Source organism: Bifidobacterium sp. UTBIF-68 (assembly GCF_006408855.1).
In the GTDB taxonomy this organism is placed as follows: domain Bacteria; phylum Actinomycetota; class Actinomycetes; order Actinomycetales; family Bifidobacteriaceae; genus Bifidobacterium; species Bifidobacterium reuteri.
This window is the reverse complement of the sequence record NZ_JFAN01000003.1, coordinates 1-115,343: the sequence shown is the minus strand read 5'-3', so window position 1 is coordinate 115,343 and position 115,343 is coordinate 1. Positions and strand designations below refer to the sequence as shown.

Here is a 115,343-nt window from a genome sequence, read left to right as displayed (position 1 = left end):
GAAACTGCACCTGCTCAGCATGCGCATGGCGCAGCCGAACACGCTGAACCTCGACGGCATCTTCGCCCAGCTCAACAATGTCGTCTGGACCAACTACGGCCCGTTCGCCGTGGAGGACTTCACCCTGCGCAAGGCCGACGTGGAGCGCGCCGCCACCGATGCGGCCCTCGCATTCGCCGCACAGGCCGGATTGCCGGCCGCCGCCCCGGCCGCCACGGTCAACGTGTTCGGCGTGGACAAGTTCCCGCGCATGATCGACTATGTGGTGCCCACCGGCGTGCGCATCGGCGACGCCGACCGCGTGCGTCTGGGCGCCTACCTGTCCGAAGGCACCACGGTGATGCACGCCGGCTTCGTGAACTTCAACGCCGGCACGCTCGGCGTCTCCATGGTCGAAGGCCGCGTCTCGCAGGGTGTCGTGGTCGGCAACGGCTCCGACATCGGCGGCGGTGCCTCCATCATGGGCACCCTCTCCGGCGGCGGCAAGCTGCGCAATTCCATCGGCGAGCATTCCCTGCTCGGCGCCAACGCCGGCATCGGCATCTCACTGGGCGACAACTGCGTCGTCGAAGCCGGACTCTACGTGACCGCCGGCACCAAGATCACCGTCTGGGACAAGGCCAAGGCAGCCGCCGGGGAGCCGCTCGACGTGGTCAAGGGCGCCGACCTGTCCGGCAAGGACAACATCCTGTTCATCCGCAACTCTGTGAGCGGCCGCATCGAGGCCCGCTACCGGAAGGTGGGGATTGAGCTCAACGCCAAGCTTCATAAGAACTGAGTGTGCGCCGATGGAGCGTCATCTTCGTTGCTCCTCGGTCGACGTACCTTCGTACGCCTTCCCTCGGTGCGCCTCGATGCCGCACGCATCAGCACACACTCAGAACTGACGTAGTCAGTTCTTATGAAGCCGTCGCGGCACAGCCGCGTCCATCTGATGCGCGACAGAACGCCTCACTTGGTATTCCAGTGAGGCGTTCTTGCGTCTGGACCGAGGAACTGCCCCGCTTGGAAGCATCCTAACGGGGCAGTTCCTCGGCCCGGACGAAAGAATATCCCGCTGAACCCAATCCAGAGAGGCAAAACCTCGATCCAGTCAACAGAACACCCCACTACGATTCACCAATGAAGCAAAACCACGGCCCACCCAAGATCCTGCCCCACTGAATCATTCCCAACGAAGCATATTTACGACTCGGCCGCGGTTGTGCCCCGCTGAAACACTCTCATCAACTCAACCGCAATAGCCGTCATTGACTCACGTAAACAGCAGTTCACTCAGACTCTAGGTATGGGAGCAAAGGCGCATACGTAACAATAGAGCTACATTTACGGTAGTCATCTGCCGGAATTCCTGTACAAGAATTCGACCCTTGATATATTCCGCTAATAATTCCTTCTGCGTAAACCCTACCAGAAGCATCAACCATAGCCACCGGCCCACCACTGTCTCCATTGCCAGCTGCAGGTATCTCATTCTGCTGCTTTGTTTTCACTAAACCACCATATACCTTGCCGTTGCCATAATTGATAGTGAGATTAACAGCAGTAACTATATTGTTCGCGACTGTTCCAGAAAAACTACCATTGTATACAACATAATCACCAACTATCGGCTCTCTTGCAATACCATGTAAAGCCACCACATTATTCTCCAAATAATTCCCCCAATACATAGTGGGACTCCTTTGAAGAGAACTTGTCATTTTAATTCCGTCAACATCAGACTCGGTATAATTACTTGCTTTGCCGGCACCTAATAAAGCAGAACTGTCATATGCGCCCATCTTCCACGATCGCGTGGTATCACAGTGATTAGCAGTAATAACCTGTTCACCATGGGCATTTGTACCCCAGAATGCGGTAGTACAAGCAGTTCCCAAATCACTGCTCATCAATGTGCCAGTAGAATAAGGAATCGTGTCACCGAAACGAATAGCAGACTCCATCTTTTCGGCATAATTAAACTCTACTGGTATGCTTGCAATACTTTGCGCTTGCATATCAATAGACGCTACGGATTGAGAATCCGGTACATCGACAGTAACAACGATTCCAGAGCCATCAGTCTTCGGAGCAATTGATGTTAAATGATCATTAAAATTCGATGTTCTATAGAGGATATCCTGAATTGCATCATGTAGTTCACTGGGATAATATGCTGATTTAATGAGTACTATCGGTATACTGGAATCGCTGCCTCTTATCAATGATTCATAATATGACACATCACCAGCAGCGTAAATCCTGACGCTTTTTTCATCAGGAAAATATTCAACGCCATTTATCTGTCTATTATCGTCAATAGAGCGTATACGATCAACAACAACTCTTGTATCTTGCGGAATTCGTGAGTATGAATCTATAGATGGACTAACGAGCTTCTTTCTTATTTCATTCGGGATTGGAGCAGAAACTGTATACTGTTTTGAATCATATGTTATTTCGGAGGTGGCATTACCAGATATAGGCAATACCAAGAATACAGCAATAATTGCGGAAGCAATTACTCTTTTTTTAATCATAACACACCCCCTTTTCCTATTTGATATTTATCTTCTTTGATTCAAATATCACTATATACAAATACCGTTACAGACGTGCAAACTGAAGTTTAACAGACATGTTTAGCATAGTATATTAATTATGTTGCTATATAAACAGCATTCGAGAAATCAAATACAGAATGTACAACAGTTTGAAAACGAAAAGCTCCCCATTACGGGGAGCTTCAACAAGCATTCACTACCGCTCATCCATCGGCACGTAGTCTCGTTCCACGGCACCGGTGTAGACCTGACGCGGGCGACCGATCTTGGTGTTCGGGTCGGCGAGCATCTCACGGTATTGGGCAATCCATCCCGGAATGCGCCCAAGCGCGAACAGCGTGGTGAACATGGCCGGATCGAAGCCGATGGCACGATAAATCAAACCCGTGTAGAAGTCCACGTTTGGATACAGGTTGCGCGAGACGAAATACTCGTCGCTCAACGCGATGCGCTCCAGCTCCACAGCCACGTCGAACAATGCACGTTCGTCGGCCGGCAGCTTGGAGGTGTCCTCGCGCTCCATGATCTTCTCCAGATACTGCTTGGCGATCGCTGCACGCGGATCATAGGACTTATAGACACGATGCCCCAGCCCGGAGATCTTCTGCCCGTTCGCCTTGGCTTCGGAGACGAATTCGGCCACGGACTTGCCCGAGTCGCGGATGGCCTTCAATTGGCGGAGCACGGCCTCGTTCGCGCCACCATGAAGCGGTCCGGACAGCGCGTTGACGCCTGCGGCCACAGCGGAATACAGATTGGCATGCGCCGAACCGGCGATGCGCACCACGGACGTCGAGCAGTTCTGCTCATGGTCGGCGTGGATGATCAGCAGGCGGCCGAGCGCGTGCACATACAGCGGATCGGATTCGAACGGCTCGTACGGCACGGCGAAGCACATGCGCAGGAAGTCGTCCACATAACCGCGCGCGTAATCCGGGTAGAGCATCGGCTCATCGCGGCGGCGGCGGAAGATGTAGGACACAATCGTGCGTACCTTGGCCATGATGATGACCGCGGCCTCATCCAGCTGGTCGGAGTCGGTGATGTCGGTGGTGTCCGGGTAGAACGTGGCCAGCGCGTTGATGGCGGAGGCGAGCACGCTCATCGGGTGCGCGGTGCGCGGGAAGGAGCCCATGAACGTGCGGAAGTCTTCGCCCACCATCGTGCGATGGTTGATGGCGGAGACGAATTTCTCGTACTGCTCCTTGGTGGGCAGCTCGCCATGTCTCAGCAGCCATGCGACCTCGAGGAAGTCGGACTGATTGCACAATTGCTCGATGGGATATCCGCGATAGCGCAGAATCGAATGCTTCCCGTCGATATAGGTGATCTTCGACTCGCATTGCGCAGTGGTGAGGAATCCGGGATCCAACGTCACCCAGCCATCGTTGCGCAGATTGGACACCACGATGCCGTCCGCACCTGCGGTCGCTTTGACCACTGGCAGCGTGTACTTGCTGTCATCCACATTCAGCTGGGCTGTTGCCATACCTGTCTCCCCTTACGCACGGGCCGATGCCGATGGAACTCGCCATTCGGCTCAAAAGTATGGCTCACTATATGGCATGCATGTTTCAGCGCAAGTTGCTGTCTCACAACGCGGCGGCACCTGGCAAAAGCCAAGTGCCGCCGAATGGTCACAGGTTGGTGCGGTCGGTCAGGATGATCGGGCCGTTTTCGGTGATGGCGATGGTGTGTTCGGAATGGGCACCACGGGAGCCATCCTCGGAGCGCAGGGTCCAGCCGTCCTTCGGGTCCTGGAAGATCTCGTCCGTGGTCTTAAGGAACCACGGTTCGATGGCGATGACCAGGCCATCGCGCAGCTTGTAGCCGTGGTGGGCCTTGCCGTCGTTGGGCACATGCGGGTCGCCGTGCATGATGTGGCCCACACCGTGGCCGCCGAACTCGAGGTTGATCGGGTACCCGTACTCACGGGCGATGTCGCCGATGGTGTTGGAGATGTCACCCAGACGGTTGCCGGGCCTGGCCACGTCGATGGCGGCGGCGAGCGCCTCCTGCGTGCACTTGATGAGTCGCAGATCCTCGGGGTCGGGGTCGTTGCCGACCACGAAGCTCACGGCGGAGTCAGCCACCCAGCCGTCCACGGAGATGGCGAGGTCGAGCGAGACGAGGTCGCCGTCCTTCAGGCTGTAGTCGTACGGAATGCCGTGCAGTACGGCGTCATTGACGGACGTGCAGATGTAGTGGGCGAACGGGCCGGTGCCGAAGTCCGGCGCATAATCCACGTAGCAGGATTCGGCGTCCTTGCGGTCCACGATCTTCTTGTGGACGAACTCGTCGATCTCAAGCAGGTTGGTGCCCACCTTGGTGGTCTCCTGCAGCTCCTTCAAAATGCCGCCGACGAAACGGCCTGCGGGCTTCATCTCCTCGATTTCACGAGGGGTCTTCAATTCGATCATGAGGTTCTTTCTACCTATAGGCTTCTTACTGAAAGTCGTTCTCAATACTAACCCGTCCCGGCGTCAATCGCCAGAAGCCGTTGCGATTACAACAGTTACCGATGTCCGCCCACACGCCATCTACGTTTTTCCGGTAATCACATTCGCAATTCCCAATCATCAGGAATCAGGAGTCGGGAATCGGGAATCCCGGATTGCCGAACAACCCTGTAGACATGTCCGATACGGACGCACATCGCAAAGCGTCCCCGGGGAATGGACTCCCCAGGAACGCTTCGCGGACCCGTCGGCGCGTCAGGAAAACACCGCTACTGCCGCGGCTTGCCGAAGGTGAATGCGCGAATCAGGGCGGTGACGCCCATGACCACCATGGCGCAACCGCCGAAGATCACCATGAATACGGTGGAGCTCAGCGGGCTCATAAGCACCACGAAACCGGCGATGATGGAGATGATGGCGTAGGCGACCGCCCAACCGGAGCGTGGGATGCGCCAGGATTCCACAAGCGCCATCACGCCTTCCATGATCCAGCCGAAACCGACCATCAGCGTGATCAGCAGCGCCAGGGTCTGACCGGTCAGGCCGTAGTTGCGCACCACGACCACGCCGCCGAACGTGAGCAGTATGCCGATGAGCACATCAAGCACCCTCCAGCCACCCGGCAGCATCGGGGTGACCAGGGCGCTGACGATGCGCACCACGCCGGAGATCACAAAATAGACGCCGAGCAGCAGCGCAGCCAATGCCAGCGTCTTGTTCGGCACCAACAGCAACGCCACACCCAGCGCGATGGCCGCTACACCCACCACGCCGTAGATCACGCGGACAGTGGTCTTGGCCTTCTGCGGCAGCCATTCCTCGAACAGCCGGAAGGGATTGAAGTCGCCGGCGTACCAGCCGGGCTGCGCGCCGAAGGGATTGCCGTTGGCACCGGCACCGGGCTGACCGGCCTGACCCGGCTGGCCTGCCTGACTGTATTGGTTGTATTGGCCTTGCCCATTCTGACCGTACTGTCCGTACGACTGGGAGGAGGCGTAGGGATTGCCATTCGGATTGGTGGCGTACGGGCCGTAATACGACTGCTGGTACGGGCCGCCCTGCGGATACTGCTGGTTGTCCTGCTGCCCCTGCGGCGCACCTTGCTGCGGCGGATACTGGCCGCCGTGATTGCTGTCATATGCGCCATACTGCGGTTGCTGAGGATTCTGGTTATCGCCGTTCGGAGTGTTCGGATCGCTCATGATGGCTCCTTTCGCATCCCATAGTTCAGATTCCGATACCTATGTTAGGCATACTGTCTAATTCATGCCATGGGCATAACGTTGCGCATTGCATGGTTATGTGTCTGGTGGTCTGTCTCGTAGATAATTGAGGGGGTTAGCGCTTTTACTCTCCCCAGTCAGCTTCGCTGACACCCCGTCCTGCAACCGGGGACGCGCTTCTCGCACAGCGCCTGCTGGCTCACCTGTCGGCTCGCACGTTACCTACAGACAGCTCCGCTGTCTGCCTTACAACCGTGCGGACGCATACGGCACAGTCACATCCGAAGAAACCTCGTCCCGCCATCCACGCCCACAGCACGCAACCACACGAATCAGCTCTCGGCCAGGTCCATCGCCGGCGCTTCTCCCCCACGATGATTAGGCTGGGAGCATGACACAAGATCAAGCATCATTGAAGTCGGGCATCGACCCGGCATCGTTCTCATCCGTCATCAAGCCGACCGACGACCTGTTCCGCTACGTGAACGGCCCATGGATCGACACCTATCGTCTGCCCGACGACCGCTCCCGCTACGGCTCCTTCGACAAGCTCGCCGAGGACGCCGAGAATCAGGTGCGCGAGATCCTCGAGGATGACGGCGACAACGCCGATCCCGACAAGTCGTCCGCGTCGGAACGCCCCGCCACCAAGTCGCGCGCGCTGTACCACTCGTTCCTCAACACCGAAGCAATCGAGGCGGCCGGCATCACGCCGCTCAAGGCTGACCTTGAGGCGATTGACAACGTCGTGGATAAGGCCGAGCTGACTCGCGTGCTCGGCCGCCTCAGCGCGGTCGACGGCCCGGACCTGTTCGGCCTCGCCGTGTACGGCGACCCCGGCGCACCGGAATACAACATCGCGCACATCGAACAGGCCGGCATCCTGCTGCCCGATGAGGCGTATTATCGCGAGGACCATTACACGCCGGTGCGCGAGGCTTATGTGACGATGGTCGCCACCCAGCTGGTGAACGCCGGTTATGCGCCCGCCGCCGAAGACAACCCGAACCAGGGCGATGAGCTGCCGCGCGGCATCGACGACAACGATTCCGAAGACGGCAGCACGCAGACTTCCGCCGTCACACCAAGCAAGACGGCCCTCGACATGGCCCGGCGTCTGCTTGACGTGGAGACGCGCATCGCGGCGAATCATTGGGACAACGTGGCCACGCGCGATTCGGTGAAAACCTACAATCCCACCGATTACGCCGATCTCAAGGCAGCATTGAGCCACTTCGACCTGGACGCATGGATTGACGCCTGGCAGGCGGGTTACGACGCGACCCCCGCCGCCGCCGTGCAGCCCATCGATTTCCGTTCGGTGTTCGCGCGAGTCATCGTCCATGAGCCGAGCTTCCTCACCGGTCTCGACGCATTCTGGAACGACGCCGACCTGGATGACCTCAAGCTGTGGGCGCGCGTGCACCTGATCGTCGGCAACGCCGCATACCTGTCCCGCACATTCGACGCGACGAACTTCGACTTCTTCGGCAAGGTGCTCTCCGGCCAGAAGAAGCAGCGCGACCGTTGGAAGCGTGGCGTGAGCCTCGTCAACGGCATCTGCGGCGAGGACGTGGGCCGTGAATATGTACGCCGCCACTTCCCGGAAAGCGCGAAGCGCCGCATGGAGCAGCTGGTCGCGAACCTGATCGACGCCTACCGCGTCTCGATCGCCAACTCGGATTGGCTGGGCGATGACACCAAGGCGAAGGCATTGGAGAAGCTCACCAAGTTCACGCCGAAGATCGGATACACGAACCATTGGCGCGATTACACGGCGCTGGACGTGCACGCCGACGCCCTGCTCGCCGACAACATGAAGGCCGCGGCCCTCTACGAGACCGGATACCAGCTTGCCAAGGTCGGCAAACCGGTCGACAAGGACGAGTGGCTGATGAATCCGCAGACCGTGAACGCCTATTACGAGCCGACGATGAATGTGATCGTCTTCCCGGCAGCCATCCTCCAGCCCCCGTTCTTCGACCCGGACGCCGAGGACGCGGCGAACTACGGCGGCATCGGCGCGGTGATTGGTCATGAGATCGGACACGGCTTCGACGACCAGGGTTCGCAGTATGACGGCGACGGCAAGCTCAACAACTGGTGGACCGACGAGGACCGCAGGAACTTCGAGGCCCGGACCAAGGCGCTCATCAACCAATACAACGGATTCGTACCGCTGCAGCTGGCGGAGAAGTATGCCGACGAGCCCGACAAGGCCCCGCACGTCAACGGCGCGCTGACCATCGGCGAGAACATCGGCGACCTGGGCGGCGTGAACATCGCGCTCAAGGCCTATGCATTCGCGCTGGGCAAAGCCGAAGGCAAGGCCGAGGACGGCTCCCCGTCCGCAATCAAGGCACTGCTGGATACCGCGCCCGACATGGACGGCTTCACCGGCCTGCAGCGCTTCTTCCTGAGCTACGCCTCCATCTGGCGCACCAAGAACCGCGACGAGCTGGCAGAACAGTACCTGCAGATCGACCCGCACTCGCCGGCCGAGTTCCGCACCAACGGCATCGCCCGCAACGTGGATTTCTTCTACGACGCATTCAGCGTGACCAAGGACGACGCCATGTGGCTCGACCCCGCCGACCGCGTACGTATTTGGTGACGCAACCCACCAGATAATCCTCAGAACAATCCTCACCTCATAACACACCTGCTTCGGCCTACAGTCGTGATACGCATGCGGCTGTAGGCCTTTGCATATCACGACAGTCACATATCCGATCAGATGCGCGGCTATATGTCCGGCTCATCGGCAAAATCATCGCCATACGACTCCTGCACTGCCGTCTGAGGCTGTTCGACGGCCACACCGGAAGGCATCGTTCCCGGATCGGACGGCGCCTGCCGGGAAACGGCACTATCGAATTCGACCGGCGGCACCGGACGTTGCGGCAGCGCCACCCCGCTGCCGGCATCGCGGCCTTCGGCACCATCAGCGGGCGCATTGCCGCTGGCAGCATCCCCGGAACCTGCTGCTGCCCCGGCAGTGCCATTGCCATTGCCGTTCGCCCGTTGCGATTTCGCAAGATTCGTAGTGCCGAAAGTCAGATCATGCCCGATATTGCTGGCTTCAAGAACCGTCCGGCTGCGTACCTCACCCTGTTCGTTGGTCCATTGTTCGGTATTCAGCACACCGACCACAATGATCCGATCACCGCGGCGAATCGACTGCAACCCATTGAGGGCCAGGGAACGGAATGCCTTGACAGTGATCCACGCCGTGCCGAAATCCTCCCACTGCCGGGTATTGGGATTCAACCGGCTACGGGTGCTTCCCATGCGGAAAGACAGCACCACGAAATTGTCATTCCCTCCTTTGACCAGGTCGCTGGCCACAAATCCTGTCATCGTAACAGATGCCTGCTGGTTTGCCATGATTAGTCCTTTCACTTGACGCTGTTGTCATGGACCGCCTGACCGTCGTTCGCATCATTGCGAGCAGGCAGCAGGCGGTAGTTTCCACTGTGAAGGAGCATGATCCACCCGTGCAAGCCCGGCCGGCAAATGTGGATACTATGACCGGGTTGGAGGTGCTGTGGATAACTTTCGGCTATCCACCGTCATGCACATCCGAGGGGATATCCGCAACGATTCTGCCTCCGGGACGACACTCGACAACCCGACCAGCAATGATTCTGCCACCGAGACGGCACTCGACTACCCGACCAGCAACGATTCTGCCAAGTTCGCGCCCATTGTGGCGGAAATCCAACGGCCGGCCGAATCCAATGGCAGAATCGTTGCTGGTCGACGCCCTCAGAGCATGTAAAACGCCACCCTGCGTCGGCAGGATGGCGTTTTACACCGTTCAGTATGAGCCTATCAGCATGGGCTCTGCCCGGCCTCGCGGGCCAGCGGCCTTACAGACGCTCGAGCAGTGTCTTCACGGCCTCCTCAGCGGGCACGGCGACCTTGTTCCCGCCGTCGCGGTCACGGATCTCGATGGTACCGTCGTTGACGAAGTCACGACCTACCACGGCGATGGTCGGCACGCCAATCAGCTCGGCGTCCTTGAACTTCACGCCCGGGGAGACCTTCTTGCGGTCATCATAGATGACCTCGACGCCGTTGGCCTCAAGCTCCTCGATCAGGCGCTCGGCGCCTTCGAAGGCCTTGTCGTCCTTGCCTGTGGCCACCACATGCACCTGGGCGGGGGCGATCACGGACGGCCATGCCAAGCCAGCCTCATCGTGATGCGTTTCGGCGATGCAGGCGAGCACGCGGGAGACACCGATGCCGTAGCATCCCATCCACACCGGCACTGCCTTGCCGTTCTGGTCAAGGACCTTCAGATCAAGAGCCTTGGAGTACTTGAGTCCCAGCTGGAACACCTGGCCGATCTCCACGCCACGCTCGAAGCTCAACGGGCCGGAACCATCAGGGCTCATATCGCCGTGACGGACCTCCACGGCCTCGACCACGCCGTCGGCCTCGAAATCACGGCCGTAGACGAGGTTGTAGTAATCGACCTCATCCTCGTCGGCACCGGTGAACCATGCGGAGCCCTTGACCACGTGGGCATCCACGAAGTAGCGGGCCGGGTTCTTGACACCGGCGGCCTCGGCCTGCGGGCCGAGCACCATAGGTCCGATGTAGCCGATCACCAGTTCCGGATGGGCCTTCAGATCCTCCTCGGTGGCCTCCTCGATTTCAGAGGGAGCGAACTGAGCCTCCAGACGCTTCATGTCCACGGTGCGATCACCAGGCACGCCGACCACCACAACCTCACGCCACGGCTCGTCGTGGTCCTCGTCCTCAGCGTGCTTCACGGTGATCGCCACGTTCTTGAGGATGTCGGATGCCTGCCATTCGCGGCCATCGGCGCGCGGATGATCGGCGTTGGCGCGTTCGATCATCTTCTCGATGGTCTTGGCGTCCGGAGCGGGGCGCTTTTCGGCAGCCGGGGTGTCGGACGCATCGATCTCAGGCAATTCTGGCGTGTGCAGCGCCTCGACGTTCCACGCCTTGCCGGAAGGCGCCAGGGCGAAAGTATCCTCGCCAATGGCCATCGGGGCGAGGAACTCCTCGGAAGCGGAGCCTCCCATCGGGCCGGACATGGCGAACACCGGCACGTACTTGAGGTCAAGGCGCTGGAAGATGCGCTCGTAGGCACCACGTTCGTCGTAGTAGGCCTTGCGCATGCCTTCCTCGTCGATGGTGAAGGAGTAGGCGTCCTTCATGATGAACTCGCGGCCACGGATAAGGCCGGCGCGCGGACGGAACTCGTCGCGGTACTTGGTCTGGATCTGGTACAGCGTGACCGGCAGGTCCTTGTATGAGGAGTACATGTCCTTGACCAGGAGGGTGAACATCTCCTCATGGGTGGGGGCAAGCAGATAGTCGGCCTGATGACGGTCCTTCAGACGGAAGATGTTATCGCCGTATTCCTCCCAGCGATGGGTCGCCTCATAAGGTTCGCGCGGCAGCAAAGCCGGGAAATGCACCTCCTGGGCGCCGATGCCGTTGATCTCCTCACGGATGATGGCCTCGATCTTGTTGAGGACCCGCAGGCCCAGAGGCAGCCAGGTCCAGATGCCGGGGGCGGCCTTGCGGATGTAACCGGCGCGCTGAAGAAGCTTGGCGGAATCGACGTCCGCGTCGGCCGGGTCTTCGCGCAGGGTGCGCAGGAACAGAGTAGACATACGAAGGGTATTGGAAGTCATGAATTCAAAGCTACTCAATCAATGGGACGTACTGGGAATCTATAAAGAATGGTTGGCGGACGGCAACTATTTGCTGTCCGCCAACCATTCATCAGCCAGTATGCCGCGCCGTAAGTTCATTGATTAATTCACTGCCCCTCAGTCCTGCTTCACCGACTGAACCGCCTCTATCCGCAGCAACGGCTCCAGAAGCCTCAAAGAAAACGAGTGCATTGTTGTTTACGTAAGCAACCACCAATCTATTCTCAACTGAAAAAGTCAACACAACTATACCCATATCGGTATAGTTGTGTATATAATTGTCATATGACAATACGAACGGCGGACACCCTACTCACCACGAACGAAGCCGCTGAACAACTTGGTGTCAGCACCCGACGCATACGGGCAATGGCTTCTCAAGGCATGCTTGACTACGAGAAGGTCAGCCATCGTCTGCTTATAGTTTCATCCTCTGTACGTAAATTACGTCGTCAGAATCGGAGCGGTGGCAGAGTCTTATCACAACGAATCGCCTTGGCTTCCCTGTATCTCATTTCCGGCAAGACCCCAGATTGGATAAGCCCTTCTGAGAAATCACGACTCAGAAAAAGACTGGCCAACATGGATGCAGAAGAGTTGATATCCCTATGTCGCAACCGATCAACTGTCATTGACTTCTGGTGCCGCGACACTCGCTTGGAGCAATTATCGCAACGAATTCGCCCCTCCAGTGCCACAGGCGAACTTGCAACCCATTTCGGGCTAACTCGCACCGATGATGTAGAGGGATACACGACAGAGCAATCAGCAGAAAACCTGATACAAGACATGAAGCTTCGCACTGATTTCAGACCAACGAATGTTCGACTGCATATCTGCAAGTTCTTGCCGAAAAGCGAAAGTCCTATGCCGCTCGGCGTATGCGCCGCCGATCTTGCCGACTCATTGAACGCGCGAGAACACGGCGCGGGGATGGAAACGCTCAGCCGTCTCCTTAAAGAGTTCCGAGAAGATTTCCGAGCATTGGCAGAAAGCAGAAGAACTGATGAAAACAATTGACATTCCCGCACAAACCCATCCGTGGAGCACAGTCCTGGCGGTAGCACAGCACTTCTCCTGCGACGAGTGGATGCTGGCAGGAGGCCTGATGGTACAAGCACACGCCATGCTTCACGGACTCAATAGCCGTGCAACCACTGACGCTGATTTCCTTCTTAACTTTCTGACATATGAGCGCATAGCATCTCAAATGGCACGTTATCTAGGAGATATGGGATTCAAACTAAGCGAAGACTCCTTGACCGGCTACGCTACTAGACTCGAAAACCCTTCGCACAGCAGAGTAGATGTGCTGGTCACCGATTACGTATACGGCAAGAAGAAACGGGAAAACGCTTTTCTAGCCGGCAAGCCTCTCTGCAGAATGCCCGCAGGAGGCCAAGCACTTGCGCGTAAAACCAGAATCCGGATTCGCTATGGGGATATCATCGAAACCATTCAGATTCCCGATGTACTAGGAGCTGTGATGCTGAAAAGCGCAGCTTGGGATGTCGACAAAACCGCTCGGAGATACCGGCACCTTAGTGACGCAGCGTTACTGCTTTCTTTGATGGACTTTCCGGAAACACAAGTGGAACGGCTACACAGTCCCAATGATCGAAGACGCATATTGCGGTTGCACGAGCTACTCACTATAGACTCTGGCTACTGGGATGACTTGGATTTGTCACACAGGCAAAACGGCCTTGACGCTCTTGATACATTGACCGATTGGGCCCAAAACCAGTGAATCACACTTTCCCAATAGATTCGCACTGCAGTAACACAATCCGTTCTTGTAGTATTCGCCATCTTGGATTTGCGTTTGAAGCGTGGAAGAATGGTGTTTGAAGGGGCAGGAGGGCACGATGACGCAGCCAACCGAACAATGGAACAACCAACCACAACCGCAACCGCAACAGACGGCACCAATGCAGCCGACAACGCAGCCGCAACCGACACCGTGGCAACCCGTGCTGCAACCGCAGCAAGGCGTTCGGCAACAGGTGCCGCAACAACAGACGGTACTGCCGCAGCAGCCAGTCCAGCAGGCGGCACAACCTGTGCGGCAACAGATGGCCCAACAGCCGACACAACCATGGCAGCAAACATCGCAATGGCAGCACAGCCAACAGCCTCCGCAATGGCAGCCATCGCAATCGCAACTATCGCAATCGCAGCACAGTCAGCAAATACCGCAGCGGCAACCGATGCCGCAGCAAGGCGGATTGTATTCGCAGCCCATGCAACCCGCGCCACAGCATTCCCCATTCCAACCGCAGCACATGAATCAACAGCCGACCATGCCGCAGCCGACTGCCGCGCTCCCCGTTTATCCTGCCGCATACACACAGTCGAGCCAAGCTCCGCAGTACCCCCAGCCGCAGCCGATGGCTCCGCAGTACCCCCAGACCTATCCACCGCAGCCATCGCCGTTCACGCCTGCAAGCCTGCCGCCACAGGGCCCGTTCATACAAGCACCGTTGCCGCAAGCATCGTCCCCGCAGGCACAGTTTCCGCAGGGCCCATTCCCGCAGTCCACTGCACAACAGACCGCATGGCCAAGCGGCGCTGCGGCCACCCCACCCGTATCTTCCCCGCCTGCGCCGCCCCAATCCGAACCGCAGCACTCCAACGTACAGATGCTGCTGCTGGTGCTCGGCGTGGCATTGGTGACCATCGCGGTGCTGGCGTTCGCCTCGTTCGCCTATGGTCTGCTCGGCGATATCGGCCGCGCGGTCTCCATCGGTGTGGTCGGTGCCATTGCGTTGGCCGTCGGCATGGCGCTTACCAATCGGCTTCGCGTCACCGCCGAAGGTTTGACTTGGGCGGGATTGGCCGCGCTGTCCATTGACGCCCCACTGGTCAGCGGCATCCCTCCGGTAACGCGCACGATTCCCAATGGAGTGTGCACCGGCGTACTGATTCTTCTGGTGACTGCATTGGCGTTCGGCCTGCGTGCAATAGCGTCGCATCTGCCATCCAATCAGACAGCAACGGTCACGGACTCGCAACCGAATACGCAGACCATCCCGTCCAATGCCGCTTCATCGACCTTGCCAGATTCTGCTGGGTTCTCAGAAGCACACGCTGCGGAGTACTCAACAGAGCATCCCGTGACGCAGCCGGCCATGCGCCCGGTTCCACTGAGTCCGGTTCCACTGAGTCCGATTCCACTGCGGGCCACCACGCTGTACGCCATGTGCGCGATTCCGCTCGCATTCATGTCGATTGCCTCGTCGCTGCCCACCGACAACCACAATGTGGAATGGGTGCTGACCGTGGAGATCGGCTCAGCTGCGGCACTATTGTTCGCCATCTTCGTGCGGGTCCCTCACACCTCGCGCTACGCCGACTTCGAATGGATGACGTCATTGACTGCAGCGACGGTGGGTCTGACCGCTGTCACCTTCTTCGGATACGCGCTCATCATGGACGCGGATCCGTTGTGGCTTGTCATCATCATCTGCCTCATACCGCCAGCGCTATGGGCCGCGATGCTGGTGATGCTGCACCTCAAGCCGACGGCACGCACCGGCAGTACACTGCCTCCCGCCAATCGCGTCATGCCGACGATCGGCTTCATCTGGTCGCTGTCGGCAGGATCGGAATCGCTGCTGCGTCGCGTGCTGAACGGACCGTTGGGCAATGACCAGGCGGCTCAGACCGTTGCCGACCTGCTGATGATCGCCATCACCGGTTTCGCTATCACCGCCGCCACATTGATGTTCCGTCACACCAAGCGCTTCACCATCAGCAAGCAGGAACGCGTTTCGGCAAGTGTCATAGGCTCGCTCATGATGCTCATCGTCATCGACAGCGATTTCACGCATGGCAGTCCCCTGCCGATGGTGGTTTCGATCGTGGGTCTTGTGGTGATGCTCGCAGTGACCGCCATCTCATGGATCGTCGCCGCACAACCGACAACCACCCCAGTGGCCCAGCCGGCACCACAGTCAATCCAGCAGCCTCAACAGGCGATGCCACAGCCAGCACAGCCGCAATGGCCGCAATCGACGCTGCCGCACGGCACAGCACCGAAGCCTCTCCCCGCCGAGCACATCACCGTCACCGTGTTCACGGCGATCACCAGTCTGACGCTGATCTATCTGGCGGTAACCGACCCGCAACCGTATGCGCCGATGGATCTGTTCGCCATCATGTCCGGCGCGACGGCCCTTGTCATAGGCGTACGTTGGATGCAGGTCCGCCCCGCGCTGCGTAGTTGGCCGGCGCTATGGCCTGCACTGACTTTGCTCATGGTGCCATCGCTGCTCATCAGTTGGTTCGAGCCACTGTCACTGCCGCGCGTCCTCGCGCTGTTCGCCATTTCGATTTGCGCACTGCTGCTCGGTGCACTGCGGGGATTGCAGGCCCCGCTGGTGTATGGCACGGTGATACTCGTCATTCATGTGCTGACGGTGATCTGGCCTTGGCTGGCCGAATTCTCACGCCACTACTGGTGGGTGTGGCTGCTTATCGGCGGCGTGCTGCTCATCGCCGCGGCGGCGCGGTACGAGGCCAGTATGCGATCGATGAGGAGCATCGCCTCGCGCATCAGCGACCTACGATGACGGTCTGCCTGCCAGCAGCCCTCCCCTACCAACGGCCCGCAATGGCAGTGCCGCATTCCGGGCATCGACCGTCTCCGCCGCGATCACAGGACAGGCGATCGGCGATGATCCGATACCAGTCGCGCTCCACCAGAACGGCATGGCACTGCGGATTCGGGCAGTATGTGGTGTCTCCCTCACGGTCGTGCACATTGCCGGTATACACGTAATGCAATCCCTCGGCGAGCGCAATGCCACGCGCCCGGGTCAGCGTGCCATGCGGCGTGGGCGGCACATCCTGCATCTTCCACGCCGGGTGGAATGCCGAGAAGTGCAATGGCACGTCGGGGCCCAGATGCTCCCGGATCCACGTGCATTCGGCGTGCAGCTGAGTATCGTCGTCATTGAGCCCCGGTATGAGCAATGTGGTGAGTTCCACCCACACATGCCCGCCGTCCGGGGTGCGCGCATCATTAACCGCGTAGTCGATGGAGTCAAGCACATCGGCCAGATACGTTCCAGTTACTTTCCAATAGAAGTCCTCGGTGAAGCCTTTGAGGTCGATGTTCGCCGCGTCCATCGCCGCATAGAAATCCGGTCTGGCCACCGCGCTCATGTATCCTGCCGTCACGGCGATCGGATGGATGCCGAGCGCACGGCAGGCCTGTGCGGTGTCTATCGCGTATTCGGCGAACACGATTGGATCATTGTAGGTGAACGCCACCGAGTCGATGCCGCGCTCGTGCGCCACCTTCGCAATCTTCTCTGGGCTCGCCTCGACGCCGAGTCTGTCGAAGTCGCGCGCCTTGGAGATATCCCAATTCTGGCAGAACCGGCAACCGGAATTGCAGCCGGCCGTACCAAAGCTCAGCACGCTGGAGCCGGGGTGGAAATGGTTGAGCGGCTTCTTCTCCACCGGGTCTACGGCGAATCCGGAGCTGCGGCCGTACGTGTCGCAGACGATGGTGCCGTTGTGATTCGATCGCACGAAGCAGAATCCACGTTGCCTTGGACGCAGCACGCAGCGACGCGGACACAGCTCGCAGCGCGCGCGTCCGGTACCGTCGTGGAACTGTGTTTGCCAACGGCCGATGGCAGCTGCCGGAACTGAATCTGATTCAACGCTCGGCATATGCGGTCACCTCATACCGTTCGCATTCGATGTCGCCATTGTCCCAGTCGTAGGACGGGCGAATTCCCGCTTTGGCGAGCAGGTGCGAAACGAAATCATGCGGGTCGGGCAGCTGCTCCCACACCTGCGGCAGAAACGTGGCCCTGCGACCGCGCCGGTCGGTAAGAATCAACCCATCCTCACCGGGGCGCAGCGCCGACTCCAGCTCGTCACGAGAACGCACCGGGATGCCATCCGGCCCTATGATCGGCTCCGGTTTGCCCAGCACCGACACCTCCACATCGATGAGCGGGTATTCCGCAGCCGTAAGCGGATTGAAGCGCGGATCGCGGCTGGCGGCGTCGACCGCGTGACCGGCTACGTCACGACCAAGAGACCTGTATGCCTCAAGAGTGCCGATGCAGCCACGCAACCGCCCGTTTTCAGTCAGCGTCACGAAGCTTGCGCCAGACTCTTCCAGCCAAGGACTACGCGCGATGATGGATTCGGAGGACTCGTCGGAATCGCCGTCAATGCCCAGATGCTCACGAATCGATATGCGCGCCAGCTTCAGCAGGGTCGCACCTCGGTCGGTGCCATTCGACCTGTCAGATGTACAGGACCCGTCAGATTGCCCAGCCGCATCCCCGGCATTCCTTCTTTCTGCAGAGGATTCTGGAGAGGATTCTGCAGAGGATTCGGTCTGCCGGATACCGCCGGCATTGTCGCCGTGTGCATTCTCTGCATCATCTGAATCCTCTTGATCATTATCCTCTTGCCATACGGCAAACGAGGCATACCCCACCACCGGCTCATCCGGATCGCCCATAGCCGGGCGAGGCTCACCAGCGAGCGCCACTACACCGTCATCGCCCGAGGTACTGCGCCCCAGCAACCGCAGGTCAAAGTGGCGTTCGGCCGCATGCAGACCGGCTTGGTTTTCTTGGTGTTCGCTCTCCAGACCTGTCTCGACTGCCGGCCTTGTGCCACTCGCCTGATTCGCCTTCAACGTTTCACGAGATGTTTCACGAACCGTTTCATGCTGTGCCGGCGTCAAGCCACGCGCCAGCACATCCAGCAGTCCATTGATCGGATACGCCCCGCATGCCCTGCGCGGATGAATCGGCAGCTTGAGATGCGCGATGTCAACGATTGTCTCGTCATCGAGTTGCCGCGCATACGCCTCGGGATGATAATGCGACAAATCGGAGCTGATGATAATCACAGTTTCAGGACCTCCCCACAACGCGCGCAGCACGTCGCCCACCTCTTCAGGTCTCGCATCACCGGCGTTAAGCGGCACTATGTTCAGATCCGGACCGAATACGGTCTGCAGGAATGGAATCTGCACCTCAACGGCATGTTCCTGCGCATGTGTGGAATCGTTGACGATCATCGCCGGAGCCGGAGCCCCAGAGCGGGCGCGCATACCGGATCGCAACGGCTCGGCATGCGGGTTGTCATGCTGGCCAGCGCCATCAACACCCGCAGACATGCCATCATGATCGCCACCACACTGATCGCCGCCACGCATACGGGCGGCTCCTGAGATGTCACGACCCGACAGCCCCATCGCCTTTCGTTCGGACTCCACATCCACTGGAATCACGCCCAGCGGCGTAGACCAAACGTCAGCCGTCGAACACGCCACGCCCCGCACGGCCACCCGATGCGTCGGCCCGACGATCACCGCACGCTTCACCGTGCTGCATCCGCGTTCGAGCAGCGCATACGCCAACGCCGCAGTCGTGCCCGAATAACCATAACCGGCGTGCGGCACGATCACCGCTTTCGGCGTTCCTTGAGGCAGCCGCGGTGCCAGCTGTTTCACCAGCGCACGCCCGTAATCGAGCTGCTGGTTGATGAGTTGCTTGAGCGCAGTGCGGTCGGCAGGATAGAACGCGCCGGCTACGGCAGGTGGACGAATCCTTCCCGTATTACGAGCGGCGTTGCGGTCTACGTTGCTTCCGGCGTCACGGCCGGCAGACGCTGCGGCCACACGAACTTCGTTGTCTCCATGAGTCAGTTCAGATAGCGACATGATCACCACCCCTGCACTCCATGGTAGCCACTTCATGCCGCAAAGAAACCAGTTATGATACCTATCTCGGTTACGAGGGGCTGATTTCGGCTTCCCGGAAGCACTACTTGCGTTACGAGGGGCTCCCCCATCCTTTGAATATGCCTTACGACACCGTCATTCCGCCATTTGTGAGGGTCTCTTACCGCGCTGTCACCACGTCGCCAGCCCCTCGTAACGCAGATAGATGTTCCGAAACCCTGAAATCAGCCCCTCGTAACGCAGAAACGACTCCAGAAGGGCACAAACCCGATAATCAGAACAAGGCATCCTGCGCGAAGTCGTCATCTGTGGCATCGAGCGCGGTGGCGGATGGCTTGAACGCGGTGACGCCTTCATCGGCTAAACGGTCGGAGGCGGCTGCGGATGCGTCGCGCAAGGAACCATCCAACGTCACTGCATCGGGCGAAACCAGGAACATGCGTTCGTTGACGCCGGCCAGATAGAGTCCATCCAACGACTCCACGCGGGAGAGCGCCACATAGCCCATGCCGGGCGCGAACGTGCGGCGCAGATCCATGACCGCCCGATCGAGCGTCATGCCCTGCGACTTGTGGATGGTGATTGCCCAAGCACAGCGCAACGGCACCTGATGAACGGATGCAAGCACGGTCTCGCCGTCCATCATCTCCCATGCGGCGGGCCTCATGGTGACGATGTTGCCGTTCTCGAATTCGACAATCGGCCATCCGCCTTTGGCCTCCGGCGCGAAGCCGCGCACGGTGCCAAGCGAGCCGTTGACGTACTGTCGGTCGGCGTCGTTGCGCAGGGCCATGACCGCCGCGCCCTCCTTGAGCACCAACCGTTCGGGGGCGAGCATGTTCTTCTTGAGCCGATCGACCAGATTGGCTGGGCCTGCGGTCTCGGCATGGAATTCATGCGGTTCGAGCGAGATCTGGTTGAGCCGCAGGTCATTGAGCCCGTCGGCCTGACGATTGACCGGAAACAGATGCACGGCGACCTGTCCGGGCTCGGGCATGCGGCCGAGACGTGTGACCAGCGTATCCCGGTCGGATTGCGTCACGGCGCTGCGGCGGATATCGGTCAGGACCGTGAGCAGATCGCCGGCGTCCTGCCTGTGCTGCTCGGTCAGGTAGCATATGACCGGGTTCAGCTCATCCCATACCAGCGATTCGGTGACGAAACCCTCGGGATTGCGCCCGGCCTGCGCATACCGTTCCCGGGAGGCGACGAACTCCGGCGTGGGCGCAATCAAATCGTTGTTGCGCCCGGAGACGGAGACCGGAGGGAGCTGGAAGAAATCCCCGGAGAGCACCACTTGGATGCCGCCGAACGGCCGCGGATCATGGCGCACCGCCCGGCATACCTGATCGACCATGTCGAACAGCCAGGCGTGGAGCATGGAGACCTCGTCGATGACGAGGATGTCGGTGGCCTCGATCTTGCGCTTGCGGCGCGAGCGGATGAGCTTCAACAGATTCGCGGTCAGCGATGTGGCCACGCCCACGCCGCTCCATGAGTGGATAGTCTGGCCGTTGATATGCGTAGCGGCGATACCGGTGGACGCGGTGACCGCCACATCGGCGCCATCCGCACGAGCCCCGCGAATGAACTCGTTGAGCGTATAGGTCTTGCCGGCACCGGGCGCACCGGTCAGGAACACGTTCGCGCCGGCGTTCAGGATGGCCAGCGCTTCGGATTGACGCATACCGGTCAAGTCCCCGATGTCAGGCCTGCGGAGCTGCGGACGGGCTGAAAGCGGATGCCCCGCCTGCGCCGGGCAGGCTCAAACGCCGGTTCTCCATGACCAGAGAACCCCGCTGCGTCATGTCCATCACGATTCCACGCAACAGATCGCGGTCGAAACGACCTTTAAGCTCGCCGAAGTGAGGATTCGACGTCAGTCCTGCGGCGGCGATAAAGTCCGCAGCTTCACCCGCCAGCGTAAAGGTGACCGAAGAGACGGCGGGGTCCTCCCCCTTGGCCGCACGCAGCTCACCGACCAATCCGGTTATGGCACGCTCCGCCGCAGCACGCTCGACACCGTCAATCATGGCCACACGTGCCTGCAGCTCCTCATTTCGTTTGACGGTCTCGGCATGTCTCGCGGCCTGCGCCGCCTTCTCCTTATCGGTCAGGCGATCAGCTCGCTTCGGACGAGGTTTCTTGGAGGCCTTCGGCTCGGTATCAGAGCGGTTCATCGACTTGTCTGCGTCTACTCCTGCAGCGGCATACGCGTTCTTGGCGCGTTCTCCGATCAGACGAAGACGATTGTCGTCCCGCGCGATGTCGCCACGCTTGGTCAGATCATCGATGACGGCGATGACGGTATCCGCGCTGAAGCGATCTTTGAACATGCCGAATTGAGGCAGCTTGGTCACGCCGAAGAACGCGTTCGCATCTCCGTTCAATGTGCTCACTATGGTGGAGATGGCGGGGTCCCTGCCGTTGCTGGCGAAGCGCTGCGCAATCAGTTCCACAACGGTCTGCTCGATGGTTTGCCTGTCGGCTGGGTTGAGTGCGGCGATAAGACGGTCGTTTTCTTCCTGGGTGTGCGTATAGTTATATGGTTTGCGCTTCTGCTTCTTCTTGTCTGCATCCCCTGTTTTCTGCCCCGTCTTCGTCTCTGTCTTGTGGATTTCAGGCTTAGAGGCGGCTGCCGTCTTCTTCCGGTCGGCAGTGGCGCTGTTGGCTTGAAGCGCGGCCGACGTGGTCTCAGACGCACGCGATTGGGTACCGGGCTGGCCGGAACCTGCATTGATACGGTAAGGGTCTTTCAGACCAAGTTCGGTGATGATCGCATCGCATTGCCCCGGATCGGTGACATCGGCGAATGCGGCGAGCACGGGCCTCTTGGGCAGCATGTGCACGAAACCGGCGATATTGCGGTACTCGGTGCGGAAAACGGCATTCCCCTGGAGCACACACTGGGCCTCGTCCACGACGACCATGTCGATACGCACCTGCTTGGCGAAGTCGATGCAATCAGGCCTCAGGAGGCGTTCGGGCGCGGTGTACAACAAGCTGATCTGCCGGTTGGCGGCTGCGGCATAGATTTCGTCGCTCTGCTGCCTGCCGGTCTGGCCGTCAATCAGTGCAGCGGCGATACCGCGCCTGCGCAGATGCTCCACCTCGACACCCACCGTCGCAGGCGATGGCACAATCACCAAGGTAAGGGTATGCGGAACAGTGGCGGGCAACTGATAGCACAACGATCTGTCGGGACCGGCGGGCATGGCAGCCATGACATCGCGTCCGTTGAGGATGGAGTTGACCACCGGGAACTGACCGGGCACGAAGGAATCGTAGCCGAAGAACTGTTTGAGCGCGGCATGTGCGGGTCCGGAGAAATCGCGCTGCCCTGCGGGTACGCCATCGGCAGCGGATGGCACTGAAGCATGGGCGGCTGCCAGCACTGAATCATGGGCGGCTGCAGGTGAAGCTGTCGGACGGGAGGTTTGGCCGGTCGAGCCAGCCGGCACTGAGGCCGCAACAGTCTGCGGGGCGTTTGGTTGGATGGACCGGGCTGGCGTCTGCGTCGACTTGGCATGCGCAGGCTGGGAGGACCTCGGAACCTTACCGTCCGAACTGTCCCGTTTTGCCGTTCCCGGCTTCGGCGGCAAAGGCAGAAGGTGCGTCGGAAGCGTGCTCGGCGCTGCTTCCTGCTCGTGTTTCGACATAAACATCTCCAACTCCCCTCGTTGTGGTTGCTCAGTCCACGTTGTCCAACGTTACTTGTTCAGCAGACTGGTGGCCACGATGTCCGCGGAAATGGCCTTGGCTTTGGCATCGTCCGGGCCGGGGACCGGCGCCATGAACGCTTTACGGTAGTAGCGCAGCTCGTCAAGTGATTCGATGATGTCCGCGAGCGCGCGGTGGCCGCCGTTCTTCGGCGGACGGTTCTCATAGACCGCCGGGTACCAGCGGCGAGCCAGTTCCTTCAGGGTGCTCACGTCCACGCTGCGGTAGTGCAGGTGGCTCATGAGGCCGGGCATGTAATGGTCGAGGAACTTCTTGTCGCTTCCGATGGTGTTGCCCGCCAGCAGCGGCTTGACGCCCTCGGGCGTGAAGCGCAGCACGTATTCGGTGACCTTCTTCTCGGCTTCCTCGAGGCTCAGGCCATGCTCCCATTCGTTGATCAGCCCGGAGCGGGTGTGCATCTGGCGCACGAAGTCGTTCATATGGTCCACGGCCTTCTGGCTCGGCTTGATGACGAAATCGACGCCCTCGTCCAGCACGTTGAGGTCGAAATCCGTGGGCACCACGGACACCTCGACCAGCTCGTCGCCGCCGAAGATGTCGAGTCCGGTCATCTCGCAGTCGATCCAGATCAGGCGCGAATCCTTCGCGCTGTAGGTTTCCGCATCATGCGCATCCACCATCGTGGGCCCCTTTCCCGGGTATATCCGTCATATCAGAACAGTTCAGACTATACCGCAGGGAATACAAGCCCCCGCTGCGACATGACCGCTCCGGCCTGAGATTGTTCCGCGTCTGCGAATCCATGTGAGGAAGCACGCGCCCAGATACGCAGAAAGGGCCCGCATGGGGCCCTTTCGTCAATCAACATCGGTCATATAGGCCGAGGAGAACGATATTCCGGATCAGTTGTGGAAGCCGGAATAGTTCGGGGCTTCGGCGGTCATCACGATGTCGTGCGGATGGGATTCACGCAGACCGGCGTCGGTGATGCGGATGAACCTGCCACGCTCCGGCATTTCGGCGATGTTGTGGGCGCCGATGTAGAACATGGACTGGTGCAGGCCGCCGAGCATCTGGTAGAGCACGGCGTTCAGCGGGCCGCGGTACGGCACTTCGCCCTCGACGCCCTCCGGAACGACCTTGTCGTTGGAGGTGACGTCGGCCTGGAAGTAGCGGTCCTTGGAGTAGGACTTCTTGCCGCGCGGGGCCATGGCACCGAGGGAGCCCATGCCACGGTACAGCTTGTACTGCTTGCCGTGCAGAAGCACCTTCTCGCCCGGAGCCTCCTCGCAACCGGCGAGCGTGCCGCCGAGCATCACAGAGGATGCGCCTGCCACGAGGGCCTTGGCGATGTCACCGGAGTAGTGGATGCCACCGTCGGCGATGCACGGCACGCCGGCGGCACGGCAGGCCTGAGCGGCCTCGTACACGGCGGTGAGCTGCGGCACGCCGACGCCGGCGACGATGCGGGTGGTGCAGATGGAGCCGGGGCCGATGCCGACCTTGACGGCGTCAGCGCCAGCGTCGATCATGGCCTGGGCGCCGGAACGGGTGCCGACGTTGCCGCCGATGATCTGCACGTTGTCGAATGCGGAATCGTGCTTCAGACGGGAGATCATGTCGAGCGCCAGACGTGCCTCTCCGTTGGCGGTGTCGACCACCAGCACATCCACGCCGGCCTCCATCAGGGCGGAGGCGCGCTGCCAAGCGTCGCCGAGGAAGCCGACGCCGGCGGCCACGCGCAGACGACCCTGCTCATCCTTGGTAGCATCCGGGTACTGTTCGGTCTTGACGAAGTCCTTGACGGTGATCAGACCGGTCAGGTGGCCTTCGGAGTCGACCAGCGGCAGCTTCTCGACCTTGTGCTGGGCGAGCAGGCGGTGGGCGTCGTCCTTGGAGATGTTGGACGGGCCGGTGACCAGGTTCTCCTTGGTCATGACATCCTTGACCTTCAGGGTGTCGTAGTCTTCGGAGGCGATGAAGCGCATGTCACGGTTGGTGATGATGCCGACGAGCTTGTTGGCCTTGTCCACGACCGGCAGACCGGAGATGTGGAACTTGCCGCAGAGCTTGTCGAGGTCGGCGAGCGTCACGTCGGGGTTCACGGTCAGAGGATCGGTGATCATGCCGGATTCGGAACGCTTGACCACATCGACCTGGGCGGCCTGATCGTCGATGGAGAGGTTGCGGTGCAGCACGCCGATGCCGCCGTTGCGGGCCATGGCGATGGCCATTTCGGACTCGGTGACGGTGTCCATGGCAGCGGAGAGCACCGGGGCCTTCATCGTGATCTTACGGGTCAGATGGGTGCTGGTGTCCACCTCGGAAGGAATCACATCCGTCTCGTTCGGCAGCAGAAGCACATCATCATAGGCAAGGCCGAGCTTGGCGAAAATCGGGGGAAGGGGGGCGTACGCCGACTGGGCGTTCAATTCATCAAGGTTTGTAGCCATGTAAACACTATATGAACATGCGCTGACCTCGCGCGACACACTCCCGCGAGGTCACCGGCAACGATCACGGCTTCAGCTCTGAATCCTCAGCATCCTTCGTGTCCCCTGGTGACGCAGCATGCTGCGCACCCGCTCGAACAGCCTCCATCGCTCTGTTTTCGGCCTGCATTTCTGGAATGCGGTGCTTCAGATACGGATACATCGTCGCCACAGTCAGCACCACCACGGCCACGGCCATACCGATCATCACATATTGGGCCTTAAAGAACAGAATCATCAGCGAGCCGAAGGCGATCAGAGCGGCCCAACCCCACAGGATCAGCACGGCGCCGCGAACGGAATGGCCGATGCGCAGCATGCGGTGATGCAGGTGCATGCGATCGGGATGCATCGGCGACTGCCCTTTGGCCAGACGACGCACGATGGCGAGGCACATGTCGAGCACCGGCAGGAACAGCACCAGGATCGGCAGCAGAATAGGCATGAACACCGGCAGATAGATACTGGCGTGGATGGAGGCGGGATCGAGCCGGCCGGTCATCACGATCGAAGCGCAGGTGATGAGATAGCCGAGCAGCATCGAGCCGGAGTCGCCCATAAAGAGTTTCGCCGGATGCCAGTTGTGCAGGATGAACCCTACGCAGATGCCGACCATCATCACGTCGATCAACGTGGCCAGCGAAGCGTAACTGGGCGAATACCGGGCGATGATATACGAATAGATGGCGAACGCGATGCCTCCGATGGCCACGATTCCCGAAGCCAGGCCATCCAGACCGTCCACGAAGTTCACGGCATTGATGGACGCCACGATGAGGAACGCGGTGATGGCCATGGACAGGCTCGGCGAGGCCGTGATCAGGGAACCGCCGAACGGCAACGATATGATCTGCAGGCCGCCCCATGCCACGAACACGGATATCAGCAGCTGCCCGGCGAGTTTCAGCATCCAGTCGAGGTCCCACAGGTCGTCAGCCATGCCCAGCAGACTGATCATGATGCCGCCGGCGAGAATCACCCACATCTGGTAGTTGCCGGTGAACAGTCCGGAGAGGAACATGGTCTTGCTAGCGAAGATCGTGGCCACGGTGAAGCCGATCAGCATGGCGAGTCCGCCCATGCGCGGAGTCGGAATGGTGTGCACGTCGCGCGCACGTACCTCCCCCACCGCGCCGATCTCGATGGCGACATGGCGAATCAGCGGCGTCACCAGCCAGGTGACTCCGCCGGCGATGGCAGCAATCAGCAGATAGATTCTCACGCGCCCAGTCCTCCGCCGTTCAGGTGAAGCGCCTTGCGAATCAGGCTTTGCGCAATGACTCCTTCACGCAATATCTCGATGCCGTCCCGCCCATACGGGTCGGCCTTTACTACAGTGCTGGAAACGTGGCCCGGCGTGGAACCGCCATCCAGATACAGATCGACGTCACCGCCGAAGGCCGCGATGGCCTCTTCCACGCTTTGTGCGCTTTCCTCGCCGGACCGGTTCGCGCTGGATGCGGCGACAGGCCCTGTGGCCTTCAGAATCTCCAGACAGAGCCGGGAGTTGGGGATGCGTATGCCTTGGGTCCTCGGACGTCCTTCGGCGGTGTCCGCCAGAGTCGCCAGCGTGCAATCGGGGCGGGCCACGGCGATCGGAGAGAACGCTCCGGGAAGGAATGCCGCGGACAGCCGGTTCAGCGGCGAGGGCAGATCCAATCCAAGCTGGTCGAGCTGGTCGATGGACGACAGCAGCACCTGCAATGCCTTGTACCGTGGACGATGCTTGAGTTCGTAGATACGTGCGATGGCTTCCCGGTTGCGCGGATCGCAGGCCACACCATATACGGTGTCCGTCGGAATGACAATCACTCCGCCTTCGCGCACGATGCGCGCGGCCCGCTCCAGTGACTCATCCGTGATCTTCAACGCCTGTGCAGAACCCATAGCCGTCCGCCATCTCCGTTCACTTGTCGTAACCAACAATCCACTATTGCATCATCGCACCACGACGTGCATCATATGGCAAGACCGTAGACCTCATCCCCGCAACTCCATTCAGCCGACCGATCCCGACCGCGCGTCCACCTGTCGGATGCCGTGACACAGATGTCCGGCGCATATGGCGTATGCCGATTATGGTTGATGCAGAAAGCACGCTGCATGGCCATCGCATGCACAGGCTTGAAAACAGGTAACAAAGGAGCGTCCATGAGCATCGAAATCGCAGCTGAGCTGCCTCCTGTCAAACCGCGTTTCCCGCGCGCCAGCGAGCGCGAGGAGATGCTGGCCGGCAAACTCTACAATCCGGCCGATCCTGAACTCACCGCCCTGCGAGAGAAGGCAGGAGACCTGTGCACGCGATTCAACACCACGCCACGTGGCGATCATGCCACACGACGCGCGCTGCTCGATGAGCTATTGCCCGGACATGGCAAGGGTCTGGATGTCATGGGACCGATTTTCTTCGATTACGGGTGCAACACCACCATCGGCGATCGTGTGTTCGCAAACTTCAATTTCACGGTGCTGGACTGCTGCCCGGTGACGATCGGCGACGATGTGCTGTTCGGGCCGAATGTCTCACTGCTGCCGCCGATGCATCCGTTGCGCTGGCAGGATCGCAATGTGCGTCAGGCCGAGGACGGCTCGATGTACGACTATGAATACGGCAAACCGATCGTCATCGGCTCGAACTGCTGGTTCGGTGGCAATGTGACGGTAATCGGCGGGGTGACGATCGGCGAAGGCTGCGTGATCGGGGCCGGTGCTGTGGTTACACGCGATATTCCGCCGCACACTGTGGCCGTAGGCAATCCGGCGCGACCAATCAGGGAGATCACCGACAAGGACGCGGCCGAGCTCCAGTATTGCGCGCAGTAGCTCTTCCTTCCAGCGGCAGCAGTGGGACGCAAGTGCATACATGCCGAAATTGCGGTTGCGGCCCACTGTGCAGAATGATGCGCGCACAGCGAATGGCGGATTTCCAACGATTCCTTTCATCGAATCCGCAGGACGCAAGTATAATTTCCTAGCGGTCGTGGGACGCAACCGCACCCCCCCGAGCGATAATGCACTTGTGTCCCGCGCATATCCACATGCAGTCGTTAGACCGTTGCATCCTACTTTTCGGCGAAGAGGTAGCGGTCCCGACCGGTCCAGTCCCTGCCGGTGGAGGCCTCGGTGAACCCGGTGGCCTTGGCATAGGCGACGAGACGGTCGCCTTGACTCACGTCATGTTCCATGACGAGCGCGCCTCCCGGCTTCAGCAGACGGAACGAACGCTCGATGATGCGTTCGGGAATCAGCGTACCGTCCGTGGAGCCGCCATACAGCGCCAATTCGGGGTCCCAGTCGCGTACTTCCGGCTGTTCGGGCACGTCAAGCTCGGGAATGTACGGCGGATTGGTGATGACCATGTCCACCGTGCCGTCCAGATGGGCCAGAGTGGCCATCGACGTGGCGTCGGCGACCTCAAGCTGATAATTGGACGCGATGGAGGGGTATCGCTTCGCCGTCTCCGCAAGATTGCGGCGGGTCCATTCGGCGGTACGGGGCTCCAATTCCACGGCCCAGACACGGCTGCCCGGCACCTCCGTGACCACGGACAGACCGATGGCACCTGATCCGGCGCATAGGTCCACCACGAGCGGGGTCATCATGCTGTGGCGGGTGAGCCAGTCAAGGCCAGCCTGCACCACGGTTTCGGTCTCCGGACGCGGAATGAACACGCCGGGACCGACCTTGAGGTCGAGGTATCGGAAGGGCGCATGGCCCACGATGTACTGCAACGGCTCGCGTTTGGCCCTGCGTTCCAGCATTGCGCCGAAGCGCCCGGCATCGTAGTCGAGATCCGATCCCATCAGCATGGCTTTGTCGATATCGCGAAGCTCCACGCTCGCAGCCTCGGCCAACAGCAACTTGGCGTCATGCTCCGGCGTCTCGATGCCCGCCGAGCGCAACCGCGCCGCCGCATTCCGGATTACATCACCAACGGAACCTACGGTCGTCACCTATTCATCCCATCCGGCCGCAAACGCAGATTATCAGCGCAGAAAGGGGTTGGCCGGGACATGTGATGTGAGACCGTAGGCTTGGCCGAACGGCCTTGAGTGTGTCGAACATCATATGTCCCCGCCAACCCCGGCCAAGCCACTGCTCTGATGGAGCTTACTTCTGGTTCGCCAGACGCTCGGCTTCGTCGGCTTGGATGTCCGAATCGATGACGGCCTGCAGGTCGCCGTCCAACACGGCATCCAGATTGTACGCCTTATAGTTCGTACGGTGGTCGACGATGCGGTTTTCCGGGAAATTGTAGGTGCGAATGCGCTCGGAGCGGTCGAGCGAACGCACCTGGGAGTGACGCATGTCCGCGGCTTCGGCGGCCTCCTGCTCGTGCTTCATGGCGAGCAGACGGGATTTGAGGACGCGCAATGCGGCTGCGCGATTCTGGATCTGCGACTTCTCATCCTGCATGTTCACCGTGATACCGGTGGGGATGTGGGTCATGCGCACAGCGGAATACGTGGTGTTCACGGACTGGCCGCCGGGGCCGGAGCTCATGAAGATGTCGATCTTCAGGTCTTTCGGATCGATTTCAATCTCGTCGTCATCCTCATCGGCTTCGGGGAACACGATCACGCCGGCCGCGGAGGTCTGGATGCGTCCCTGCGATTCGGTGACGGGGATGCGCTGCACACGGTGCACGCCACCCTCGTACTTCATCGACGCCCACACGCCGTCTTCGGGAGCGGGGGTGCCCTTGGCGCGAATGGCGATCTGCACGTCCTTGACGCCGCCGAGCTCAGTGGTGTTCTCGGACTGGATGTTCACCGTCCAGCCACGCTTTTCGGCGTATCGGGTGTACATGCGCAGCAGATCGCCGGCGAATAGGGCGGCTTCCTCTCCACCGGTACCGGCTTTGATCTCCATGATGGTGTCGCGCGCGTCATCGGGGTCGCGCGGGATTAGCGCTGTGCGAAGTTTGTCTTCGGCGGCCGGCAGTTCGCCTTCCAGCCGCTTGGCCTCTTCGGCGAAGTCGGCGTCTTCATCGGCCATGTCACGGGCCGCTTCAAGATCGTTCTTGGTCTGCAGCCATGAGGTGTAGGCGCTGACGATTGTGCCCAATTCTGCGTGGCGACGTCCGAGTTTGCGCAGCTTGTCCGGATTGGACACGACCTCGGGATCCGCCATCTGCTTTTCGATGGACTGATACTCCTCAAGTGCGGTCGCCGCAGCCGGGAACTGTTCGTCTGCCATGTCGTTGCTCTTTCCTTATGGTCCTTAGATCGGCACCCAATATCAAAAAAAATCTTCACAACATACAAAAACGCCAGTCCGCGGAGGGCACGCTGAAGCATGCCGAACCGAATCGGACTGGCGTGAAGTATGCTACTTGCTCTTCTTGCCGTAGCGCTTCTCGAAGCGAGCAACACGGCCACCGGTGTCGAGAATCTTCTGCTTACCGGTGTAGAACGGGTGGCACTGAGAGCACACGTCAACGAACATGTGGTCTTCCTTGCCAGCGGTGCGGGTCACGAAGGTGTTGCCGCACGAGCACGTCACCTCAACGGGGTGATAATCAGGATGGATACCCTGCTTCATTTGCGTCTCCTATGGATTCGGGGGACCCGGGTCGCAATGCCCCAATGGCAAAGCGTGAACCGGAACCTAAGGGATGATACTCGCGCATGTGGACGTGAATGCGCCTTGCAGACACGCGAATCGTTCCTTCGCATCAACCGAAAAGCGCAGCGCGTCATATGAGGAAATGAGTGGGGCCGCAGGGGCTTGAACCCTGGACCGGGCGATTATGAGTCGCATGCTCTAACCGACTGAGCTACGGCCCCACATTGGTTTGCATCGGCAAAAGCCAACTCGCAAAAGTGTAGCACGTCCGCCGACATGCGCCGACATGAGCCTCACTCCGTGGTTTTTCGCTATTTTCCTTGCTCCACAAGGTATTGCAACGGATTGTCGATAAACCGGCGCAGCCCCATCTCCGCCGCGCCATACAGCGAGGGATGCTCGGCCACAGGCGGCACGAACACACGAATCCCTATTGCCGGGTAGCCCAAAATCTCCGAACGCAATCGCCCTTCAAGCACATTGCCCAACTCATCGCCGAAATGGGACCACAATCCACCAAGCAGCACCGTATCGACATCCGCCAGATTCACTGCGGACGCAATGGCCGAGACCAGTGCATCGACAGCCCTATCCATTACTGCGGCGACTACAGGCTCCCCGGATTTCCAGCGACTCAGGAACACTTCTATGGCCTTGGAGCTGGCCGCCTCATCACCTTGGGCGATTCCTGCGGCCTCCACCAATGCGCGGCGGCCGGCGAACGCTTCAAGGCATCCGCGCCTGCCGCACTGGCATAACGGCCCGTCCATCGCCACGGACACGTGGCCGATCTCCCCGGCGAAACCATGCGAACCGACCACCACAGCGCCATCGCGCACCACAGCGCCGCCGATACCGATATCGGTCGACAGGTAGATGAACGAATCGGTGCGGTTCACCACGTTCAGGAAATCGGCACGCACGGTGGCATAGCCCGGAATCTGCGCAATGGCCGCCATCATCGCTTCATTGCCCGCCACGGCGTCCAACCTGCGCACCACGTTGAACCGCCCCAGTTCCACGTTCTCCCAGCCAAGGTTGCGTGCCACGAGCAGCCGCATGTCGTCGGTCACAATGCCAGGCAAGGCGAGACCCGCCCCGACGATTCTGCATCCCTTCCGACGCAGCCGGCGCTCCAACGGAAAAGTCATCGCATCGAGTCTGGCGAAGATCTCGGTAGGGTCGGCACCGGTCATATCCTCATCGACCCATTGCCTGTCCAACGTGTCACCATTGAGGTCAAGCGCGAGGCAGCCGTAGCCGTCGGTGTTGATCTGCAGCCCGATGCCCGCTATGCTTCCGCCGCATATCGTCAGGGGCTTGCTTGGCCTGCCGAACGAGGCATTCGCCACGGGTTCGCCTTCGCGCACGATATCGTTGTCCAACAGCAATGCCGACAGCAGCGACAAGGTGGCCTTGGTCAGCCCCGTCTCCTTGGCCAGATCGGCTCGGCTCATCGGCCCATCCGCGCGAAGCATCGTGTCCAGGGTCACCGACAGATTGTGGTTGCGCAAATCCTCCTGATTGATGCTGCGTAGATTCCCCATCACGTCTCCCCTTCGCCGATCCCATATCCAATGCCGTCGCTGCATCTTGTGCGCGTTCGGCATCAGCAGTCCATTCATTATGCATTATGCGCCATCGCACCGAATCCGGACGGACGGCATCGCGTGTTCCCGGTTGCTTTCCATCCTTGCGATACAGTATAGTTTAATCGTCTAACTTATTGGTCGAGGCGCGCCGGAACCCGGAGCGCGAACCTCACTGAGGAGGAACATATGGCAACGACTCTGGTGGCGGGCGTCGATACGTCGACCCAGTCGACGAAGGTCCGCATCACAGATGCCGAAACAGGCGAGCTCGTCCGTTTCGGACAGGCCAAGCACCCAGACGGCACTTCGGTCAACCCCGAGTTTTGGTGGGAGGCATTCGTCCAGGCCGCCGAACAGGCCGGAGGACTGGATGATGTGGCCGCACTCGCCGTGGGCGGCCAGCAGCATGGCATGGTGATTCTGGACAGGCAAGGCAATGTGATCCGCGACGCCATGCTGTGGAATGACATCAGTTCCGCACCGCAGGCCGCCGCGTTGATCGAATGCCTCGGCGAGGAGCCGGCGAAGCCCGGCGAGCCGGAGGACGTGACCGCACGCGGCAAGCAGCGCTGGGTCAAGGCCGTAGGCTCCTCCCCCGTCGCCTCGTACACCCTGACCAAGGTGGCATGGGTGGCCGAGAACGAGCCCGAAAATGCCAAGAAGATCGCCGCCATCTGTTTGCCTCACGATTGGCTGAGCTGGCGCATCGCCGGCTATGGGCCGGTAGCCGAAGGCGAGGACGCCCATCTTGACGCCCTGTTCACTGACCGTTCGGATGCTTCCGGCACCATCTATTACGATGCCGCGCATAATGAGTACCGCCGCGATCTAATCGCCATGGTGCTGACCGCCGCCGAGGGCGAGGAAGCGGCGCGCGAGCACGCCGAACGCATCGTACTGCCCACCGTGCTCGGTCCCACCGAAGCCGCAGCGGTGAAGGCCGCGCCGTCCATCGCCGGCAAGGACGTTGAAGGCGGCTGCATTCTGGGGCCCGGCGGCGGCGACAACGCGATGGCCTCGCTGGGCCTTGGCATGGCCGTGGGTGATGTGTCCATCTCCCTGGGCACCTCCGGCGTGGCCGCCGCCATCGCCGAGAATCCGGTCTATGACCTGACTGGTGCAATCTCCGGTTTTGCCGATTGCACCGGTCATTACCTGCCGCTGGCCTGCACCATCAACGGTTCGCGCATCCTCGACGCCGGACGTGCTGCCCTTGGCGTGGACTACGACGAGCTGGCGCGATTGGCGTTCGCATCCGAGCCGGGTGCGGGCGGCATCACGCTGGTGCCGTACTTCGACGGCGAGCGCACGCCGAACCGTCCGGACGCCACCGCCTCGCTCACGGGCCTGACGCTGCACAACACCACCAAGGAGAATCTGGCCCGTGCATTCGTCGAGGGTCTGCTGTGCTCCCAGCGCGACTGCCTGGAGCTTATCCGCTCGCTAGGCGCGAAGATAAGCCGCATCCTGCTGATTGGCGGCGGCGCGAAATCCGTGGCGATTCGCACGTTGGCCCCCTCGATCCTCGGCATGGACGTGACCCGTCCGGCCACCGACGAGTATGTGGCCATCGGCGCGGCCCGTCAGGCCGCCTGGGTGCTCTCCGGCGAGGCCGAGCCGCCGGCATGGAAGCTCACCATCGAGGGTGTGGAGACCGGTGAGCCCACCGAGTCGGTCTACGCCGCCTACGCCAAGGCCCGCGGCTGAGGGTAGCGCGCGCATCATAACAACCGCGCGCATCATAACAACTGAATAACGATTGCCATCCATAAGCCGCCAAGTGAATCTCCGGCAAAGCCATCTTTCGCAATGCCGTCGGCACATGATCCACTTGGCGGCTTTCCTATACCCGTCAACGATATGCTCCATCATTGCGTCATGATGCCTATAATCAAGTCATTTGGATAACGTCTGGAGACACCGATGAATGATCGCTCGCGCATGATGACGTATGCCCTGATCGCCACGGCCTGCATCATCTGGATTTGGGAATCCGTCAAAGGGACACTATCGGGCGGCGCCGCGCCGGACACCACGACCATCGTGTTCCTGGTGTGCATCGGAATCGCCGCCATCTACTGCATCGTCAGCGCACTGATACTGTGGTGGCGTCAACCGGGCAGGAACAACGAGGCAGCCGATACGCCAGCCGACGCATTCGACGGACAGGCCTCCACTACCTCCGCCGCCTCTACTACCTCCACTACAGACGAACAGTCGTCACAGGGCAGCTCAGATAGCGCCGGCGACGCCCCGACGCCCGCCAAAACCCACGACACCAGGGACGGGCGATAACGGCGAAAACCGCAATGATCTATCATCATTGCGGTTTTCAACCATAGCGCATGGCCATTGCGCAGTAGACCCTTATTTTCAATCCACGTGCAGCAAAGGATCATCATGGATGCAGCAACATTGTCAATTGTTCTCAGCGTCGTACTTGCCGTGGTCTGCGTGCCATGCGGTCTGTATCTGGGACTCATACCGATGAGGGCGGATCAGGTGACCGACAAGCAGGCCAAGATATCGCAGCTTGTCAGCTTCGTCATCGCCGCGGTATTCATCGGCCTGCTGATCGCCGGACGCGATATGGAAACCTGGAGTATCGTCATAGGACTGGTCATTGGGTTCGCCATCGGCAAGATTCCGCCGTTGCACGCATGGGCATTGGCCAAGTGGCCGTTCCTCGAGCCCAAAAAGCCGGCCGCGGCGCCCAAGCGCGTGAAGAAGGCCAAGAGGAAATAGCGAAACCGGCTGTATGTTCGCGTCTCAACGAGAGCGACGCGAACATACAGCCGGTTTCATGCGTTTTTCCCTTTGTATGTTCGCGACATGTTCGTCAAGCCGCGAACATACAAAGGGTCGGAGAGGCTCAGCTCAGACCCCGCAGGTCATTCGGCCAGGTCATTCGGCCAGGTCATTCGGCCAGGTCATTCGGCCAGGTCACTCGGCCGGGCCACTCGACCAGGTATTCACCAGGTCACTCGACCTCGGCCAGGGCGTCAACGATGTAGTTGTTGATGGTGGCCTTGACGGACTCGAGGTGGTCGGACTTGGTGGCGGCGATGAGCTCGGACTGCGGCTTGTCAAGGCTGTAGGCTTCGAGGTCGGCCAGAGTGACGTTGCCCTCGTCGATGTCCTTGCCGATGCCGGAGTCGTAGGAGCTGTAGCGCTCCTCCATGAGATCCTGAATGAAGTGGTCCTGATTCATCTTGTCGGCGACCAGCAGGCCGGCGGCGTAGGAGTCCATGCCGGCGACGTGCGAGCGGAACAGGTCCTCGGCGTAGAAGGAGGTACGACGCGGCTTGGCGTCGAAGTTCAGACCGCCCTTCGGGCCGATGGAGCCGGCCTGCAGGACCTCCCACATCACGGCCACGGTCTCGTAGAGGTCGGTCGGGAACTCATCCATGTCCCAGCCGATGAGCTTGTCGCCCTGGTTGGCGTCGAGGGAGCCCAGGAAGCCGGATTCGCGGGCCACGCGAATCTCGTGCTGGTAGGTGTGGCCGGCCAGGTTGGCGTGGTTGCCCTCGAGGTTCAGCTTGAAGACGTCGGTCAGGTCGTGGCTGCGCAGGAACTCGATGGCGGTGGCGGCGTCGAAATCGTACTGGTGCAGCGTCGGCTCCTTCGGCTTCGGCTCGATCAGGAACTGGGCGTCGAAGCCGATTTCCTTGGCATAGTCGGCGCACATGTGGAAGAACTTGGCGATGTGGTCGGTCTCGCGCTTCATCTCGGTGTTCCACAGGTTCTCGTAGCCCTCACGGCCACCCCAGAACACGTAGTTCTCAGCACCCAAGCGCTTGCCGATCTCGAGGCTCTTCTTGAGCTGGCCGCCGGCGTAGGCGTAGATGTCAGCGAACGGGGAGGTGGCGGCGCCGGACACGAAGCGCGGGTTGGTGAACAGGGAGGAGGTGTTCCACAGCAGCTTGACGCCGGTGGCCTTCATGTTCTCCTCGATCTTGTCAACGACCTTGTCCAGATTGGCGTTGGTCTCGCGCAGCGTGTCGCCCTCGGGGGCGATGTCGCGGTCGTGGAAGCAGAAGTACTCGACGCCGAGCTTGGTAAACAGCTCGAAGGCGTAGTCGACCTTGGCCAGAGCCTGATCCATCGGATCGGTGTACTTGTAGTACGGACGGTGCGCGGTGCCGGTGCCGAACGGATCAACCAGCTCCTGGTTGAAGGTGTGCCACCAAGCGACGCCGAAACGCAGCCAGTCCTTCATCTTCTTGCCGGCAACGACCTTGTCGGCATCGTAGTAGTGGAAGGCGAGTCCTTCCTTCGGTCCCTTGGCGCGACCGACGTACTCAACCTTGTCAACATCCCACAGACCCATGTCGTGAGCTCCTTTGCATATTCAGTAGTGGTTTCTACGAACGACACGTTAATAATAAAACCATTGAACTATGTTTGTCAAATGGATGAATTAATAAATCGGAGCGCCGCCCCTTCCTCGGCCCGCCGAAATCGTATAAGCCCTTCAGGAGCCTTCCCCATACATTGCCGCCCTCATTGCGCAATGCCCCCAATGAGGGCGGCAATGCGCCATCTTCAATCACAGATACGATTCAGGAATCGGTCGAGCACTCCGGTGTTGCGCAACGACACCGCATCCTCCCAGCCGAGTCCGGTATCCTTGGCGCGCCCATAGAAGAATCTCAGCAATCCGGCCACATCAGGCGTATACCCCGTGTCTCGGAATTCTCTGGATATATCTGCTTTGGCATCCAACGCATCCGGTCTGCGCGCCTCGTACAACGGTATGGCGCACGAACGCCACATACCTCGGGCCCGCGCAATGCGGTTGACAATCAAACCACCATGCGCCCCGTCGTATCGTGCGGCAGCCCTGGGATCGAACACGGAATATAACTCGCCACGAATGAGATCCTCCACCATGAGTCGCCCCTGAACCGCATTGGCGTCCCTGATCCAGAACATGGACGCGAAATTGGTCTCATCCACTTCGCGCAAATCATCGAGATCGATGTCTCCCACTCCCCCGGCATGACGATGCAGGTATTCCGCAGCGGCACGGAACGGTGAGATGCCCCGCAACGCATCGTATTCCAATTCGACGAGCATGTCTTCGGACTCGTTGCCGGTGATGCCGGAACCGCTGATTCGGCAATCGAATGAGAACCAATCGAGGAACGACCACTCAACCAGCTGAAGCACGTACTGCGAGTGGGGTTTGAATGGGTCGAGATTCACTTTGCGATAGAACTCGCGGCGAGCCTCGGCATAGACAGCGAGATTGGAGCGTTTGAACATATCCACCACGTCTTTGGTATCAAGCATGGCGGGCGAATCGGGATCACCGATCGCGGCAACTGTAACCATGGACATCATCGTCCCCTTCCTGAAGTGTGCCTCACGGCGGGCTTCCTTGCCCGCCGTGAGGCACACTGTACGGCGCTCCGCAATCCGGTCGCAAGCCCGCCGGGCGAACCTGTGGATAAGTGCACAACCCACGACGCCAAGGGTCACGGAATGTGCACAACCAAGTCGAATCCCCGTGGATAACCCCGTTTGTATGCGGCCCATCCACCAATCAGGCGACCGTCATCCACAGTCCGCAGATTATCCACACCCGCTTCGGCGCGCCGTCCACACACCTCTCCACACATCTCGTTTATGCCATATCAAGCAACCCGGCGAATACCCCATCCCGGCGAATACGACGGGCCAAACCGGCCGGACAACGACAAACGGTCCTGGCAACTATGTGCACAGGACCGTAGGGGACAATGCCTTACATCGAGGAAGGCGTCAGCGCAGGGCCAGATTGGCGGCGCCGATGAGACCGGCGTCCTGACCGGCGGTGGCGGGTACGATCTCGGCGTGACCACGGTATGCGCTGCCTTCCAGGAAGCGCTGGTAGTTATAGCGGGCCGGCTCGAGCAGAATGTCGCCGACGGCAACCACGCCACCGCCGATGACGAACAGGTCAGGGTCAAGCACGGCGGAGACCGCGGCCATCGTGCGACCAAGCCATTCGCCGATCTTGCCGAATGCGTACAGTCCCAGCGCATCGCCTTCCTGAGCCGCCTGGGAGACCATCGGCCCCTCCAGTTTGTTCACATCGCCGCCGCACAGCTCGAGAAGGCGCTTGGCATCCTGAGGACGACGACGCACTGCGGACTTGGCGAAGTGCTCCAACGCGCTGCCGGAGGTATAACGCTCGGCGCAGCCACGCAAGCCGCAGCCGCAGGTGTCGCCATCCGGGACCATCGGCAGATGTCCCAGCTCGGCGGCCATACCGAAGGAACCGCGATACAACTGACCGTTGATGACAATGGCGCCGCCCAATCCGGTACCCACAGTCAGAGCCACCATATTCCGGCTGCCCTGCCCCGCACCGTGCACGTATTCGCCCCATCCGGCACAGTTGGCATCGTTTTCCACGATGACCGGCACCGCATGATCGATCAATTCGCCGACATGTTCGGACAGGTTGTAATCGATCCAGGCCGGGATATTGGCGGAAAACGTCAGGGTCTTGCGGTCTGCGCTCACATTGCCCGCAGCGGAGATGCCGATGGCCTGAATATCCGTATGCCCGGCGGCGACGGCTTCGTGATACGCCTCGGCGATGTGCTGGTTGATGGCGTTCGCGTCCATAGGCGTGGGCACGCGCCAGCGCTGAATAATGCTATCGTTTTCATCGCACACGGCAGCGGCGATCTTGGTCCCTCCGATATCTACGGCCAGTGTAGTCATGACTCGCTCCTTGAGTATGGGATTCCTATGGAACTACTGAAATAGTAACGAAGAGGGGTGACCCAATTACCATCAGGTACATAAACTGCACGATTGGCGGCATATACTGTCTCATACATCACCATCAGCGGCTTCCTTGCAAAACAACGATTGTTAGCGCAAACGTTAGCATTCGTTTTCCGACCGCTCGCAAGACGGCGGCGTGTCGCATATCCGGCATAGTCTACGGTTCCCGACGCCTTGTTCTTTCTTTGCCTCTGACCCATCACCCGGCCGGTCACACAAACCGACCGTTTTCGCGCCACTGGAAATAACCGGCCAGCCCAACTGCTGCGGTACGGCTGCTGCTCCGCGTACGTTTATTGAGACTCTCTAACCTTTTTCTCAGCAAATGTATGCTGAGCGTGAGCGCGGATAACAAAAAGCTTCCGACATGTCGGAAGCTTGGTGGCGACCCCGGCCGGACTTGAACCGGTGACCTCCGCCGTGACAGGGCGGCGCTCTAACCAACTGAGCTACGGGGCCGTTGTGCCTTGCAACAAAGCACAAGAGGACACAATACATGATTGTTCACCTGAACGTCATCTTCGGCGTGTCGCGCCACAAGACATGCGCGTCCATGCGTGGCGTATCCGATTGCCTCCGCAGCGGCAGTATGCTGGGCACAAGGAATACGCAAGGCAAAGGAGACGATCATGCGTACACTCAATTGGGCTACGCTAGGATGCGGTGTCATCGCCAACCAGCTTGAGCAGGCACTGGAGAGCGAGGGGCGCAAACTCTATGCAGTGGCGAACCGCACACATGCCAATGGCGTGGCTTTCGCGCAGAAATACGGCATCGGCACCATATATGACAGCATTGATGACGTGTTCGTCGATCCGAACGTGGACGTCATCTACATTTCCACCCCGCACAACACCCACATCAATTTCCTGCGCAAAGCGCTCAATGCCGGCAAGCATGTCCTGTGCGAGAAGTCCATCACATTGAACAGCGAGGAACTCAACGAGGCGGTGGCGTTGGCCGCAGCCAACAATCTGGTGCTCGCCGAGGCCATGACCATTTACCATATGCCGCTGTATAAGAAACTCAACGAGATCATCGGCTCCGGCAAGCTCGGCGCGCTCAAGCTCATTCAGATGAATTTCGGCTCCTACAAGGAATACGACATGGCGAACCGCTTCTTCAACCGCGATTTGGCGGGCGGAGCCATGCTGGATATCGGCGTGTATGCGCTGTCCTTCGTACGCTGGTTCATGAGCTCCACCCCCGATCAGATTCTTTCCCAGGTCAAGTTCGCACCCACCGGCGTGGACGAGCAAGCCGGAATCCTCCTGACCAATCGTGAAGGGCAGATGGCCACGGTCACGCTCTCGCTGCACGCCAAGCAGCCGAAGCGCGGACTGCTGTCGTTCGACAAGGGATACGTGGAGATCTACGACTATCCTCGCGGCGAACGCGCGACCATCACCTACGTGGAGGACGGCCATACCGAAGTGGTCGAGGCCGGCGAAACGGCCAAGGCGCTGGCCTATGAGGTTGCGGACATGGAAGCGGCCATCGCCGGCGACCGCAACGTCATGCATCTGGATTACACGCGCGACGTGATGGACATGATGACGCTCATCCGCCGCGCCCAGTGGGGCATGATCTATCCGGAAGAGGAGCGATAGATAGGCATCATCTCCATCTCACGGCACCAGTGGCCTTGGTCTGAAGGCGCCGGAACGGCGACTTCCAGCTCTGACGACTGCAATCATGCACCGGCCATCCCCATGGGCGTCACCAGCCCAACTGCAGTTTCGCCCATGAGGCGAGCGCAATGCATGCGATAAGCCCGACGGAGATCAACGTGTATCTCAGGAACATGCGGCGTTCCCGCTTGGCGCGGACCATGTCCAATCCCCAACCTTCGGATGCGACCTGGGATTCGGCCTGCGCCCGCCTGGCCACATCCCGTTCGATCTCCTCACGGTATCGCGGCATGGTCACCGGCCCCGGCAATGCGGTGGTGGCCAATGCCCGCAACGCCTGGATGAACGTGTGTGACGTGATGTATACCGCCGCGAGCAGCCCACCGGCGTAGAAATCCTGCGCCACCATACCGGTCACCAGCAAGCCGATGAGGCCGATGGCGAGCAGTCCCCATCTCACCCGTCCGAGCATGCGGATGAGCCGTTCCGTCGGATGTGCGGCGAACAGGAAGCACCATACGGCGAGGGCAAGGAACGGCACGCTCGCGAACGGGGCGGCCACCAGGATACTGCTTATCGTCTTTGACGAGCCCAGCAGCCACATCACTGCTTCCATCACCAGAAACGCGGCCGCTGCCACCGCGAACACGACGCCCATGGCCATCACCTTGCGGCGTTCGGCCTTGGGCCGGACCGGTGGGGTTGCCCACCACCACTCCACCGACCCCAGTTGGGGGCCACGTTTGAGATAGGCGATCGCGATGGGGTCGCCGGCATCCGAATCCCTCACAACTGCCGCGGCCCTGCGCCATCCGACCAGATACGTGAGGGCGACCACGGCGAGCGCGAACGCCGCACACGCCAGCCATGGATAGGCTTTGCCAAGAGGGGTGAGATTAGTGACGCCCCGCAACGACTCATATGCTTCGCCGTTGAATATGTACAGCTGCAATTGCTCGCCCGCATGGTAGGAATAGACCGATTTCGTGCGATGCCGGAACGGGTAGTCGGATCCGTGGGCCGAAACAGTGACACTGTTCTTCCTAGTATCCACATTAGTGACGATGGCGGTCACCTGCTCGCCTTGCGCCGGTCCGCCGCTGCGGTCGGTTCCGGCGGCGATGGCCGCGCCCAGCGCGATAAGGAACACCATGATCCAGAGCAGAGCCCTGAGACGGATGCTGCCGACCGCCGCACGCTCGGCATCGGTCACCACACCGGTCACACTGCTGCGCCCTGCCGAAAGGTGAGTCCCGTATTCTTCCTCGAATGAACGTTGATAATCATCTGCCATTACTCCATCATGCCCGTGCTCCCGCAACCACACCCGTGCCGCAGATGAACAACAGACGAACAAGCATCGGATTCCGCCCACAGCATGTATGTATCGCATCATCCGTCCCAGCTCCTCCCTAAGGTTCATTGCGAAGAATCCGTCTCTCGAAGGCAACCACCGAGGCAACCACCAGCACAGGGAACTCACTGGCTTCGTAACCGCACAGGACAAGGAACGACGAGCAACACATGGCTTCAGCTCAACACGACGTACAGCATCATTCCAATAACACCACAGCAATGATCGTCACGTTGATGATCGGCTCGTTCGCCGCCGTGCTCAACCAGACGCTGATGATCTCCGCACTGCCCACCCTGATGCGCGAGTTCGCCGTGCCCAACAGCACCGTGCAGTGGCTCACCACCGGGTTCATGCTCACCAACGGCATCATGATCCCGATCACCGCGTTCCTGATTGAGACGTTCACCACACGTCAATTGTTCGGCTATGCGATGGGCATGTTCTTCGTCGGCTCGCTGGCCTGCGCGCTGGCGCCAAGCTTCGCCTTGCTGATGGCCGGGCGCATCCTGCAGGCGTGCGGCGCCGGCGTGCTCATGACGCTGCTGCAGACCGTGCTGTTCCGAGTCTACCCGCCCGAACGACGCGGTCAGGCCATGGGCATGTTCGGCATGGTCATCGCCTTCGCTCCCGCTCTCGGCCCCACCGTCTCCGGCCTGCTCATCGAATGGCTCAGCTGGCGCTGGATGTTCGCCATTCTGGTCGCCATCGCCGGCGTCGTGCTCGTGGCTGCATGGTTCACCGTGTACAACGTGGGCGAGCCGACGCACCCGCATATCGACGTGCTCTCCGTGGTGCTGTCGACGCTCGGATTCGGCGGCGTACTGTTCGGCTTCTCCGACGCGGGCAAGGCCGGATGGGCGAGCGTTACAGTGCTGGTATCGTTGGTGGTCGGCGTGGTGGGACTTGTGCTGCTCATCGTACGCCAGCTCAGGCTTGACCAGCCGATGCTCGACTTCCGCATCTTCGCATTGCCGATGTTCTCGCTGTGTCTTACCGTGTCGGTGATCGGCTTCGCCTCGTTCATCGGCATCGAGAACGTGCTGCCGCTGTACCTGCAGAACGACCTCGGCGTCAACGCGCTCGAATCAGGTCTGATCATGATGCCCGGCGGCATTGTGATGGGTCTGCTCAATCCGGTCGCCGGCCGCCTCTACGACCGCATCGGGGGCCGCCCGATCGCCCTGATTGGCTTCACCCTGCTCACCGTGGCCGCAGTGCTTCTCGCCACAATGAACGAGCACACGCCGGTCTGGCAGCCGGCGCTGTACTTCACGGTGCTGCTGGCCGGCTCCGCGTTCAGCTCGATGCCGCTGGTCACCGCCGCGCTGAACCAATTGCCCGGCACGCGCATTCCCCATGGCACCGCGATGAACAACACGATGCGCCAAACCTCGGGAGCGATGGCCATCGCCCTGCTCATCACCATCATGAACACGCACGCCGCGAGCGCCGTCCGATCCGGCATGGATGAGGCCGCCGCCTCCACCCTCGGCATGCGCGCCTCGTTCCGCGACGTCGCGATTGTGTGCGCGGCCTGCCTCGTCGCCTCGCTATTCATTCGCGATCGCGGCCGCCAGGTCAAGTAGCGGTTCCCGACGCGCATCAGCGGGAATCGCGCCGATTACACCCCCAACCGACCCGAAAATGACCGCCGACCTCCGCTTCAACGTTTCCGTCTGTCCGATCGGCCCCATGCATCATCCCCGTTTCGCCAGTATCGTTTCCGCTCTCACTCCGGCTACTCGTCACTCCATCGCATCGCTGCCCTGAGCTTCGTAATACCGCACCAACGGCAGGAACAGCTCGTCCACAACGGCGATGCCCGCCTGCGCGAGCGCGCACTTCGTCAAACCGCGCCATAAGCCGTCCTATCGGCCGCTCCGCAGAGATGCAGCAAACACTAAAGCAGACTTTTGGCATCGACTACAGCAATGCTATGGCAATCACTACAGCAATATTATGGTATTATGTAGAGCAATGTTGTGGTAAAAAACACAGTTCTGGCTGCAGGTTGTAGATAAGGAGCCGCCCATGATCCCAAGACTGCTCACCGAACAGGCGCGGCGCTCCGCCACTTGGTTTCCGATCGTCTCCGTCACCGGCCCACGTCAAAGCGGGAAGTCAACGCTCGTCGAAAACGCTTTCGCGGATTATTCATATCTCAATCTGGAGGATCTCGAACTGCGCAACCAGGCAAACGTCGACCCGATCAGCTTCGTCAGGAATCGTTCCACACATCTGATCATCGACGAGGCGCAATACGCACCGGACCTATTCTCTGTGCTGCAGGTGGTTTCCGACGAGACGAAACGACCCGGCCAATTCATCCTGTCAGGCTCGCAAAACTTCCTGCTGCTCAAGCAAATCAAGCAATCGCTGGCCGGCAGGGTCGGCGTGCTGAAACTGCTGCCGCTTTCGTATGCGGAAGCGCTCACGGCGCACCCCGAGCTCACAATCGAGGAGTTCATCCTCGACGGCGGCTACCCTCATCTGCATGCCGCGCACATACCGCGCAGCATCTTCTTCGAAAGCTATATCAACAGCTATATCGAACGCGACGTCACCGACTATCTCGACGTACGCAATATCACCACGTTCCGCACGTTTCTCCGCCTCTGCGCCCAGCACGTCGGAGGGCTGATCAAAGCCACCTCCCTCGCCAATGAGCTCGGCGCCACCTACCGCACCGTCAAATCATGGATGTCGATCCTCGAATCAAGCTACATCACGTTCAGCTTGCCGCCATACTTCGGCAATCTGAACAAACGGCTGACCAAAACGCCGAAGCTGTACTTCCACGACACCGGCCTGCTCTGTTACCTGCTGCGCATCGAAACCGTACAGGACCTTCAGGAACATCCGCTCTTGGGGGAAATTATCGAGAACCTCGTAATATCAGAAACCGTCAAGAGATACTACAACGCGTTGAAAACCCCCGAATTATACTTCTACCGCGACGACAGCAAAATCGAGGTAGATCTCATCGACTGCACGCATTCCCAAACCAAGCCGGAACTCATCGAGATCAAATCCGGGCGCATGTACCATGACAGGTTCGCGAGGCATCTACGATCGGTCGGCACATTGCTGAACGTTCCGGAAACGAACCGCACGGTTGCCATGCGAATCGACAGCCCGTACATCGACCACGGCATCAATGTATGCCCCATCCGCAATCTGCTGCTGCAAGGGGAATCTCCCGTTGCATGAGCGGATGATCCCCTGAGGCGACCTCTCGCTGGAGCAATCCTTGTCGCTCAGAATGATGCCGCAGCCGTGGCAGTCATCTCCCCCGCAGGCACGCCGACGACACCGCCGCCTGAAGCCCTACGGCGTCTCGTTCGATGACCCTGACCACACACAAGATGTCACACGCAACCCACTGCCAGCCGCGCCATTCCAGCCCTTCCGTTACCATGGTGGGCGGTGGTTTGGCATGGATTCGACCGCTATGCGGACATGTTTCGCATCGGGCGGCGTACTCCGGCAACGCGACGGCAATGAGCACGACGAGCGGCAACTGGCACCATGCACGAACCAAAGAAACGGCGGAATTCCAAACTTTGTAAGGAGTAACTGCATCCATGGCAGAATTCGTGTTCCAAATGATCAAGGCGCGCAAGGCCTTCGGCGATCGTGTGATCCTCGACGACGTGACCCTGAGCTTCCTGCCCGGTGCCAAGATCGGCGTGGTGGGCCCCAACGGCATGGGTAAGTCCACGCTCCTGAAGATCATGGCCGGCATCGAGCATGTCTCCAACGGCGAGGCCACCCTCACCCCGGGCTTCACGGTTGGCATTCTGCAGCAGGAGCCGCCGCTGGATGACACCAAGACCGTGGGCGAGAACATCAAGATGGCGTTCGGCCCGATCGCGGAGAAGGTGGCCCGCTTCAACGAGATCGGCGAGGAGATGGCCAATCCGGACGCCGATTTCGACGCCCTGATGGACGAGATGGGCAAGCTCCAGACCGAGATCGACGCCGCCAATGGCTGGGATCTCGACTCCCAGCTCGAGCAGGCGATGGACGCCCTGCAGTGCCCCGACCCGGACACCCCGGTCAACGTGTGCTCCGGTGGCGAGCGCCGTCGCGTGGCCTTGTGCAAGCTGCTGCTCGAAGCCCCGGACCTGCTGCTGCTCGACGAGCCCACCAACCACCTGGACGCCGAGTCCATTCTGTGGCTGGAGCAGTTCCTGCACCAGTACAAGGGTGCCGTCATCGCCGTCACCCACGACCGTTACTTCATGGACAACGTTGCCGAATGGATCTGCGAGGTCGACCGCGGCCACCTGTACCCGTACAAGGGCAACTACTCCACGTATCTGGAGACCAAGGCCAAGCGTATGGAGATCCAGGGCGCCAAGGACGCCAAGCTCGCCAAGCGCCTCAAGGACGAGCTCGACTGGGTGCGCTCCTCCCCCAAGGCCCGTCAGGCCAAGAACAAGGCCCGTCTTGAGCGTTACGACCAGATGGAGCAGGAGGCACGCAACAACAAGAAGCTGGACTTCTCCGAGATCCAGATTCCGGCAGGCCCGCGTCTGGGCTCGCTGGTGCTCGAGGCCAAGCACATCCACAAGGCGTTCGGCGAGCGCGTGCTCATCGACGACCTCAGCTTTACGCTGCCGCGCAACGGCATCGTCGGCGTGATCGGCCCGAACGGCGTGGGCAAGTCCACGCTGTTCAAGACCATCGTCGGCCTCGAGCCGCTCACCAGCGGCGAGCTGAAGATCGGCGACACCGTCAAGATCAGCTACGTCGATCAGAACCGTGAAGGCCTCGACCCGAACAAGAACCTGTGGGAGGCGGTCTCCGGCGGTCTTGACTTCATCGAGGTGGCCGGCGTCGAAGTGCCGACCCGCGCCTATGTGGCGAGCTTCGGCTTCAAGGGCTCCGACCAGCAGAAGCTCACCGGCGTGCTCTCCGGTGGCGAGCGCAACCGTCTGAACCTCGCCCTGACCCTGAAGCAGGGCGGCAACCTGCTGCTCCTCGACGAGCCCACCAACGATCTGGACGTCGAGACGCTGGAAAGCCTCGAAAACGCTCTGCTCGGCTTCCCGGGCTGCGCCGTGGTGATTTCCCACGACCGTTGGTTCCTCGACCGTGTCGCCACGCACATCCTCGCGTGGGAGGGCGATGACGAGAACCCGGCCAAGTGGTACTGGTTCGAGGGCAACTTCCAGGCCTACCAGGAGAACCGCGTGGCTCGCCTCGGCGAGGACGCGGCCCGCCCGCACCGCCTGCACAAGAAGCTCGTGCGCGGCTGATTCATCGTTTGGTTGGCACATCCAAGCCGTCATCGCTTTGCGGTGGCGGCTTTTGTATTGTTTCCGCAAAACCAACTGAGGGATAGTCAACTTGGTTTTGTCTCTCCCCCCAGTCAGCTTCGCTGACAGCCCCCTCATCAGAGGGGGCCAGAGTGATTGGCACCGACGTGAGACATGTCCACTCTCAGAACCGCATCATGAAACATGACCATACCTCATCGAACGTTTACTTTCCTCATAGGCTTTTTACATTCCCCTGCACACTCTCTTAACTCTCAATCGGTAGACTGCCTACCAGTATCGAACAATCGTCGTATGAATCGAGGCGCCCATGGCTCAGACAAACACCGTTACCCCATTGAATCATTTGGTGAAGGTGCTGAGACTTGGAGAGCCTTCCGCCTACCGCAACCACACGTACATCAACGGCGAAAGCATGTACTTCCCCACCGGCCGAGTCTATGGCGGCCAAGTCATCGCCCAGTCGGTCATCGCCGCATCCAAAACCGTCTCGGCCTCCCGACTGCCGAACTCGATTCATGGTTATTTCATCACCGCAGGAGACATCCGGCAGGATCTGCTGTTCGATGTGGAGAACCTGCGCGACGGTCGCTCCTTCTCCGCCCGCCGCGTCAATGTCACGCAGGCGGAAGGGTCGATTCTCACCGCCATAGCATCCTTCCAGGAAACCGGTCAGCAGGGTGTGGAATTCTCCGATCCGATGCCGGATGATCTGCCTGATCCGGAATCGCTGACCTCAGCCAAGGAGCTGATGCAGCCATTTGCCGAAAAGTCCCCATTCGCCAGCTATTATGCGGAAAAATCACCATTCGACATCCGTCACATCACTCCCACGGTGATGCTTCAGGCCGACAAGAAATCCGCCGCGCATGATTCCGGCAAGCAGATGGTGTGGATGAAAGTCGATGGGCATGTCGATGTGCCGCAGGTGATGCATCGCGCGCTGCTGGCCATCGGCTGCGACCAGCTCATGATGGAACCGGTGCTGCGTCGCGCCGGTCTGTCGATCTCCACGCCGGGCATTTCCTATGCCTCTATCGATCATTCGATGTGGTGGTATCGCGATCTCGACATCAATGAGTGGCATTTGTATGTGCAGGATACGCCCATCGCGGCACACGGGCGCGGTCTCGGCAACGCCAAGGTGTATTCGCAAAGCGGAGATCTGGTCGCCGTAATCGCACAGGAGGCCATGGTCCGCGTACCGCGGCAATAAGCAGCAGTGCAACACAGCCGAAGCCGGGGGCGTATCGGGAACGGCTACTGCTCCCGATACGCCTTGGCCACCTCTTGACGACGTTTCGCCTCGGCGAGTTTGGGATTCTCAGGCCCCTCATTCGGCGGCAATTGGCATAGCCACTCGCCTATGATGCCGATGATCATGTCGGCGACGCAGACCACCGCCGTCACCGCGCACTGGATGATAGCGTCATGGTAGAACGGCGCTTCGATGTGACTGACGCTCATCAAGATCTGTCCCACATACCATCCGGCGAGAGCGGCGCCGGCGAGGCCGAGCGCCTTGGCCAGCACCAGGGTATTCACCGCGACGGTGGGGTTGATGAAACTGTGCGGGCGCTTCTTGGGATCGGTGTTCGCGTATTTGTGCACCTGAAGCGCCAGAACCAGCACGACCAATCCCAACACGGCCAGCAATCCGGCCACCACCCAAGGCGTGCCAATCAGGGAAAGACCCGATTGTTCGCCATATAAGGCCAGTCCCATCCCGGCGAGCAGCCCCAGAACGGCACCAATCACATACTGCCACCATGGCGTTCGGCGTACCTTCACGCGCCACCTCCTTAGCTCAAGTACCACAATCATTCATATATTGCCATCAACCGCAGTACCGCCACGCATCCAGCCGCAATCCCCGCACCTTGCAGCTCTGTTTCGCAGAGCCTACGGCCCCCCGGCGAGGTGCCGCAGCCGCAGGCTGACGAATAGGCGATACAGTGCCGAGGGTCGCCTAAGCAGCATAACGGCAGCCACTACTCGGCCGCCATGATCCAATGGTCGGACAGCATGCCCACCTGTCCGGCATCCGGTGCCATGGCCAGCAGGAACGATACCGGTTCGGTGCCCAATGTGGCTTCGGGATCCATGTCCATCCACGGTGCCAGCACCGAGGCATGGGTTCTGGCGGAGGGCCAGGGCACACAGCAGTCTGGATCATCCGAGGCGACACCCTCCATATCAATCAGATCCAGATCGACGCTCCCCTCGTGCAGGGCTTCGACGCTGCCCAGCGCCGTGATCAGGTCGGCGGCGGGCAGCTTGGTCTCCACTTGGATGACCGCGCTCAGCGCATCCGGCCCATCGAAATGCGACACGTGATACAGCGGGGAGATGCCCTGCACCTGGTTGCCGGGGATGCTGTCGATGGACACAATCGCCTCACGGAACAGGTGTTCGGCATCCTGTGACGTGGAATCCAACGAAATGACCGCCTTACGGGAGACAGGTGCGGGTTCCGCCGAAGCCAGCGAGGGCTTTGCCGCCGTCTTGGCCGGCGAAGAATCGTGCGGGCGCATCGCATCATCGCCAGCCTCAACGTCGGCGGCATGACCGCCCAGCATCCAATCCTCCGACGCGAGACGTACGGCATCCCGGTCAGGAGCCGCAGCCAGAAGATCACGGACCAGCCCTTCATGTGCGCCGGCAAGGCGCGCAGATGGGTTCAGCGACACCCAAGGCGCCAACACGAAGGCGCGCTGCCATGCGCGTGGATGGGGCAGCGACAGATCGGGATCGGCGTTGCACACGCCGTCGAAATCGATGATGTCGAGATCCAGAGGGCGTGAATCCCAATGCTGTTCGCGATTGCGTCCATGTGCACGCTCGATGTCCTGCAACTCATCCAGCAGGTCATGTGCGCCCATTGTGGTCTCCAATTCCACGACCGCGTTGAGAAAGTCCGGGGCGCCGTCCGCCATGCCCCATGCGGCGGTGCGATACAACGGCGAAATACCGGTCACCTGTGTGCCGGCAAGTCCGTCGATCTCGCGCACGGCGGCGCGCAGCGTGGATTCCACATTGCCGAGGTTGCCACCCAATGCCACTACGGCATGATGGATGGCTGCGCCGCGGCTGCTGACCGGGGATGATGTGCCCGCATCAGCACTCGGCTTGGACCCGGCGTCGGATCGCGGTCCACTCTGAGCGGACTCGGTCGCCGACACCGGCACGGCACGGCCATGCTCGTCCCGCACACGTGTGATGGATACCGATACATCCTGGAATGCCACGACAATGGGCGCGTGCGGCTTGTGCACGGTGATGTCGATGACCTTTACTGCCGGAGCGTCGGCGAGCACACGGTCGGCGATGCGCTGCGCCAGACGTTCGATAAGATCCACATGCTCGCCTTCGATGATTGCGACAATGTCTTTGGCGACACGTCCATAATCGATGGTGTCCTGCAGATCATCGGATGCGCCGGCCGCCGCGAGATCGAGGTGCAAGGTGGCGTCCACGATGAAGGTCTGTGGGCGTTCGTGCTCGAAGGGGAGCACGCCGTGGGTGCCATTGGCGTGTACGCCGGTAAGGGTGATGGTGTCCATTGGAGGTCTTTCGTTGTGATGTGATGACTCCCCTCAGTCAGCGTTGCTGACAGCTCCCCTCAGAGAGGGGAGCCAGAAGAGGAACGAACGTTGATGACTGCCTCTCGGAAAGAGGAACCAGAGGAGGAACGAACCTGGCTAACAGCCCCTCGGAGAGGGGTGCCAGAAGAAGGATGAACCTCGCACATGGCAACCCGCTCAGAGAGGGAGCCGAGAGCGTGTACGTCACTCTTCAGAGGAGTCGGAAGGGCTTACAGCTTATAGGTATTGGCGCCAGGTATTGCCCGCTATGACGGCGGCACGGCTTTTCGCCACGTCATGGACGCGCACGGCCCATGCACCATGTTCCGCGCTCAATGCCGAAAGGGCGGCGGTTACATCGTCACGCTGTTCCATGGAGGGCTCGCTGATGCCGGCATCGGCGAGCATGGCGGAAATGAAACGCTTGCGTGACTGGCCGATAAGCACCGGATATCCCGCAGCGCGGAACAGTTTCAATCCGGTCAGTAGCGGCAGGTTATGTTCGATGCCCGGCTTGGAGAATCCCAGACCCGGATCGATGATGATGCGTTCAGTCTTGACTCCGGCATCCAGCACGGCATCGACCTGACGCATCAGCTCGTCATGCACGTCGATGAGCACACCGTGCTCGTACACGGACGTGTCCTGATCGGGATTGGCGCCTTTGGAACCGGCGAGCCAACCACGCCAGTGCTGCACGATGTAGAGGCAGTCATGGTCGGCCACCACATGCGGCAGTTCGGCATCCAATGTGCCGCCTGAGACATCATTGATGATCTGCGCCCCGCCTTCCAGCGCCGCAGCCGCCACCGATGCGCGCGTGGTGTCGATGGACAGTACGGCACCGGCGGGAATCAATGCGCTGACTGCACCGGTGATACGACGATGCTCATCCTCTTCGCTGACTCGTTTGGCTCCTGGACGGGTGGATTCGGCCCCGATGTCGATGATGTCGGCACCGGCCGCCATCATGTCGCGGCCGTGCTGGGCGGCTTTGTCGGGGTCGAGCCAGAGGCCTCCGTCCGAGAAAGAATCCTCGGTGATATTGAGCACGCCCATCACCATGGTGGATGGCGCGTCATGCAATGCCTGCAGATCAGTCATATGTCCCCCTCTATGTGACGAACCAATCATATACAAGACTTATTTATCCAATTATGCCTCCGGTTATTTATCCAAGATGAGGCTCATGGCTTCCGCACGGGTGGCGGGATTGCGCAGCAATCCGCGCACCGCGGAAGTCACCGTGCGCGCGGAGGATTTCTTGATGCCGCGCATAGACATGCACAGATGCTCGCATTCGGTGACCACGATCACGCCACGCGCACCGGCATACTCCACCAAGGCGTCTGCGATCTGTTGCGTAAGACGCTCCTGCACCTGTGGACGACGGGCGTACACCTCGACCAGACGCGCCAGTTTGCTGAGTCCCATGACGCCGTCTTTGGCTGGAATGTAGCCCACGTGGGCAACACCGTGGAATGGCAGCAGATGATGCTCGCATACGGAATACAGTTCGATGTCTTTGACCAGCACCAGTTCGTCGGTGTCCACGTCGAAATGCTTTTCCAGCACATCGGCCGGCGAGGCGCCCAAGCCGGAGAACAGTTCGCGTCCGGCACGGGCTATACGATCCGGCGTTTCGCGAAGACCTTCACGGTCGGGATCCTCGCCAATGGATTTCAGGAACAGGCGGACAGCCTCGCGCACACCTTCCTCGTCATACTGGGCGACGCGATCGGCACCTGTCGATTCCTCGGTCATTTCCTCTCCATCCCATTCATCGTAATGGACAACGCCAATGAACAAGCCCACAGCCTATCGTGCAAGACAGATAAGACTGCGGGCTTTTCATGGAATACGTCAAGTCAGCAGGCCAAGGCTCACTGCTCTTCGGGCTTCATGCCGACCGAACGCTTCAGGCTTTCCGGAATCTCCACCGGAGGCTTGTCGGAATCCGGGCGGCGATCGTTGGACAGCCACACCTGACGTTCCGGAGCCTTCTTGATCGGGGCGAAGATCTGAGCCAACTCCTTCTCGTTGAGCGTCTCCTTGACCAGAAGCTGGCGAACCAGCTCATCGAGGATGTCACGGTTGTCGTTGATGATGTTCCACGCCTCGGTGTGCGCGGTCTCCACCAGCTTCAGCACCTCGTCGTCAATCACCTCGGCGGTGCGATCGGAGTACTTGCGCGGCGACAGACCATCCATCACCGTGGTCTGGTCGTCATCATCGGCCCACTTGATGGCGCCAAGCTTATCGGAGAAGCCGTATTCGACCACCATCGTGCGGGCGATCTTCGTGGCTTTCTCGATGTCGTTGGAGGCACCGGTGGTGGGATCATGGAAGACGATCTCCTCAGCGGTACGACCGCCCATCGCGTACGCCATCTGGTCAAGCAGCTGGTTGCGCGACTGCGAATAACGGTCGGATGTCGGCATCACGGCGGTGTATCCGAGTGCACGGCCGCGCGGGAGAATGGTCACCTTGGTCACCGGGTCGGTGTTGCGCAGCGCGGCGGCGACCAGCGCATGACCGCCCTCATGGTATGCGGTGTTGCGCAACTCCTCAAGGGCCATGCCCTTGGACTTGCGACGCGGACCGGCCTGCACGCGGTCGATGGCCTCATCGATGGCTCGGTTGTCAATGAGCTGGGCACCGGCCCGGGCGCACAGCAGCGCAGCCTCGTTGAGCACGTTGGCCAGATCGGCACCGGTGAAGCCGGGCGTGCGCACGGCCACCATATGCAGATCCACGTCCGGCACGAACGGCTTGCCCTTGGCATGAACCTTGAGGATCGCCTCACGGCCTTCCAGATCGGGAGCGGCCACGCCCACCTGACGGTCGAATCGGCCAGGACGCAGCAGAGCCGGGTCAAGCACATCGGGACGGTTGGTGGCGGCGATGATAATAAGGTTGGTGTCGTTGTCGAAACCATCCATCTCCACCAGCAGCTGGTTCAAGGTCTGTTCGCGCTCGTCATGCCCGCCGCCCATGCCGGAGCCACGCTTGCGGCCCACGGCGTCGATCTCATCGATGAAGATGATGGCGGGGGCGTTCTTCTTGGCCTCATCGAACAGGTCACGCACGCGGGATGCACCCAGACCGACGAACATCTCGACGAAGTCGGAACCCGCCATGGAGTAGAACGGCACACCGGCCTCGCCGGCGATGGCGCGCGCGAGCAGTGTCTTACCGGTTCCGGGAGGGCCGTACAGCAGCACACCGCGCGGGATGCGCGCACCCAATGCCTTGTACTTGGAGGGATCCTTCAGGAAGTCCTTGATCTCCTCGACTTCGGCGAGCGCCTCATCCTCACCGGCCACGTCGGAGAACTTCGTGGTGGGCGTCTGGCCTTCGAGCAGCTTGCCGTTGTTCTTCTTGCCACCCATGCCGAGCATGCCGCCGGCACCGCCCATGCGGCTCATCAGCCACCAGAACAACGCGAAGAAGATGATGAACGGCAGGATGGAGGTCACCAGATAGCTGAGCATGCTGGTCTGCTCGATGTTGGAGGTCCAGCCCTTCTCGAGGTCGCCGTCCTCCACGGCCTTGGCCACCTGCGCACCTTGGGCGAAGGTGTAGTAGAACTGCACGTCCTTGCCGTAGTTGGTGACCTTGCCGGTGTCCGGGTTCTTCTTGGAGAAGTCGTCCTTCAGCTCCAGGCGCACCACTTGCTTGTTATCGGTGATTTCGGCGTAGGTGGCTTTGCCCTGCTTGATCAGCGCGAAGCCATCCTTGGTGTCGATGGTCTTGGTGGCGCCGGTGGTGAACATCTGGAACATCAGCACGGCCATGACCACGAGCACGGCACCCCACAGCCACGGCGACTGCCAGACCGGCCGGTTCTCGTTGCCGTTGCCGTTCTTGCCGCGACTGTCATTGCCGTTGCCCCGGTTGAACGGGTTGGTGAACGGATTGCCGTTATTGCGGTTGTTATTGGGGTTGTTCCCGTTGCCCTGACCAGGCCCCTGGGGGAAAGTCATGCTTGTTCTCCTTGGTACACGGACGGCTTCAGCACCGCAATCGATTCGAGATTGCGGTAACGTTCGTCGTAATCGAGGCCGAAGCCCACAACAAACTCATCCGGGATTTCGTAACCCGGGTACTTCACTTCCACATCCACCTCGCGGCGGGATGGCTTGTTCAGCAGTGCGAACACCTCCACCGATGCGGCACCACGACGCTTGAGCTCATCGACCAACCACGCGAGTGTACGTCCGGAATCGATAATATCCTCCACGATAAGGATGTGCCGTCCGCGAACATCAGCGGACAGATCCTGCCGAACCGTCACCGTGCCGGTGGATTCCGTACCGGAACCATAACTGGACAGGCTCATGAAGTCGATCTGCACCGGGATGCTCAACGCTTCGGTGAACTCCACCAGCGTATTGACGGCCCCCTTCAACACCGCGACCACCAAAGGGTTCTTGTCGCGGTAGTCCTGGCTCACCTGTGCGGCCATCTCATGAATCTTGGCGTCGATCTGCGCTCTGCTGACCAGCTCGTGGTCAATCTCTTCCTTAACATCAGCGATTCGCATGCGCTCTATCTTGGCACACGCGAATGACGTGTTTCTTGCGGTTCGCTGAATATCCACTGGGAAGACATACAGCTTTCTGTCCATGCCAATCGACGATCAGGCGATCGATGGCCTCGATGTGCGCGGCGCTGGCAGCGATCCGCGCCTCGCTCAGCGCGTGTGCCATCACGCGCAGACGAATCGAAGGCGGTTCTTCCGCCAACAGCCTGGCATCGATGGTCACCGTGGCACCAGCCCCCTGCTGCGCCCGCGGGTCAAAGGCAACGGCATCGGGTGCAGTGGCATCACGGGAAGCGTAGGAATCGAGGGTGACGCGCACCGCCTGCGCCTCGACCGCAGCCGACTGCCGGTCGAGATACTCCTTGTCATACCGAATCAGGCGCGCGTTGGCGGACAGGTGGCGTGCCACGTCCACTCCGGCGAGCTGCCGCAGCACCGGCATCAGGTCATGGCGGATGCGCGAACGCAACGGATAGCCGCTCGGCAACAGGCCATCCATCTGCTCTCCATTGGTGGGATCGTCCCAATAGTCGAGCGACAGATCCTCGCAGATGCCGGTGGTATCAGCTCGTGTGACATCCAGCAGAGGCCGCAGGAACCGGACGTCCTGACGCATGGTGGCTGGCGGCATGCCGGCCACCATGTCGATGCCATGGCCACGCAGCAATCCGATTAGCACGGTTTCGGCCTGGTCATCCATCGTATGGGCCAGCAGCACGCAGGCCGCGCCCCATTCGTGCGCGGTATCGCACAGTGCCTGATAGCGTGCGGTGCGAGCGGCGGACTCCAGTCCCTCGCCCTGGTCATGGACCTCGACCGCGCGAACCAGAACCGGTTCCAGACCGAGGTTGTGGCACCGTCGCGCGGTCTGGTCGGCGACTGTATCCGAACCGTCTTGCAACTGATGATCGATGATGACCGCCCCGCAGCGCAATCCCAGCGAGGCACATACGATATGGCTTACCGCAGCCAGCGCCATCGAATCGCGTCCACCGGAGCATGCGACCAACACCAGCGGCGCATCAGCCGCAGGCTCATGCTCGCCATGGCGCAGGAATTCCGGCGATTGACGTTCAATCCCCGCCTGCGCGAGCGCCAGACGCACCCCGCCCACGGCGGTGCGCAGTCGTGCCGAATACACCATATGAATCCTTATCCGATTCTGCGTTACAGCCTTGCCAGTCCGGTGACGAACACGTCGATGGCATTGCGCGCGGCCTCATAATCATCCGGGTTGTTGACCACCACGGCGAATGCCAACACTCCCCCGTCGAGGCGCGAGACATTGCCCGCCATGGAGGTCACATGGGCGAGGCTTCCGGTTTTGACTCGGATCAGACCGGCCACCTTCTCGTCGGTATATCGGTAGGCGGCCGTGCCGGTCAGGCCGACGACCGACAGGCCTTCGGCGGCGGCAGCTCCCACACCTTCATGCAGATTGCGCTGCTGGACGGCTACCAACGTGTGCACAGTGAGTCGGGAACCATCCGAGAGTCCCGAGCAATCGGCCATGGCCAGTCCTGCGGTATCGATGCCGAGCTTTTCCAGCGCCGAACGCACCGCCTGAACGCCAACTTCCGGACCGTTCCCGGCACCTGCGGCGAGCGCTGTCAGTCGTCCGAACTCCTCGGCGAGCGTGTTATCGGAATGCTGCAGCGTATAGGCCAGGATCTCGCCAAGGGTCGCCGAACTGACCGAGGCGATAGGGCTCGCGCCTTCCGGAGCCGCGGAGGCGGAGGGGTCGCCGGTTACCGTGATGCCATTGTCCGCAAGCAGCCTGGCGAACCGTGTGACCGTATCCTGTACGGTATGCTGCGAGAGCTCTGGATATCCCGTCGAATCATCGGGGTCCGCAGGCGCGGGGAAGCCGTCGCCGTATTGGCGGCCGCCGTCGATGGCCATCGAAGAGACCGGCGTGTAATACATGGTGTAATCGGTCTGCACCGAATCACCTGAAGCCAATCCCTGCGGTATGCGGCTGTCGCCGAACAGCGTGTCATCGTAATGCAGGCTCACGCTTCCTATGCCCCGTTGGGCGAGCGCTGCGGCGGTCGCCTGGGCCAATGTGGCCAGGCCTGCGCGTCCGTTGATGTGGTCGGGGTCTGATTGTCCTGCGGAAAGCAGCATGTCACCGTTGCCTTTGAGCGTGACCACCGTATCGCCGGAGTCTTCGGATATGTATGTCTGGGTGTCGAGCGTCGAGGCCATGTCCAACGTGGATGATGCGGCCAAGGCGGTGAGCGTCTTCAATGTGGATGCCGGTTCCCGGGGAGTGGACGCCGCATGCTCGGCTGCGGTATGGCCTTGCGCGTCTTGGATGATCACCGAGACATCATGTCCCACGCCATCGGCCGAAAGCAGGTCAGTGACCAATCGCTGCGCCTGTGCACTGTCGATGGACCTGCCGAGATCGGCCGAGGCGACCAGACCGTCGCCCGTCCTGGCAGCGACCGTCTGCGGGAAGGTTACTGCGGAGACAGGCTTCGACGTGAGTATGCCCGGAACCATGTCCTCGACGTCCGCGATGCAGTATGCGGTGAACAAGACGACAGTGACGATGGACGAGATCGTCACGGTGATGCGACGGCCCATACAGCCGCGGCCATGCGACCCGTCTCCGTCCACGCCTGTTCTGCTCATTGATGTCCTCCGATGTGTCGTTCCGTGGATCGCATGACAGCGAACCTCCCGGACTTCGGGATTCAGCCCTTATGGGTGATGGGCTTCCACTGCGCCTTGGCGAAGATGGCCTGGAAGGAGATGGGCACGTAGCTGAGCATGTAGATCGGGAAGCTCAGCACATATGCCAGCAGCTCCTTGTTGGAGGCGCCGATCTGGTCACGTTCCACGATGATGGTCAGCGCGGCCAACGCCATCAGACCGAGCACCGAAGTCACGATGCCGCTTGACCAGCCGATCAGAGACTGCAATTGGCTGGCCCAGGAGACAAAGCCGAAGGCCGCGAACAACGCGCCCATCAATATGCGAATCACACCGAGCACAGTGAACGGGCACAGCATCAGCGTGAAGTCGATGCAGGAGAAATCACGCTCACGAACCGCGCGTTTGAGCAGGGCGGGCCCGTAATAGCGAAAGACCTGAAGGAATCCCTTGCTCCAGCGCAGGCGCTGACGCCAGCTTTGCGCGAACGTGACCGGCTGCTCATCGTACAGGATCGCATTGCCGCAGTAACCGATGCGGTCGCCGTGCAGAATCGAATCCATCGTGAATTCGAGGTCTTCGGTGAGCAGATGGAATTTCCAGCCTTTGTTCCGCTTCATGACATCGCGGGAGAACATGAAACCAGTGCCGCCCACATGGCAGGAGGACCCCAGGATCATGCGGGAATTGGACAGGAACCTCGATTCGCGGATGAACCAGAGCGCCGAACCGGAGGAGACCCAGTTGTCGGCGAGGTTCACCGAGTTGCGGTAACTGGTCAGGATCTTGAAACCGGCGTTGAAGCCCTTGTTCATCTCTTCGAAGTAGTGCTTGTCGAGCCTGTTGTCCGCATCGAAGACGAAATAGGCGTCGTAATCGTCGGACACCCCGGTTTCGAGCATGTGCCCGAGCAGATACGTCAGCGCGTATCCCTTGCCTATCTGCTGCATATTATGCCGTTCGAGCACGTGGCATCCGCGTGCGCGCACCACGTCGGCGGTCCTGTCGGTGCAGTTGTCGGCCACCAGCCAGATATCGATGAGATCCGCGGGATAGGTCTGCGCGCGAATCGAATCGATGAGATTGCCGATGACGTTCTCCTCGTTCCTGGCGGAGATCAGCACGGCATATCGGTTGGTCATCGGCGCATCCGGGAAGCGCACCGGTTTGGCGAACAGCGACATGACGATGCACACGCCCTGATACACCATGCCGGCACCACCGATGATGAACAACAGCACGTCAAGCACGGAAAGCAGCGTCATCAGCGCCACCCCGTTCTCGGATTGTCGGATGGTGCGGCGGGGGCGTCGGTGTCGTGCTCCTCGGCGCCATGCAGCGTCTGCTTCTTGTGCTCGCCGTCCAGAACACGCTTCGGAATCGCCACAGTGGCCGATTCATCCTCGTCATCGTCCTTCGGCAGCGGACCATCCGTCTCAAGGGCATACAGCTCCTGCTGGAGCTTGCGCAGCTCGTCGTCCATAGGCACCCTCTTGGTGGAGCCCTTGGCGGCGCGCGGCACATGCTCGCCGATAGGGTGCAGCACATGCTCGCCGAACGCCTCGGACGCCTCCACGATCTTCGACTTCTTCTCAGGTACCGGGTCATACATCAGCGGCGAGTCGATCAGCTCATACCGTCTGGTGTAGGCGCGGAAGATCACCTGGATAGAAGCGGTGACCGGCAGGGCGAGGAATGCGCCCAGTGCGCCGAACAGGGAACCGAACGCAAGCACGGCCAGGAAGGCGACCGCGGCGTTGATGTCCATCGTGCGTTGGGAGATCTTCGGCGAAAGGATGAGGTTCTCGATCTGCTGGTAGATGATGATGAACACCAACACGGCGAGCGCATAGGTCCATCCACGGTTGCCCCAGGCGAACAGCACCGGCAGCGCGCCGCCGATGTAGGTGCCGACGGTGGGGATGAACTGGGAGACGACGCCGCAGAACAACGCCAGCGGCAGCCAGTAGGGCACTTGCAGCACTTCAAGGAAGATGGCGGTGCAGGCCGCGTTGATCAGCGCAAGAATCGAACGGGAGAACAGGAAGGACGAGATCTGATCCTGCGCCACGGTCCATACCAGCAGGAAACGGCGCTGCGTATCGGGGGCGAGCCAACGGCAGAACGAGCGGCGCAGCTTCGGTCCGGCGGCGGAAATGTAATACGTGGTCATGACCACGGTCATCAGGTTGAGCAGGAAGCTCAGCAGACCACCCACCGTATTCATCGCGGTACCGGCGAAGTCGGTGACCCAGGAAGTCTGGATGTTGTTGATGATCTCGGAACCAAGGCTGTTGATCTCCGGAAGATTGAATGTGCTGTATTGTCCGAGGAACTCGCGGATCTGTTCGTACATGGCGGGCAGTCCGCTCACCATGGCGACGACCTGGGAAACGAACATGCTGCCGAACAGCGTCAGCAACACGCCGATGATCACGGCCACGCCCACCAGACCGATCGCCGTTGCCGCGCCACGTTTCCATCCATGGCTCACCATCGCGATCACCAGCGGTTCGATGGCGAGCGCCAGGAACAGCGAGATGATGATGTCGAGCACCAGATACGAGATGCTGCCCCACGAGCGCCAGCAGAAGCTGAATATCACAATGGCCATCGCCACATACAGCAGGGCGCGTCCGAACCATTCGGGAGGTCTGCGAGGATCGCCTTTCGCGGGGAACAGCGACCCGAGATCTATGCGGTTTTCGGTATCGGACGGGGCACCCGGGCCTTTACGGCCTGAGGCCTGGGCACCGGTATCCGGTGTCGTGTCATTGCGTGCGCTTTCGCTCATGGCTCCCCATTGTAGCGGGGACCGAGATGTCCGGCCGTTCTTCCCGGTGGCGTACACCCGCTTTTCTATTCTGGAGTCATGCTTACCGTTTCGATCATCATCCCCGCGTGGAACGAAGCCGAACGTATCCGAGACTGTCTGCTGAACGCCACGCGGCAGACCGTCATGCCCTATGAAGTGCTGGTGGTGGACAATCGCTCGACCGACGACACCTGTGCGATCGTTGAGCAGTTCATCGCCGAGCATCCGGATGCTCCTGTCAAACTGCTGCATCAGAACGATGAGCAGGGACTGATTCCCACCCGCAATTACGGGTTCAACCATGCCACCGGTGATGTGTTGGGCCGTTTCGACGCCGACTGCATGATTCGTCCGGACTGGGTCGAGGTGGTCAGCGGTATTTTCACCGAAGACGCCGATGCAATGGGTGCCACTGGCCCTGTGATGTACTATGACATGCCTTCCCGTCACTTCGGGCTTCGCGGCGACAATTCCCTGCGCAAGCGCATCTACCGCGCCGACGGCGGCCAGCCGTTGCTGTTCGGCTCGAATATGGCGTTGCGCGCAACCGCCTGGCAGCAGATCGCAAACGAAGTCTGCCGGGATAAAGCCGATGTGATGCATGAGGATATCGACGTCTCCCTGCATCTGATGGGCAGGAATCTGAAAACCGTGTATTCGCCGCGCATGATTGCGGCCATGAGCGCGCGGCGCATGGACACTTCGCTGGGTTCGTTCCTGAATTACATGCGACGTTTCAAGAACACGTTCAACGCGCATCCCCAGCATTGGCGCAAGCATAAGCCGGAGGTGCTCTTCACCGCCATGTATCCGGTGATGCATCTGTTCTATCCGGTATGGCAGAAAGTGCTTGATTCCGCGGATATCAATCCCGCCGAAGCCGCATGGATCAATGAGCAGATGAAGCTGGCCGAGGCCGAGGGCAAGAAGCTCTACGACGAGACGCCCACCGACGAGGAATACGACGAGAAGCACGGCAAGTAGCCGAAAACAGCCGAAAAACAGATTGAGGGGAGCTGCGGAAATAGGTCCGCAGCTCCCCTCAATCGTATTACTATGCCTGTTGCCGTATATCGCAGACTATGGGGCCGACTATGGCAATCGACGGATCACATCAGGCTCTTGTAGATGGCGAGGATGTCTTCCTCGGTGGCCTTGCGCGGGTTGCCCGGGGTGCACACGTCGTTGAAGGCGTCGTGCGCCAGCGGGGCGAGGTCGGCTTCGGTGGCGCCAACTTCGGAGATCGTGGTCGGGTTCTTCAGGTCCACGGTCAGCTTGTGGACGGCCTGAACGGCCTCCTCGCGCACCTTTTCGAGGTCGCCGGTGTAGGCATCCTCCACACCGAAGGCGTCGGCGATGTCGCGGTACTTCTCACCGGTGAAGTCCTTGTTGTATTCCATGACCGGGGCCAGCAGGATGCCGTTGGCCACACCGTGGGCCACGCCGAGGCGGCCGCCCAGCGGATGGGCCATGCCGTGCACCAGGCCGAGGCCGACGTTGGAATAGGCCATACCGGTGATGTAGGAGGCGTAAGCCATCTGCTCGCCGGCAGGAATGTCACCGTCGGCGGACTTCGCGAGGTTCTTGGCGATCATGCGGATGGTCTGCATAGACAGGCAGTCGGACAGGCTCCAGGCACCCGGGGTGATGTACCCCTCGATGGCGTGGGTCAGTGCGTCGAGACCGGTGGCCACCTTGAGGCCGCGCGGCATGGAGTCGGTCAGGTCCGGGTCCACGAAGGCGACGATCGGGATGTCGTGCGGGTCGACCGCCACGAACTTGCGCTTGTTGGCGGTGTCGGTGATCACGTAGTTGATGGTGGTTTCGGAGGCGGTGCCAGCGGTGGTGGGCACACCGAAGATCGGCACGGACGGGTTCTTGGTGTCTGCCACACCCTCGAGGGAGAGCACGTCAGCGAACTCCGGGTTGGCGGTGATGATGCCGATGCCCTTGCAGGTGTCCTGCGGGGAGCCGCCGCCCAGACCGATCAGGAAGTCAGCGCCGGATGCGGCGAACTACTCGACGCCGTCCTTGATGCATTCGACCGGCGGGTTCGGCTTCACGTTGGAGAAGACCTCATAGGGCAGACCAGCCTCGTCCAGCACCTTGGTGACCTTCTCGGCGGTGCCAGTCTCAAGCAGGACCGGGTCGGTCACGATGAACGCCTTGGTGAAGCCATGCTGCTTCGCCACAGTCGGAATTTCCTTGATGGCACCACGGCCGAAGTATGCGGTCTGGTTGAAAATCATCCTATATACCATCGTTGCTCTCCTTTTGAGCGGTGTGCATCTGCGTTCAGGCCTCTCCATCAGTGAGCGGCCCAACAATCCACTACTGTACTCTGCGCATATCGGTATTCCTGAAAACACGCTGGAAGCGACTAACACGACAAGCCATAGAACATGGAACGAAACACCGGGAAAACGCCTGTCGCGAAAACCGGTAGCCAATATATTGTGCGTTCCGGAAGAGGACTAGAATCAATGCCGAAGTTGGGGGTGTATCACCATAAGAGAATGAGGTAGGTATGGCAAATGGCAAAACGATGACCGTCGCCGAGATGGTCTCGCTGTTCGTGGATTCAGCTGCGCCGTTGCGTGTGGATGCATTCGACGGCTCGCACTTCGGCCCCGCGAATGCGGATCTCAAAGTCAGAATCACCAGTCCGAACTGCATGTATCAGCTGTTGACCCATCCCAATGAGATTGGCGTGGTGCGCGCCTACGTGCTCGGCGACTTCGACATCGACGGCATCGATTATGCGGATCCGTATCCGGCGATGCGTCAACTGATTTCACTGGCCAAATACGTCAAGCCCCTCACGCCCATGTCCGTAGCCCGCGTATCCGCCGGCATTCTCAGCCATGGTTTCAGGAAGCCTCCGGTCCCCTCCACCGAGGGCCCGAGCAAGTTCGACCGCATCAAGCATGGACTGCTCCCCCACACCGAAAAAGCCGATTCGGAGACCGTCAGCTTCCACTATGACATGTCCAACGAGTTCTACGCCGACTTCCTCGGCCCTTCGATGACCTACACCTGCGCGGTATTCGATGACGAGAATATGAGTCTCGAGGACGCTCAGGCCAACAAATTGCGACTGATTCTCGACAAGCTCGGCTTGCAGCCGGGAGAGCGTTTGCTGGACATCGGCTGCGGCTGGGGCTCGATGGTCATCACCGCCGCGCGCCGAGGCATCAAGGCGCTCGGCGTCACACTGTCCAAGGAACAGGCCGCCTATGCCAACGAATGGATTCGCCGCGAAGGTCTGGAGCATCTCGCCGAAGTCCGCGTGCAGGATTACCGCGAAGTGCCCGAACGCGATTTCGACGGCATCTGCTCCATCGGCATGATGGAGCACGTCGGCACCAAGAACTACCAGAGCTACTTCGAGGACATGTACCGACTGCTCAAGCCGATGGGCCGGCTGCTCAACCATCAGATCACCATCAGTCACGACAAGCCGGACGGCAAGCCCGGCACCGACGAATTCCTCGACCGCTACATCTTCCCGGACGGCGACCTCGGCGCGCCAGGATTCATTGAATCCTGCATCCATGACGCCGGCTTCAATGTAGTGCATCAGGAGAACCTGCGCCAGCATTACGCGCTGACCCTGCACCACTGGAACAAGAACCTCTCCGAACACTGGGATGACGCGGTCAAGCAGGTCGGCTTCGAGCGCGCCAAGGTCTGGGGCCTGTACATGGCCGCCTGTGCCTTGAACTTCGAACTCGACGGCATCCAGATTCATCAGTTCCTCGCCGTCAAGCCGGATCGCGTTGGTCACCCGGACGGCAAGTGGTATCCGCTGCGCCCCTGGTGGAGGGCGTGATACTGCCAGTAAGATGCGCCACGCCAACGCAACACCTACCAGTTTGCGTTGGCGTGGCATTTTTTATGCACCGTCTTGCCACCACCCCATCACTTCAAATCCGCGGAATAACGCCATTCCTTTCCCTCATGCGACAGAAGCGCTTTTCTCCGGGAAAGAGAGGAAACGGGGACTCCAGAACCCGCCTCCTCCCGGGTCCCTGGAAGAAAAGCACGCCCGCAAGCCCGACGGCAAACCGCCGGACCACGAACGCACCATCAGCATCACCCCGCGCCAGGTGGCCCTGCGGCGGACAGATGTTGCCTCGATTGAACCACCTCATCGCGGATCGGGACTGTTGTATCGCTCTGGTTATGATCTGATTGCGAAACGCTGCGGTATGCATACAAGTCACATCGTATAATAGTCATGTATTTCAATTAAAAATTGATTATTATGAGTTTTAGAGAATGGCAATGCGATGAGTCGTTTGAAAAGACTTGTTCTGGACGACATGAGGAACATATCGCATGGAGTCCTGGATTTCGATGATCTGCCCGCCGGTGGCAGCGTCACGGGCATTTACGGGCAAAACGGGTCGGGCAAGACCACAGTCATCGACGCGATCGGGATACTGCGCGCACTGCTGTCCGGGAATATACTGCCGGACACCGCCGGTGATGTCGTCAGCGCCAGCGCCGGTACGGCGGCCGTGACGGCGACGTTCCTCATTGGGGACAAGCAGAAGCCCAGCTATCTTGAGTACAGGGTGTCCATGCGCAAGGCGAACAAGGATTCGACGCGGGCGCGAGTCGTCGCCGAGTCGGTGCGCATCGGCGACGACCTCTCGCGCCTGGGCCGCGAGGTGCTGGGACATCGCATGGAGGATTCCAAGGCGGACGGGTTCGTGTCGACCCCGGTCTACGTGTGGCGTTCCATCGAAGCGATCGCTTCGGTGAAGACCGTGGTCTCGCGGACCGCAGATCGCGCGTACATGGAGGGGCGCTCGTTCCTGTTCTCCCGGTGCGCCACGCTCGACGATCGGCCGGACGCCGAGTTTCTGATCGACTGGGCGGTGGCCCGCGCGCGGGAGGCGAACGGCGTGTCCTCCAGGTCGTTGACGTATATCAACGAGCGTTTCGGTGAGTTCGTTCGTCTGCGCGAGGCCCTGTGCGGCTATGCGACCAACGACATCTTCGTATCCACCACCCGTCGTGGCTCCTTTGCCGCGTTTGCGATCATCCCGATCATGGAGGAGAACCAGGCTGGCCGTAACACGGAGTTCGCGTTCGACCTGCTGCAGCCCAATCCGCTGACCCCCGGCCAGGCGAAACGGCTCGGACAGACCGTGGAGTCCTTCGACCGCATCCTGCCCACCATCGTGCCCGGCCTGCACGTCCTGCTGAAGACCGGCACCGCGCCTTCCGGCAAGGACGGCGAGGATCGAGTCACCGCGGAGCTGTTCTCCCGCCGTGGCGACGTCACGGTGCCCTTCCGCTGCGAGAGCGAGGGCATCATACGCATCACCGCTCTGCTCGGCTACCTCAAACATGCGTACAACGACGAGAACGCGCTGGTCGCCGTGGACGAGTTCGACTCCGGCGTATTCGAACTGCTGCTCGGCGACATGCTGTATCAGCTGGCGGACGGGTGCGCGGGGCAATTGGTGTTCACCGCCCATAACCTGCGGGCGTTGGAGGTGCTGCCGAACAGCTGCATCCGCACGACGGTGACCGATCCCGACAACCGGTTCGCGACCATCCCTCGCAAGTCCTCCACGAACAACCAGCGCCGACGGTACCTGACGGCCAGCGAGCTCGGATGGAGCGGACCGGACATCTATGATCCGCCCATACCGCGCATGTTCGGCAACAGCCTCTACGCCGCCGGCCACCCCGACGAGGACGATGACATCGACGACGATCTGGCCGCACTCAATGCCGCCGGAACGGAGGCGGAGCGTGGCTAAACGCAAGATCGTCCTGCTGGTCGTGGAGGGCTCGAGCGACGCCAGCCTGCTCGTTCCGGCGTTCTCGGCGTTGATCGAGAACCGCCTGTTCCAAGGTCAGGAATTTCATTGCGACGTGCTGACCGCGCCGAATCACCGCGAGGAGTTCTACCGGCGCAACGGGTTCTACCCTGCGAACAAACCCTCGCAAACCGTGCGCGAACTCGTCGAGAATTATCTCAAGGACCATGATCGCACATGGGGTCAGCTCGGCCATGTCATCCAGATCTGCGACCTCGACGGGGCATTCGCGCCCGACGACCGAGTGCGGGAGGACCCGTCAGTGGATGGAACCCACTATTCGATGACGGACATCATCACCACGAACCGCGACGCCCTGATAGCGGATCGAAAGACAAAGAGAAACGGCGTGGACGCCCTGCTCAAACTCGACGGATTCAGGAAGAAGCAGGGCGGTCGCACCGCTGTGATTCCATACCGTCTGTTCTATGTCAGCCGCAACCTTGAACACGCGTTCCGAGGCAGGACTGACAACCTGGACGCACAACACAAACAAAGCGGTGCCATCAAACTGGCCGATCGCTTCACGCAGGACCCAAACCTGTTCTCGACGACTCTCCAATCCCTGCGACGCATACACGGCAACCCGGTCACTTGGGAGGAACCTGGCAATACGCTATGCAGGACTGCCACTCACTCGAACGCGGCAGCAACCTCGCATTCGTAGAACCATACCTGGCAAGCGAACTGTAATCAGAGTGGTTATCAGGTGCGCTGAATGTGCCAATAGCGGAATTCCGCCAGTTTTGGTGTTTTGAATGCGTTCCGAATGGACAAACGGCGGGATACGCCAACCGATTGCCTGTATCAGACCTGTATCAAACGGAAAAAGAAAACCCTTGAAAACCTAATGTTTTCAAGGGTTTTGTTGAAGTACCCCCAGAGAGAGTCGAACTCTCGTTGTCAGATTGAAAGTCTGGTGTCCTAACCGTTAGACGATGGGGGCGGACAACTCGTGTAACTATACTGATGAACCCGATGCGACGCAAATCGACACCTCATCGGCGTGTCGAGGCAGAAGACATGGGTACAACCTCTACAACTGTCGCCGTACAGCAGTGCAGCCGCTAATCGCAAATCATGAAAGTCACATCCCACCGTCTGCAGGATTCAGCGTAGGATTCAGCCGCGCGACGTAACGCGAATACTCCCCAATGGCCGCGCAGCCATGCAGCGCGATGCACATGCGAGCGAACGGGATGGAGACACCTGTCTGAAACACAGTGCCCCACCCCGCACACCCCATTTGCGTCTTCGCGCGCCAAGTCCTATCAGAGAGCGTTCGCCCGATAGGCGAAGTCGTGGATGACCCTTCCGGCGTCGATGCCCTTCTTCTCGAAATGTGTGAGCACACGCCCCTCGAACCGTTCGGATTCAATGAAGTCCGCATGCGGCATGCCGTCAGCCATATCAGCATTGCCTTTGCCGACATGTTCCAACGGGAGGCTCACGGCCACCGTGCCGAGATTCTCCCAACCCTCGCGATGGTCCATGACCTCGTGCACGTGCAACGCGTAATCCTCGATATCGGTAGCGATGCGCCAGACGCCATCCTGCCGCAGCGCGCGGTGAATATTGTCCGCAAGTGCGGGCTGGACGATGCGACGCTTGTGATGCTTCTTCTTCGGCCAGGGATCCGGGAAGAACGTCCAGACCTCAGCAAGCACGCCAGTTTCAGTGACCTTGAACAGTTCCGCCGCATTGACCTGCGCTATACGGATATTGGTCAGATTCTGCTTGCCGGCCAACAGCAATGTATGCGCCACACCAGGGTCATAGACCTCCAGCGCCAGGAAATTGATCTCCGGATGGGCGGCCGCGGCGGCAACCACGTTCTCCCCCTGACCGGTGCCGATCTCCACAATCAGCGGATTATCATTGCCCCAGATGGAATGGATGTACGCTTTAGTCAGCGAGAATCCTTCGCGCACGTCAAGCGGACCATTGCCGGCAGCGATATCCAACAGATACGTGTCGGCGTAATTGTCCCAGGCACGCTGCAAACGAGCGTCGAGACGCGCGGAGCGGCGCACGAAAGACAACACCTTATGAATCGGATGCGAAGGAGCGCCGGCGTCGTCAACATGCTCGACGGCATGCTCGACGTCCGGATTGTCGTGCGTCGGCTCGATGGGAACTTGGGTAACGGTCATGATGCTGCTTGGCCTTTCGTCAAGATTGCTGATGCCACTGTACGAATTCGCTATCCGTCCATTGTGCCACCCGCCATGCCAAGCCGACTGGTTCGCCAGTGAGTCCGACGCCTCACGGAACAGGAATCACTTCGTTTCCACGATCGGCCATTACAGCACTCGATATTCGAATGCCCGTCTCGCAATTGACAGAGCGGCAATGCCCCAGCAGCAATGACACTCAGATACATGGGCCACCATCGACGCTTCCATGGGAGGGATGGATCCCTATTATCAGCGAGACGAGCCACGAAAAACAACTGCGCACACATTCAGCCGACATCGCGACCACAATCACAATCGCTTACCTCAGTCACAGCAACTGCCGCAAACCGTTGAAAACACTATAGACACGCCGTGATTTGCAGGAATATGGTTTTCCAGTATTATATCTATCTGTTGTCTGTTGCAAGACAGAGAACACGGCCCCGTAGCTCAGTTGGTTAGAGCGCCGCCCTGTCACGGCGGAGGTCACCGGTTCAAGTCCGGCCGGGGTCGCTGGATGGTCAAGGTTTGATTCGTCAAATCCGAAACTATTCAATGGCTCTGTAGCTCAGTTGGTAGAGCGAGCGACTGAAAATCGCTAGGTCAACGGATCGACGCCGTTCGGAGCCACTACGCGGAACCCCGCAAGCCAATCATTCCAAGGCTTGCTGGGTTTCTTGATTCCGGAAGCAACCCAGCATAAACTCCTCAGCCCAGCATAAACCCAGCACATTCACTAGCAAAGTGACTCAGGGGCGATCTTGCAGCACACCGCCTGTTGACCGGTCTAACTTTGTCTTAGGTCGTCCCCTCCCAAGCTCATTCATACACAACCTCACCAAACGTACATTGGCTCCTACTCAGCGTACGTTTGGTGAGGTCTTACGACAGATTACAGCGCGTGAATCGGCTGTATGTTCGCGTCCGAACAAGGATGCCGCGAACATACAGTCTCTTAGCGGCGCGGAATCGGCTGTATGTTCGCGGCGGTTGCGTTGAAGCGCGAACATACAGCGGAAAAGCCGACAACCCGAAAAGCCGACAGCCGACAACCGACAGCCGACAACCGACAACCCGGAAACCAGTAGCCGACAGCCGACAACCCGAAAACCAGTGGCCGATAACCGATTCGCGCGAATGGCGTCAGTCGACGTCGACGTCGCCGTGGCTGAGTTGTTGCTCGAGTTGTGTGACGATCTGCTCGTGCATTTTCTCGTCGATTTTGACGGTGAGGAGGTATACGACGAGGCTCAATATGATGCCGCCCAATGGCAGGTAGTAGGCGCAGGTCTTGAAGGTGCGGATGTTGGCGGCGGTCATGTCGGCGGCGGTGGCGTCGCCCACCATGCCGGCGGCGACGGCCACGAACCCGACGATGCCGTTGGAGAGGGCGCCGGCGATCTTGTCGAGCATGGGCCGCACGGACAGGGTCACGGCCTCGTTGCGCCGGCCGGTCTTCAGCTGCCCGTATTCGATGGAGTCGGTCATGCCCAGGATCGCGGTCATCTGGATGGTCTGCGCGGGAAGATAGAACAACACGAGCGCGACGATGACCATGGGCAGGTTCATGGGGTTGATGATGAACAGCGTGTAGCCGGCGATCATGAACGCCATGCCGGCCACGTACAGCCAGCGGCGCGGGATGCGGCGGTTGAGCACCGGGTAGAGGGGCGTGGTGACCAGTCCGGTGACGATCGGGATGACTCCGGCGATGGAGAAGCTGTCCGGCGCGCCGAGCACGTATTTGAACTGGTAGAACAGCACGCCGGTGGTGGCCACGTTCGCCACCGAGTACAGGAGATAGCTCAATGCGACCCAGAGCAATTGGTCGTTCTGGGCGATGGCCTTGAACGCCTGGATGGGGTTGCCGCCCTCGCGGGCCTTGGCGCGCAGCTGGTCCTGGTTCTCGCGTGTGCCGAACGCGACGCTCCACGCGGTAATCAGGCCGAGCACGGCGATGATGATCGCGAACGCGGCCCAGCCGGACCGGCCCTGCGCCCACTGGCCGGTGAACTTGAAGGTGAACCAGCTGACGATGGGCACGACGATCACGGTGACGCCGTTGTAGCCGATCGATCCGGTGAACGTGCCCAGCGCGGTGTACACGCCGCGTTCATGCGAGTCGGTGGAGATCGCGGGGATCATGCCCCAGTAGGAGATGTCGCGCAGCGAGTAGATCACGTCCAGGAGGATGAACACGACGACGAACAGGACCATGAACAAGCCCGTGTTCACGTCCACCAGGCCGAACAGTCCGGTGAACACCATCACCAGCAGGATGCCCGGCACGATGCCGCCGATGAACTGCCACGGGCGGAACCGGCCCCACCTGGTGTCCGTGTTGTCCACGAGATTGCCCAGCAGCGGGTCGAGGAAGATCTCCGCGATGCGGATCACCACCACCAGACCCGTGATGACCGCGATCATGCGCGCCGCCAACGCCTTGTCCACGTTCACGAACAACGCCGTCGTCACGAACGTGATGAAGAACGTGCTCATCGTGTTATAGAACGCCGCCTGACCCAAATTACCCACCGCATACGCCACACGACGTCCGATATTGCGCGTAGATCCGCCCGTCCCGCTTCGCTCCGATGCTTCCGGATGATGTGATGTGGATTCAGTCATGTTGTGGCCTCCTTGCGACCTGAAGTTGTTCCGGCAGAATCCTCTCCGACCCTGCACCACGCGAGTATAGAACTTTCGATAGAAAGTAAATAATATTACGGCGAGTCGTAAAGACGATACCGCATATCTCTCAAACACAGCATCCACCAGGCAGCATCCGTAGCTATTGCACCCCTGTGCCCATCACCCCCGCAAAGCCCCACTCCGCAAAGCCCCACGCCACAAAGCCTACTTTGCAAAGCCAATCCCTTAAAACCCCGACACAAAACAACAAAGCCACGCATCTCTAACCTCACTTCGCCACAACACCGCGCCATACACGCTCAACACATCCTCAAAGAAACTATTTGCTTATTTCAGTAAAAATGATTATTATCTCTGCGCAAGAAGTGTTGTATACCACTTCACTTGCGGCGGCAATGACGCGACGCAATCAATCAATATGGAAGAGAGGACCAATGAACCCCACTCATACCGAACACGACAACAGCACCACGTCCATCACATCGGTCGAATCAGCCGACGGTCCGACGACGGCATGGCTCACCGACCCGCAAACGTTCGCGGTGAATCGACTCGCAGCACACTCGGACCACACCTGCTGGCCCCATATGCCTCGGCCCGGTGAAGACGGCAATCTCACCCAAAGCCTGGATGGCGAATGGTCCGTATGCATCATGCCCGCCAATGAAATACGATTCCCCGATGGCCACAGCACGAGCAGCGCAGTCGACGATAACGATAGCGCTCCGAACCATGACGGCACCTGCGCGGATAGTCAGGCATCGGCCCATACCAATGACGCATCCCCGTGGTTCGCGGCATTGCATATCGACGATTCGACTTTTGCGCGGATTGTGGTACCTAGCCATCTGGAGATGGCAGGGTTACTGCCGCCGAAATATGTGAATGTGCAGTATCCGTGGGATGGGCATGAGGACCTTGAGGCACCTGCGGTTCCGACGGATAATCATGTGGCGTTGTATCGTCGCGTGTTTCGCCCGGAGGGCGAGGTGGCGAAAGCCATGCGCGAGGGCCGGCGGGTGACGCTCACCTTCCACGGGGCGGCGACCGCGGTCTATGTGTGGCTGAACGGCGTGTTCGTCGGCTATGGGGAGGATTCGTTCACGCCCAGCGAGTTCGACGTCACGGCCGCTCTTCGCACGGGCTTGAACGTGCTGGCAGTGGCGTGCTACGAGTATTCGAGCGCGAGCTGGCTGGAGGACCAGGACTTCTGGCGGCTGCACGGTCTGTTCCGCTCGGTCGAGCTCACCGCCCACCCGGCCGCGCACGTCGCGGACCTCAACACCATCGCGGACTGGGATCCGGCCGCAAAACAGGGCCTGCTCACGGTGGACGCCACGATCGAGGGCGCGACCCATGCGACGGTCGCGGACGTCACGCTCACGGACGTGGACGGCGACACGGTCGTCTGGCAGACCGCCACGCCACTCGTCGCAGGCACGTCAATAGCTGACAGGTCAATCACCGACACGGCAACCACAGACATGACGACCACAAACACGTCAACCGGCACGTCATCCACCGGCACCGGCACGGTTCACGCCGAGGCGACGCTCGAGGGCGTGGACCCGTGGAGCGCGGAGACGCCGAACCTGTACACGCTGACCGTCACCCTGTACGACGCGGACGGCCGAGTCATCGAGGCCGCCCAGACCAACCTCGGCTTCCGTCGCATCGGCATCGAGGACGGCGTATTGAAGATCAACGGCAGGCGGCTGGTATTGCGTGGCGTGAACCGGCACGAGTTCGACTGCCGGCGCGGCCGCGCGGTCACCGAGGAGGACATGCTCTGGGACGTGCGCTTCATGAAGCGGCACAACATAAACGCGGTGCGCACCAGCCACTACCCGAACCAGTCGCGCTGGTACGACCTGTGCGACGAATACGGCATCTACCTGATCGACGAGACGAACCTCGAAACCCACGGCAGCTGGAACAGCCCCGGCGACATCCCGGTCGGAACGTCCATCCCCGGCGACGACCCCGCCTGGGCGCCAGCCTGCCTCGACCGGCTCGACAGCATGATCAGGCGCGACCGCAACCATCCCAGCGTGATCATCTGGTCATTGGGCAATGAATCCTACGCCGGCGAGGTCCTCAAGACCATGAGCGAGCACGCGCACGCCATCGACCCGACCCGGCCGGTCCACTACGAGGGCGTCACCTGGAGGCGCGAGTACGAGGCGATCAGCGACTTCGAAAGCCGCATGTACGCCAAACCCGATGAGATCCGCGACTGGCTCGAACACCAGAACCACGCAGCCAGCACAAGCGGCAAACCCAGGAAGCCGTTCATGAGCTGCGAGTACATGCACGCGATGGGCAACTCGTGCGGCGGGCTCAGCGAGTTCACCGACCTTGAATCCCATGACTGCTATGCGGGCGGGTTCATCTGGGACTACATCGACCAGGCCCTCGTCCAACGCCTTCCCGACGGCACGGAACGCCTCTCGATCGGCGGCGACTGGGGCGACCGGCCCACCGACTACGAGTTCGCCGGCAACGGCATCGTGTTCGCCGACCGCACCCCCAGCCCCAAGGCCCCGGAAATCAAACAACTGTACTCGCCGATCCGCCTCACCCCCGACGGACACGGCGTGACCATCGAGAACCGCAACCAATTCACCGGCACCGACGACTACCTATTCACCGCCAGACTCCTCCTGGACGGGCACGAAATCTGGCACTGCGACTACCAATTCGACGTACCCGCCGGCCAGACCACACGCCACGACATCGACTACCCCGATGCCAACACCATCACCGACTCCAACGGCTCCACTCACACCGGCACCCGTCCAAGCCCAAGCTCAAGCCCAAGTGACGGCGTGCATGAGATCGTCTACGAGGTCGATATGCGTCTCGCCAACACCACCGACTGGGCACCGGCCGGCTACGAACTCGCGTTCGGCCAGCTCGTCGGCGTCCTCAACTCCGGGCGCACGTCCGACACCCGCTCCGACAGCGAAAGCCGGACCCGCACTCCCGAGACCGGAGGCCATCGCATCATTACCGACAGACTCGTCACGACCGACCGCAGCGACGACGCCGGCCTCACGGACAACGATTCCGCCACGGTCACGCTCGGCCGCTGGAACGCCGGCATCCGCCGCGACAATGAGGAGATCCTCCTGTCACGCACACAGGGCGGCATCGTCTCCTGGAAGCGCGACGGCCGGGAGAGGGTCATCCGCCGCCCCGACATCGTCACCTTCCGCCCACTGACCGACAACGACCGAGGCAACCACTCAGGATTCGACCGCGCCGCATGGTACGCCGCCGGCCGCTACGCCGTCACCACCGGCACGCATATCAGCCGGACGGACAGTAGCGAACTCGTAGCCGAATACCAGTTCGAACTCGCCGACCCCGACCATACGCCCGCATTCATCATCTACCGCATCGACCAGGACATGCGCCTGCACATGACCGTCAAATACCCGGGCGGCGACCCCAGTGCCGCAAGCCTGCCCGCCTTCGGCATCGAATGGCAGCTGCCGGCACAATACGACCGGCTGCGCTACTACGGTCCCGGCCCCGAAGAGACCTACCGCGACCGCAAACACGGCGGCCGGCTCGGCATATGGAACACCACCGCCGCGCAAAGCTTCGCCCCGTACCTCATGGTCCAGGAGACCGGCAACCGGGAGGACGTGCGCTGGCTCGAAGCCACCGACGCACACGGGCACGGTCTGCGCGTCCGGCAGCACGGCGACCGCCGTTTCGCCGCAAGCCTACTGCCATGGGACACCTACACCATCGAGGCCGCACGCCGGCGGGAAGACCTGCCCGAACCACGACATACCTATCTGCGGCTGCTAGCAGCCCAGATGGGCGTCGGCGGCGACGATTCATGGGGCGCACCCGTCCACACGGCCTACCAGTTGCCCGCAAGCCGGCCGCTTACCCTTGATGTGGACATCGAACTCATCTGAATTGCATAAGCCCGCCACCTGCCTGTATCACTCACTTGACGGAGCAAAACTGGCGCGTGCGACAAGCTTGGTGGTGAGCAAAACGTGACGGCGAACCTTGCGCTCATGCCTGAGTCCATCGATCAGCGTGGCCAACGCCGTACGGGCAAGTTCCCGCTGATCGATGGCATATGAGCTCAACGATGGCGACGTGTATCGAGCAATGGACTGATTGTTGACGCTGACCACGGCCAGCTCGTCCGGCACGCGGACGTGCAGCGCATTCAACGCCTGCAGAACACCTACTGCAAGCACATCCGCCGCCACAATCAGTCCATCCGGCATAGTCCCCGCATCACGGTGGTCGGCGGCCAAGCGCGAAGCCTGCTCGTAGCCGCTTTCAACGGTGAACGTACCGCGCGAATACACCAGACCATCCACGTCCAGATCCAGATGGGCGGCCCACTGGCGGAAGGACGCCTCGCGGATGTCCTCCGGATAGTCGTGCAGGCCCATGAGGCTGCCTACTCCGCCAATGAATGCGATTCTGCGCCGCCCCGATGCGAGCAGAGCATCCAACGCGTCAAGCATGGTCTGCGACAGGTCGGGACATACCGAGTCGAACAGATGCGGAGCCGGGTTCGTGTCGATGCACACGCCATGCGGCAGCGCCTCATGCAATGCCCGCAAATCATTCGCAGGGAACACGGTCGCACCGATCGTCACGAACCCATCGAACTCATCCGCCCGCTCGGTCAGCTCGCCAATGGAATGGACGAATGTCAGGTGGTCCAATCCCGACTCCTGAGCGCAATCGGCCAGAATCGTCCGTAGCTCCGCAAAATACGCATCCTGCAGCTCCTCGCCAGACGGCGGCGCATCCAGTACCGCAAGAGCCGGCCGGAACACATCACGATAGCCCAGCTCCTCGCACACGCGCAGCACGCGGCGCTTCGTCTCCTCCTTAATCGAGAACGATGGGTCGTTCAGCAGCCGCGACACCGTGCTCTGCGACACCCCGGCCTTCTCGGCGACCTCTTTCAATGTTGCCATCGGCATTCTCCCCGCGATTTTAGTAAAGATCTTTACCAAGCATAACCCGAGCGCCGCGGAATCCCGGAACCATCCGCCCAATACGACGGTCGAGGTCTGTGCATATGTTCATATCTCGTATCGCAGAGCATTGGACTGTCATCGGACCAATCCTGACAGTATCGACAAGAGGCATGGATGGCACACACGCGCATCACCACAGCAACGCCCTCACCTACCAGGCATCATCGCTCCAGCGTACGGCTTCAGGCCCTGCGCGCGGCGTTTCCATTCACCATGCCCATCTGCCTCGGCTTCCTCTTTCTCGGCACCTCATACGGAATCCTCATGGGGACCAAGGGCTTCTCGTTCGTATGGCCCATGTGCATGAGCGCATTCATCTTCGCCGGCTCGATGGAGTTCGTCACCGTGAACCTTCTGCTGTCGGCATTCAATCCTATAGCCGCGTTCCTGCTGGCGCTTATGGTCAACGCGCGACACCTGTTCTACGGATTATCCATGCTCAATTCATTCAAAGGCATGGGATGGAAACGCCCGTATCTTATTTTCGGCATGTGCGATGAAACATTCGCCATCAATTCCACCGCGCGCATCCCACGCGATGTGGATAGAGGATGGTTCTATCTCTGGGTCACGGTGCTGAACCAGATCTACTGGGTGACAGGTGCCACGGTGGGCGGATTAATCGGGTCGAACCTGACGTTCAACACCGATGGCTTGGAATTCGTGCTGACCGCATTGTTCCTGGTGATTTTCCTCGATCAATGGCTCAGCGGCAAACACCGCGAACACCTATCGGCGATAGTGGGGGTACTGTCTTCGCTGGTCTGTCTGTCGCTGTTTGGGGCAGAGGATTTCATGATTCCATCGATGATCGTCATGCTGGCGCTGTTCATGCTGCTGCGACCTCATCTTGATACGCTGCATCATCCGCCCTCAACCGCCGATTCTCACATTCAGGAGGAGCATCAGGCATGACCATGACCATATGGCAGGGCATACTGACTGTCGCCGCTGTGGCAGCCGGTACCATGCTGACTCGATTCCTCCCATTCATCATCTTCCCGGAGTCGAAGCAGCCACCTCGGCTGATCGAGTACCTGGGGGCGGTGCTCCCCTATGCCATGACCGGATTATTGGTGGTGTATGCCCTGAGGAACACTCCCATCCTCACCGGTTCGCATGGCATTCCCGAATTGGCGGCATGCGTCATCATCGTGGTGCTGCACTGTTGGAAGCGCAATATGATGCTATCCATAGCAGCAGGCACACTGGCATACATGATCATGGTGCAACTGGTGTTCTAGCTGAAACGCCCTGGCAGGAACCCGCGTCATCTGACTCCCGCATATGGTTTCGCCTCCGGCCCCTTTGATTAGGAACCGGAGGCGAAACCGAGGATAGGCAAGCCGCGCAGGATGGAAGCACATCAGCGCTTCACTCAGTTGTCTGAAGTCGCCTGAAGCTGTTTGGCCACCCAATCGACGATGTACGGAGCGACCTCCTCGATCTGATCGATGGCCACTTCGAATTCATGAGGGCCGCCGTACCACGGGTCGACCAGATCGATCTGGTCTTCGCGGCCCGGCTTCGGCTGGGGCAGGTTCGGATCGAAGCTGCGGTACATGTGCACTTCGGCGCGTTTGCCGGACGGCAGCATGCGCAGCAGGGCACGCATATGCGACGCCGTCATCGGCAGGAACAAATCGGTACGGTTGATTTCGTCACGCGAGATTCGGTGAGCGAAATGGTCGCGGGGAATCTCGTCGCCATAACCACGCTCACGCAACACGCGCACAGCGCGCGGATCGATAGGATGACTCCACTCCTCGTCGGACACGCCGCTGGACTCGACTGTGACCTGATCCGCCAATCCACGTTCATTGAAGAAATGGCGCAGGATGATCTCCCCCATCGGGGAACGGCAGATGTTTCCAGTGCACACAGTCATTACGGTATAGGGATGGGTATTGCTCATCGATGCTCAATCATTCTGTGATATGGAGTATGGCGTAATGCCTGATATCTATTACTTGGTCTTGGTCAGGACGGAGAACCGGTATGCGCGAATGCCGCAATCGGGATCGGCGGGCTTGTGCCAGTGCCCCACCTCGGTCTCGCTCCACAAGCCGGCCTCGATCAGAGCCTGCATGTCTGGAGCATAGGAATCCGCATCCACCTCGGCATCCAATGTGGTGATATATGCCTTGTTGGCGAATGGAAGAGCCTTGGCGAACAGCTGCGCTCCGCCGATTATCCAGATTTCCGACCGATCGAGACCATCATCGGGAATGGCTTCCTGACGGGCCAGATCGAGGGCGTCGTCCAGACTGGTGACCACTGTCGCGCCCGGCGCGCTGTACAACGGATCCCGAGAAACGACGATGTTGTCGCGATTCGGCAGCGGACGGTACTTCAATCCCAGAGATTCCCAGGTCTTGCGCCCCATGATCACCGGGTGCGAGACGGTCAGCTCTTTGAAGTGTTTCATGTCTTCCGCGCAATGCCAAGGCATTCCGCCCTGGAAACCGATAGCCCCCGGACGACCTTCTTTGTCGCGGGCTTCAGCCCAGATCAAATTGACCGAAAAGGTCTTGGGGAAATCATCCCCCCAGTCCTCTTCGACTTCAGACAGCCCGGCAGATCCGGGCTCGGGTTCGTGATAGCCGCTGCGGCTACTGTCATGCTCCATTTCGTCTACTCCTCCTGGAATTCAAGGAACTGCGCCTCAGTGTAGTTGATGCGCCCGACTCTCAGACAGCCGAACCGTCAAGCGGACAGTCCTGTGGACTGTCCGTAGGTGAGGTGAGGCGACACCACCGTGTCGCCGAAGGTGGCTGGATGACGAAGTCAGACAGCCACCGGCGCCTTGATGGTGGGGTGATGCTGGTATCCGATAATCTTGAAATCGTCGTACTGATAATCGAACAGCGAATCAGCCTTACGGATTTCGATCTGCGGATATGGATACGGGTCGCGGCTCAGCTGCTCAAGCACCTGGTCGATGTGATTGTCATATACATGGCAGTCACCGCCTGTCCAGACGAATTCGCCCGGTTCCAGTCCAGCCTGCTGCGCCATCATCAGCGTCAGCAACGAATAGGACGCGATGTTGAACGGCACGCCGAGGAACATGTCGCAGGAGCGCTGGTAGAGCTGACAGCTCAGTTTGCCGTCGGCCACATAGAACTGGAACAGCGCATGGCATGGCGGCAGCGCCATCAGCTCCACTTCTGCGGGATTCCATGCGGAGACCACCATGCGACGGGAGTCGGGATGGTGCTTAATGAGATCCATGACATTGCTGATCTGATCGATGGTGCGATGGGGGTCCTCCGGCGTGGGAGCGGGCCAGGAACGCCACTGCGCTCCATACACCGGGCCCAGATCACCGTTCTCATCGGCCCACTCATCCCAGATATGTACATTGTGCTCCTGCAGCCAGCGCACATTGGTGGAGCCTTTGAGGAACCAGATCAGCTCGTATGCCAGTCCCTTGAAAAACACCGTCTTCGTGGTCAACAGCGGAAAATAGCTCGAGAGGTCGAACCGCATCTGCTGCCCGAACAACGAGATGGTGCCAGTGCCGGTACGATCGGATTTCAGCGTCCCCTGCTCAAGAATCCTACGCACCAGATCCTCATATGGCATCGGAATGTCGGTCTGAGGACGTGCGGGAATACGCGAACGGATATCTGCAAGTTGTTCTTCGGTCAAAGCCATGTGCACCAGTGTAGCTTAGGGGCATAATGGAACAGTCCATATCAAGCGGGGATGCGGTGGATAACGCCGCACTCCCCCGCGGGCCCTGCCATAGTCAGTCGGGTCTGCGAAGCATCTACGGAAATGAGGAATCATGGGCAAGCGATTGTGGGTGGAGCGCAACAAGGACGGTTCATGGGACGCCTTCAGCGATGACGGCGCACACATCAAGTTCGGCAAGGATCGCGGCCAGTTCACCCCCGGTGACCTGATGAAGGTGGCTCTCGCCGGCTGCGCGGCGCTGTCCAGCCAGTTCGCCATCGAGCATGCGCTTGGCGAAGGCAAGGGTGCCAAGATCGTGGTGGATGGCACGTACGATCCCGAGAACGATGCATACACCAGTTTCGACGAACAGGTTGTAGTCGATGCCTCCGACGCCGGACTGTCTCAGGAGGATGCCGACAAACTCAAGGAACGCATCACGCGTCATATCGATAAGGCTTGCACCGTCAAGCACACGTATGTGCAGGAAACCCCGGTCCGCATGAACGTGACAGTGAAGCACTGAAACCGGTTCCCTTACGACCGATTGGAGTCTGGGGGATCTCAGACACCATATGACAGTGCGCTCGAGAACAAACGGCGCTGAGAGCTACTCAGCGCCGTTTGTTCTCGAAATGAGCCCAGTGCCCGAGAATCTCGTGCACTGAGCCATCGTCAGTGACGTTTTTCTCGGGCAAGGGTTGTTTTGTCAATTGTTTTGTGAAGCTACTGCTTGTCCGGATCGATGGTCTTCTCAATCTGCTCGGCCACTTCCGGCTCGGCCTTTGCCACCGGAATCTCCTCGACGCCGGCAATCTCCTCCAGCGACTTGGTAGGCACTTCGGCCGGCGAGCTCGGCACCGTGTCAAGACGGGATTCGGCCGCCTCGACATACTTGCGCGGCACCACATACACCGGGCCAGCCGCATGCTGCAGCAGCCCCTGACTGGTGGATCCCAGCAGCAGGCCGGTGAAGCCGCCGCGCCCACGGGAGCCCACCACTACCACATCATGGTCGAAGCTGGCCTTCGTCAGGGCGCTGACGGCCGGACCGGAGACGATGTGCTTGTTGATCTTCAAATCGGGGTGAGATTCCAGAAGAGGCTTCACGCGTACGTCCAAGTCCTCCTGATAGGACTTCATCACGTCGTCTTCGCCGTCAATGCCCTTGAGATTCGGCACGGCGGAGAGCACGTCAAGCTCGGCGCCCCAGGAAGCGGCGAAGTCGGCAGCGATCTCCAGAGCCTTCAACCCCCACTTGGACTCGTCGGAACCGACTGCGACCTTGGTAATCGTGTTGTTCAGGTGCATCAGGTTGCCGTCATCATCGGTATACGGCACCACCACGATCGGGCAATACGCATATGCGGGCAACGACGAGGACGTGGTGCCCAGCAGACGTTCCGCAAGACCACCCTTGCCGCGGTTGCCGATCACGATGAGATTGTAGTTGCGGGAAAGCTCCACGAACACGGATGCAGGATCACCTGTGACAATCAGAGTGGCCGCTTCCACACCCTGCTCGTCCGCGATGGCCTTGGCCTTGGAGAGAATCTCCTGGGCATCGGAATGAGCCGCGTTGTCATCCCCCATCGCCGTGTAGGTGGCATCAAATGACACGGCAGCATAGCTTGGCAGGGAATACGCGCAGACAATCTGCAGCGTGAGCCCGGCATGCTTGGCATAATTCGCGGCCCACCATGTTGCCTTATAGCTGGCATGCGACCCGTCAACGCCGACGAGTATGGCCTTGTCGTTAATCATGACGACCTCCTTGAAGTTATCGCGGTTTTTCATTCCGCGTAGCTTCAACAATACCCCCCGACACTCGGATTGGCCGGTAGCGAATTGAGGAAAAACGCGCATACGTCGAATGGGGCCGGGCGACACCTGTTCGCCCGGCCCCATTCGACGTATCGAAAACCAAGACCTTAAGGAATGCGCACCACTGTGGTGAGCTTGTTCGGCAACGTGCCGGCCAACGCCACCACACCACCAGTCCATCCGCCGTGGATGGCTTTGCCGCCGCCGACGTACAACGCCACATGATCGTAATGCAAACCGCCATTGGTGCCATTGGTGTACTTGTAAATCAGGATGTCGCCTGGCTGAAGAGAACCATCGGTGACCACATATCCGCCAGGCACATTCACATACTCTTCGGGCCAGCCGTGGAAATTGATGCCACGGGCCGCCAGAGCACTGGTGACCAACGCCGTGCAGTCCATGGAAGCGCCGATGAGCGAATATGCACGATCGATCGAAGCCGCAGCGTCGGCAGAAGCGGTGGCTCCGGAGTCGGAATAGCTCAACGAGGACCGGGAGTCATCGCGGCTTGCCGCCTGTGATTGGGATTGGCTCTGGGCCTCAGCAGCCTTCTTGGCCGCCTCCTCCTGAGCTTTCTTCTGCGCCTCGGCATCCTTTTCGGCCTGCGATTGAGTCTGCGGAACGTTCAGGCTTTCAACATCACCCCAGCTGGAGTCACTGGAAACATCGGTCGAAGTGGCTTCAGCGACAAAATCCTTACGCACCTGACTGTAGGAGGGGAAGGACTTGGTGGAAGTGACGGTTCCCTCGTCAGCCGCAGCTGCCGGCGCCAAGGAAACCAGACTTGCGGTCACCGCGCACGCAGCGACCACGGAAGCTATCTTGGAATCAATCCTCATAACTCCATTACTGTACACGACCCCGATTCCCGCAACATATGCTTGGCGAAGCAGGACACTATGAAATACCACACACCCTTCGGCGTGTTGACCAACCGCTTTATCGTTCAGCGAATATCAGAAACCTTGTATACCACGTCAGCGCACAACCGAAGACCGTACCAAAATGTCAGCCACATTCTCAGCGCAACCGACACGTTGCTGACTCAACGCCATAAAGCATTGGCAGTCAAGCATCAGTAATGAATGTATTGCAACGCGCCGGCCTGCGCGGCGGAGAACGTACGGCTGGAAATCACGCCGAGGCCTTTGTAATTCGATTCGGAAATCTCAATGGAGCCATCGGCATTGACCTTCTCGACCACGGCGACATGGCCATAATAGGAATCGGCGTGCTCCTGCCCCGGTGCGAACACCACCACATCGCCGACATGGCGGGGTGTGTTATCCACCCAGTACCCGCGTGCGCTTGCGGATTCGGCCCATGAAACGGCGTCGCCGAAGTTGCCGCCGACCGGCAGACCCAATTGCACGCGACGCTCGTATGCGTACCACGTGCACTGGCCCCACGGATAGTTGTTGGCGTTGGCACCCGTATCATGATTCGGGTTGAATCCCGCCGGCAGCGCGCCCTGGTCCTGATCCATAAGGTCGGAGACCGTGACATTCTGAGCCGTATTGCGGTTCATCAAAGCGGTGTCCAACGAGCTGTCGGATACGCTCAAATCCCATCCGCCATTGGAATCAGTGGATGCAGACTGGACACTGGAGGAATCGTTCAAATCGGAACGGGCCTCGGAACGGGATGCAGTTCCAGTATCGGCCACACGCTTGAGCTGCGTGGTCGTCGTGGTGGTGGTTTCAGCGAGCGGGATGTCCTCGTTCGCGTTGGAGAACGCCATTGCCCCTGCGGCGGTGCCCACCAGAGCCGCCAGCGATGCGGAAGCAAGAATATGGCTACGACGTTCGGCCGCTCGAGCCGCCTGACGGATGGAGCGACGGGTCTGCGGAGCAATCTCGTTGATTTTTTCAGCCACTGCGGGATCCAGTCCCAGTACTGCCGCATCGTCGCCCGCAGACTGCACGGCGCGTACGGAACGAATGGAATGGGTGCCCTTTCCGGAGGCGAACAGCGCCTTCGCTAAGCTGAACTTCTGGCGCGAGACCGCGGTCGCTTTGTGCGAAGCATGCTTCATACTCTGTAAACTCCTTGGTTGGGCTGACGACACCACTATGCTGTGCGCTGCCGTACCGACACTGATGCTTACTGTACAACGACCACGTGTCATAGGGATGTTCACATTGACTCAGCCGGCAGCTCGTCAAACGATATACGAGCCTCGCGACTGCGCATGTCGCATCCGCTAATCGAGCACATCAAGGCATTCTTCAGACCCGACGATTACCCTTATGCGCGTGACTACGACAGTAAAGATTCCTCATTCCATCATGCCGGAAGACGGTCGGTTCGGTTCCGGCCCGAGCAAGGTCCGCCCCGAGCAGATCGCCGCCTTGGAAGCCGGCACCACCACATTGATGGGCACCTCGCACCGTCAGGCACCGGTCAAGCAGCTGGTCGGCTCCATCCGCAGCGGGCTGAGCGACTTCTTCCGTCTTCCGGACGGTTACGAAATCGCACTGGGCAACGGCGGCGCCAGCGCTTTTTGGGAGATCGCCTGCGCCTCGCTGATCACCCGCCGCGCCGCGTTCGGCACCTATGGTTCGTTCAGCGCGAAATTCGCCACATCGGCCGCGAACGCTCCGTTCCTTGAGAAGCCGGCCCTGTTCGCCTCCGATCCCGGCACCTATCGTCTGCCCGAATTCACCGAAGGCGTGGACGCCTACTGCTGGGCGCATAACGAAACCTCCACCGGCGTGGCGGCACCCGTACGCCGCGTGCCGGGCAGTCAGGAATCCGGGGCCCTCACCATCATCGACGGCACCAGTGCGGCCGGTGCCCTGCCGGTGGACATCAGCCAGACCGACGTGTACTACTTCTCCCCCCAGAAGGCATTCGGATCGGATGGAGGCCTCTGGGTAGCCGTGCTCTCCCCGGCGGCCATCGAACGAGCCGAACGAGTGGAGTCCAGCGCACATCTGGACGGCGTGCGCCGCTGGGTGCCCCCATTCCTCTCGCTCACCAGCGCTTTGGCGAACTCCCGCAAGGACCAGACGCTGAACACGCCGTCAGTGGCCAATCTCATCATGATGGAGAATCAGGTCCGATGGCTCAACGACAACGGGGGCTTGGACTGGGCTACCGCGCGATGCGCCAAGTCCGCGTCGTTGCTCTATTCCTGGGCGGAACAGTCCTCCTATGCGCAGCCATTCGTCGCCGACCCCGCAGCACGCTCCCATTCAGTGGTGACCATCGATCTGGACGAGCATGTCCAAGCCAATCAGGTGCTGGCGATATTGCGCGAAAACGGCATCGTGGATTGCGCCGGATACCGCAAGCTGGGCCGCAACCAGTTGCGCATAGGCGTGTTCCCGTCCGTGGAGCCTGCGGATGTGGTGAATCTGACCAAGTGCATCGACTATGTAGTCGATCGCCTGTAACGCGCACACGAGGGCACAGGCTCTTTGACCGTTACAAGGCAAGCAGCATTTGTGCCGGAAGTTCGTTGACGAAATGACTACCCCTCAGTCCCGCTTCGCGGGACAGCTCCCCTGACAACTGACCAAGGGAGCCGGAACACAGTGATCTGGGTTAGTTCACCGGTGACAGTGGTTTCGAACGGCTCCCCTGACAAGGGGAGCCGGAATACGGTCAACGAATTACTGGCACAAGACTGCAGCAAGGGGAGAATCGTGGTAAAAAGGACGTTTGACGTTCCTCTTTACTACAGTCTATGACTATGAAGTTTGCGCCCATCATCGACCCAGCCGTTCGCAAACCCGCACCCAAGCCGGTGCGGGTCGATTTGCGTAAGGTGTTCGGTATCGGCACCGGTCTATGGGCCGCGGCGCTCATCGTCTCGCTCATCATGATGACCCTCGGCATGGGATCGGAGTCATTGGTCGTTCTGTGCGCGTCCGGCGTCATCATCGGGCTGCTGTTGCTGATCTGGGAATTCTTCGACCGGTGGGATTACCGCCGTTTGGGCCTGTAGGCGAGCCGTCTCAACATACCCCACGACCGCCCTACCATTCTTCGGTATTCTCCCGTCTTTACTGCACGTCATCACCGCATTGTGATACTGGATTGCAATCAGTGTGCCAGAGGCAAGGTCAACGTAAACGTGCTGCCCTGACCGGGAGCGCTCCACACCGACACATCGCCATGATGGGTCAATGCCACGTGCTTGACAATGGCCAGACCTAGCCCCACGCCATCTGCCGTACGTTCGGTCTGAGAGGAACCACGATAGAAGCGCTCAAAGATCCGGCTCTGGTCCTGTTTCGCGATGCCTCTGCCCTGATCTATTACGCGAATGGCCGCATGCTCTCCATCCTTGGTGGCCACGGCAGACACATTGACGATGCCGCCTTCCTGCGAATACCCTATGGCGTTCTCCACGAGTTTGGTCACCGCACTGTCGAGCTGATCGGCCTGTCCATTGACCACCAGCGCATCGTCACCCTTGAGGTTCAGCCGCACGTCGGCGCGTTGCGCTTCCGGCTCAAGCCGCTGCATCGTGACCCGCAGAACGTCCATCACATTGAGGCGGTTAGCGGATGAAGGCGTGATGGGCTCCTGAGCGCGGATCAGCAACAGCAGGTCGGAGACCATATGATTGAGCTTGTTGCAACTGGAACGCACCTGGCGCGCATCGTCGACCAATTGTTCGTGGTCAAGATCATCACGTTCAAGCACATCAGCCAATTGGCCCAATGCCTCCGTGGGTTTGAGCAGCTGCTCGGATACGTTCGTGATGAACGAATCACGAACATGCCCGAATCGCACCACTTCGCTCACATCTGACACCAATACGATGACGAACGCATCACTGATTCGCGCCACAGTGACCTTCAGCCAGTTCGGACGCGTCACCGACCGGGTGACCACACGCCCGCCGTCGCCCCTGTCCCCACCCGCGTAACGTTCGGGAGTGTTTGTGGTCACATCGAACTGGCGCTTGCCTCCCGATCGACGGGCCTGACGCACGGCCTTCAATACCTCGGAATCGATGATGGCGTCCCCCTCCACCACACCGAGCTGGTAGGCAGCCGGACTGCATCGGACAACGGCATCATGCTCGTCGACCACGATGGAAGCACCGGGAATCATGGCCAGCAACGCCCTGGTATCGTCCGACAGATCATCCGAATCGTCATGCTCATGCGATGAGGCGATTGAGACCCGATGCGTCACGATGCCGATCGCCATGACGACGACTAGCACTACGAACGCGATGGATAGTATGGTAAGAATCGTAAGCACGACGACCGGCATCTGTGTCATGAGACCATTCTTCCACAGGTCTTCATGGACCCGGGTGTTTCGGTACGGCGCGCCGACAATATGAATGATAAGTGAACAGTCCAATGAACAGTTGAACAACAAGAGGTTGCGATTATCTACGTTGATGTAGCATGTCGCAGCCGGAATAATACACTGGTACAGGTTGTAATACCACAGCATGAAAGGCTAGAGAAATGCGCGTTATTTTCAACGAGGAGCTGAAGCAGGTTGCTGATGACCTCGACCATATGGCGCAGGATGTTCGCAAGGCGATCAACGGTGCCGGCGAAGCCCTGTTGAAGCAGGACGTCGAAGCTGCGCAAACCGTCATCGACGGCGACATCGAGATTGACGCCCTTGAATCTTCCATCATCGACCAGTGCGTGAAGCTGCTCGCCAAGCAGAACCCGGTTGCCACCGACCTTCGTGTCGTGGTTTCCACCCTGCGTCTGGCTTCCACCTTCGAGCGTATGGGCGACCTCGCTCGTCACGTGGCCGAGTCCGCACGCCGCACGTACCCGGCGTCCCCGCTGCCTGAGTCCGCTCAGCCGCTGTTCGCCGACATGATCGAGTTCCTCAACCACACCGCCGACGAACTCGTCGCCCTGCTCGACACCCGCGACGAGAAGCTTGCGGAGAACATCATCCTGTCGGACGACAAGCTGGACGACCTGCACCACAAGACCTTCGAACTGGCTCTCTCCGATGAAGTGACCCGTCAGCAGACCACCGATATCGTACTGCTGGGCCGCTTCCTGGAGCGCCTTGGCGATCACGCCGTCTCCGCTGCCCGTCGTGTGGCGTACATCGTCTCCGGCTTCGACCCTTCCAAGAAGCCCACTTGCGACGAAGGCACCGACATCGACTGATGCGCGGTCACGCGATGGCATAATTCAATACCTATCCCCTCGGGGATGCCCGAAACGGCGATCCGGTTACGACTGGACGCCGTTTTCTTTTGCCGTATGATGCACCCTGCCGCAACCGGCAACGAGCCCGGCAACGAAACGACGGCTCCACGGTGTAGGGAACTTCCCATGATGTAGGGAATTCCCCATCATGTAGGGACCCTTGTATCAGCAACAACATGTTTTCGGCGGAATCAAGCCGTTTTCAATCCCTACATCATGGGCGTTTCCCTACACCGTGGGCATATCCCTACACGGTGGTGTTTTCACTACACGGTGGGTATGATATTCGGATATGCAAAAGGGGAAGCCACAATAGTGGCTTCCCCTTAGGTGATATGCGCTCTTGACGAGCTAGCTCACTTCTGGCCCTGAGCGGCGACAGCGGCAGCACCGGCAGCGGCGGCTTCCGGATCCAGGTACTCGCCACGCGGCTTGATCGGCTTGAAGTCCTCATCCAGCTCGTACAGCAGCGGGATGGCGGTCGGGATGTTGACCTTGGCGATCTCTTCCTCGGTCAGGTTGTCCAGCATCTTGACGATGGCGCGGAGGCTGTTGCCGTGAGCGGCGATCAGCACGGTCTTGCCGGCACGCAGCTGCGGCTCGATGTCGGACTTGAAGTACGGCTCAACGCGCTTGACCACATCGGCCAGGCACTCGGCTTCCGGAACCGGGTCGCCGGTGTAGCGCGGATCGTGGTTCTGCGCGTACTGGTCGTCCGGATCGATCTCGGGCGGCGGGGTGGCGTAGGAACGACGCCACAGCATGAACTTCTCGTCACCGTATTCCTGACGAATCTCGGTCTTGTTCTTGCCCTGCAGAGCGCCGTAGTGACGCTCGTTGAGACGCCAGCTACGCTCGACCGGAATCCACAGACGATCTGCGGAATCCAGAGCGATGTTGGCGGTGTTGATGGCGCGACGCAGCAGGGAGGTGAACACGATGTCCGGAAGGACGTTCTTCTCCTTGAGCAGCTCGCCGCCGCGCTTGGCTTCGGCTTCACCCTGCTCGGTCAGCGGTACGTCGACCCAGCCGGTGAACTGATTGGTTTTATTCCATGCGCTCTGTCCATGACGGAGCAGTACTAGTTTGTAAGACATACGGCCAGTCTACCGCCCCATGACGCCAAACGCGAGCATTCATCTTATGTTTTATGCATCGTTTAGACAGCGTTGGCATAATCGCAGGCGATCGCAAGCGTTATTCGTAGACAATCGCGGACTGCGGCAAGTCCCGCCGAGGCAACATCCGTCTCCATCAGAAGGACACCGCCACGGACACGACCACCACCACGGCGAACAGCAAGGTCTGGAAACCGGCGTCGTTCAGCGCCGTGCGGAATTGATGCCTGAATGCGCTGGATACCATGCGAATCGGCACGGCGACGCCGGAGATCAGCACAACGGCACCCCAAGGCATCCACAGCATCATGCAGATGAACGAGCCGATCACCCATGCGATAATGCAGCACACAGCCAACAGCACCGCTGCTCTCCGCTCCCCCAAGCGAACCGCCAAGGTCCGCTTGCCATGAATCCGATCGCCGTCGATGTCACGCAGATTGTTGACCATCAGCAGCATCACCGCATTCAATCCGCAACAGACCGCCGCCGCGACGCCCAGCCCGTCCACAGCGCCAGCCAGCGCATATTCGGTGCCCAGTACGGCAGCAAGCCCGAAGAACAGGAACACGGCGACTTCACCAAATCCGGCATACCCGTAGGGATGTTTGCCGCCGGTATAGAACCAGCCAGCAGCCACCGAGAGCGAGCCCACGGCCAGAAGCCACCATGCCTGTGAAAGAACCACCGCCGCAAGCCCGGCCACGCATGCAAGACCTGCGGCAACACAGGCGGCACACAGCACCTGCTTGGGCGGCACCCCGGAGGCCACCAGCCTGCGAGGTTTCGCGTCACGGCCATTGCGTCCGGAATCCGATTCGTCTGCATCGCGCCCTTCATCGGTGCCGCGTACGCCATCGGAATAATCATTGGCGAGATTGACCGCGATCTGCAGCAACAACGCCACCGCCATGCACAGGATGAACACCGGCCAGAACCGGCCGAGCAGCGCCGAGTACAGCACGCCTCTCGCCACGCATTGCGGAGGCGTGGGGTATACCAAGGTGCAGATGTTCAGCTCGTTGATATGCCGGTACGCCACCGCCGCGCCTACCAGTACAGGGGCGATTGAGGCAGGCAATGTCTTCGGGCGCAGTCCGGCCAACCATACACGCATATTCATGACTTCCACCATACCCGCATGACGCTCTGCATATGCCATGCTTCAGCGAATGACCGCGCTACGACAAGGTCCCGCCACGCCCATATCAATGATGGACGTGGCGGGACCAGTGCCAGTCAGGAACCGTGCGCAGTCAGCCGAAAGCCGCACACCGTCGGTCAGCGTGCGGTGCCGTAGGACTTGAAGAAGATGCTGAGCAATGCCACGTACGCCACGCCGACAGTCATGACGAGGATCGCGCCGAGCTGCATACCCATGGCGTCGGAGGCCAGACCCATTAGCGGCGGGAAGATGGCGCCGCCGATCAAGCCGATCATCATCAGGCCGGAAACCTCGTTCTGCCGTTCCGGCAGATGCAACAGACCGGTGGTGAGCATGATGGAGAACACGTTCGCGTTGCCCATGCCCACGAAAGCCAGGCCGGCATATGCAAGCCAAACCGGCATGCCATCGAATCCGGCGAACAGGATGAAGCACAACGAGGAAAGCGCCATCAGAGCACCGCAGCCGCGCAGGATCTGCTTACGGGTGAACTTCTGCAGCAACACGGAACCGGACAGGCAGCTCAACGTGCGGAACGCGAAGTAGACGCTGGTGGCGCCACCCGCCACCTCGATGCCCATGGATGAATGCTCCATGAGAATCTTCGGTGCGGTTGCGTTGATGCCGACGTCGACGCCCACATGGCACACGATTCCGAGGAAGCACAGCAGGATCACGGGGTTCCTGAGCAGCGCGAAACAGCTGAGCATGCTGGTTCTGCCGGTATCCGGCGCGTTCTCCTTGATATCGTCGAAGGCGAGCATCACGAACGCGAGAATCGCGCACACCAGGTAGATCGGGTAGAGCAGCCACCATTTGCCGAACATGGTGGCGGCCCACCCGGCGATCAGCGGTGCGATGAAGGAGGCGATGGCCTTGACGAACTGCCCGAAGGTGAGCATGCCGGCAAGCTTCTCGTCATGCGCGAGGTTGCCGACGAGAGGGTTGAGCGAGACCTGCATGAAGGTGTTGCCGATGCCCAGCAGGCAGAACGAGCCGATGACGAACACCAGCTGCACGATCGGCACCGGAATGAGATAGCCGATGATCGGCAGCAGGCAGCCGGCTGCGGTGATGGCGATGGCCACCAGCACGGTCATGCGTCGGCCGATGCGGTTCATCAGCATGCCGGCAGGCACGGAAAGCACCAGGAACCAGAAGAAGGTCATGGTGGTGAAGATGTTGCTGACCGAATCGGACAGGCCGAAATCTGTCTGCACATAGTTGGAGGCCGTGCCGACAAGGTCCACGAAGCCCATCACAAAGAAGGACATCATGACTGGCACAAGGACCGAGAATGGGGCGTTGCCGAGTTTGTCGGGCGCCGGGCCCTGAGAGATGGCGCTCTGGGATGCCGTATTCTGAGGCATGTTCTGGGGCGCAGAGGAGGAGGCCAATTGTTACTCCGTTCTTGGTTTTCTGGTTGCCATATCCGCGAGAACAGACACGATATGCTGCTTCGTGGCCGGTAACGCCTCCCCAAAGGAGTAACGCCCTTAACAAATTATCGATGGTATCGCCCCGCCCGGTTGAGACACGCCGTCGTCGCCGCTCCAGAGGAACCGAGAACCCCGAGACGATCAATATACAACGAACAACGGCTCCGGCTCCTTCCGCCCTACGGAGAGCGGAAGGAGCCGGAGCCGCAATACATTGCGATCAGACAATCAGGAGATCAGTGCATCAGGCCACCAGCGGCTTGACCAGCGGGAAGGTGATGGTCTCGCGGATCGTGGCACCGGTCAGCGCAATGAGCAGTCGGTCGATGCCCATGCCCATGCCGCCTGCCGGAGGCATGCCCACGCCGAGCGCCTCAAGGAAGTCCTCATCGATATCGCAGGCTTCCTCGTCACCGGCGAGCGCATCCTTGGCCTGGGCCACGAAACGCTCACGCTGCACGACCGGGTCGTTGAGCTCGGAATAGCCGGTGGCCAGCTCGAAGCCGCGCACGTAGAGATCCCACTTTTCGACCACGCCGGGCTTGGTGCGATGACCCTTGACGAGCGGGGAGGTCTCCACCGGGAAGTCGCGCACGAAGGTGGGCTCGTAGAGCTTGTCCTCGTAGAAGTGCTCCCACAGGTGCTCAACAAGCTTGCCGTGGTTCTCGACCTCGTCGCGTTCGACGCCGAGCTTGTCGGCGATCTCGCCGAGGTGCTCGACGGAGGTGCCGGGATGCTCGGGGCCGCCGTTCGGCACGATCTCCTCGCCGAGCGCCTCGGACAGGGAATCGTACATGCTGATGGTCTTCCATTCTCCGCCGAAGTCGTATTCGGTGCCGTCGAGCAACGTAACCTTGTGGGAGCCGTAGACATCCATAGCAGTCTTCTGCACGAGCTCCTTGACCAGCTGGCCGATGGAGTCATAAGTGCCATACGCCTGATATGCCTCGACCATCGTGAACTCGGGGGCGTGGGTGGCGTCGACACCCTCGTTGCGGAAGTCGCGGTTGATCTCGAACACGCGGTCGATGCCGCCGACGAGGCAGCGCTTGAGGAACAGTTCCGGAGCGATGCGCAGGTACAGGTCAAGGTCGAAGGCGTTCATGTGCGTGGTGAACGGGCGTGCCGCCGCGCCGCCGTGCAGCGTCTGCAGCATCGGGGTCTCGACCTCGAGGAAGTCATGGCTGGCGAACGTGTGGCGCAGGGAGGCCACGGCCTTGGAGCGGTTGCGCACCATGTTGCGGGTCTTCTCGTCCGCGATCATCGCGATGTACGGCTTGCGGGTGCGCGTGTCCTCGTTGAGGTCCTTGTGCAGGGCCGGCAGCGGCTGCAACGCCTTGGACGCGATGGCCCATTCGGTGGCGAAGACCGAGAGCTCGCCGGTCTTGGAGGCGATCACGCGACCCTTCAGGTACAGATGGTCGCCAAGGTCCACCAGCTGCTTGAACTGCTTCAGGGAATCGGCACCGATCTCCTTCTTGGAGATCATGCCCTGGATCTTGGTGCCGTCGCCGGCAGCCAGCTGAACGAAGCACAGTCCGCCGGCGTTGCGCAGGAAGAGCACACGGCCGGCGATGCCCACCATGTCCTCGGTCTCCTGACCGGCCTCGAGCTTGCCGTCATACTTGGCGCGCACGGCCTCGATGGTGGTGGTCACGTCCAGATGCACCGGGTACGGGGCGATGCCGGCGTCCAGCATCATGGCGCGCTTGGCCACGCGCATCTGCACCTGCTCCGGGTGCGCCAGCGGACCGAACTCCTTATTACTGGGGTCCACGGCTTCGTCCAGCGTGGCGCCGGACTTGATCTTCTCAGTGATGGTGGCGTCCTGTTTGAGCAGCATTTCCGCACGTTCGACAGTGCTCATCTGCGGGACGGCCGGGGTTTCATTCTCGCTTTTTTCGGTGTTTTCAACAACTTCAGCCATGATTCATCAGTGTACGCAAGACCGGCGATTAACGTTTTCCGGCCGAACAATGTCGCGACACGCCGGCATTTGCGCTCCGCCAAGAACACTGTAGTATATACGTCTGTTGTCAAACGGGCTGTAGCGCAGCTTGGTAGCGCGCTTCGTTCGGGACGAAGAGGCCGCGGGTTCAAATCCCGCCAGCCCGACAACTCGGAAGGAACCACTGGAATTCCAGTGGTTCCTTTTTTATTGTTCACGACCGATTCCGGTGCACCCACAGCGGTACAATTCCCGCCGGCATCAATAGGCATGGCTGACAATCGCCATATACATACATCGATGCACGAAGAGACACCGGACAGACTACACAGACAAACAGAGGGAATCTGACAGCATGAAGAAAAGCTTGCTGGCGCTCGCTTCAGGCGCTTTCATTCTCGGCGCTGCCGAATTCGTGATGATGGGCATCCTGCCGCAGGCGGCCGAAGCCACGCACGTCTCCATCCCCACCGCAGGCAATTACATCTCCGCCTATGCCATCGGCGTGTGCATCGGCACACTGATTCTGGTCTTCGGCCGCAAGGTGCCGCCGCGCAATCTGATCGTGCTGTTCATGGTGATTGCGCTGGTAGGCAACACGATGTCCGCGTTCGCGCCGAATGCCGCCGTGCTCATCGTCGCGCGGTTCATCTCCGGACTGCCGCATGGCGCGTTCTTCGGCACGGCCACGCTCATCGCCAAGACCTTGGCCGACAAGGGCAAGGAGGCCCAGGCCGTATCCGTGATGGTGACCGGTCAGACCGTGGCCAACATGCTGGGCGTACCGGCGGGGACACTGCTGGCCGAATACCTCAACTGGCGTCTGGCCTTCGGCGTGCTCGCCGCATGGGCCGCCATGACCATCGTGCTCACCGTGACCATGATCCCGTATGTGGCTCCGATCAAGGACGCCGGCATCGCCGGACAGTTCCGGTTCCTGACCCGCCGTGGGCCATGGGTGATCCTGGCTGCCGTGTTCACCGGCAATGCCGGCGTGTTCTGCTGGTGGAGCTACGTCTCCCCCTGGCTGCAGAAGACCGGCGGATGGTCTTCCGCACTGGTTCCCGTGATGATGATGCTGGCAGGTTTCGGCATGGTGGTCGGCGGCCTCATCGGCGGTCGCATCACGGATCGTTGGCGCCACGCCGGCACCGCCGCCCTCGGACAGGCGATCTCCGGCGTCGGGCTGCTCATGGTACTGCTGCTGCCCGGCAATCACGTCACCACCGCACTGCTGACGTTCTGGATCGCATTCGGTCTGTTCTTCATTTCCGCGCCGCAGCAGCTGCTGATGACCGAGGCCGGACAAGGCGGCGGCGAACTGATCGCCGGCGCCGCCGTGCAGGTCGCTTTCAACTTCGGCAATGCCGTAGGCTCCATCATCGGCGGGGCCATGCTCACCACCTTCTCGATGAACTACCGTTTCACCGGCCTGGGCGGCCTGCCGCTGGCTGTGTTGTCCGTGGGACTGTTGACTTTCTACTCGTGGCGTTGCGAGACGGACACCGAGGCCGCACATCGTCTGCGCGAGATCAAGGTGTGATATTGGCCTCTTCCGGCTGAAGTTCATCTGCGGTTTGCTTTCATTGCGCGCGTATTCCACCTTGCCTTCCTAGGTTGCTTGTCTGGGAAGGCATTTTCCTTATGAATGCCTCACAAGGGAAGGGAATACAGTGAAACCCATCAGACTAACGGCGAAGTTGCTCGCCGCTTTCGTCGCCGCGGCGACGCTCTCTAGCGTCGCAATCGCGACCACGACCGCTTCCGCAGATGAATCCACGCCAGCTACGTCTGCAGCCGGCGTCCGTGGCATCGCCGCCGGCGGTGCCACGGATGCATTCGATGAGACCAAGTACGCGGCCACTTCCGAAGGCCGTTACGACGCCGAAACCGACGCGAATGACGCCTCCGGCTATGCAGCGGCCCCGCAGGCACGTGCCGCCAAGCCGAACCTCGTGCAGCTGCTCGGCGAGTATGACAGCTACTGGCAGCCGGCCACCGAAACCGCCGGCGGCAAGGTGCTGAACAAGACCGTGCTCGACCACGATGACGCGTACATCCAGCAAATCAACAACGCCGCAGCCGAAGGCGGCGACGGCACCACCGCGACCGCCCAGCAGCAGCGCGCCCTGGTGGATGCGGACATGAGCGCCGCCGAAACCCTGCCGGACTCCCTCGGCCCGGTGCTTGGCGGATACTTCTCCGCCGGTCTGGCCGATGGCAGCCTGAAGAAGGTCGCGGACATCTTCAAGTACGACACGATCTCCACATCCACCGCCAAGAAGCACTTCCAGCATCCGCGTCCGTTCGAGGACCGCACCAACGGCGGCAAGAACGAGATCACGAACATCAACGGGAACATCAAGCGCGTGCCGGATTGGACCGATGCCCAGGGCAATACGCATTCCGCCGAATATGACGGATTGGCCGGCTCCGGCTCCTTCCCGTCCGGACACACCACCGGCGCCTACTCCTGGGGCGTGGCTCTTGCCGGCATGCTTCCGCAGCTCGCGCCTGAGATTCTGACCCGTACCTCCGAGGCGGGCAACAACCGTATCGTGCTCGGCGTGCACTACCCGCTCGACATCATGGGCGGCCGCATCGACGGCGAAGTGGCGAATGGTTACTACTGGAGCACCTACTACGACAAGTACGTCAAGCCCGCATCCGATCAGCTGCAGTCCTACCTGGCCGCCAAATGCGTGGCTGACGGCCACGCCACCAAGCAGGACTCCGATTACGCGACCGTGACCGAGTGCGTGAACAACCTCGGCGCGAACGCATCCAACGGATACCAGAACGACTTCGTGGACGCCGTGAGCAAGGAGCCGGTCACCGACCGCGCCTCGGCATTGCGCGTCTACACGAACCGTCTGACCTACGGCTTCGACAAGACCACCGACGGTACCGAATTCACCGCACCTGAGGGTTCCGCCGATCTGCTGAAGATCGCCTACCCGAAGCTGCACCGCGACCAGCGCGAAGCCATCCTCGCCAAGACCGCCATCGATGGCGGATACCCGCTCGATTCCTCCTCCGCCGGCTGGCAGCGCATCAACCTGGCCGCCGCTCTGAGCGCCACCGTGACGCTGAACGAGAACGGCGACGTGGTCAAGGTCGAGCCTGGCGCAGCCGCCCCGTCCGTTATCGGCGAGGAATACGCCGACAACGGCAACCACCCGGATTCCGACAACAACGGCTCCACCAAGCCTGACCAGCCCGGTAAGGACGCCAAGCAGGTGACGGTGTTCGACATCACCGATTTCCATGGCCACATCGAGACCGGCCAGTGGATGGAAGCCGCCTACCAGAAGCTCGCCGTCCAGCACAACCCCGGCAACAGCGTGTTCGTCTCCAGCGGCGATCTTGTGGGCGCATCCCCGTTCGAGTCCTCCTACTTCCAGGACACCCCGACTCTGAACATGGCGAAAGCTTGGGGCCTGAGCGTGAGCGCCTTGGGCAACCATGAGCTCGACAAGGGCACTGCGGACTTCAACAACCGCATCGCCGACCCGCAGTATGGCATCGACTGGGTGGCCGCCAACATCTCCGGCGGCGCGCTCACATCCGATCGTCTCAAGCCGTACACCATCAAGACCGCCAACGGCAAGAAGGTGGCCTTCGTGGGCGCCATCACATCCGATCTGAAGAATGTGGTCTCCCCCAGCGTGATGCAGGGCGTCACGGTGACCGATCCGGTCCAGGCCGTGAACAAGGTCGCCGACCAGCTGTCCGATGGCGATGAGTCCAACGGCGAGGCCGACGCGGTCGTGGCCCTAATCCACGAGGACGGCGAAACCATCGCCTCCGACGGCGAAGGCCTCAACGCGAATGTCGACCTGGTCTACGGCGGTCACAGCCACCGTAACGAGTACGGCACCACCACCAAGTCCGGCGCTCCGATCATCGAGGCCGGCAAGTACGGCCAGGACGCCGCCGCCCAGGACCTCTACATCGAGGGCACCGGCAAGAACGCCAAGGTCACCGTGCAGAACGCCTCCCAGTATGACGTCACATTCGTGACCAACAAGGACGGCACCGCTCCGTCCAAGGGCTTTGAAGGCGACGACAACGGCCCGGCCGCCAAGGTCTACAAGCAGGCGCAGGCGGATTCCGCCGAAGCCGGCAAGAAGGTCGTCGGCACCATCGACAAGTCCGCGGACTTCGCCAAGGGCGACTGGAGCGCCGAGACCCAGCTTGGTACCCTGAACGCCGACGCCGCGCTCGAGTCCGCCAAGAAGACGTCCGTGGGCGCGAAGGCCTCCATCGGCTTCATCAACCCCGGCGGGCTGCGTACCGACAACCTCGACCTTGACGGAGACAAGCAAATCACCGTCAAGGAGGCGTACAGCATGCTGCCGTTCAGCAACGACAACAGCGTGGTCACCCTCACCGGCAAGCAGCTCAAGGACGTCCTCGCCCAGCAGTGGCAGATCAAGGACGGCAAGTCCAACGTGGTCCGTCTGGGTATCTCCTCGAACGTGACCTTCGTCTACACGCTGACCGAGGATGCGAACACCAAGGCTCCGGTCGCCACCGTGACCGACGTGTTCGTCGACGGCAAGCAGGTGAAGGACGACGACGCGGTGACGGTCGCCGGCAATTCCTTCCTGCTGGCCGGCGGCGACGGCTTCACCGGCTTCACCGCGCAGGGCCAGCCTCAGTTGACCGGCACCGTGGATGTGCAGGGCCTGATCGATTACCTCGCCGACCACAAGGACGTCAAGGGCGATGCCTCCCCCGCAGGCATCGAGCTCAAGTCCTCCTCCGTCGAGGACGCCAAGGCTTCCCTGACCTTCGACCTGCCGGTCTATGCGAACGGCCCGAAGCCGCTGGCCCTTGGCCTCTACGTCAACGGTGTTGACTTCGGAGTGACCAAGCTCGGCGAAGCCAAGCCTTCCGAGTTCACCGTGACCAAGACGCTGAGCGCCGATGAAGCCAAGACGTTCGGCAGCTCCGTCTCCACCGTCAACCCGCAGCTGCTCTACACGGACGCCGAGATCGCGGATGCCGAAAAGGCTCACTCCAACGGTTCCGGCGAACAGGGTGGAAACAACCAGGGTGGAAACAACCAGGGTGGAAACAACCAGGGTGGAAACAACCAGGGTGGTAACAACCAGGGCGGCAAGCCCAACGCCGACAAGAAGCCGACGGCCAAGCCGAACAAGGCCGATCTGCCGGGAACCGGTGCCTCCGTCGCCGGAATCGTCGCCGCAGTCATCCTGCTCGCTGCAGCCGGTGGCGCGACCATCGCGCTGCGCCGTCGCCAGCAGCGCTGAACGATTGCCCGACGCCTGTACGGGCACGGCAATAACCGATAACTGAATACCGACGAAAAGCCCCGCGCGCTACGGCATGCGGGGCTTTTCCATGCCCGCTGAATCTATTTCCATCGGCTCCGGCGATAGGAGCAACGGCAAGCCTGCCTGCGCCGGCAGTCGACGCACACTGTAACGACACTCACACAGGCACCCGAGAATCCGCACCCAGTACGCTGGAACCTAGCGATGACCGATATCTCAACGACGAAGGGATTGCACATGAGCGAGGATGCGACGGAAGCGCAGCTGGAGCAGGCACTGCTCGGCATGCAGGCGAAGCACGCACACGATTTCGACGCACCGGACGACTCGACGGACGTGCACGGCAATGACGAGCCGCACGACTTCGATGTCAGCGAATTCCTCCACGGTCTCGACGTCATCTTCGACGCCCATGATGCCGCGGAGAAGGCGGGCCCCTATCTGGAACAGGCCGCCGTCGACGCGGAAAACGCCGGCGACGAAGCCGGACTGTTGACGGTATTGAACGAGACGATGGGGTTCTACCGCTCACAGGGGCGTCATAAGGAGAACCAGTGGATCGTGCAGCGCGCCATCGAGCTGGCGCTGCATATGGGGCTTGAAGGCACCGAAGGATGGGCCACCACCCTGATCAACTGTGCCACCGCCATGCGCGCGGCACACCATTATGACCAGGCCGAGGACCTGTATCATCAGGCATTGGCGTGCGCGCAGAAAGTGTATCAGCCCAATGACCGACGTCTTGCCGCACTGCACAATAACCTCTCCATGCTCTACAGCGAGACCGACCGTCTGCCACAGGCGGAAACCGAATTGCGGCAGGCGCTGCACATCATCGAAGCGGCAAGCGTGAACCCCGACGCCGACATTGACGTGGCTTCGTCGCACAGCAATCTGGCTTTGGTGCTGCTGCAGGAAGGCAGACTCAAGGAAGCCCACACCCATGCAGACAGAGCGCTGACCATCTATGAAACCGGAAAGCTGACGCATTCCGCCCACTATGCATCCACGCTCGCCGGCTACGCGCAAGTGCTGTATGCCGAGGGGCGTTATGGCGAGGCGGCCGCCCATTATCGCAGCGCACTCGCGGTGATCGCCGAATGCTACGGCAAGGATACCGACTATTACCGCACCACCGAGGCGAACCTTCGCGAAGCCGAGGAGCATGTTGACGGCAACGGCGAGACCCCGCGCAGTTCCGCAATGCCGGACTCCGCGACCGGCGTCGCCTCCGATACAGGCTCCGTCTCCTCCGGCGCAGGCTCCACCGCCACCGATGCCGGAGCCGACTCCCCCGCGACGATTCCGGTCTCCGGTCTGGCGCTGGCCCGCGCATTCTGGGAGCAAGCGGGCAAGCCGATGGTCGCACGACGGTACCCGCAGTATGCCAGCCGCATCGCCGCAGGCTTGGTGGGCCATGGTTCGGAATGCTACGGATTCGACGACCAGTATTCGCAGGATCACGATTTCGGCCCCCGCTTCTGCCTGTGGCTTTCCGACGAGGACTACGACGCTATTGGCGAACGTCTGCAAGCCGATTATGAGGCATTGCCGCGCAGATTCACCATCAGCGACACCGGCAAGGTGACCTTCGACGTCGAAGACGGTGCGGACACGGAACAGACAGGCCGAACGACGGTAAGCGGTGCCCCTCGGAACGCCATTCCGAAAGACAGCCTCACGCAGGATTCCTCCGCACACCCCTATTCCCCCACCACACCGCGCGCGCAGGGCGAAGGCCGACGCGACGGCGTATTCCGCATCGGCGATTTCTTCCGATCGATCACCGGCTATGATCAGGCACCCGCGCAGGATGCGCCGCATGAATGGCTGATGCTGGATGAGGCCACACTGTCCGCAGCCACCAACGGCGTGATATTCCAAGACCCCATTGGCGCGTTTTCCAAAGTACACCAAGGGTTCAAGGACATGCCTGACGATGTGAGGCTCTCCCTGATCTCACGCCGCCTCGGCATGATGGCACAGGCCGGACAATACAATCTTCCCCGTTCCTTGCGCCGAGGTGATTCGGCGGCGGCATGGCTGTCGATCAGCGAGTTCGTCGAAGCCGCCTCTTCCCTGGTGTTCCTCATCAACAGGCCGATGGTGGTGGGATATGCGCCGTACTACAAGTGGAGGTTCGCCGCGCTGCGCAGGCTTTCCGGCTCGATGTTCGCATTGTTGCCGGATATCTGCGGACAATTGGAGACGATGATGCGCCTTGGTTCCGCCGCCTGCTATGGCGGCGCGGCGTTCGGCGAAGGAGGCAAGGGCTCGGACACCGCCGTCCGCCAGCTCACCGACATTGTGGAGCGGATCGCGGCCGCAACCGTCAAGGAACTCAAACGGGAGCGTCTGACCGAATCCGACGAGACCTTCCTGGAATGGCAGCGCCCCTACGTCGAGGAACACATCACCTCCGACGCGCCCGTGCTGCACAGCCTGTGATGAATCGGGGATGACCATGGGTAGTGAAATAACCGATGAGGCATTGCGTGAAGCCATCGTGCGCCATGAGTGGAACCAGTTCCAGGACACCAACAACGAGGGCGGCCGTGCGGCGTGCCAGGGCAATTGGCCGGTGTTCCATCAGATGCGTTTGGCCCAATTCCGCACCTGGCAGCATGATCTGCTGGCCAGCTATGCACGTGATCTGGATGATGCCGACCATGAAGGACGCAATCTCATCACGGAAAAATACGGTCGCATGATGGCGTCCACCGCGCCCGAGGAGTATGCGCGCAACATCAAGCCCTACATTCCCGCACTGTCTCCGGACCGTATCGCACGGCAGGAAAAGGTGATCGCACAACAGGTGTCATGGGCGGCGGATTTCCGCGCACGATACCCGAAGCTCGGACAGGCCATGCGTGTACTCACCACTAACGAAGACACTTCGGCGGTCACATCGTTCGAAACCTATCTGCGGGGTGAACTGGGCACGTATTCCGAAGCCACCTTCAGGCTGTACGAATCCATGATCCGCGAGCGCGCCGAAGACTCCCCGCAGCGCAACATCACCGAGGAGACACTGCTGCATACGGTACGGCTCGGCGGCTTCGATTCTTTGGCCGAAGCCGAGGACGCGCAGCACTAGAGGCCGAACAATCCCCAGAAGGCCAGGGACAGGAAGATGCATAGCACAGCGGCGATCACCAGCACACAGATCGCACGTCGTATGCCATCGATGCGTCCGCGCTTGGCCCAGAGTGATTCCATGCCCCACGCGGACACCACTGTCACCACCACCGTCAGCACCTGCAGCATATACCAGCCGATGCCGAACATATGCGGCGCCGGCGTCAGGGCGAACACCGCAGCGGCACCGACGGCCGACAGGTACCCGTACACCAGCAAGGACAGAACCAGCGCCGACAATCCCATGCTCCAGCATGGTTCGGCCACACTGACATTGGTATACTGCTGTCGCCCCGTGTCATGGGAGGCGGGCGCCGATCGCAGCGACACGTACCTGCCACGCACGCGTACCAATCCGTTACGTTCACGCACGCCATCCCGAATTGTCGCCACGATACCGAGCAGGAACGCCAGCGCCAACAGCACAGGTCCGGCCAACATGATGCCGACCAACACGCCCAGCGAGCCGATGATTCCCGAATTGGTACGTTCCGGGGCCGCGAACTGCTGATTCGGCTTCACTCCAGCCACCTGAGGCGTGACCCATCCACTGGCTACCGCGCCTGACGCAACGCCGTTCACCCAGTTCTCCAGCGCCTGCGTGTACCCATCCGCAAGCGGTAGGCCAGGGGCGAACAGGCCTTTGCCGGCTCTCATCTGATGATTGCCTGCGAAGTATCGCACAGTCACATCGGAATTCCCATTGCGTTGCGCGACCTGCATGATGCGCTGCGCCCCCTGCTCGATGGGCATGGCGGTGTCATAGACGCCGTAACTCACCAGAATGGGCATGGTAAGGGATTCGAGATAGTGGTCCGCGTCGAAGTCGGCGTATTGCAATCCGAACGGCCTGTAATCGAGCGAAAGCAGCTTCAGTGTGTCATCGATGACCGGCTTGGGAGCCCCGGCCTCATGCGCATACGTGCTCATGGCCACAGCCATCTGCTCGCGGCCTTTGAACACCGGTGCGGACGTGAGCGCCGCGAAGGCGATGTCATGACGCTGGGATGCCAATATCGTGGCAATCCAGGTGCCCTCGGATTCGGCATAGATACCGGCATGGGATTGGTCCACGCCTCGGATGCCAAGCAACGTATCGAATGCACGCCCGTATTCCGAGGCGAATCGCGGATAATCACGATGCAGCACGGTGTAGTCGTCGCTGCTTTTGGCAGGCACCAGGGTCACGATGCCAGCCGAAGCCATGGCATTGGCGATGTCGCCGAAATCCTCTGCCCCGCTGGTTCCCGAACCATGGATGAACAGGCACGCCGGACGAGGACCGACAGCACCCACCGGTTCCCGTAGGATGGCGGACAGCGCTTTGCCATTGCCGATATCGATGGACAGCTGCGATTCACGGGTGGGGTATCGCCCTTCATGTGCGATGGAGGCATGTGCCGGAATAACCGCCGGATCGGAGGAGGCCACATCGATGTGATCGGTATATGGCCGGCTGTCCCATCTTGGCATCATCATCCAGCCAAGCAGCGCGAATACCAGCATCAGCACCAGTGCGATTGCAGCGACCCGCGCCACTCGTTTCATCAGTCCTCCCCGGTCTGCGACGTCAACAGGTGTACTCGCAGCACTGTCCAACTCACCGTCACCCGCGCTGTTTTCTAGAGCCCATTATGGCCCAGATGACGGCCACGAGCACCAGAATCACACCCACCACACCGCATACGACGGCCGCCAGCATGCGCGGATCGACGATCAGCATGTTCTGAACGATCAGGCCGGGGAACGCCCAGCCGAACAACAGCCCGACTATGCCGATCAGAATTCCGAGAACACCGAAGACGATGGTCGGGATGCTGGCTCCGCGCTTGGGTTCCTTTGTGGCGCCGGCAGCGTCAGCCGCAGCGGCCGCAGCGTTCGCGCCGGCTGCGCCAGCTACAGCAGCTATACCGGCCCCGGATTGCGGTGCGTCAGCCGGCACAGCAGTAGTCTTGGGCGCTGCGGCGCCACCGGCCACATCATCCGGTTGTAGCTCGTCATGAATGACCTGAGTTGCCGGTTCCGTGTGCATGACCTGGGTCTGGGTTTCCGATTCCGTAGGCATGGCCTGGGTCTGGGTTTCCGATTCCGTAGGCATGGCCTGGGTCTCCGGCTCCGCAGGGATGGCTTGGGTCTCCGGTTCCGTAGGTAGGGCCTTGGTTTCGGACGCATCCTGAACTGGGTGGAGTTTCTGGGTTTCGTTGACGTCGTTGCTCATTGTTCCGTCTCCTTGCTGGAATCATTGGAGGTGCTGGAATCCTGATTGCCGGCCGTGGAATCGGATTCGGCATCCAGATACCGCTGGCGCTCCTTGTCCCCGGTTTCCGTGCCATACCTGTCGGCATAGTCACGGAAGTTGTAATCCTCCCAATCGGACGCGTAGACCACATTGACACGGCCTTCCACGGCATAGGGCACGGCAATCAGCAGTTCGGGGCCGGATTCCGGTTCCAGGTCAGGTGAGTTCGCCATCCATTCATAGTTCTTCTCTCCTATAGGCGCGGAAGGAAACAGCGAGCTGCCATCCAACGAGAAATTGAACGAGCCGGACGTGTCATATACCAGTGCGTATTTGCCGCCTACACTGGCAGGCCCGACCATGTATCCGGTTTGCTCAGAACCGAAGCCGTACGTGCAGCCGTCCGGCAAGATGATGTGCACCTGCGCGCTTCTGGCGGCGACCTTGATGCTGCCGACCGGACAACTGCTGGTGATGGTCTTACCGCTATACGTTTTCACCTGATGCGGCTGATGGAGGTCTCCCCATGCGGACAAATCGAGAATGGCTTTGCTTTCGTCATAGCCATCGCCGTCAAACGCCACACCTTGCTCGAATTTGCCGAAGGTGCGGTCACTGGAATCAGCCGCAAGCGTGCGACCGACCTGCACCTCGTTCATGCCATACCAGTTCTCGGAGCCTGCGCCGTCCTTGAGTTCGATGGTCTGCAAGGTGTTCTGCCTATCGGCAAGCGTATAGCGGTACCAATAGACCGAATACGTGCTGCATACCACGATCATGCATGTGGCGCAGAATCCGGCGATAAGACCTAGAGGAATCAGCCCTCCGGCACGTCGTCCTTTCATCCCCAGCGCCACAACCACAATGCCCATCAGCACACACACTGCGGAAATCCATACGGTTCCCCAACGCACCATGGACTCGATGCCCAAATCGTCGAACCATATCCATCCCATCAGTACGGCGAAGGAAATGCAGGCGACACCCAAGATGCCCAGTACCACGATAGGACCTGCGGGTTTGCGGCGCGAAGACTGTTGCGGGGGCGCGACGAAGGCGCTCGCGGTCATTGCCGGTGCCGGGGCACCCGCATTCGCACCATTATGTGAAACACTCTGTGAAACATATGGCGATGGTTGCGGCTCACCCAACGGCGTTTGCGGCGTGGCAGGAGTCGCCTGCGGCATGAACGGGGATTCCTGCGACGCAGCAGGAGCCGGATGGAAGATACCGACCGGGGGCTGGGTTGGCTGATTCACCGATGCCGCATGAGTCGTATCAACGGAGCCATATGAGCCGGCAGCTGCCGCCCCCGGCATACCGGCACCGTTCTGGGCATATGACTGAGGCGAGCCGTATGGTGCGTACGGAACGCCTCCCGGCATGCCATTAGGAGCACCGGTCGGCGTAAATCCCGGTTGCGCATATTGCCCGCCGGTATACGGCGCGGTCGAATCGTTGCGCTGCATACCGTTGCGCCGTATACCGTTGCGCTGTGGTCCGTGATACCCGAATCCGTATCCTTCTCGCTGCCGTATGCCGCTTTTGGCCAGCCACCACAAGGCGAGCAACGCCAGCACGATGCACACCCAGCCGGCACCCGGAATCAGCAACGCCACGGCAAAGAACACAAAGCAACCGAGGCAGTTCCAATCCCATCTGCCGGCAAAAAGCTCCTCGCCGAGAATGCGGCCATCGCGCGCATCAGGCATCAGGAACCAGCCGAACGCGTACAGCGCCGCGCCGAAGCCGAAGAACAGTGTGAAAACGATGACCAGCGCACGTACCAAGGTCGGGCTCCAGCCGAGTCGCGCGGCGATGCCGCTGCATACGCCGCCGATCCACCGGTCGTCGCCACGCATCAGTCCGCTGGACCGTATCCAAGTGAAGAACCGCTGCAGTACAGTGTTCTGACTCTGCGGTTGATGGTGATTCATATTCGGATTGCTCATGGTTCCATTACAGCGCGCGGCGCGTGGCATACTCCCCGGAGAACACCCTGATTCGTCCCTGAACATCAGCGTAAAACCCGGTGTGGGCTCCCCGAACGCGGCACAATGGAATCATGACCTCATCTACCCTGCATGACGCCGAGCCCCTGCTGCCGTCGCGTATGCCCCTGATGCGCCCCAAGCACGGCCGATGGCTGACCGGCGTATGCCAAGGCATCGCCTTGCATTTGGGCGTCTCCGTGGTCTGGGTTCGATTGGCGTTCATCGTATTGACGATGCTGTATGGTTCCGGCATCATCGGGTATGTCTTCCTGTGGATTTTCGTACCTGCCGGAGACCTGGTCGCCGCGACGGCAGCCCGGAGGGACACGGTTCCGCCCGATCAGGCGCCTTTGTCCAAAGGCAACCAACCGGTCAACGCGCATGGATCGGCAATCCCCGCAGAAGACGTCTTCGGCACCAATGAATCCCTGACCGAAGCGGTGCAGCGCGCCCCCAAACCCGCGCTTGTGGCCCTTGGCGGTTTCGCATTGATGGCCATCGGCATGCTATTCATGAGCGCCGGTGTGGATGATGCGATCATCATGCCGTTGCTGCTGGTGTTCGCCGGCATCGCACTGGCTTGGATGAATCTGGCACCCCGAGGCATACAACTGGCCTCCATGCTGGGTGGACTGCTGCTGATCTTCATCGGCTGGGCCATGTATGTGTCCAACGTATCGTTCATCGGCTGGGGCACCTCGCCCCGGAGAATCATGGCGTCCGGTTTTCTGATGATCGTTGCTATGGTGGTGGCCATACTGCCATGGGCCAATACCATGCTGCAACGACTCGCACGCGAGCAGTCCCTCAAGGAGCGCGAGGAGGAGCGCGCGGACATGGCGGCACATCTGCACGATGGCGTGCTGCAGACGCTGGCGCTTATTCAGCTGCATTCCTCAGAGCCGGAAAGCGTGTTCACCCTAGCGCGCGCCCAAGAGCGCGAACTGCGCGAATGGCTGTATCAGGAGCGTTCCACCACCGACCGCTCGGTGAGCGCGGGGCTCAGGTCCATCGCCGCCGAGGTCGAAGATGGCCACGGCAAGCCGATCGAAGTGGTCACCGTGGGGGACGCAAGACCCAGCGCACAGACCGATGCCTTGCTGGATGCCACCCGTCAGGCGCTAGTCAATGCCGTGACGCATGGCGGAGAACCGATTTCGCTCTATTGTGAGGCCGGTCCTTCATTGGTGGAGGTGTTCGTGCGTGACCACGGCACCGGTTTCGATATCCACACCGTGCCCAAAGACCGACTGGGCATTCGGGAATCGATTGTCGGCCGCGTCGAACGCCGGGGCGGTACAGTGGAAATCGTATCCAGAGCGGGATGGGGCACGGAGGTCCGCATGCATATGCCGATTGCGCCGAATACACCGAAAACGCCAAATGCACCGAAAACCACAGCGGACACCGCATCAGGCGGTATGTGAGCGCAGCATCGCGTTCCGGCTTCGGGAGAAGAGAACGGCAGACATGGAAGGAGAAAGCATGAGCGAGACGGATGATACGAGGATCCGCGTGGCGGTGGTCGATGATCATGAGATGTTCCGTGCGGGAGTCATCGCCACGCTGCGCGACGAATTCGACATTGTGGGTCAGGCGGCCGACGTGCCGAGTTCCGTGGCGGTGATCGCCCAGACAAAGCCGCAAGTGGTGTTGCTGGATGTGCACGTGCCGGGCGGTGAAGGCGGCGGAGGCGCGGAAATCCTGCTGAAATCGCGCCCCTACTCCCCCGATACGGCGTTTCTGGCACTGTCCGTTTCCGACGCCCCGCAGGACGTGGGTTCGGTGATTCGCGCCGGCGCACGTGGTTATGTGACCAAGACCATCACCGGTGCCGACTTGATCTCCTCCATCAAGCAGGTGCAGGAAGGGTATGCGGTCTTTTCGCCGAAATTGGCCGGATTCGTCCTGTCGGCATTCCAAGGCGGCGCGTTCGAGGCCGCTTCCGACACGCCGGTTCATGACGAGGAACTGAATAGGCTGTCCGCACGAGAGCAGGAGGTGATGCGTCTGATCGCCCGTGGATACACCTATAAGGAGGTGGCTGCGGAGCTGTTCATCTCCATCAAAACCGTGGAGACGCACGTGAGTTCGGTGCTGAGAAAGCTTCAGCTTTCCAACCGCACCGAACTCACGCGCTGGGCGGCCGACCGACGAATCGTATGACCCGCGCATACCGGTCTTGTGCGGAGCCCATATATGACGAAGTCCCCTCTCGCTGGAGGGGACTTCGTCATATGATTAGCGAATCAGCGGCTCGGCAAATAAGCCGAGTAAACCGAGTCTCGTCACTTGGCGTCGCGGAAACCGTTCGGGTTCTTGGTCTGCCAGTTGAGGGAGGACTTGGCCATATCATCGATGGTCAGCTCGGCCTTCCAATCCAGCTCGCGTGCGGCCTTGGAGGCGTCGGCGTAGCAGGCGGCGATGTCGCCGGGGCGGCGGGGCTTGATCACGTACGGGATGGCGTGGCCGGCGGCCTTCTCGTAGGCCTTGATGACCTCGAGCACGGAGTAGCCGTGGCCGGTGCCCAGGTTGTAGGTGAAGACGCCGGTCTTGTCGATGTGATCGATGACGGCGACGTGGCCCTTGGCCAGGTCGACCACGTGGATGTAGTCGCGCACGCCGGTGCCGTCAGGGGTGTCGTAGTCGTCACCGAAGACCTGCACGGCCTTGAGCTCGCCGATGGCGACCTTGGCCACGTACGGGGTGAGGTTCGCCGGGATGCCCTTCGGGTCCTCGCCGAGGAGGCCGGACTCGTGGGCGCCAACCGGGTTGAAGTAGCGCAGCAGCACGATGGTCCACTCCGGGTCGGCCACGTGCACATCGCGCAGGATCTGCTCCTGGAACAGCTTGGAGGTGCCGTACGGATTGGTGGTGCCGCCGGTCGGGGTCTCCTCGGTGATCGGGAGCTCCTTCGGAGTGCCGTAGACGGTGGCGGAGGAGGAGAAGATGATCTTCTTCACGTTGTGGGCGCGCATCACCTTGAGCAGCACCAGCGTGGAGTACAGGTTGTTGTCGTAGTATTCGATCGGCTTGGCCACGGACTCGCCCACAGCCTTGAGGCCGGCGAAGTGGATGACCCAGTCGATCGGATTCTCATCGAAGATCTTGTTCATCAGAGCTTCGTCACGCACGTCGCCGTCGTAACGCTTGATCTTCTTGCCGGTGATCTGCTCGACGCGGTCGAGGGCGATCGGGGATGAGTTGCCGTAGTTGTCTACGGACACCACATCGTATCCCTTGTTCAAGAGTTCGACATCAGTATGGGTGGCAATGAAGCCCGCGCCACCCGTAACCAGAACAGTGGTCATGTGCTCTCCTTGAAGGATGTGCATTTCTGTTTCCAGAATGTGCGCTTTTGTTCTTTCACTTCTGAGTTTACTGAAAAATAGTGACAAAATCAAACAAACTCGGGCGGTTCGCATGAACATATGGTGTGAATATACGGTGACGCACCTCGATGCATCGGACTACGTCCAATGAGAACGATCACAGAAGCCGCCGGCATACGTTCATACAAAAAATCCGGCACCGCAATCGGCTCCAAATCAGGATTCTGACTGCGGGAACCCTGCGGAACCGACCACAGCACCGGAAGCATATGATCACACCCCGCAATCAAGGACATCGCCAACCTGGCGATCATCTCAACGATTGCGGGGCGTCCACTCCTTCCAAAGGTAAAAGGAAGACACCGCCCGACATCGAAGGAGTGGTACAAGTATGTCGGGCGGCGTGGAATGTGCGGCAGTGCTCCCAGTCCAGCAAGAACGGACTTCGCTCCGCGAAAACCCATCCTGCCTTCGATCGACTACCGCCTCACTCAGGCCGAGAGCAGCCGGAAACCCACCGGGCTTCCTTAGTGCTATCAGCCCTTGACGGCACCGGCGGCCAGACCGGCCTGCCAGTAACGCTGGAGACCGAGGAAGAGAACGATCACCGGGAGCACGCCGAGCAGGGCACCCATCATCAGGGCGCCACGATCGGTGAACGTGGCCAGCGAAACCATGCCGTACAGACCCAGAGTCACCGGCTTGAGGGTGTCGGAGGAGACCATCATCAACGGCAGCAGGAAGTTGTTCCACGTAGCCACGAACAGGAACAGGAAGATCGTGACCATGGCCGGGGCGAGAATCCTCAACACGATGGTGAAGAAGATTCGCGCCTCGCTGGCGCCATCGATGCGGGCCGCTTCGAGCAGCTCGTTCGGCACCGAGGTCTGCGCATACACGCGGCCCAGGAAGAAGCCGAACGGCGAGACGCAGCACGGTATGATGATGGCCAGCATCGTGTTGGTCAGGTGCACGGCATGGAAGATGGAGTACTGCGGGATGGTCAGCAGGGCGGCCGGCATCAGCATGCAGCCCATGATGACGCCGATAGCCAGGTTCTTGCCCTTGAAGTTGAACTTCGCGGTGGCATAACCGGCCATTACGGCCACCAAGGTTCCGACCAACGCGGATACGCCCGAGTAGATCAGAGAGTTCAGCACCCAACGCCAGAACTGGCCACGGGTCCAACCGAGCAGCGTGGAATAGTTCTTGGCGATGGCGGCAGGCAGATCAGGCAGTCCCACTGCGAACCACAGGCCATTGCCGCTGGTCATCTGGCTCGGCGTCTTGGTGGACGCGATGATGGCCCAGTAGATCGGGAACAGGAAGTAGATCAGTGCGAAGACCAGCACGAGGATGGTGACGGTTTTGACCAGCGCATTCGGCTGCATGGAGCGAGGCAGGTCGTTCGCGTGCTTGTCGCGGATCTTGTCGGCCTTCTTGCGTGCTCGCGCAGCGGCACGGGATTCTTTGTCATTCAGTTCTGCGGTGCTCATTCTGCGTTCACCTTCCTTTCAACGAGCGTGTAGACCACGGCGAGCACGCCTGCGATCAATGCCATCACGATGGCCACTGCGGATGCCGGACCGTCGCCACCCGGCGTCAGGGTGCCCTGCGAAGTGTTGAGGGCCATCATCATCGGGGTGTACGACTTGGAGATGCTCGGATCGGAGATCGCCATGACCTGAGGCTCGTTGAACAGCTGGATGGTGCCGACGATGGACAGCAGCATGGCAAGCAGGGCGGCTGCACGCACGTTCGGCAGTTTGATGCGCATGGCGATCTGGAAACCATTGGCGCCATCGATGCGGGCGGCTTCGTACAGATCATGCGGAATGGCCTGCAACGCGGCGAGGAAGATCAGCATGTTGTAACCGGTGAACGTCCACGTGGTGATGTTGGCCATGGAAGCGAGCACGACATTGTCAGCGAAGAAATCGACTTTGATACCGATTGCGGCCAGCATTTTGACCAACGGGGAAATCTGACCGTTGTACAGGTAGACCCAGATGATGGACGCCACCACGCCAGGAATGGCGTATGGCAGGAAGTAGCTCAGACGGAATGCGGTGATGTGCTTGACGATGTAGGAATCAATGAGCATGGCCAGCACCAATGCGCCAATGATCATGATCGGCACCTGAACCAGGGTGTAGATGACCACCCTGCCCACGCCGGCCCAGAAGTTTCCGGACGTGACGACATATTGGAAGTTCTGCAGACCGACGAACTTGTTCACCAGTTCGCCGCCGCCGTATGCGCCACCACCCACGGTGACCTGACGGAAGAAGCTCGAATAGATGGCCCAGATGATTGGCAGGATGAAGACCAGGGCGAACAGGATGCCGAACGGTGCCATGAAGGCCCAACCGGTGCGGTTCTCGCGCTTGGCGGCGTCGGAAGCCTTCGGCTTGGCGGCACGCTTGGTGACTCCCGTCTTCGCCGTTTGTGTTGTTGCAGTCATAGGAAACCTGTCTTTCAAAAGAACAGTGAAAAAGAGGAAGTGTGAACAGTCATGCGTGGTGTTTCAAATCGGATGCCCACGAAGATGACCGATTGCATCATGGATGAAAAAAGGCCGGAGTATCGAGCTCCGGCCTTTCAATTTGCAAGTGATGAGATTAGCGGCTGGAAGGGACCTTAGCCGTTATCACTCCTTGACGGACAGGCCGAGGTTCTTCAGCGTATCCACGGAAGTGGTCTGCGCTTCGGAGAAGACGTCCGCGACCTTGCCGGAGCCATCAGAGGCCTTGGCGGCGGTCTCGTTCATCTTGGCGACGACGGCGGAGAAGCCAGGCATGTAGGTGAAATCACCCATGTTGTTGTTGGCGTCCTTGAATTCCTTCATGATGTCCTGCTTGCTGAAGAAGTCGGACCAGTCGGACGGGGTCTTGGCATCCTCGGTGGTGGCTGCCGGAATCAGACCCTGGGAGACCAGGTCAGGAACCTGGGTGTTGAACCAATCCAGGAACTCCATGGCTTCCTTCGGGTGCTTGGAGCTCTTCAGCACAGCCACAGCGGAACCACCGTCAGGGCCGGTCTTGCCAGCATTGCCGAACCAATCACCAAGCTGGGTGACCTGCCACTCGCCGGCACCGGTGCCACCGGAGGAGGTGATGAACAGCGGGGCTTCCCAAGCGGCGGCCACCGTGCCAATGAGCTGGCCGTTCTTGATGGACGCATCGAAAGACGGATCCCAACGCGGGTTGGTGGTCACGGCCTTGGCGTCAAGCAGCTGCTGGTAGAAGTCGGCGGTTGCCTTGGAGCCATCGGTCTCGGTGTTGACGACCCAAGAGTCACCATCCACCTTGTACCAGCCACCGGAGGCGCCGGCCAGACCGGAAATCATGTTGCCGGCCTCATCGGGCTGGTAGGACATGATGTACTTGCCGGCAGCGGCGGCCTTCTTGGCGGCTTCGATGAACTCGGATTCGGTCTTCGGAACCTCGGTGATGCCGAGCTTGTCGAACTCGGCCTTGTTGTAGAAGTACACCAGCGGGCCGGTGTCCTGCGGCAGGCCATAGGTCTTGCCACCCACCTGTGCCAGGCTGAACGGACCGGCGGCGTAGTGGTCCTTGTACTGATCGGCGTACTGGCTGACGTCCTGCAGCATACCCTTGGTGAAGACCTCAGGCAGCTCGGCGTAGCCGACCTGGGCAAGATCCGGAGCCTCGCCGGACTTGACGTCGGTCTCAAGCTTCTTGATCATTTCGGAAGCCTTGCCATCGAACTTGGTGGCCGTGACCTGGATGTCCGGATGCTCCTTGTTCCACTTGGCGACGATATCCTTGACCAGGGTCATGCCCTCGGAATCAGGAAGACGGTGCATGTACGTAATGGTGACCTTGCCGCCGTCGCTGCTGCCACCGTTGTCCGTGCCGGCAGTGTCGCTGCCGCAACCGGCAAGACCCATACCCATAGCGGCGACCGCCGCGAGCGCAGCCACAAGGCGCTTGTTGTGCGATACCATATCTCTACTCCTTCGTTATGGCTTCATCACTTCTCTGTGACGAACAATCTCAATCTGTGCTTTCTGTTAAGAATTGTCAACTTTGCTAACAATCTCAGCGAGCCTCGCGGAAAAACATGTTGTTTCAACCGTTTCGACATACATTAAGTCTGTTAACTAATTGACTCCTCCCTTGCGCATATCCTGATGTTCGCTTGATCGCGCGACCGGTTACATGATATCACCAATCGCGCGCCTCGCCACTCGGACATGTATCCGTTCTGTGAACAAAGTGTGAAGCTGTGATCGAAGTCTCATTTGCTATGCCATTCGCCGTGCCCTTCGCCGTGCCCCTCGCCATACCCTTCGCCGTGCCATTCGCCGTGCCATTCGCCATACCATTCGCCATACCATTCGCCATGCCATTCGCCGTGCCATTCGCCATACCATTCGCCATACCATTCGCCATGCCATTCGCCGTGCCATTCGCCGTGCACCACGGCTGAACAATCAATGGAACAAAACAGGCTTGGGTGGTTTGGGTCTGAACGCCGTTTTGGTGGTCGGCGCCAGGCCAGTCGTCGCCGGGCCAGTGGGATCTGTATTTGGACGTCGGTGCCGGCCTTTCAGATGACTTCTTCGGCAGCACTTCTTCAGCAGCACTTCTTCAGCAGCACTTCTTCGGCAGCACTTCTTCAGCAGCACTTCTTC

General features: G+C 60.4%; 84 protein-coding genes, 6 tRNA genes and 5 pseudogenes (1 of these 95 running past the window's edge). 36 read left to right on the top strand and 59 right to left on the bottom strand.

Annotation, left to right across the window (positions count from 1 at the left end):
• A protein-coding gene (dapD, locus tag BW14_RS00895; protein ID WP_140489109.1) for a 2,3,4,5-tetrahydropyridine-2,6-dicarboxylate N-succinyltransferase crosses the window boundary here: on the top strand, positions 1-778 show its 3' portion. The gene continues 242 nt to the left of window position 1, outside the view; 778 of the gene's 1,020 nt are visible here — the last part of the coding sequence; the start codon falls outside the window, past its left edge; the stop codon is at positions 776-778.
• Between the two features lie 493 nt (positions 779-1,271).
• Here the strand turns inward: dapD and BW14_RS00890 are convergent, their stop codons facing one another.
• The 4 genes from BW14_RS00890 to BW14_RS00875 form a co-directional block, all read right to left on the bottom strand.
• Positions 1,272-2,522, bottom strand: coding sequence for a hypothetical protein (locus BW14_RS00890; RefSeq protein ID WP_140489108.1), 1,251 nt, complete (start codon positions 2,520-2,522; stop codon positions 1,272-1,274).
• 220 nt (positions 2,523-2,742) lie between these two features.
• A complete protein-coding gene (locus tag BW14_RS00885) occupies positions 2,743-4,035 on the bottom strand; it encodes a citrate synthase (protein ID WP_140489107.1) in 1,293 nt (430 codons plus the stop codon).
• 148 nt (positions 4,036-4,183) lie between these two features.
• Positions 4,184-4,966 (bottom strand): type I methionyl aminopeptidase, encoded by a 783-nt coding sequence (gene map / locus BW14_RS00880; RefSeq protein WP_140489106.1) that lies wholly within the window; start codon positions 4,964-4,966, stop codon positions 4,184-4,186.
• Positions 4,967-5,274: 308 nt separating this feature from the next.
• Entirely contained in the window at positions 5,275-6,207 is a 933-nt protein-coding gene (locus BW14_RS00875) for an HdeD family acid-resistance protein (RefSeq protein ID WP_140489105.1), read from the bottom strand.
• Between the two features lie 412 nt (positions 6,208-6,619).
• On the opposite strand from BW14_RS00875, the gene BW14_RS00870 reads away from it, so the two are divergent.
• Positions 6,620-8,842, top strand: a complete 2,223-nt coding sequence (locus tag BW14_RS00870) for a M13 family metallopeptidase (protein WP_140489104.1) — start codon at positions 6,620-6,622, stop codon at positions 8,840-8,842.
• Positions 8,843-8,973: 131 nt separating this feature from the next.
• Here BW14_RS00870 and BW14_RS00865 read toward each other — a convergent pair whose 3' ends face one another.
• Positions 8,974-9,615 carry a single-stranded DNA-binding protein gene (locus BW14_RS00865; RefSeq protein WP_140489103.1) on the bottom strand — a complete coding sequence of 214 codons (642 nt, stop codon included), beginning with the start codon at positions 9,613-9,615 and terminating at the stop codon, positions 8,974-8,976.
• Positions 9,616-9,775: 160 nt separating this feature from the next.
• Here BW14_RS00865 and BW14_RS00860 point away from each other — a divergent pair, with 160 nt between their 5' ends.
• Complete coding sequence (locus BW14_RS00860) at positions 9,776-10,009, top strand: hypothetical protein (protein ID WP_140462696.1); 234 nt, start codon at positions 9,776-9,778, stop codon at positions 10,007-10,009.
• Between the two features lie 91 nt (positions 10,010-10,100).
• On the opposite strand, the gene BW14_RS00855 is transcribed toward BW14_RS00860, so the two are convergent.
• Positions 10,101-11,903 (bottom strand): proline--tRNA ligase, encoded by a 1,803-nt coding sequence (locus tag BW14_RS00855; protein WP_181162064.1) that lies wholly within the window; start codon positions 11,901-11,903, stop codon positions 10,101-10,103.
• 306 nt (positions 11,904-12,209) lie between these two features.
• Here BW14_RS00855 and BW14_RS12150 point away from each other — a divergent pair, with 306 nt between their 5' ends.
• From BW14_RS12150 to BW14_RS00840, 3 genes are all read left to right on the top strand, one after another.
• Positions 12,210-12,944 (top strand): helix-turn-helix domain-containing protein, encoded by a 735-nt coding sequence (locus BW14_RS12150; protein ID WP_258186014.1) that lies wholly within the window; start codon positions 12,210-12,212, stop codon positions 12,942-12,944.
• On the top strand, positions 12,931-13,674 hold the full coding sequence (locus BW14_RS00845; RefSeq protein WP_140489102.1) for a hypothetical protein: 744 nt from the start codon (positions 12,931-12,933) through the stop codon (positions 13,672-13,674). Before BW14_RS12150 ends, BW14_RS00845 begins: the two co-directional genes overlap by 14 nt.
• A 733-nt stretch (positions 13,675-14,407) precedes the next feature.
• The gene (locus BW14_RS00840; RefSeq protein WP_181162261.1) at positions 14,408-16,498 is read left to right on the top strand and encodes an SCO7613 C-terminal domain-containing membrane protein; all 2,091 of its coding nucleotides are present in this window, start codon (positions 14,408-14,410) and stop codon (positions 16,496-16,498) included.
• Between the two features lie 25 nt (positions 16,499-16,523).
• Here the strand turns inward: BW14_RS00840 and amrS are convergent, their stop codons facing one another.
• The 8 genes from amrS to BW14_RS00790 form a co-directional block, all read right to left on the bottom strand.
• The gene (gene amrS, locus BW14_RS00835) at positions 16,524-17,609 is read right to left on the bottom strand and encodes an AmmeMemoRadiSam system radical SAM enzyme (RefSeq protein ID WP_140489100.1); all 1,086 of its coding nucleotides are present in this window, start codon (positions 17,607-17,609) and stop codon (positions 16,524-16,526) included.
• Positions 17,596-19,629 (bottom strand): AmmeMemoRadiSam system protein B, encoded by a 2,034-nt coding sequence (gene amrB, locus BW14_RS12145; RefSeq protein ID WP_258186013.1) that lies wholly within the window; start codon positions 19,627-19,629, stop codon positions 17,596-17,598. Before amrB ends, amrS begins: the two co-directional genes overlap by 14 nt.
• 295 nt (positions 19,630-19,924) lie before the next feature.
• Complete coding sequence (locus BW14_RS00815; RefSeq protein WP_140489099.1) at positions 19,925-21,337, bottom strand: PIF1 family ATP-dependent DNA helicase; 1,413 nt, start codon at positions 21,335-21,337, stop codon at positions 19,925-19,927.
• A 19-nt stretch (positions 21,338-21,356) separates the two neighbouring features.
• Entirely contained in the window at positions 21,357-23,045 is a 1,689-nt protein-coding gene (locus BW14_RS00810; protein ID WP_181162259.1) for a DEAD/DEAH box helicase, read from the bottom strand.
• Between the two features lie 315 nt (positions 23,046-23,360).
• Positions 23,361-24,011: an oligoribonuclease gene (orn, locus tag BW14_RS00805; protein WP_140489097.1), complete on the bottom strand. Its 651-nt coding sequence runs from the start codon at positions 24,009-24,011 to the stop codon at positions 23,361-23,363.
• 222 nt (positions 24,012-24,233) lie between these two features.
• Complete coding sequence (gene guaB, locus BW14_RS00800) at positions 24,234-25,784, bottom strand: IMP dehydrogenase (protein WP_140464625.1); 1,551 nt, start codon at positions 25,782-25,784, stop codon at positions 24,234-24,236.
• A gap of 64 nt (positions 25,785-25,848) precedes the next feature.
• Positions 25,849-27,045, bottom strand: a complete 1,197-nt coding sequence (locus tag BW14_RS00795) for an MraY family glycosyltransferase (protein WP_140464627.1) — start codon at positions 27,043-27,045, stop codon at positions 25,849-25,851.
• Positions 27,042-27,710 (bottom strand): L-threonylcarbamoyladenylate synthase, encoded by a 669-nt coding sequence (locus BW14_RS00790; protein WP_140489096.1) that lies wholly within the window; start codon positions 27,708-27,710, stop codon positions 27,042-27,044. The genes BW14_RS00795 and BW14_RS00790 overlap by 4 nt, the downstream gene beginning before the upstream one ends.
• A gap of 264 nt (positions 27,711-27,974) precedes the next feature.
• Here BW14_RS00790 and BW14_RS00785 point away from each other — a divergent pair, with 264 nt between their 5' ends.
• Entirely contained in the window at positions 27,975-28,646 is a 672-nt protein-coding gene (locus tag BW14_RS00785; RefSeq protein WP_140464631.1) for a sugar O-acetyltransferase, read from the top strand.
• Between the two features lie 239 nt (positions 28,647-28,885).
• Here BW14_RS00785 and prmC read toward each other — a convergent pair whose 3' ends face one another.
• The 5 genes from prmC to BW14_RS00760 form a co-directional block, all read right to left on the bottom strand.
• Positions 28,886-29,776, bottom strand: a complete 891-nt coding sequence (gene prmC / locus BW14_RS00780) for a peptide chain release factor N(5)-glutamine methyltransferase (RefSeq protein ID WP_140464633.1) — start codon at positions 29,774-29,776, stop codon at positions 28,886-28,888.
• 157 nt (positions 29,777-29,933) lie between these two features.
• Complete coding sequence (gene prfA / locus BW14_RS00775; RefSeq protein ID WP_140489095.1) at positions 29,934-31,022, bottom strand: peptide chain release factor 1; 1,089 nt, start codon at positions 31,020-31,022, stop codon at positions 29,934-29,936.
• Between the two features lie 132 nt (positions 31,023-31,154).
• On the bottom strand, positions 31,155-31,367 hold the full coding sequence (gene rpmE / locus BW14_RS00770; protein ID WP_044089693.1) for a 50S ribosomal protein L31: 213 nt from the start codon (positions 31,365-31,367) through the stop codon (positions 31,155-31,157).
• Between the two features lie 171 nt (positions 31,368-31,538).
• Positions 31,539-31,612: transfer RNA gene (locus BW14_RS00765), tRNA-Ile, on the bottom strand.
• A 90-nt stretch (positions 31,613-31,702) separates the two neighbouring features.
• On the bottom strand, positions 31,703-32,938 hold the full coding sequence (locus tag BW14_RS00760; RefSeq protein ID WP_140489094.1) for an ROK family protein: 1,236 nt from the start codon (positions 32,936-32,938) through the stop codon (positions 31,703-31,705).
• Positions 32,939-33,169: 231 nt separating this feature from the next.
• Here BW14_RS00760 and BW14_RS00755 point away from each other — a divergent pair, with 231 nt between their 5' ends.
• The 3 genes from BW14_RS00755 (at position 33,170) to BW14_RS00745 (ending at position 35,728) form a co-directional block, all read left to right on the top strand.
• Positions 33,170-34,690, top strand: coding sequence for a xylulokinase (locus tag BW14_RS00755; protein WP_140489093.1), 1,521 nt, complete (start codon positions 33,170-33,172; stop codon positions 34,688-34,690).
• 216 nt (positions 34,691-34,906) lie between these two features.
• The gene (locus BW14_RS00750; protein ID WP_140489092.1) at positions 34,907-35,278 is read left to right on the top strand and encodes a hypothetical protein; all 372 of its coding nucleotides are present in this window, start codon (positions 34,907-34,909) and stop codon (positions 35,276-35,278) included.
• A 105-nt stretch (positions 35,279-35,383) separates the two neighbouring features.
• Complete coding sequence (locus BW14_RS00745; RefSeq protein ID WP_140489091.1) at positions 35,384-35,728, top strand: hypothetical protein; 345 nt, start codon at positions 35,384-35,386, stop codon at positions 35,726-35,728.
• 235 nt (positions 35,729-35,963) lie between these two features.
• Here BW14_RS00745 and xylA read toward each other — a convergent pair whose 3' ends face one another.
• From xylA to BW14_RS00725, 4 genes are all read right to left on the bottom strand, one after another.
• Positions 35,964-37,313 (bottom strand): xylose isomerase, encoded by a 1,350-nt coding sequence (gene xylA, locus BW14_RS00740; RefSeq protein WP_140462682.1) that lies wholly within the window; start codon positions 37,311-37,313, stop codon positions 35,964-35,966.
• A 215-nt stretch (positions 37,314-37,528) separates the two neighbouring features.
• On the bottom strand, positions 37,529-38,326 hold the full coding sequence (locus tag BW14_RS00735; RefSeq protein WP_375138425.1) for a hypothetical protein: 798 nt from the start codon (positions 38,324-38,326) through the stop codon (positions 37,529-37,531).
• Between the two features lie 423 nt (positions 38,327-38,749).
• Positions 38,750-39,700 carry an ROK family glucokinase gene (locus tag BW14_RS00730; RefSeq protein ID WP_140489090.1) on the bottom strand — a complete coding sequence of 317 codons (951 nt, stop codon included), beginning with the start codon at positions 39,698-39,700 and terminating at the stop codon, positions 38,750-38,752.
• A 448-nt stretch (positions 39,701-40,148) separates the two neighbouring features.
• A tRNA-Asp gene (locus BW14_RS00725) sits at positions 40,149-40,225 on the bottom strand.
• A 170-nt stretch (positions 40,226-40,395) separates the two neighbouring features.
• Between BW14_RS00725 and BW14_RS00720 the strand changes: the two genes are divergently transcribed.
• Positions 40,396-41,376 carry a Gfo/Idh/MocA family protein gene (locus BW14_RS00720; protein WP_140489089.1) on the top strand — a complete coding sequence of 327 codons (981 nt, stop codon included), beginning with the start codon at positions 40,396-40,398 and terminating at the stop codon, positions 41,374-41,376.
• A gap of 109 nt (positions 41,377-41,485) precedes the next feature.
• On the opposite strand, the gene BW14_RS00715 is transcribed toward BW14_RS00720, so the two are convergent.
• Positions 41,486-42,691 carry a hypothetical protein gene (locus BW14_RS00715; RefSeq protein ID WP_140489088.1) on the bottom strand — a complete coding sequence of 402 codons (1,206 nt, stop codon included), beginning with the start codon at positions 42,689-42,691 and terminating at the stop codon, positions 41,486-41,488.
• A gap of 230 nt (positions 42,692-42,921) precedes the next feature.
• Between BW14_RS00715 and BW14_RS00710 the strand changes: the two genes are divergently transcribed.
• From BW14_RS00710 to BW14_RS00695, 4 genes are all read left to right on the top strand, one after another.
• Entirely contained in the window at positions 42,922-44,340 is a 1,419-nt protein-coding gene (locus tag BW14_RS00710) for an MDR family MFS transporter (RefSeq protein WP_140489087.1), read from the top strand.
• A gap of 445 nt (positions 44,341-44,785) precedes the next feature.
• Entirely contained in the window at positions 44,786-45,964 is a 1,179-nt protein-coding gene (locus BW14_RS00705) for an ATP-binding protein (protein WP_140489086.1), read from the top strand.
• Positions 45,965-46,338: 374 nt separating this feature from the next.
• Positions 46,339-48,018, top strand: a complete 1,680-nt coding sequence (gene ettA / locus BW14_RS00700; RefSeq protein WP_140489085.1) for an energy-dependent translational throttle protein EttA — start codon at positions 46,339-46,341, stop codon at positions 48,016-48,018.
• Positions 48,019-48,349: 331 nt separating this feature from the next.
• The gene (locus BW14_RS00695; RefSeq protein ID WP_140489084.1) at positions 48,350-49,255 is read left to right on the top strand and encodes an acyl-CoA thioesterase II; all 906 of its coding nucleotides are present in this window, start codon (positions 48,350-48,352) and stop codon (positions 49,253-49,255) included.
• A gap of 44 nt (positions 49,256-49,299) precedes the next feature.
• On the opposite strand, the gene BW14_RS00690 is transcribed toward BW14_RS00695, so the two are convergent.
• The 11 genes and pseudogenes from BW14_RS00690 to BW14_RS00645 all read right to left on the bottom strand — a co-directional run bounded on the left by BW14_RS00690 (position 49,300) and on the right by BW14_RS00645 (position 61,624).
• On the bottom strand, positions 49,300-49,830 hold the full coding sequence (locus tag BW14_RS00690) for a DUF3180 domain-containing protein (protein WP_140489083.1): 531 nt from the start codon (positions 49,828-49,830) through the stop codon (positions 49,300-49,302).
• Between the two features lie 200 nt (positions 49,831-50,030).
• Positions 50,031-51,119: pseudogene (folK, locus tag BW14_RS00685) on the bottom strand (2-amino-4-hydroxy-6-hydroxymethyldihydropteridine diphosphokinase); the annotation flags it as partial.
• 126 nt (positions 51,120-51,245) lie between these two features.
• A pseudogene (gene folB / locus BW14_RS12470) lies at positions 51,246-51,602 on the bottom strand (dihydroneopterin aldolase); the annotation flags it as partial.
• Positions 51,603-51,860: 258 nt separating this feature from the next.
• Positions 51,861-52,727 carry a dihydropteroate synthase gene (gene folP, locus BW14_RS00680; RefSeq protein ID WP_140489081.1) on the bottom strand — a complete coding sequence of 289 codons (867 nt, stop codon included), beginning with the start codon at positions 52,725-52,727 and terminating at the stop codon, positions 51,861-51,863.
• Positions 52,728-52,790: 63 nt separating this feature from the next.
• The gene (folE, locus tag BW14_RS00675; protein ID WP_044089020.1) at positions 52,791-53,387 is read right to left on the bottom strand and encodes a GTP cyclohydrolase I FolE; all 597 of its coding nucleotides are present in this window, start codon (positions 53,385-53,387) and stop codon (positions 52,791-52,793) included.
• Between the two features lie 119 nt (positions 53,388-53,506).
• Positions 53,507-55,609 (bottom strand): ATP-dependent zinc metalloprotease FtsH, encoded by a 2,103-nt coding sequence (gene ftsH / locus BW14_RS00670; RefSeq protein ID WP_140489080.1) that lies wholly within the window; start codon positions 55,607-55,609, stop codon positions 53,507-53,509.
• Positions 55,606-56,169 (bottom strand): hypoxanthine phosphoribosyltransferase, encoded by a 564-nt coding sequence (gene hpt, locus BW14_RS00665; RefSeq protein ID WP_044089018.1) that lies wholly within the window; start codon positions 56,167-56,169, stop codon positions 55,606-55,608. Before hpt ends, ftsH begins: the two co-directional genes overlap by 4 nt.
• Positions 56,156-57,313 (bottom strand): tRNA lysidine(34) synthetase TilS, encoded by a 1,158-nt coding sequence (gene tilS / locus BW14_RS00660; RefSeq protein WP_140489079.1) that lies wholly within the window; start codon positions 57,311-57,313, stop codon positions 56,156-56,158. Before tilS ends, hpt begins: the two co-directional genes overlap by 14 nt.
• A gap of 23 nt (positions 57,314-57,336) precedes the next feature.
• Positions 57,337-58,809 (bottom strand): D-alanyl-D-alanine carboxypeptidase/D-alanyl-D-alanine-endopeptidase, encoded by a 1,473-nt coding sequence (locus tag BW14_RS00655; protein WP_140489078.1) that lies wholly within the window; start codon positions 58,807-58,809, stop codon positions 57,337-57,339.
• 62 nt (positions 58,810-58,871) lie between these two features.
• Positions 58,872-60,095, bottom strand: coding sequence for a glycosyltransferase family 2 protein (locus BW14_RS00650; protein ID WP_044089014.1), 1,224 nt, complete (start codon positions 60,093-60,095; stop codon positions 58,872-58,874).
• Complete coding sequence (locus BW14_RS00645; protein ID WP_140489077.1) at positions 60,095-61,624, bottom strand: AI-2E family transporter; 1,530 nt, start codon at positions 61,622-61,624, stop codon at positions 60,095-60,097. The genes BW14_RS00650 and BW14_RS00645 overlap by 1 nt, the downstream gene beginning before the upstream one ends.
• Before the next feature lie 78 nt (positions 61,625-61,702).
• Between BW14_RS00645 and BW14_RS00640 the strand changes: the two genes are divergently transcribed.
• A complete protein-coding gene (locus tag BW14_RS00640; protein WP_044089011.1) occupies positions 61,703-62,629 on the top strand; it encodes a glycosyltransferase family 2 protein in 927 nt (308 codons plus the stop codon).
• Between the two features lie 125 nt (positions 62,630-62,754).
• Here the strand turns inward: BW14_RS00640 and fucO are convergent.
• A pseudogene (gene fucO, locus BW14_RS00635) lies at positions 62,755-63,906 on the bottom strand (lactaldehyde reductase).
• 266 nt (positions 63,907-64,172) lie between these two features.
• On the opposite strand from fucO, the gene BW14_RS00630 reads away from it, so the two are divergent.
• The 3 genes from BW14_RS00630 to BW14_RS00620 all read left to right on the top strand — a co-directional run bounded on the left by BW14_RS00630 (position 64,173) and on the right by BW14_RS00620 (position 68,152).
• The gene (locus tag BW14_RS00630; protein ID WP_140464653.1) at positions 64,173-65,477 is read left to right on the top strand and encodes a class I SAM-dependent methyltransferase; all 1,305 of its coding nucleotides are present in this window, start codon (positions 64,173-64,175) and stop codon (positions 65,475-65,477) included.
• Between the two features lie 460 nt (positions 65,478-65,937).
• Positions 65,938-67,425 carry an AAA family ATPase gene (locus BW14_RS00625; protein ID WP_140489076.1) on the top strand — a complete coding sequence of 496 codons (1,488 nt, stop codon included), beginning with the start codon at positions 65,938-65,940 and terminating at the stop codon, positions 67,423-67,425.
• Positions 67,418-68,152 (top strand): hypothetical protein, encoded by a 735-nt coding sequence (locus tag BW14_RS00620; RefSeq protein WP_223847941.1) that lies wholly within the window; start codon positions 67,418-67,420, stop codon positions 68,150-68,152. The genes BW14_RS00625 and BW14_RS00620 overlap by 8 nt, the downstream gene beginning before the upstream one ends.
• 207 nt (positions 68,153-68,359) lie before the next feature.
• Here the strand turns inward: BW14_RS00620 and BW14_RS00615 are convergent.
• Positions 68,360-68,431 (bottom strand) — tRNA-Glu (locus BW14_RS00615).
• A gap of 325 nt (positions 68,432-68,756) precedes the next feature.
• The gene (gene trmB, locus BW14_RS00610; RefSeq protein WP_140489075.1) at positions 68,757-69,638 is read right to left on the bottom strand and encodes a tRNA (guanosine(46)-N7)-methyltransferase TrmB; all 882 of its coding nucleotides are present in this window, start codon (positions 69,636-69,638) and stop codon (positions 68,757-68,759) included.
• Between the two features lie 463 nt (positions 69,639-70,101).
• Here trmB and BW14_RS00605 point away from each other — a divergent pair.
• Positions 70,102-70,175: transfer RNA gene (locus BW14_RS00605), tRNA-Asp, on the top strand.
• A gap of 44 nt (positions 70,176-70,219) precedes the next feature.
• Positions 70,220-70,292, top strand: a tRNA-Phe gene (locus BW14_RS00600).
• 513 nt (positions 70,293-70,805) lie between these two features.
• Here the strand turns inward: BW14_RS00600 and BW14_RS00595 are convergent.
• Complete coding sequence (locus BW14_RS00595) at positions 70,806-72,290, bottom strand: glycoside-pentoside-hexuronide (GPH):cation symporter (protein WP_044088980.1); 1,485 nt, start codon at positions 72,288-72,290, stop codon at positions 70,806-70,808.
• Between the two features lie 458 nt (positions 72,291-72,748).
• Between BW14_RS00595 and BW14_RS00590 the strand changes: the two genes are divergently transcribed.
• The gene (locus tag BW14_RS00590; RefSeq protein WP_081886557.1) at positions 72,749-76,249 is read left to right on the top strand and encodes a glycoside hydrolase family 2 TIM barrel-domain containing protein; all 3,501 of its coding nucleotides are present in this window, start codon (positions 72,749-72,751) and stop codon (positions 76,247-76,249) included.
• A gap of 27 nt (positions 76,250-76,276) precedes the next feature.
• Here the strand turns inward: BW14_RS00590 and BW14_RS00585 are convergent, their stop codons facing one another.
• The gene (locus BW14_RS00585) at positions 76,277-77,287 is read right to left on the bottom strand and encodes a LacI family DNA-binding transcriptional regulator (protein WP_330935788.1); all 1,011 of its coding nucleotides are present in this window, start codon (positions 77,285-77,287) and stop codon (positions 76,277-76,279) included.
• Positions 77,288-77,458: 171 nt separating this feature from the next.
• On the opposite strand from BW14_RS00585, the gene BW14_RS00580 reads away from it, so the two are divergent.
• Both BW14_RS00580 and BW14_RS00575 read left to right on the top strand, forming a co-directional pair.
• Positions 77,459-78,259, top strand: a complete 801-nt coding sequence (locus tag BW14_RS00580) for an AzlC family ABC transporter permease (protein WP_140489074.1) — start codon at positions 77,459-77,461, stop codon at positions 78,257-78,259.
• On the top strand, positions 78,256-78,588 hold the full coding sequence (locus BW14_RS00575; protein ID WP_140489073.1) for a branched-chain amino acid transporter permease: 333 nt from the start codon (positions 78,256-78,258) through the stop codon (positions 78,586-78,588). Before BW14_RS00580 ends, BW14_RS00575 begins: the two co-directional genes overlap by 4 nt.
• A 134-nt stretch (positions 78,589-78,722) precedes the next feature.
• Here BW14_RS00575 and BW14_RS00570 read toward each other — a convergent pair whose 3' ends face one another.
• The 3 genes from BW14_RS00570 to BW14_RS00560 form a co-directional block, all read right to left on the bottom strand.
• The gene (locus BW14_RS00570; RefSeq protein ID WP_140489072.1) at positions 78,723-79,259 is read right to left on the bottom strand and encodes a low molecular weight protein-tyrosine-phosphatase; all 537 of its coding nucleotides are present in this window, start codon (positions 79,257-79,259) and stop codon (positions 78,723-78,725) included.
• 51 nt (positions 79,260-79,310) lie between these two features.
• Positions 79,311-79,973, bottom strand: a complete 663-nt coding sequence (locus BW14_RS00565) for a dihydrofolate reductase (protein ID WP_140489071.1) — start codon at positions 79,971-79,973, stop codon at positions 79,311-79,313.
• Positions 79,974-80,131: 158 nt separating this feature from the next.
• Positions 80,132-80,932: a thymidylate synthase gene (locus BW14_RS00560; RefSeq protein ID WP_181161750.1), complete on the bottom strand. Its 801-nt coding sequence runs from the start codon at positions 80,930-80,932 to the stop codon at positions 80,132-80,134.
• Positions 80,933-81,137: 205 nt separating this feature from the next.
• Between BW14_RS00560 and BW14_RS00555 the strand changes: the two genes are divergently transcribed.
• Positions 81,138-81,551, top strand: coding sequence for an OsmC family protein (locus tag BW14_RS00555; RefSeq protein WP_044088973.1), 414 nt, complete (start codon positions 81,138-81,140; stop codon positions 81,549-81,551).
• A 200-nt stretch (positions 81,552-81,751) separates the two neighbouring features.
• Here the strand turns inward: BW14_RS00555 and BW14_RS00550 are convergent, their stop codons facing one another.
• The 3 genes from BW14_RS00550 to BW14_RS00540 all read right to left on the bottom strand — a co-directional run bounded on the left by BW14_RS00550 (position 81,752) and on the right by BW14_RS00540 (position 84,887).
• Positions 81,752-82,789: a universal stress protein gene (locus BW14_RS00550; RefSeq protein ID WP_044088972.1), complete on the bottom strand. Its 1,038-nt coding sequence runs from the start codon at positions 82,787-82,789 to the stop codon at positions 81,752-81,754.
• Between the two features lie 167 nt (positions 82,790-82,956).
• The gene (locus BW14_RS00545) at positions 82,957-83,691 is read right to left on the bottom strand and encodes an NlpC/P60 family protein (protein WP_044088971.1); all 735 of its coding nucleotides are present in this window, start codon (positions 83,689-83,691) and stop codon (positions 82,957-82,959) included.
• A 236-nt stretch (positions 83,692-83,927) separates the two neighbouring features.
• Positions 83,928-84,887 carry a CHAP domain-containing protein gene (locus BW14_RS00540; protein ID WP_044088970.1) on the bottom strand — a complete coding sequence of 320 codons (960 nt, stop codon included), beginning with the start codon at positions 84,885-84,887 and terminating at the stop codon, positions 83,928-83,930.
• A gap of 220 nt (positions 84,888-85,107) precedes the next feature.
• Between BW14_RS00540 and serC the strand changes: the two genes are divergently transcribed.
• Both serC and BW14_RS00530 read left to right on the top strand, forming a co-directional pair.
• Entirely contained in the window at positions 85,108-86,250 is a 1,143-nt protein-coding gene (gene serC, locus BW14_RS00535; protein WP_044089046.1) for a phosphoserine transaminase, read from the top strand.
• 299 nt (positions 86,251-86,549) lie between these two features.
• Positions 86,550-86,804, top strand: coding sequence for a hypothetical protein (locus BW14_RS00530; RefSeq protein WP_044088969.1), 255 nt, complete (start codon positions 86,550-86,552; stop codon positions 86,802-86,804).
• A 98-nt stretch (positions 86,805-86,902) separates the two neighbouring features.
• On the opposite strand, the gene BW14_RS00525 is transcribed toward BW14_RS00530, so the two are convergent.
• The gene (locus tag BW14_RS00525; protein ID WP_044088968.1) at positions 86,903-88,096 is read right to left on the bottom strand and encodes a cell wall metabolism sensor histidine kinase WalK; all 1,194 of its coding nucleotides are present in this window, start codon (positions 88,094-88,096) and stop codon (positions 86,903-86,905) included.
• 194 nt (positions 88,097-88,290) lie between these two features.
• Here BW14_RS00525 and phoU point away from each other — a divergent pair, with 194 nt between their 5' ends.
• Complete coding sequence (gene phoU / locus BW14_RS00520) at positions 88,291-88,965, top strand: phosphate signaling complex protein PhoU (protein ID WP_140489070.1); 675 nt, start codon at positions 88,291-88,293, stop codon at positions 88,963-88,965.
• A 398-nt stretch (positions 88,966-89,363) separates the two neighbouring features.
• Here phoU and BW14_RS00515 read toward each other — a convergent pair whose 3' ends face one another.
• The 4 genes from BW14_RS00515 to lysS form a co-directional block, all read right to left on the bottom strand.
• Entirely contained in the window at positions 89,364-90,104 is a 741-nt protein-coding gene (locus BW14_RS00515) for a phosphoglyceromutase (RefSeq protein WP_044088966.1), read from the bottom strand.
• 157 nt (positions 90,105-90,261) lie between these two features.
• Positions 90,262-91,248, bottom strand: coding sequence for a 1,4-dihydroxy-2-naphthoate octaprenyltransferase (gene menA, locus BW14_RS00510; RefSeq protein ID WP_140489069.1), 987 nt, complete (start codon positions 91,246-91,248; stop codon positions 90,262-90,264).
• Between the two features lie 158 nt (positions 91,249-91,406).
• Positions 91,407-92,567, bottom strand: coding sequence for an MFS transporter (locus BW14_RS00505; protein WP_258186010.1), 1,161 nt, complete (start codon positions 92,565-92,567; stop codon positions 91,407-91,409).
• Positions 92,568-92,973: 406 nt separating this feature from the next.
• Positions 92,974-94,656 (bottom strand): lysine--tRNA ligase, encoded by a 1,683-nt coding sequence (lysS, locus tag BW14_RS00500; protein ID WP_044088965.1) that lies wholly within the window; start codon positions 94,654-94,656, stop codon positions 92,974-92,976.
• 114 nt (positions 94,657-94,770) lie between these two features.
• Here lysS and BW14_RS00495 point away from each other — a divergent pair.
• From BW14_RS00495 to BW14_RS00475, 6 genes and pseudogenes are all read left to right on the top strand, one after another.
• Positions 94,771-94,844, top strand: a tRNA-Pro gene (locus BW14_RS00495).
• A 188-nt stretch (positions 94,845-95,032) separates the two neighbouring features.
• On the top strand, positions 95,033-96,220 hold the full coding sequence (locus BW14_RS00490; protein WP_140489068.1) for an MFS transporter: 1,188 nt from the start codon (positions 95,033-95,035) through the stop codon (positions 96,218-96,220).
• A 130-nt stretch (positions 96,221-96,350) separates the two neighbouring features.
• Entirely contained in the window at positions 96,351-99,956 is a 3,606-nt protein-coding gene (locus tag BW14_RS00485) for a 5'-nucleotidase C-terminal domain-containing protein (RefSeq protein WP_140489067.1), read from the top strand.
• A 261-nt stretch (positions 99,957-100,217) separates the two neighbouring features.
• Positions 100,218-101,544: pseudogene (locus BW14_RS12465) on the top strand (tetratricopeptide repeat protein); the annotation flags it as partial.
• 137 nt (positions 101,545-101,681) lie between these two features.
• Positions 101,682-102,428: pseudogene (locus BW14_RS12460) on the top strand (DUF4037 domain-containing protein); the annotation flags it as partial.
• A 16-nt stretch (positions 102,429-102,444) separates the two neighbouring features.
• Positions 102,445-103,077, top strand: a complete 633-nt coding sequence (locus tag BW14_RS00475) for a DUF4125 family protein (protein ID WP_140489065.1) — start codon at positions 102,445-102,447, stop codon at positions 103,075-103,077.
• Here the strand turns inward: BW14_RS00475 and BW14_RS00470 are convergent.
• Genes BW14_RS00470 through BW14_RS12140 form a run of 3 tightly spaced genes read right to left on the bottom strand, consistent with a single transcriptional unit; the run spans position 103,074 to position 107,294 of the window.
• On the bottom strand, positions 103,074-104,666 hold the full coding sequence (locus BW14_RS00470; protein ID WP_140489064.1) for a S9 family peptidase: 1,593 nt from the start codon (positions 104,664-104,666) through the stop codon (positions 103,074-103,076). The genes BW14_RS00475 and BW14_RS00470 overlap by 4 nt on opposite strands.
• Before the next feature lie 58 nt (positions 104,667-104,724).
• Complete coding sequence (locus BW14_RS00465; protein WP_140489063.1) at positions 104,725-105,336, bottom strand: hypothetical protein; 612 nt, start codon at positions 105,334-105,336, stop codon at positions 104,725-104,727.
• Positions 105,333-107,294 (bottom strand): PspC domain-containing protein, encoded by a 1,962-nt coding sequence (locus BW14_RS12140; RefSeq protein ID WP_258186009.1) that lies wholly within the window; start codon positions 107,292-107,294, stop codon positions 105,333-105,335. Before BW14_RS12140 ends, BW14_RS00465 begins: the two co-directional genes overlap by 4 nt.
• Before the next feature lie 128 nt (positions 107,295-107,422).
• Here BW14_RS12140 and BW14_RS00455 point away from each other — a divergent pair, with 128 nt between their 5' ends.
• Both BW14_RS00455 and BW14_RS00450 read left to right on the top strand, forming a co-directional pair.
• Entirely contained in the window at positions 107,423-108,778 is a 1,356-nt protein-coding gene (locus tag BW14_RS00455) for an ATP-binding protein (protein ID WP_140489062.1), read from the top strand.
• A gap of 58 nt (positions 108,779-108,836) precedes the next feature.
• A complete protein-coding gene (locus BW14_RS00450) occupies positions 108,837-109,517 on the top strand; it encodes a response regulator transcription factor (RefSeq protein ID WP_140489061.1) in 681 nt (226 codons plus the stop codon).
• Positions 109,518-109,639: 122 nt separating this feature from the next.
• Here the strand turns inward: BW14_RS00450 and galE are convergent, their stop codons facing one another.
• From galE to BW14_RS00425, 5 genes are all read right to left on the bottom strand, one after another.
• Positions 109,640-110,662 carry a UDP-glucose 4-epimerase GalE gene (gene galE, locus BW14_RS00445; protein ID WP_140464659.1) on the bottom strand — a complete coding sequence of 341 codons (1,023 nt, stop codon included), beginning with the start codon at positions 110,660-110,662 and terminating at the stop codon, positions 109,640-109,642.
• A gap of 557 nt (positions 110,663-111,219) precedes the next feature.
• Positions 111,220-112,179: a carbohydrate ABC transporter permease gene (locus BW14_RS00440; protein WP_140464661.1), complete on the bottom strand. Its 960-nt coding sequence runs from the start codon at positions 112,177-112,179 to the stop codon at positions 111,220-111,222.
• On the bottom strand, positions 112,176-113,147 hold the full coding sequence (locus BW14_RS00435) for a carbohydrate ABC transporter permease (protein ID WP_140489060.1): 972 nt from the start codon (positions 113,145-113,147) through the stop codon (positions 112,176-112,178). Before BW14_RS00435 ends, BW14_RS00440 begins: the two co-directional genes overlap by 4 nt.
• Before the next feature lie 186 nt (positions 113,148-113,333).
• A complete protein-coding gene (locus BW14_RS00430; protein WP_140489059.1) occupies positions 113,334-114,653 on the bottom strand; it encodes an ABC transporter substrate-binding protein in 1,320 nt (439 codons plus the stop codon).
• 293 nt (positions 114,654-114,946) lie between these two features.
• The gene (locus tag BW14_RS00425; RefSeq protein ID WP_140489058.1) at positions 114,947-115,132 is read right to left on the bottom strand and encodes a hypothetical protein; all 186 of its coding nucleotides are present in this window, start codon (positions 115,130-115,132) and stop codon (positions 114,947-114,949) included.
• Between the last annotated feature and the right edge of the window lie 211 nt (positions 115,133-115,343).

What these genes read in the sequence shown, in the direction of transcription:
- BW14_RS00705 (WP_140489086.1), top strand. Translation starts at nt 44,786, where the DNA reads ATGATCCCAAGACTGCTCACCGAACAGGCGCGGCGCTCCGCCACTTGG.
- BW14_RS00890 (WP_140489108.1), bottom strand. Translation starts at nt 2,522, where the DNA reads ATGATTAAAAAAAGAGTAATTGCTTCCGCAATTATTGCTGTATTCTTG.
- BW14_RS00465 (WP_140489063.1), bottom strand. Translation starts at nt 105,336, where the DNA reads ATGAGCAACGACGTCAACGAAACCCAGAAACTCCACCCAGTTCAGGAT.
- BW14_RS00645 (WP_140489077.1), bottom strand. Translation starts at nt 61,624, where the DNA reads ATGAGCGAAAGCGCACGCAATGACACGACACCGGATACCGGTGCCCAG.
- hpt (WP_044089018.1), bottom strand. Translation starts at nt 56,169, where the DNA reads ATGCGAATCGCTGATGTTAAGGAAGAGATTGACCACGAGCTGGTCAGC.
- folP (WP_140489081.1), bottom strand. Translation starts at nt 52,727, where the DNA reads ATGACTGATCTGCAGGCATTGCATGACGCGCCATCCACCATGGTGATG.
- folE (WP_044089020.1), bottom strand. Translation starts at nt 53,387, where the DNA reads ATGACCGAGGAATCGACAGGTGCCGATCGCGTCGCCCAGTATGACGAG.
- BW14_RS00735 (WP_375138425.1), bottom strand. Translation starts at nt 38,326, where the DNA reads ATGTCCATGGTTACAGTTGCCGCGATCGGTGATCCCGATTCGCCCGCC.
- BW14_RS00505 (WP_258186010.1), bottom strand. Translation starts at nt 92,567, where the DNA reads ATGATGTCCTTCTTTGTGATGGGCTTCGTGGACCTTGTCGGCACGGCC.
- BW14_RS00585 (WP_330935788.1), bottom strand. Translation starts at nt 77,287, where the DNA reads ATGCCGATGGCAACATTGAAAGAGGTCGCCGAGAAGGCCGGGGTGTCG.
- galE (WP_140464659.1), bottom strand. Translation starts at nt 110,662, where the DNA reads ATGACCACTGTTCTGGTTACGGGTGGCGCGGGCTTCATTGCCACCCAT.
- BW14_RS00750 (WP_140489092.1), top strand. Translation starts at nt 34,907, where the DNA reads ATGAATGATCGCTCGCGCATGATGACGTATGCCCTGATCGCCACGGCC.
- BW14_RS00530 (WP_044088969.1), top strand. Translation starts at nt 86,550, where the DNA reads ATGAAGTTTGCGCCCATCATCGACCCAGCCGTTCGCAAACCCGCACCC.
- BW14_RS00845 (WP_140489102.1), top strand. Translation starts at nt 12,931, where the DNA reads ATGAAAACAATTGACATTCCCGCACAAACCCATCCGTGGAGCACAGTC.
- BW14_RS00650 (WP_044089014.1), bottom strand. Translation starts at nt 60,095, where the DNA reads ATGACGCTGCTTTCCGTGCTTGACGTGCTGTTGTTCATCATCGGTGGT.
- xylA (WP_140462682.1), bottom strand. Translation starts at nt 37,313, where the DNA reads ATGGGTCTGTGGGATGTTGACAAGGTTGAGTACGTCGGTCGCGCCAAG.
- BW14_RS00855 (WP_181162064.1), bottom strand. Translation starts at nt 11,903, where the DNA reads ATGACTTCCAATACCCTTCGTATGTCTACTCTGTTCCTGCGCACCCTG.
- BW14_RS12150 (WP_258186014.1), top strand. Translation starts at nt 12,210, where the DNA reads ATGACAATACGAACGGCGGACACCCTACTCACCACGAACGAAGCCGCT.
- BW14_RS00555 (WP_044088973.1), top strand. Translation starts at nt 81,138, where the DNA reads ATGGGCAAGCGATTGTGGGTGGAGCGCAACAAGGACGGTTCATGGGAC.
- ettA (WP_140489085.1), top strand. Translation starts at nt 46,339, where the DNA reads ATGGCAGAATTCGTGTTCCAAATGATCAAGGCGCGCAAGGCCTTCGGC.
- BW14_RS00430 (WP_140489059.1), bottom strand. Translation starts at nt 114,653, where the DNA reads ATGGTATCGCACAACAAGCGCCTTGTGGCTGCGCTCGCGGCGGTCGCC.
- BW14_RS00450 (WP_140489061.1), top strand. Translation starts at nt 108,837, where the DNA reads ATGAGCGAGACGGATGATACGAGGATCCGCGTGGCGGTGGTCGATGAT.
- BW14_RS00760 (WP_140489094.1), bottom strand. Translation starts at nt 32,938, where the DNA reads ATGGGGAATCTACGCAGCATCAATCAGGAGGATTTGCGCAACCACAAT.
- menA (WP_140489069.1), bottom strand. Translation starts at nt 91,248, where the DNA reads ATGAATATGCGTGTATGGTTGGCCGGACTGCGCCCGAAGACATTGCCT.
- BW14_RS00875 (WP_140489105.1), bottom strand. Translation starts at nt 6,207, where the DNA reads ATGAGCGATCCGAACACTCCGAACGGCGATAACCAGAATCCTCAGCAA.
- BW14_RS00630 (WP_140464653.1), top strand. Translation starts at nt 64,173, where the DNA reads ATGGCAAATGGCAAAACGATGACCGTCGCCGAGATGGTCTCGCTGTTC.
- BW14_RS00525 (WP_044088968.1), bottom strand. Translation starts at nt 88,096, where the DNA reads ATGACACAGATGCCGGTCGTCGTGCTTACGATTCTTACCATACTATCC.
- BW14_RS00625 (WP_140489076.1), top strand. Translation starts at nt 65,938, where the DNA reads ATGAGTCGTTTGAAAAGACTTGTTCTGGACGACATGAGGAACATATCG.
- BW14_RS00440 (WP_140464661.1), bottom strand. Translation starts at nt 112,179, where the DNA reads ATGAGCACCGCAGAACTGAATGACAAAGAATCCCGTGCCGCTGCGCGA.
- trmB (WP_140489075.1), bottom strand. Translation starts at nt 69,638, where the DNA reads ATGACCGTTACCCAAGTTCCCATCGAGCCGACGCACGACAATCCGGAC.
- BW14_RS00575 (WP_140489073.1), top strand. Translation starts at nt 78,256, where the DNA reads ATGACCATGACCATATGGCAGGGCATACTGACTGTCGCCGCTGTGGCA.
- BW14_RS00710 (WP_140489087.1), top strand. Translation starts at nt 42,922, where the DNA reads ATGGCTTCAGCTCAACACGACGTACAGCATCATTCCAATAACACCACA.
- BW14_RS00540 (WP_044088970.1), bottom strand. Translation starts at nt 84,887, where the DNA reads ATGAAGCATGCTTCGCACAAAGCGACCGCGGTCTCGCGCCAGAAGTTC.
- BW14_RS00745 (WP_140489091.1), top strand. Translation starts at nt 35,384, where the DNA reads ATGGATGCAGCAACATTGTCAATTGTTCTCAGCGTCGTACTTGCCGTG.
- BW14_RS00475 (WP_140489065.1), top strand. Translation starts at nt 102,445, where the DNA reads ATGGGTAGTGAAATAACCGATGAGGCATTGCGTGAAGCCATCGTGCGC.
- BW14_RS00865 (WP_140489103.1), bottom strand. Translation starts at nt 9,615, where the DNA reads ATGGCAAACCAGCAGGCATCTGTTACGATGACAGGATTTGTGGCCAGC.
- BW14_RS00815 (WP_140489099.1), bottom strand. Translation starts at nt 21,337, where the DNA reads ATGCGTCAATCCGAAGCGCTGGCCATCCTGAACGCCGGCGCGAACGTG.
- BW14_RS00570 (WP_140489072.1), bottom strand. Translation starts at nt 79,259, where the DNA reads ATGAGCAATACCCATCCCTATACCGTAATGACTGTGTGCACTGGAAAC.
- tilS (WP_140489079.1), bottom strand. Translation starts at nt 57,313, where the DNA reads ATGGTGTATTCGGCACGACTGCGCACCGCCGTGGGCGGGGTGCGTCTG.
- map (WP_140489106.1), bottom strand. Translation starts at nt 4,966, where the DNA reads ATGATCGAATTGAAGACCCCTCGTGAAATCGAGGAGATGAAGCCCGCA.
- rpmE (WP_044089693.1), bottom strand. Translation starts at nt 31,367, where the DNA reads ATGAAGCAGGGTATCCATCCTGATTATCACCCCGTTGAGGTGACGTGC.
- BW14_RS00785 (WP_140464631.1), top strand. Translation starts at nt 27,975, where the DNA reads ATGAGCATCGAAATCGCAGCTGAGCTGCCTCCTGTCAAACCGCGTTTC.
- BW14_RS00715 (WP_140489088.1), bottom strand. Translation starts at nt 42,691, where the DNA reads ATGGCAGATGATTATCAACGTTCATTCGAGGAAGAATACGGGACTCAC.
- BW14_RS00790 (WP_140489096.1), bottom strand. Translation starts at nt 27,710, where the DNA reads ATGGGTTCTGCACAGGCGTTGAAGATCACGGATGAGTCACTGGAGCGG.
- BW14_RS00470 (WP_140489064.1), bottom strand. Translation starts at nt 104,666, where the DNA reads ATGAAACGAGTGGCGCGGGTCGCTGCAATCGCACTGGTGCTGATGCTG.
- BW14_RS00490 (WP_140489068.1), top strand. Translation starts at nt 95,033, where the DNA reads ATGAAGAAAAGCTTGCTGGCGCTCGCTTCAGGCGCTTTCATTCTCGGC.
- BW14_RS00435 (WP_140489060.1), bottom strand. Translation starts at nt 113,147, where the DNA reads ATGACTGCAACAACACAAACGGCGAAGACGGGAGTCACCAAGCGTGCC.
- BW14_RS00565 (WP_140489071.1), bottom strand. Translation starts at nt 79,973, where the DNA reads ATGGAGCATGACAGTAGCCGCAGCGGCTATCACGAACCCGAGCCCGGA.
- BW14_RS00545 (WP_044088971.1), bottom strand. Translation starts at nt 83,691, where the DNA reads ATGAGGATTGATTCCAAGATAGCTTCCGTGGTCGCTGCGTGCGCGGTG.
- prfA (WP_140489095.1), bottom strand. Translation starts at nt 31,022, where the DNA reads ATGGCAGACGAACAGTTCCCGGCTGCGGCGACCGCACTTGAGGAGTAT.
- amrB (WP_258186013.1), bottom strand. Translation starts at nt 19,629, where the DNA reads ATGTCGCTATCTGAACTGACTCATGGAGACAACGAAGTTCGTGTGGCC.
- BW14_RS00580 (WP_140489074.1), top strand. Translation starts at nt 77,459, where the DNA reads ATGGCACACACGCGCATCACCACAGCAACGCCCTCACCTACCAGGCAT.
- lysS (WP_044088965.1), bottom strand. Translation starts at nt 94,656, where the DNA reads ATGGCTGAAGTTGTTGAAAACACCGAAAAAAGCGAGAATGAAACCCCG.
- phoU (WP_140489070.1), top strand. Translation starts at nt 88,291, where the DNA reads ATGCGCGTTATTTTCAACGAGGAGCTGAAGCAGGTTGCTGATGACCTC.
- BW14_RS00695 (WP_140489084.1), top strand. Translation starts at nt 48,350, where the DNA reads ATGGCTCAGACAAACACCGTTACCCCATTGAATCATTTGGTGAAGGTG.
- BW14_RS00550 (WP_044088972.1), bottom strand. Translation starts at nt 82,789, where the DNA reads ATGATTAACGACAAGGCCATACTCGTCGGCGTTGACGGGTCGCATGCC.
- BW14_RS00515 (WP_044088966.1), bottom strand. Translation starts at nt 90,104, where the DNA reads ATGTCTTACAAACTAGTACTGCTCCGTCATGGACAGAGCGCATGGAAT.
- BW14_RS00595 (WP_044088980.1), bottom strand. Translation starts at nt 72,290, where the DNA reads ATGACTGAATCCACATCACATCATCCGGAAGCATCGGAGCGAAGCGGG.
- BW14_RS00755 (WP_140489093.1), top strand. Translation starts at nt 33,170, where the DNA reads ATGGCAACGACTCTGGTGGCGGGCGTCGATACGTCGACCCAGTCGACG.
- BW14_RS00655 (WP_140489078.1), bottom strand. Translation starts at nt 58,809, where the DNA reads ATGAGCAGAACAGGCGTGGACGGAGACGGGTCGCATGGCCGCGGCTGT.
- ftsH (WP_140489080.1), bottom strand. Translation starts at nt 55,609, where the DNA reads ATGACTTTCCCCCAGGGGCCTGGTCAGGGCAACGGGAACAACCCCAAT.
- BW14_RS00730 (WP_140489090.1), bottom strand. Translation starts at nt 39,700, where the DNA reads ATGACTACACTGGCCGTAGATATCGGAGGGACCAAGATCGCCGCTGCC.
- BW14_RS00720 (WP_140489089.1), top strand. Translation starts at nt 40,396, where the DNA reads ATGCGTACACTCAATTGGGCTACGCTAGGATGCGGTGTCATCGCCAAC.
- BW14_RS00560 (WP_181161750.1), bottom strand. Translation starts at nt 80,932, where the DNA reads ATGCCATATGAGGATCTGGTGCGTAGGATTCTTGAGCAGGGGACGCTG.
- BW14_RS00885 (WP_140489107.1), bottom strand. Translation starts at nt 4,035, where the DNA reads ATGGCAACAGCCCAGCTGAATGTGGATGACAGCAAGTACACGCTGCCA.
- orn (WP_140489097.1), bottom strand. Translation starts at nt 24,011, where the DNA reads ATGGTGGATGCGCATGATGCGGAAACCTACAGCGCGAAGGATTCGCGC.
- BW14_RS12140 (WP_258186009.1), bottom strand. Translation starts at nt 107,294, where the DNA reads ATGAATCACCATCAACCGCAGAGTCAGAACACTGTACTGCAGCGGTTC.
- guaB (WP_140464625.1), bottom strand. Translation starts at nt 25,784, where the DNA reads ATGGCTACAAACCTTGATGAATTGAACGCCCAGTCGGCGTACGCCCCC.
- BW14_RS00455 (WP_140489062.1), top strand. Translation starts at nt 107,423, where the DNA reads ATGACCTCATCTACCCTGCATGACGCCGAGCCCCTGCTGCCGTCGCGT.
- BW14_RS00640 (WP_044089011.1), top strand. Translation starts at nt 61,703, where the DNA reads ATGCTTACCGTTTCGATCATCATCCCCGCGTGGAACGAAGCCGAACGT.
- BW14_RS00870 (WP_140489104.1), top strand. Translation starts at nt 6,620, where the DNA reads ATGACACAAGATCAAGCATCATTGAAGTCGGGCATCGACCCGGCATCG.
- amrS (WP_140489100.1), bottom strand. Translation starts at nt 17,609, where the DNA reads ATGCCGAGCGTTGAATCAGATTCAGTTCCGGCAGCTGCCATCGGCCGT.
- BW14_RS00590 (WP_081886557.1), top strand. Translation starts at nt 72,749, where the DNA reads ATGAACCCCACTCATACCGAACACGACAACAGCACCACGTCCATCACA.